The 113,389-nt window shown below is 71.4% G+C and carries 101 protein-coding genes (2 of these 101 only partly in view); 64 read left to right on the top strand and 37 right to left on the bottom strand.

Annotated features, from left to right (window positions below):
* The 5 genes in view from HNR73_RS23165 to HNR73_RS23145 are tightly spaced (at most 4 nt apart) and all read right to left on the bottom strand, a layout consistent with a single transcriptional unit that may run on beyond the window.
* Positions 1-866 carry the 5' end (the start) of a GAP1-N2 domain-containing protein gene (locus HNR73_RS23165; RefSeq protein WP_184789692.1) on the bottom strand. It extends 1,510 nt beyond the left edge of the window, so only the first 866 of its 2,376 coding nucleotides appear in the window; its start codon is at positions 864-866; the stop codon falls past the left edge of the window.
* Complete coding sequence (locus HNR73_RS23160; RefSeq protein WP_184789691.1) at positions 863-2,068, bottom strand: zinc ribbon domain-containing protein; 1,206 nt, start codon at positions 2,066-2,068, stop codon at positions 863-865. Before HNR73_RS23160 ends, HNR73_RS23165 begins: the two co-directional genes overlap by 4 nt.
* Positions 2,068-4,428 carry a SaeA-related protein gene (locus HNR73_RS23155; RefSeq protein WP_184789690.1) on the bottom strand — a complete coding sequence of 787 codons (2,361 nt, stop codon included), beginning with the start codon at positions 4,426-4,428 and terminating at the stop codon, positions 2,068-2,070. Before HNR73_RS23155 ends, HNR73_RS23160 begins: the two co-directional genes overlap by 1 nt.
* A gap of 4 nt (positions 4,429-4,432) precedes the next feature.
* Positions 4,433-6,094 (bottom strand): Hsp70 family protein, encoded by a 1,662-nt coding sequence (locus HNR73_RS40825; protein WP_184789689.1) that lies wholly within the window; start codon positions 6,092-6,094, stop codon positions 4,433-4,435.
* Entirely contained in the window at positions 6,091-6,711 is a 621-nt protein-coding gene (locus HNR73_RS23145) for a nucleotide exchange factor GrpE (RefSeq protein ID WP_184789688.1), read from the bottom strand. The genes HNR73_RS40825 and HNR73_RS23145 overlap by 4 nt, the downstream gene beginning before the upstream one ends.
* 285 nt (positions 6,712-6,996) lie before the next feature.
* Here HNR73_RS23145 and HNR73_RS23140 point away from each other — a divergent pair, with 285 nt between their 5' ends.
* A complete protein-coding gene (locus HNR73_RS23140; RefSeq protein ID WP_184789687.1) occupies positions 6,997-9,789 on the top strand; it encodes a tetratricopeptide repeat protein in 2,793 nt (930 codons plus the stop codon).
* Here HNR73_RS23140 and HNR73_RS23135 read toward each other — a convergent pair.
* On the bottom strand, positions 9,786-10,580 hold the full coding sequence (locus HNR73_RS23135; protein ID WP_203686472.1) for an FHA domain-containing protein: 795 nt from the start codon (positions 10,578-10,580) through the stop codon (positions 9,786-9,788). The two genes, HNR73_RS23140 and HNR73_RS23135, sit on opposite strands and share 4 nt — an antisense overlap.
* Positions 10,581-10,693: 113 nt before the next feature.
* On the opposite strand from HNR73_RS23135, the gene HNR73_RS23130 reads away from it, so the two are divergent.
* The 3 genes from HNR73_RS23130 to HNR73_RS23120 are packed head-to-tail and all read left to right on the top strand — an operon-like array spanning position 10,694 to position 13,353.
* The gene (locus HNR73_RS23130) at positions 10,694-11,863 is read left to right on the top strand and encodes an AAA family ATPase (protein ID WP_184789686.1); all 1,170 of its coding nucleotides are present in this window, start codon (positions 10,694-10,696) and stop codon (positions 11,861-11,863) included.
* Entirely contained in the window at positions 11,860-12,705 is an 846-nt protein-coding gene (locus HNR73_RS23125) for a DUF7192 family protein (protein WP_203686473.1), read from the top strand. The genes HNR73_RS23130 and HNR73_RS23125 overlap by 4 nt, the downstream gene beginning before the upstream one ends.
* Before the next feature lie 24 nt (positions 12,706-12,729).
* On the top strand, positions 12,730-13,353 hold the full coding sequence (locus HNR73_RS23120; protein WP_184789685.1) for a hypothetical protein: 624 nt from the start codon (positions 12,730-12,732) through the stop codon (positions 13,351-13,353).
* A gap of 52 nt (positions 13,354-13,405) precedes the next feature.
* Here HNR73_RS23120 and HNR73_RS23115 read toward each other — a convergent pair whose 3' ends face one another.
* On the bottom strand, positions 13,406-13,723 hold the full coding sequence (locus HNR73_RS23115; RefSeq protein ID WP_184789684.1) for a hypothetical protein: 318 nt from the start codon (positions 13,721-13,723) through the stop codon (positions 13,406-13,408).
* 416 nt (positions 13,724-14,139) lie between these two features.
* On the opposite strand from HNR73_RS23115, the gene HNR73_RS23110 reads away from it, so the two are divergent.
* Together HNR73_RS23110 and HNR73_RS23105 are read left to right on the top strand one after the other, a co-directional pair.
* A complete protein-coding gene (locus HNR73_RS23110; protein ID WP_184789683.1) occupies positions 14,140-15,207 on the top strand; it encodes a glycoside hydrolase family 5 protein in 1,068 nt (355 codons plus the stop codon).
* Positions 15,208-15,307: 100 nt separating this feature from the next.
* Positions 15,308-16,447 (top strand): ROK family transcriptional regulator, encoded by a 1,140-nt coding sequence (locus HNR73_RS23105; RefSeq protein ID WP_184789682.1) that lies wholly within the window; start codon positions 15,308-15,310, stop codon positions 16,445-16,447.
* 195 nt (positions 16,448-16,642) lie between these two features.
* Here the strand turns inward: HNR73_RS23105 and HNR73_RS23100 are convergent, their stop codons facing one another.
* Positions 16,643-17,839 (bottom strand): alpha/beta hydrolase, encoded by a 1,197-nt coding sequence (locus HNR73_RS23100; RefSeq protein ID WP_184789681.1) that lies wholly within the window; start codon positions 17,837-17,839, stop codon positions 16,643-16,645.
* A 213-nt stretch (positions 17,840-18,052) separates the two neighbouring features.
* On the opposite strand from HNR73_RS23100, the gene sigJ reads away from it, so the two are divergent.
* Complete coding sequence (gene sigJ / locus HNR73_RS23095; RefSeq protein WP_184789680.1) at positions 18,053-18,940, top strand: RNA polymerase sigma factor SigJ; 888 nt, start codon at positions 18,053-18,055, stop codon at positions 18,938-18,940.
* A 41-nt stretch (positions 18,941-18,981) separates the two neighbouring features.
* On the top strand, positions 18,982-20,352 hold the full coding sequence (locus tag HNR73_RS23090; RefSeq protein ID WP_184789679.1) for a M20/M25/M40 family metallo-hydrolase: 1,371 nt from the start codon (positions 18,982-18,984) through the stop codon (positions 20,350-20,352).
* 20 nt (positions 20,353-20,372) lie between these two features.
* On the opposite strand, the gene HNR73_RS23085 is transcribed toward HNR73_RS23090, so the two are convergent.
* A complete protein-coding gene (locus HNR73_RS23085; RefSeq protein WP_184789678.1) occupies positions 20,373-21,599 on the bottom strand; it encodes an MFS transporter in 1,227 nt (408 codons plus the stop codon).
* Positions 21,600-21,848: 249 nt separating this feature from the next.
* Between HNR73_RS23085 and HNR73_RS23080 the strand changes: the two genes are divergently transcribed.
* Together HNR73_RS23080 and HNR73_RS23075 are read left to right on the top strand one after the other, a co-directional pair.
* Positions 21,849-23,291, top strand: a complete 1,443-nt coding sequence (locus HNR73_RS23080; protein WP_184789677.1) for an FG-GAP repeat protein — start codon at positions 21,849-21,851, stop codon at positions 23,289-23,291.
* A gap of 69 nt (positions 23,292-23,360) precedes the next feature.
* On the top strand, positions 23,361-24,794 hold the full coding sequence (locus HNR73_RS23075; RefSeq protein ID WP_184789676.1) for an integrin alpha: 1,434 nt from the start codon (positions 23,361-23,363) through the stop codon (positions 24,792-24,794).
* A gap of 322 nt (positions 24,795-25,116) precedes the next feature.
* Here HNR73_RS23075 and ileS read toward each other — a convergent pair whose 3' ends face one another.
* The 3 genes from ileS to HNR73_RS23060 all read right to left on the bottom strand — a co-directional run bounded on the left by ileS (position 25,117) and on the right by HNR73_RS23060 (position 31,579).
* Positions 25,117-28,233: an isoleucine--tRNA ligase gene (ileS, locus tag HNR73_RS23070; protein WP_184789675.1), complete on the bottom strand. Its 3,117-nt coding sequence runs from the start codon at positions 28,231-28,233 to the stop codon at positions 25,117-25,119.
* Positions 28,234-28,559: 326 nt separating this feature from the next.
* A complete protein-coding gene (locus HNR73_RS23065; RefSeq protein ID WP_203686475.1) occupies positions 28,560-30,896 on the bottom strand; it encodes an ABC transporter permease in 2,337 nt (778 codons plus the stop codon).
* Positions 30,893-31,579: an ABC transporter ATP-binding protein gene (locus HNR73_RS23060; RefSeq protein WP_184789674.1), complete on the bottom strand. Its 687-nt coding sequence runs from the start codon at positions 31,577-31,579 to the stop codon at positions 30,893-30,895. Before HNR73_RS23060 ends, HNR73_RS23065 begins: the two co-directional genes overlap by 4 nt.
* 200 nt (positions 31,580-31,779) lie before the next feature.
* Between HNR73_RS23060 and HNR73_RS23055 the strand changes: the two genes are divergently transcribed.
* Both HNR73_RS23055 and HNR73_RS23050 read left to right on the top strand, forming a co-directional pair.
* A complete protein-coding gene (locus tag HNR73_RS23055) occupies positions 31,780-33,138 on the top strand; it encodes a sensor histidine kinase (protein ID WP_239122212.1) in 1,359 nt (452 codons plus the stop codon).
* A complete protein-coding gene (locus HNR73_RS23050; protein ID WP_184789673.1) occupies positions 33,135-33,803 on the top strand; it encodes a response regulator in 669 nt (222 codons plus the stop codon). Before HNR73_RS23055 ends, HNR73_RS23050 begins: the two co-directional genes overlap by 4 nt.
* A gap of 6 nt (positions 33,804-33,809) precedes the next feature.
* On the opposite strand, the gene HNR73_RS23045 is transcribed toward HNR73_RS23050, so the two are convergent.
* A complete protein-coding gene (locus HNR73_RS23045; RefSeq protein ID WP_184789672.1) occupies positions 33,810-35,456 on the bottom strand; it encodes a GMC oxidoreductase in 1,647 nt (548 codons plus the stop codon).
* A 273-nt stretch (positions 35,457-35,729) separates the two neighbouring features.
* On the opposite strand from HNR73_RS23045, the gene HNR73_RS23040 reads away from it, so the two are divergent.
* Positions 35,730-36,572: an SAM-dependent methyltransferase gene (locus HNR73_RS23040; protein WP_184789671.1), complete on the top strand. Its 843-nt coding sequence runs from the start codon at positions 35,730-35,732 to the stop codon at positions 36,570-36,572.
* A gap of 151 nt (positions 36,573-36,723) precedes the next feature.
* Complete coding sequence (locus HNR73_RS23035; protein WP_184789670.1) at positions 36,724-37,725, top strand: phosphotransferase family protein; 1,002 nt, start codon at positions 36,724-36,726, stop codon at positions 37,723-37,725.
* A 72-nt stretch (positions 37,726-37,797) separates the two neighbouring features.
* Here HNR73_RS23035 and HNR73_RS23030 read toward each other — a convergent pair whose 3' ends face one another.
* Both HNR73_RS23030 and HNR73_RS23025 read right to left on the bottom strand, forming a co-directional pair.
* Positions 37,798-38,688 carry a Sco1979 family transcriptional regulator gene (locus HNR73_RS23030; protein WP_505863336.1) on the bottom strand — a complete coding sequence of 297 codons (891 nt, stop codon included), beginning with the start codon at positions 38,686-38,688 and terminating at the stop codon, positions 37,798-37,800.
* Between the two features lie 162 nt (positions 38,689-38,850).
* A complete protein-coding gene (locus HNR73_RS23025) occupies positions 38,851-39,090 on the bottom strand; it encodes a DUF397 domain-containing protein (RefSeq protein WP_184789669.1) in 240 nt (79 codons plus the stop codon).
* A 572-nt stretch (positions 39,091-39,662) separates the two neighbouring features.
* Here HNR73_RS23025 and HNR73_RS23020 point away from each other — a divergent pair.
* Entirely contained in the window at positions 39,663-39,863 is a 201-nt protein-coding gene (locus HNR73_RS23020) for a hypothetical protein (protein ID WP_184789668.1), read from the top strand.
* Positions 39,860-40,057, top strand: a complete 198-nt coding sequence (locus tag HNR73_RS23015; RefSeq protein ID WP_184789667.1) for a hypothetical protein — start codon at positions 39,860-39,862, stop codon at positions 40,055-40,057. The genes HNR73_RS23020 and HNR73_RS23015 overlap by 4 nt, the downstream gene beginning before the upstream one ends.
* Positions 40,058-40,147: 90 nt before the next feature.
* Here HNR73_RS23015 and HNR73_RS23010 read toward each other — a convergent pair whose 3' ends face one another.
* Together HNR73_RS23010 and HNR73_RS23005 are read right to left on the bottom strand one after the other, a co-directional pair.
* Positions 40,148-41,695 (bottom strand): CARDB domain-containing protein, encoded by a 1,548-nt coding sequence (locus tag HNR73_RS23010; protein ID WP_184789666.1) that lies wholly within the window; start codon positions 41,693-41,695, stop codon positions 40,148-40,150.
* A gap of 302 nt (positions 41,696-41,997) precedes the next feature.
* A complete protein-coding gene (locus HNR73_RS23005) occupies positions 41,998-42,891 on the bottom strand; it encodes a zinc-ribbon domain containing protein (protein WP_184789665.1) in 894 nt (297 codons plus the stop codon).
* Between the two features lie 86 nt (positions 42,892-42,977).
* Between HNR73_RS23005 and HNR73_RS23000 the strand changes: the two genes are divergently transcribed.
* A complete protein-coding gene (locus tag HNR73_RS23000) occupies positions 42,978-44,222 on the top strand; it encodes a lanthionine synthetase LanC family protein (RefSeq protein WP_184789664.1) in 1,245 nt (414 codons plus the stop codon).
* A 1-nt stretch (position 44,223) separates the two neighbouring features.
* Here HNR73_RS23000 and HNR73_RS22995 read toward each other — a convergent pair whose 3' ends face one another.
* Positions 44,224-45,351, bottom strand: coding sequence for an ATP-binding protein (locus HNR73_RS22995; protein WP_184789663.1), 1,128 nt, complete (start codon positions 45,349-45,351; stop codon positions 44,224-44,226).
* Positions 45,352-45,496: 145 nt separating this feature from the next.
* On the opposite strand from HNR73_RS22995, the gene HNR73_RS22990 reads away from it, so the two are divergent.
* Positions 45,497-46,000, top strand: a complete 504-nt coding sequence (locus HNR73_RS22990; protein WP_184789662.1) for a SigE family RNA polymerase sigma factor — start codon at positions 45,497-45,499, stop codon at positions 45,998-46,000.
* The gene (locus HNR73_RS22985) at positions 45,997-47,124 is read left to right on the top strand and encodes a hypothetical protein (RefSeq protein WP_184789661.1); all 1,128 of its coding nucleotides are present in this window, start codon (positions 45,997-45,999) and stop codon (positions 47,122-47,124) included. The genes HNR73_RS22990 and HNR73_RS22985 overlap by 4 nt, the downstream gene beginning before the upstream one ends.
* A 42-nt stretch (positions 47,125-47,166) precedes the next feature.
* Here the strand turns inward: HNR73_RS22985 and HNR73_RS22980 are convergent, their stop codons facing one another.
* Positions 47,167-47,832, bottom strand: a complete 666-nt coding sequence (locus tag HNR73_RS22980; protein WP_184789660.1) for a DUF3500 domain-containing protein — start codon at positions 47,830-47,832, stop codon at positions 47,167-47,169.
* Positions 47,833-48,025: 193 nt separating this feature from the next.
* Here HNR73_RS22980 and HNR73_RS22975 point away from each other — a divergent pair, with 193 nt between their 5' ends.
* From HNR73_RS22975 to HNR73_RS22955, 5 genes are all read left to right on the top strand, one after another.
* A complete protein-coding gene (locus HNR73_RS22975; RefSeq protein ID WP_184789659.1) occupies positions 48,026-48,352 on the top strand; it encodes a hypothetical protein in 327 nt (108 codons plus the stop codon).
* A 50-nt stretch (positions 48,353-48,402) separates the two neighbouring features.
* Complete coding sequence (locus HNR73_RS22970; protein ID WP_184789658.1) at positions 48,403-48,669, top strand: hypothetical protein; 267 nt, start codon at positions 48,403-48,405, stop codon at positions 48,667-48,669.
* Between the two features lie 77 nt (positions 48,670-48,746).
* Complete coding sequence (locus HNR73_RS22965) at positions 48,747-49,415, top strand: TetR/AcrR family transcriptional regulator (protein ID WP_184789657.1); 669 nt, start codon at positions 48,747-48,749, stop codon at positions 49,413-49,415.
* 9 nt (positions 49,416-49,424) lie between these two features.
* The gene (locus tag HNR73_RS22960; RefSeq protein ID WP_184789656.1) at positions 49,425-50,534 is read left to right on the top strand and encodes an FAD-dependent oxidoreductase; all 1,110 of its coding nucleotides are present in this window, start codon (positions 49,425-49,427) and stop codon (positions 50,532-50,534) included.
* 40 nt (positions 50,535-50,574) lie between these two features.
* Entirely contained in the window at positions 50,575-51,303 is a 729-nt protein-coding gene (locus HNR73_RS22955; protein ID WP_184789655.1) for a transporter substrate-binding domain-containing protein, read from the top strand.
* On the opposite strand, the gene HNR73_RS22950 is transcribed toward HNR73_RS22955, so the two are convergent.
* Both HNR73_RS22950 and HNR73_RS22945 read right to left on the bottom strand, forming a co-directional pair.
* Entirely contained in the window at positions 51,285-51,944 is a 660-nt protein-coding gene (locus HNR73_RS22950) for a response regulator transcription factor (protein WP_203686477.1), read from the bottom strand. The two genes, HNR73_RS22955 and HNR73_RS22950, sit on opposite strands and share 19 nt — an antisense overlap.
* Positions 51,941-53,092, bottom strand: a complete 1,152-nt coding sequence (locus tag HNR73_RS22945; RefSeq protein ID WP_184789654.1) for a sensor histidine kinase — start codon at positions 53,090-53,092, stop codon at positions 51,941-51,943. Before HNR73_RS22945 ends, HNR73_RS22950 begins: the two co-directional genes overlap by 4 nt.
* Positions 53,093-53,202: 110 nt before the next feature.
* Between HNR73_RS22945 and HNR73_RS22940 the strand changes: the two genes are divergently transcribed.
* The gene (locus tag HNR73_RS22940; protein WP_184789653.1) at positions 53,203-54,708 is read left to right on the top strand and encodes a DUF1349 domain-containing protein; all 1,506 of its coding nucleotides are present in this window, start codon (positions 53,203-53,205) and stop codon (positions 54,706-54,708) included.
* 101 nt (positions 54,709-54,809) lie between these two features.
* Entirely contained in the window at positions 54,810-56,276 is a 1,467-nt protein-coding gene (locus HNR73_RS22935; RefSeq protein ID WP_184789652.1) for a DHA2 family efflux MFS transporter permease subunit, read from the top strand.
* A 242-nt stretch (positions 56,277-56,518) separates the two neighbouring features.
* Here the strand turns inward: HNR73_RS22935 and HNR73_RS22930 are convergent, their stop codons facing one another.
* Positions 56,519-60,742: a discoidin domain-containing protein gene (locus tag HNR73_RS22930; RefSeq protein ID WP_184789651.1), complete on the bottom strand. Its 4,224-nt coding sequence runs from the start codon at positions 60,740-60,742 to the stop codon at positions 56,519-56,521.
* 222 nt (positions 60,743-60,964) lie between these two features.
* Positions 60,965-61,504: a hypothetical protein gene (locus HNR73_RS22925; protein WP_184789650.1), complete on the bottom strand. Its 540-nt coding sequence runs from the start codon at positions 61,502-61,504 to the stop codon at positions 60,965-60,967.
* 187 nt (positions 61,505-61,691) lie between these two features.
* Between HNR73_RS22925 and HNR73_RS22920 the strand changes: the two genes are divergently transcribed.
* Positions 61,692-62,405 (top strand): DUF8817 family protein, encoded by a 714-nt coding sequence (locus HNR73_RS22920; RefSeq protein WP_184789649.1) that lies wholly within the window; start codon positions 61,692-61,694, stop codon positions 62,403-62,405.
* A 3-nt stretch (positions 62,406-62,408) separates the two neighbouring features.
* Here the strand turns inward: HNR73_RS22920 and HNR73_RS22915 are convergent, their stop codons facing one another.
* Positions 62,409-63,041 (bottom strand): LysE family translocator, encoded by a 633-nt coding sequence (locus HNR73_RS22915; RefSeq protein WP_184789648.1) that lies wholly within the window; start codon positions 63,039-63,041, stop codon positions 62,409-62,411.
* Between the two features lie 243 nt (positions 63,042-63,284).
* Here HNR73_RS22915 and HNR73_RS22910 point away from each other — a divergent pair, with 243 nt between their 5' ends.
* Genes HNR73_RS22910 through HNR73_RS22885 form a run of 6 tightly spaced genes read left to right on the top strand, consistent with a single transcriptional unit; the run spans position 63,285 to position 69,320 of the window.
* Positions 63,285-64,394 (top strand): ABC transporter permease, encoded by a 1,110-nt coding sequence (locus tag HNR73_RS22910; protein ID WP_184789647.1) that lies wholly within the window; start codon positions 63,285-63,287, stop codon positions 64,392-64,394.
* Positions 64,391-65,257 (top strand): ABC transporter permease, encoded by an 867-nt coding sequence (locus tag HNR73_RS22905; protein ID WP_184789646.1) that lies wholly within the window; start codon positions 64,391-64,393, stop codon positions 65,255-65,257. Before HNR73_RS22910 ends, HNR73_RS22905 begins: the two co-directional genes overlap by 4 nt.
* A gap of 8 nt (positions 65,258-65,265) precedes the next feature.
* Positions 65,266-66,309: an ABC transporter ATP-binding protein gene (locus HNR73_RS22900; protein WP_184789645.1), complete on the top strand. Its 1,044-nt coding sequence runs from the start codon at positions 65,266-65,268 to the stop codon at positions 66,307-66,309.
* Entirely contained in the window at positions 66,302-67,345 is a 1,044-nt protein-coding gene (locus HNR73_RS22895; RefSeq protein WP_203686479.1) for an ABC transporter ATP-binding protein, read from the top strand. Before HNR73_RS22900 ends, HNR73_RS22895 begins: the two co-directional genes overlap by 8 nt.
* A complete protein-coding gene (locus HNR73_RS22890) occupies positions 67,345-67,533 on the top strand; it encodes a hypothetical protein (protein ID WP_184789644.1) in 189 nt (62 codons plus the stop codon). Before HNR73_RS22895 ends, HNR73_RS22890 begins: the two co-directional genes overlap by 1 nt.
* Positions 67,530-69,320 carry an ABC transporter substrate-binding protein gene (locus HNR73_RS22885; protein ID WP_203686481.1) on the top strand — a complete coding sequence of 597 codons (1,791 nt, stop codon included), beginning with the start codon at positions 67,530-67,532 and terminating at the stop codon, positions 69,318-69,320. Before HNR73_RS22890 ends, HNR73_RS22885 begins: the two co-directional genes overlap by 4 nt.
* Before the next feature lie 190 nt (positions 69,321-69,510).
* Here the strand turns inward: HNR73_RS22885 and HNR73_RS22880 are convergent, their stop codons facing one another.
* The gene (locus HNR73_RS22880) at positions 69,511-70,896 is read right to left on the bottom strand and encodes a serine hydrolase (protein WP_184789643.1); all 1,386 of its coding nucleotides are present in this window, start codon (positions 70,894-70,896) and stop codon (positions 69,511-69,513) included.
* Between the two features lie 52 nt (positions 70,897-70,948).
* On the bottom strand, positions 70,949-71,299 hold the full coding sequence (locus HNR73_RS22875) for a DoxX family protein (RefSeq protein WP_184789642.1): 351 nt from the start codon (positions 71,297-71,299) through the stop codon (positions 70,949-70,951).
* A 61-nt stretch (positions 71,300-71,360) separates the two neighbouring features.
* Here HNR73_RS22875 and HNR73_RS22870 point away from each other — a divergent pair, with 61 nt between their 5' ends.
* The 3 genes from HNR73_RS22870 (at position 71,361) to HNR73_RS22860 (ending at position 74,136) form a co-directional block, all read left to right on the top strand.
* Positions 71,361-72,257, top strand: a complete 897-nt coding sequence (locus tag HNR73_RS22870; protein WP_184789641.1) for a LysR family transcriptional regulator — start codon at positions 71,361-71,363, stop codon at positions 72,255-72,257.
* A 74-nt stretch (positions 72,258-72,331) separates the two neighbouring features.
* Positions 72,332-72,916 (top strand): ArsR/SmtB family transcription factor, encoded by a 585-nt coding sequence (locus tag HNR73_RS22865; protein ID WP_184789640.1) that lies wholly within the window; start codon positions 72,332-72,334, stop codon positions 72,914-72,916.
* Entirely contained in the window at positions 72,913-74,136 is a 1,224-nt protein-coding gene (locus tag HNR73_RS22860) for an MFS transporter (protein ID WP_184789639.1), read from the top strand. The genes HNR73_RS22865 and HNR73_RS22860 overlap by 4 nt, the downstream gene beginning before the upstream one ends.
* 44 nt (positions 74,137-74,180) lie before the next feature.
* On the opposite strand, the gene HNR73_RS22855 is transcribed toward HNR73_RS22860, so the two are convergent.
* On the bottom strand, positions 74,181-75,443 hold the full coding sequence (locus HNR73_RS22855) for an extracellular catalytic domain type 1 short-chain-length polyhydroxyalkanoate depolymerase (protein WP_184789638.1): 1,263 nt from the start codon (positions 75,441-75,443) through the stop codon (positions 74,181-74,183).
* A gap of 85 nt (positions 75,444-75,528) precedes the next feature.
* A complete protein-coding gene (locus HNR73_RS22850) occupies positions 75,529-76,524 on the bottom strand; it encodes a LacI family DNA-binding transcriptional regulator (RefSeq protein WP_184789637.1) in 996 nt (331 codons plus the stop codon).
* 82 nt (positions 76,525-76,606) lie between these two features.
* Here HNR73_RS22850 and HNR73_RS22845 point away from each other — a divergent pair, with 82 nt between their 5' ends.
* Positions 76,607-77,785: a metallophosphoesterase gene (locus HNR73_RS22845; RefSeq protein WP_184789636.1), complete on the top strand. Its 1,179-nt coding sequence runs from the start codon at positions 76,607-76,609 to the stop codon at positions 77,783-77,785.
* Positions 77,786-77,831: 46 nt separating this feature from the next.
* Here the strand turns inward: HNR73_RS22845 and HNR73_RS22840 are convergent, their stop codons facing one another.
* Both HNR73_RS22840 and HNR73_RS22835 read right to left on the bottom strand, forming a co-directional pair.
* The gene (locus tag HNR73_RS22840) at positions 77,832-78,227 is read right to left on the bottom strand and encodes a hypothetical protein (protein ID WP_184789635.1); all 396 of its coding nucleotides are present in this window, start codon (positions 78,225-78,227) and stop codon (positions 77,832-77,834) included.
* Between the two features lie 187 nt (positions 78,228-78,414).
* The gene (locus HNR73_RS22835) at positions 78,415-78,849 is read right to left on the bottom strand and encodes a pyridoxamine 5'-phosphate oxidase family protein (RefSeq protein WP_184789634.1); all 435 of its coding nucleotides are present in this window, start codon (positions 78,847-78,849) and stop codon (positions 78,415-78,417) included.
* 143 nt (positions 78,850-78,992) lie between these two features.
* On the opposite strand from HNR73_RS22835, the gene HNR73_RS22830 reads away from it, so the two are divergent.
* On the top strand, positions 78,993-79,265 hold the full coding sequence (locus HNR73_RS22830) for a hypothetical protein (RefSeq protein WP_203686485.1): 273 nt from the start codon (positions 78,993-78,995) through the stop codon (positions 79,263-79,265).
* On the opposite strand, the gene HNR73_RS22825 is transcribed toward HNR73_RS22830, so the two are convergent.
* Positions 79,225-80,202, bottom strand: coding sequence for an N-acetylglucosamine kinase (locus tag HNR73_RS22825; RefSeq protein ID WP_184789632.1), 978 nt, complete (start codon positions 80,200-80,202; stop codon positions 79,225-79,227). The two genes, HNR73_RS22830 and HNR73_RS22825, sit on opposite strands and share 41 nt — an antisense overlap.
* 89 nt (positions 80,203-80,291) lie before the next feature.
* Here HNR73_RS22825 and HNR73_RS22820 point away from each other — a divergent pair, with 89 nt between their 5' ends.
* The 9 genes from HNR73_RS22820 to mmsB all read left to right on the top strand — a co-directional run bounded on the left by HNR73_RS22820 (position 80,292) and on the right by mmsB (position 91,581).
* Entirely contained in the window at positions 80,292-81,221 is a 930-nt protein-coding gene (locus HNR73_RS22820) for a MurR/RpiR family transcriptional regulator (protein WP_184789631.1), read from the top strand.
* 10 nt (positions 81,222-81,231) lie between these two features.
* Complete coding sequence (locus HNR73_RS22815) at positions 81,232-82,416, top strand: glycosyl hydrolase (RefSeq protein WP_184789630.1); 1,185 nt, start codon at positions 81,232-81,234, stop codon at positions 82,414-82,416.
* 314 nt (positions 82,417-82,730) lie between these two features.
* Positions 82,731-83,786, top strand: a complete 1,056-nt coding sequence (locus HNR73_RS22810; protein ID WP_184789629.1) for a LacI family DNA-binding transcriptional regulator — start codon at positions 82,731-82,733, stop codon at positions 83,784-83,786.
* Entirely contained in the window at positions 83,783-85,444 is a 1,662-nt protein-coding gene (gene araB / locus HNR73_RS22805) for a ribulokinase (protein ID WP_184789628.1), read from the top strand. Before HNR73_RS22810 ends, araB begins: the two co-directional genes overlap by 4 nt.
* On the top strand, positions 85,441-86,103 hold the full coding sequence (locus HNR73_RS22800) for an L-ribulose-5-phosphate 4-epimerase (RefSeq protein WP_184789627.1): 663 nt from the start codon (positions 85,441-85,443) through the stop codon (positions 86,101-86,103). The genes araB and HNR73_RS22800 overlap by 4 nt, the downstream gene beginning before the upstream one ends.
* A gap of 15 nt (positions 86,104-86,118) precedes the next feature.
* Positions 86,119-87,516: an L-fucose/L-arabinose isomerase family protein gene (locus HNR73_RS22795; protein ID WP_184789626.1), complete on the top strand. Its 1,398-nt coding sequence runs from the start codon at positions 86,119-86,121 to the stop codon at positions 87,514-87,516.
* Positions 87,517-87,545: 29 nt separating this feature from the next.
* Entirely contained in the window at positions 87,546-88,658 is a 1,113-nt protein-coding gene (gene chvE, locus HNR73_RS22790) for a multiple monosaccharide ABC transporter substrate-binding protein (RefSeq protein WP_184789625.1), read from the top strand.
* Between the two features lie 68 nt (positions 88,659-88,726).
* Entirely contained in the window at positions 88,727-90,277 is a 1,551-nt protein-coding gene (gene mmsA / locus HNR73_RS22785; RefSeq protein ID WP_184789624.1) for a multiple monosaccharide ABC transporter ATP-binding protein, read from the top strand.
* On the top strand, positions 90,274-91,581 hold the full coding sequence (gene mmsB / locus HNR73_RS22780) for a multiple monosaccharide ABC transporter permease (protein WP_239122214.1): 1,308 nt from the start codon (positions 90,274-90,276) through the stop codon (positions 91,579-91,581). Before mmsA ends, mmsB begins: the two co-directional genes overlap by 4 nt.
* 31 nt (positions 91,582-91,612) lie before the next feature.
* Here the strand turns inward: mmsB and HNR73_RS22775 are convergent, their stop codons facing one another.
* Positions 91,613-92,614 (bottom strand): LacI family DNA-binding transcriptional regulator, encoded by a 1,002-nt coding sequence (locus HNR73_RS22775; protein WP_184789623.1) that lies wholly within the window; start codon positions 92,612-92,614, stop codon positions 91,613-91,615.
* Between the two features lie 230 nt (positions 92,615-92,844).
* On the opposite strand from HNR73_RS22775, the gene HNR73_RS22770 reads away from it, so the two are divergent.
* Complete coding sequence (locus HNR73_RS22770) at positions 92,845-94,227, top strand: sigma-70 family RNA polymerase sigma factor (RefSeq protein ID WP_184789622.1); 1,383 nt, start codon at positions 92,845-92,847, stop codon at positions 94,225-94,227.
* Positions 94,228-94,231: 4 nt separating this feature from the next.
* On the opposite strand, the gene HNR73_RS22765 is transcribed toward HNR73_RS22770, so the two are convergent.
* On the bottom strand, positions 94,232-94,945 hold the full coding sequence (locus HNR73_RS22765) for a CAP domain-containing protein (RefSeq protein WP_184789621.1): 714 nt from the start codon (positions 94,943-94,945) through the stop codon (positions 94,232-94,234).
* A 163-nt stretch (positions 94,946-95,108) separates the two neighbouring features.
* On the opposite strand from HNR73_RS22765, the gene HNR73_RS22760 reads away from it, so the two are divergent.
* Genes HNR73_RS22760 through HNR73_RS22750 form a run of 3 tightly spaced genes read left to right on the top strand, consistent with a single transcriptional unit; the run spans position 95,109 to position 98,880 of the window.
* Positions 95,109-97,109: an NADPH-dependent 2,4-dienoyl-CoA reductase gene (locus tag HNR73_RS22760; RefSeq protein ID WP_184789620.1), complete on the top strand. Its 2,001-nt coding sequence runs from the start codon at positions 95,109-95,111 to the stop codon at positions 97,107-97,109.
* Positions 97,110-97,118: 9 nt separating this feature from the next.
* The gene (locus HNR73_RS22755) at positions 97,119-97,649 is read left to right on the top strand and encodes a PadR family transcriptional regulator (protein WP_184789619.1); all 531 of its coding nucleotides are present in this window, start codon (positions 97,119-97,121) and stop codon (positions 97,647-97,649) included.
* A 49-nt stretch (positions 97,650-97,698) separates the two neighbouring features.
* Positions 97,699-98,880 carry an epoxide hydrolase family protein gene (locus tag HNR73_RS22750; protein WP_184789618.1) on the top strand — a complete coding sequence of 394 codons (1,182 nt, stop codon included), beginning with the start codon at positions 97,699-97,701 and terminating at the stop codon, positions 98,878-98,880.
* Positions 98,881-98,886: 6 nt separating this feature from the next.
* Here the strand turns inward: HNR73_RS22750 and HNR73_RS22745 are convergent, their stop codons facing one another.
* Entirely contained in the window at positions 98,887-99,426 is a 540-nt protein-coding gene (locus tag HNR73_RS22745; RefSeq protein WP_184789617.1) for a metallophosphoesterase family protein, read from the bottom strand.
* 136 nt (positions 99,427-99,562) lie between these two features.
* Between HNR73_RS22745 and HNR73_RS22740 the strand changes: the two genes are divergently transcribed.
* Positions 99,563-100,204, top strand: coding sequence for an RNA polymerase sigma factor (locus HNR73_RS22740; protein WP_184789616.1), 642 nt, complete (start codon positions 99,563-99,565; stop codon positions 100,202-100,204).
* Entirely contained in the window at positions 100,201-101,253 is a 1,053-nt protein-coding gene (locus HNR73_RS22735) for a CU044_5270 family protein (RefSeq protein WP_184789615.1), read from the top strand. The genes HNR73_RS22740 and HNR73_RS22735 overlap by 4 nt, the downstream gene beginning before the upstream one ends.
* A gap of 48 nt (positions 101,254-101,301) precedes the next feature.
* On the opposite strand, the gene HNR73_RS22730 is transcribed toward HNR73_RS22735, so the two are convergent.
* Positions 101,302-102,057 (bottom strand): alpha/beta fold hydrolase, encoded by a 756-nt coding sequence (locus HNR73_RS22730; RefSeq protein WP_184789614.1) that lies wholly within the window; start codon positions 102,055-102,057, stop codon positions 101,302-101,304.
* A 68-nt stretch (positions 102,058-102,125) separates the two neighbouring features.
* Between HNR73_RS22730 and HNR73_RS22725 the strand changes: the two genes are divergently transcribed.
* Positions 102,126-105,161, top strand: coding sequence for an AfsR/SARP family transcriptional regulator (locus HNR73_RS22725; RefSeq protein WP_184789613.1), 3,036 nt, complete (start codon positions 102,126-102,128; stop codon positions 105,159-105,161).
* 9 nt (positions 105,162-105,170) lie between these two features.
* Here the strand turns inward: HNR73_RS22725 and HNR73_RS22720 are convergent, their stop codons facing one another.
* On the bottom strand, positions 105,171-105,848 hold the full coding sequence (locus tag HNR73_RS22720; RefSeq protein ID WP_184789612.1) for a TetR/AcrR family transcriptional regulator: 678 nt from the start codon (positions 105,846-105,848) through the stop codon (positions 105,171-105,173).
* 113 nt (positions 105,849-105,961) lie between these two features.
* Between HNR73_RS22720 and HNR73_RS22715 the strand changes: the two genes are divergently transcribed.
* Positions 105,962-107,083: a DNA glycosylase AlkZ-like family protein gene (locus HNR73_RS22715; protein ID WP_184789611.1), complete on the top strand. Its 1,122-nt coding sequence runs from the start codon at positions 105,962-105,964 to the stop codon at positions 107,081-107,083.
* 1 nt (position 107,084) lies between these two features.
* Here the strand turns inward: HNR73_RS22715 and HNR73_RS22710 are convergent, their stop codons facing one another.
* A complete protein-coding gene (locus HNR73_RS22710) occupies positions 107,085-107,606 on the bottom strand; it encodes a MarR family winged helix-turn-helix transcriptional regulator (protein WP_184789610.1) in 522 nt (173 codons plus the stop codon).
* A 58-nt stretch (positions 107,607-107,664) separates the two neighbouring features.
* Between HNR73_RS22710 and HNR73_RS22705 the strand changes: the two genes are divergently transcribed.
* The 9 genes from HNR73_RS22705 to HNR73_RS22665 all read left to right on the top strand — a co-directional run.
* Positions 107,665-108,516 (top strand): hypothetical protein, encoded by an 852-nt coding sequence (locus tag HNR73_RS22705; protein WP_184789609.1) that lies wholly within the window; start codon positions 107,665-107,667, stop codon positions 108,514-108,516.
* 50 nt (positions 108,517-108,566) lie between these two features.
* Entirely contained in the window at positions 108,567-108,851 is a 285-nt protein-coding gene (locus HNR73_RS22700; RefSeq protein WP_184789608.1) for a hypothetical protein, read from the top strand.
* Positions 108,848-109,141, top strand: a complete 294-nt coding sequence (locus HNR73_RS22695; RefSeq protein WP_184789607.1) for a hypothetical protein — start codon at positions 108,848-108,850, stop codon at positions 109,139-109,141. Before HNR73_RS22700 ends, HNR73_RS22695 begins: the two co-directional genes overlap by 4 nt.
* A gap of 293 nt (positions 109,142-109,434) precedes the next feature.
* Positions 109,435-109,647 (top strand): dodecin, encoded by a 213-nt coding sequence (locus HNR73_RS22690; protein WP_184789606.1) that lies wholly within the window; start codon positions 109,435-109,437, stop codon positions 109,645-109,647.
* A 282-nt stretch (positions 109,648-109,929) separates the two neighbouring features.
* Positions 109,930-111,219, top strand: a complete 1,290-nt coding sequence (locus HNR73_RS22685) for an ATP-binding protein (protein ID WP_184789605.1) — start codon at positions 109,930-109,932, stop codon at positions 111,217-111,219.
* Positions 111,216-111,668 carry a roadblock/LC7 domain-containing protein gene (locus HNR73_RS22680; protein ID WP_184789604.1) on the top strand — a complete coding sequence of 151 codons (453 nt, stop codon included), beginning with the start codon at positions 111,216-111,218 and terminating at the stop codon, positions 111,666-111,668. The genes HNR73_RS22685 and HNR73_RS22680 overlap by 4 nt, the downstream gene beginning before the upstream one ends.
* Positions 111,669-111,671: 3 nt before the next feature.
* Complete coding sequence (locus tag HNR73_RS22675; protein ID WP_184789603.1) at positions 111,672-112,028, top strand: DUF742 domain-containing protein; 357 nt, start codon at positions 111,672-111,674, stop codon at positions 112,026-112,028.
* Entirely contained in the window at positions 112,009-112,626 is a 618-nt protein-coding gene (locus HNR73_RS22670) for a GTP-binding protein (RefSeq protein ID WP_184789602.1), read from the top strand. The genes HNR73_RS22675 and HNR73_RS22670 overlap by 20 nt, the downstream gene beginning before the upstream one ends.
* Positions 112,623-113,389, top strand: the 5' portion of a protein-coding gene (locus HNR73_RS22665; RefSeq protein ID WP_184789601.1) for a cytochrome P450 family protein. It continues 448 nt past the right edge of the window; the window shows 767 of its 1,215 coding nt (coding positions 1-767); its start codon is at positions 112,623-112,625; its stop codon lies beyond the right edge, outside the window. Before HNR73_RS22670 ends, HNR73_RS22665 begins: the two co-directional genes overlap by 4 nt.

Raw genomic sequence — 113,389 nt, 5'->3', positions numbered from 1 at the left:
GCGCCGGGGTCGAGGCCGGACAGGGCGGCGAGTTCGACGGCGTCGACGACGTCGAGGGCGTCTTCGGCGTGGAGGAGTCCGGCCCAGCCGGCCGCGATCTCGTCGGTGGCGGTGTCACTGGGGGGCTCGTCGCGCAGGTCGAAGACGTGCATGCCTTCGAGGTCGCCGGGGAGCCAGTCGGGGTGGACCCCGACGATCCGGTGCGCTCCGTGGCTGGGGCGCGTGGTGTAGACCTTGAAACCGACGTCGAGGGCCCGCTGTTGCGGGAGGAGGAGGGTCGCCGCGGCGATCCAGGCGAGGATCTCGCGCGGGTCGGCGCCGACGAGCACGATCCGGCGTTCGTCGCCGGTGAGGGCGGAGAGCAGGCCGGTGAGCAGTTCCCGGCCGCCGGGCCGTTCGCGGACGAGGGCGGCGACGGTGTCGGTGTCGAGTTCCCCGGGTGACCAGTTGGGGCCGATCACCGGGGCGCGTCCGCCGGGGACGGGGCCGGTGCGCCAGAAGTCGGCGCCGGCGAGCTGGGCCGGGCGGATCAGGTCGTAGGCGGCGGCGTCGCGGGTGACGGCGGCGTGCGTGACGTGGTTGCCCTGCCGGTTTCCCTTGGCCTCCTTGCCGAGGTAGGTCCCGGCGGCCGTGGCGTACCAGCCGTTGGCGTGGATGTGGGCGAGGGACGCCGGGTACTCCGCGACGGGCCGCCGGTCGCGCATCCACTCGGCGGGCGGCTCGTAGAGGAGGTGGTTCCGGGTCAGTTCCCGTGCCTCGGGCTCGGCTCCCGGCGAGGCGGCCTGGAAACCGAGACCGGCCGAGCCGCTCAGGCTCTCACCGGGCAGGCAGTCGGTGTAGATGAGCGCTTCGAGGCGTCCGGTCATCGCGGTTTCCTCGCCTTGACCATCCCGAAGCGCGACAGCAGCCACAGCAGGGGTTCTTCGACGCGCAGCGGGCGCACGCCCCGGTCGCTGATGGCCTCGCCGTCGGGCGGTTCGCCGAGTGAGGAGACCGGGAAGTAGCGGAACTCGCGGTAGTTGTGCCGCAGGTGGGAGTCGATCTCGCCGCCGCCCCAGCCGACGAGCAGGGCCCGGACGTGCTCGTGCAGTTCGGCGCCGGCGGTCTCGTCGTAGAAGTCGCCCGGCGGTGGGACCCGGCGGATCGGGTGGTCGGGTCCGAGGTGGCCGAAAAAGGCGTCGATCTTGGCGAAGGTGGCCGCGACGGGGATGTCGACCGGTTTCCCGATGCGGCCGCGGGCCTCCCGCAGGGCCTCGGTGACCGACTCGACGGCGACGAGGAGCCTGCCGTCCTCGCGTCTGCCGTCGGGGGGCAGGCCGGCCTCGTCGCGGGCGGCGCGCAGCAGCAGCGGGTCGAGGAGCAGGACCAGTGCGTCGGCCGAGGCGAGGTACTTGAGGTCCTTGGCCCGGTCCTCGCCTTTCAGGTCCTCACCGGCGGTGTCGTAGAAGGACAGGTAGCTGGTGGAGGTGCCGACGCGGCCGCGTTTGCGCCATTCGAAGACGACGGGTTCCTTGCGGCCGTCGGCCGACTCGGCGGTCTGCCCGATCAGCCGATGCTGGTCGAACATGGCCCGCACGTTCGACTCCAGCCATTTCAGGCCCGACTCCTCGCCGCCCTGCGAGTCGCCGGTGAGGCGGATCGCGGCGTCGAAGCGTTCGGCGAGACGGGTCTTGAGCGTGTTGGCGAGGACCGCGAGGTACACCGACTTCCCGGCGCCGTAGGCGCCGACCATCGCGATGAGCGGGCTCGGCGAGGACGCGAACTCGCCGGGGAGGGGCGTGTGGCAGTGCGGGCAGGCGCGCAGCCCGGATGAGGCATGGCAGCGCGGGCAGTTCGCGAGGCCGGCGGAGAGGACGCCGCGCAGTCTGCCCGTGAAGGACTCGGTGTAGGCCTCGGTGGGCCTGAACGTGGGGCGCATGGCGCTGCGGGAGCCGGTCTCGCGGATCCGCTCGTCGTCGGCGGCACGCACGCACGGCGTCATCCCGGGCGCCGCGCGGCCGCTGCACACGTAGAGGATCTCGCGCGGTTTGATGGCGCGGTAGCAGAAAGGGCAGGTCGTCTTCGGCATCAGTCCACTTTCAGCGTCGACAGCGGAGGGTCCACGAGCCTGGTCCCGGGGGCTCCCTCGACGAAGCACCGGAGCCAGTAGCGTCTGCCGATCCCTTCGGGGACCTCGACGTCGATGGCGAAACCCCGGCCGCTCAAGGACCTGCGGGCGATGACCTCACCGGCCTCGGGGCGCAGCGGCATGACCGTGCCCCTGGCGGCGACGACGAGCAGGTCCCCGGCGCACGGCCCGTCGACGGTGACCGTGACGCGCCGGGCACGGCCGCGCCCGAGGAAGCGACGGATGCCGCCGCCGGGCACGACGTCGACGACGTAGGACACGGTCGCGGCGGGCGCCTCCAGTTGCGCGGTGACCGGCGTCGAGTAGGAGATCTCACCGTCGGTGTCGGCCTGGAGGCTGCGAACCTCGACGGGTACGGCGGGGTCCACCATCGGGAGCAGGCAGCCGCCGGCGCTGATGTAGGCGGCCCTGCTGATCCGGTGCGGCCCACCGCCCGCGCGGACCTCGGCGAGCACCACGCCTTTCGGCCAGGCCCACGCGACCAGCACCTGCGTCCCGCGCCTCTCGACGCTCAAACCCGTGACGGGCGCGAGTTTCCGGCTCACGCGCGGGCGGGCGCTCAGTGAGATCACCACGGCCTCGGCGGCGTGCTCGCGGGACGCCTCGTCGCGGTACCAGGCGGTCACGGCGTAGAAGTACTCGACGTCGGCGGCCAGGCCGCCGTCCACACAGGAGTCATGGTCGCCGCGGACCTCGGTGCCGTCGTCGTGTCCGCGTGGCGGGGCGTCTGTTCCCCGCCGGACGGTGACCCGGACCGTGCCCGGGTGCGCGCGCCAGCCGAGTTCGGCCGAACCGTCGCGCAGGCGGCCTTTGGCCGCCGTCACCGGCGGCAGCGAGCGGTGCCCCGCCGAGACCGGCGGGGACCAGGCCGCGTCGGGGTTGCGCGGGTCGGCGCCGGTGGCGAAGACGGTGTAGAACACGCCGTGTCCGGGCGGCGGATCCGGGTCCGCCGCGCGGGTCGCGGTGGTGGTCGTGACCGTCGCGCCGTCGGCGACCGACACCGCGGGCGCGCCGGAGGTGCGCACGATCCGGTAGTGGACGTCGGGGAAACCGGTCGGTGGCAGCCGCCAGGACAGTTCGGCCGCGCCCGCCGAGGATCGCACCGACAGGTCGGTCACCGCGGGCGGCGGGAGCCGGGTGAGCATCCCGATGACCGCCGGGTCGTCGCCGGCGATGGCTCCGGCACGCCGGAGGAGTCCTTCGACGGTGGCGGCGTCGGCCGTCGCCGCCTGCCGGAGCAGGTCCTCGACCTTCGCCTGCGCCTGCGCGACGGCGGCGGCGACCTCGTGATGGCCCTCGGTCTCGGCCGGGATCGACGACAAGGCCTGCTGTGCGGCGTGCAGGCGTCCCTCGGTGAGCAGGTCGCGGACCTCTTGGACGCTGATCAGCTGTGGTGCCGGGCCGGTGTGCCCGGCGAGGCTCGCGGCCAGGACTTCGGCGTCGTCGGCGTGCAGGCCGCGGCTGGTCGCCTCGCGCACGATGAACGCGTGCCCGGAACCCGAGGAGCGCGACAGGACGTGCGCGAAGTGCGCCAGGGCGATCCGGTTGAGGTCGCCGCCGTTCTTCACTCCGTCCTCGACGAGCCGCAGCACGGCGCGCCGGGCCTGCGAGGCCGGGTCGTTGCCGAGGGCCGCGGCGTCCTCTTTGGCCTCTTCGAGTACCGGCCTGCCGAGTTTGAGGGACGGGCTGCCCGGCACCGACAGGCCGCCGATGAGCGTGAAGGGCGCGGTGACGTCGGGCATGAAGAACGCGACCACGCTCTTCAGGCCCGCCTCGATGAGCTTGCCGTCGAGTTCGCGCATCTTCGCCTCGGGCAGCCCGCACGCGACGGGCAGCTCGATGGTCGTGATCAGTCGTAGCCCGGCCTGGGCGGCGGCCTCGCGGCGCTGCGCGGGGGTGAGCGGGCGGTAGCGGTCGGGCAGGCGCTCCAGCTGCTGTTCGGTGACGCCGCCGCTGTACTCACGGCGCAGGTCGTCGGCGAGGTCGGTGACGAGTTCGGCGCGCAGCTGGTCGCGTCGCCGGGCGGCGTCGCGCCAGAAGGCGTCCGAGGCGAGGTCGCCGGTCTTGGCCAGGGCCGTGTCGGCGGCGAGCAGGGCCTTGCAGACCCGGGAGAGTCCACCGGCGCCGCCGGACTTGGTGGTCCAGTAGGACCGGACGGCGCGGAGATGCTCGGTCAGGGCCCTTCCCGACAGCGGCGCCGTCATCCCGTAGCGGGTGAGCAGGTCCTCGGGCAGCGCGCCCGAGCCGACGCGTACGGGTCGCAGCACCTCGCGTTCGTAGACGTCGGCGTCGAAGGCCATGCGGTCAACCCTTGACGGTCAGGGCGGTGATCTGGCGGCGGGCGGCCTCCACCTGGGCGTCGTCGAGGATCTTGATGCGGACGTTGATGGTCAGCTCGGTCCCGGTTTGTGGTTCGGTGGCGGTGAGGGACAGCAGCCCCTCCTCGTCGATGCGCATGGAGATGTTGATCGGGGTGCCGGCCGGGCCGGGCGGGATGCCGGTGACCAGGCCCGAGTCGTGGTCGATGGCGTTGTTGTAGGCCAGGTCGGGCTTCTCGACCGCGCCGGCCTGCTCGTAGAGCTCGATCTCGATCTGGGTCTGCCCGTCGACGACGGTGCCGAGTTCCCGCAGGTGCGGGCCGGAGGGCAGCGCGTCGTTGGCGTGGACGAGGTGCTCGATGTAGGAGGCGCCGTCCACGTCGTCCATCCAGCCCGGCTTCTCGGTGTCGACGAGGCGGACGCCGAAGGCCTTGGGGAGCACGGTGATCACGCGTTTCCCGGCGATGTCGCGAATGGTGGCCGCCGAGATGCCGGTGGAGGCCTCCAGTTCCTCGGCGCGCGCGGCGATGCGCTCGGTCGTGGGTTCGGCGCTCGCCTCACCGCCCCAGTCCCAGACGGCCTGCCCGAGGGCGTAGCGGGCGGCGCCCTTGGCCACGGCGAGGTCGGGGTCGTGGAGGCGGGGGCGCTGTTCCAGTTCGGTCTCCAGCCGGTCGGCGACGGCGGGCATGCGGGTCGCCCCGCCGACGAGGAGGACCTCGTCGATCGCCCGCCCCGGGTGGTGTTCGGCGAGGTAGGCCATGGTCCGGCGGGTGCAGTCGATGGTGGCGTCGAGGAGATCGGCGGTCGCCTCCTCGAACTCCTCGCGGGTGACGTCGAAACGCGCGCCGATCTGACCGAGGCGGGGCGCGACGGGCCGCGACTGGGCGCGCGAGAGGCCCTTCTTGACGTCCTCGGCCATGGTGAGCAGCTCGCGCATGAAGTGCTCGTTGTCCTCGGGATCCTCGTCGCCGAGTTCGGCCTCCGCCTTGAAGCGCCGCAGGATCAGCGCGGCGAGGCGCTCGTCCCAGTCGGCGCCGCCGAGCTGTGAGTCACCGTCGGTGCACAGGACCTCGATGGAGCCCGACTCGATGGCGATGACGGTGGTGTCGAAGGTGCCGCCGCCGAGGTCGTAGACGAGGATCGTCTTGCCGTCGGCGTCGGCGACGACGTCGTAGTGGAGGGCCGCGGCGACCGGTTCGGGGACGATGCCGATGTTGTCGAAACCCGCGATGCGCCCGGCGTCCCGCGTGGCACCGCGTTCGAGCATCCCGAAGTAGGCCGGGACGGTGACCACGACGTTCTTCACCTCCTGCCCGCAGTGGGCCTCGGCGTTGGCGCCGAGCCGGCGGAGGATGATCGCCGACAGCGACTCCGGGGTGAAGGACTGACCGCCGATGGTCCACTCGCGCTCGCGGCCCATCTCGCGCTTCACGAGCGTGACCACCCGGTCGGGATAGAGGGGCGCGACGTCCTTGGCGGCCTGCCCGACGACGGGTGAGCCGTTCTCCTCGATGAAGACCACCGAGGGCGTGATGTCGCCGTCAGCGTCCTGGTTCGGCACGACCGTCGGGAGGCCCGCCTGGTCGATGAAGGAGATCACCGAGTTCGTTGTCCCCAGGTCGATGCCGAAGAAGATCTTCTCGCTCACTGCCCGTCCTCCACTGTGGGTTCGCCGTAGGTCTCGGCGGGGGCGACCGTCACGACCGCGCGGTGCGCCCGCACCAACGCCGGCAGCACGACCTTGTCCTCGACGGTGTCGAGGTATCCGTCGGCGTCGACGGCGGCGACGGTCCCGTCGGCGGCGCCGTCCTCGGTGCCGACGACGCCGACCACGCGGTGCGCGCCCGGGATGACCGAGCCGCCCACGGCCGGTGAGAGGGGTTCGGCGCCGACGCGTTCCAGGGCGAAGGTCACGTCGTCGGCGAAGCCCGCGAACAGCGCGGCGATGTCCGCGGGGGACCCGTCGGCCTGCCGGAGCAGGTTGTTGCGCAGCCGTCCGAGGTCGACGATCACCGGGCGCAGCAGGGCCGCCCGCTCCCCCGTCCGCAGCCGCTGGACCTCCTCGTGGAGCTTCACCACGAGTTCCTCGCGGGCCGCCGCGCGCACATTGTGCGCGGCCAGCTCGGTCCGCAATGCCTCGACGGCGGCGAGTCCGGCCGATTCGGCGGACTCGGCGGACTCGGCGGACTCGGCGGACTGATCCTCCTTGCCGGAAAGCGGATCTTCGGGCACGTCGGTCCGCTCGTCTTCGGCCGCGAATTCCATGGCAGCTCCAGGGGCGATGGGGGCTGAGGGAATCTGAGTATAGCCAGCACCGACCAATGTGCACCCTCTACAAAGGAGCCCGTCGTTGACCGTTGACCTGCACGAATACGAAATCGAGTGATCTTGTCAGGCAATGGACAACCCGGCAACACCTCTTGTGGCAGCGGAATCGGACGGTATTCGGCGATACCGTTGCCCGGAAGGCGCCATCGTTTCGCATCGCGCCGAAAATGGATCTTGCCGGGCCGATCGGGATCCGGCACCGTTGCCGAAGATTGGAGCCGCTTGCCGACCGTCAACAACAACGCCCATGACGGCGGAACCGTCAACGCGCCGCTTTACGGCGACGTCAATTACCACTACACTGCCGGATCGTTCTTCCTTTCGGCCTTCGCGGAGGACAGCCCGCCCGCCGACTGGGCGCAGCAGCCGAGCCGGCTCCTCAACGCCGCCCACGCCGTCGTCCCGTTCCACGGACGCGGCGAGGAGAACCGGCGGCTGACCCGCTGGCGCGACGGCACCGACCGCCTGTCGCTCTTCCTCGTCCACGCCGCCGGCGGTCAGGGCAAGAGCCGCCTCGCCGCGCGCTTCGCCTCGGCCTCCCCGGGCTGGCGGGTCTGGCGGGCGCACCCCGAATCGGCGCTCGCCCCCGAAGGCTCACGCTCCACATTGGACGGACTGGAACAAGACGAGCTGATCCTCGTCGACTACGCCGACCGCTGGCCGCACGACGCCCTCAAAGCCCTGTGCCTGCACGCCATGCGCTCGCCCGCACGCATCCGGATCCTCCTGCTGGCCCGCTCGGTCGCCTTCTGGTGGCCGCTGCTGGGCACCCTCGGTCAGGAGTTGCCAGCCCACGACCTCCCCTTGCTCCCCCTCGTCGACGAGCACGACCGCCCCCGTCTCTACGCCGACGCCTCGGCGGCCTTCGCCCGCGCGCTGGCCGCTCCACCACCGTCGGGCGAAGCACCGCGGGGACTCGGCCACCGTTCGTACGAGACGGTCCTGGCCGTCCACATGCGAGCGCTCGCCGGCGTCCTCGCCACCGGCGCCGACCGCGCGCCCGACGAGGTCGACGAGGTCGCGGCCTTCCTGCTGCGCCGCGAGATGGGCGCCTGGCGCGAACTCCGCCACGCCGGGGCGCAAGGCCGCATCGACTACCGCAGCGGGGATCGCGAACTCGCCCAGGCGGTGTTCGTCGCCGCCCTCGCCGGCCCCGCGCCCGGCTTCGAGGCAGGCGTCGGCCTGCTCGACAGCGTCGAGATGGAGCACGCGCAGCAGGTGCTCGCCGACCACCGCTACTGCTATCCCGCCGAGGACGCGCGGCAGTACCTCGAACCGCTCTACCCCGACCGCCTCGCCGAGGACTTCATCGCCCTGCTGACCCCCGGACACCGGGTGCGGACCTTCCCGGTCAACGGCTGGGCCGAATCGGCGCCGGCGAAACTGCTCGCGCGTCAAGACGGGCCCGCGCCCGCGCACACCGCGCGGACACTGACCGCCCTCACCTCGGCCGCGCTCCGCTGGCCCCACCTCGTCCCGCTCCTCGACGAGCTCCTCCGCGGGGATCCCGGCCTCGCCGTCGCCGCCGGCGGCGTCACTCTGGAAAACCTCGCCGCCATGACCGACATCGACGAGGAGACCCTTGAACTGGTCTCCGAGCACCTCCCCTCGGGCGCCGACTCCGGCATGGACATCGGGGCGTGGCAGCTCGTCGAACGGCTGGTCGGCGACCGGCTCGCCGGCGAGACGGACCCCGTTCTCCAGGCCCGGCTGCACACCCGCCGCGGGCTGCGTCGCACCTCCGTCGGCCAGCACGGTCAGGCCCTCCGCGACCTCGACATCGCCGCCGACCTCTTCCGGCGCCTGTCCGGCATCCGCCCGAACGAGTACACCTACTCCCACGTCCACGCCTGCCACGCCCGGGGACTCGTCCTCAACGAACTCCGGCGACATGACGACGCGCTCGCCTCGGTCGCTCTGGCCGAAACGCTGCTGACGCGCCTCCCCGGCGGCCGCGACCATCCGGTGTTCCTCGAAATCCTGGCCAACAAGGCCGTGATCCTCGGCAGACTCGACCGGCACGCCGAGGCCAAACAGGCCGGGCAGGCGCTCACCGACCACATGCGCGACGTCCCGGCACAGTCCTTCAGCACCCTCCTGGCCTCCGCGCAGGCCGCGATCGGGCTGGGTGTCAGCCTGCGCAAGGAAGGCGCCTACCCCGAGGCGATGAAGCTCCTGCGCGGCGCGCTCGCCCGCGTGCAGGAGGCCGGGGACGGCCCCGACGTGATCGGGGTCCGCTCACACCTGCTGATCAACCTCGGCACGATCTGCTTCGAAGCCGGGTTGCGCGACGAGGCCGAGGCCGCGACCAGGGAGGCCGCGCGCATCATCGAGGAACTCCACGAACGCAACCCCGGCCGGCACGAGAACGCCCTGCGCGTCGCCCGCAACAACCTCGCCCTGTTCACCGGCGCCGACAGCGATCCCGACGAGAGCATCGACTCGCACGACCGGGCACAGCGGCTGACCAACCTGGCCGTCACGTGCACCGCCGAACAGCGCTGGAACGATGCCCTCAAACTCGATCGGGAGGCCGTCGAGATCTACCGGGGGCTCTCCGCGGTCGACCCGCAGATGAATCCCGACCTCGCCATCGCACTCGGGCACCTCGCCCAGGATCTGGTCATGCTGGAGGACTTCGTGGCCGCCGACGCCGCCATCGACGAGGCCGAGACCATCTTCGAGCGGCTCACCGACGGGAGGACCTACCGCTACGAGATCGCGCTGACCCGAATGAACCGCGTGTCCTGCGCCTCGGTCCTGCGCGGGCTGGAGCCGGCGCTGCTCCTCGCGCGGGAGGTCGCCGCCGAGGCCGAGGAACTCAGCGCCACCGACCCGCGCGCGCTCGCCGTCCTGCACGGCGCTCTCACCCTCCAGCGCGAACTGCTGCTGGCCGCCGGGCGGCGCAAGGAGTCCGAACGCGTGGACGCACACCGGGCCACACTGCCGAAGCCGCCCAAGGACGGCACGTCCTTCGTCACGAACTTCTCGCTGGTCCCGCCCGACCGCCGCTAGACGGGCTCGTCGTCGATCAGCTTGAGGTCCTCCGGGATCAGCGTCGAGGTCCGCAGCAGGGCCTGGATCAGGTTGTGGTTGAGGACGTTGCCGACGGGCTCGCCGACCTCCCCGCGCAGGATGCCCGGGATCGGGTCGCGACCCGACGCGAGCCGCTCGCGCAACTGGCTCACGATGTGCTCCACCGACTTCGCCGACCAGCTGCGCCCGTCGGGAAGCGCGTTGAGGTCGTCGGCGACCTGGCGCCAGGTCACCGGCTGCGGATGCCGTTCCCCGCGCAGGTAACGCTGCGCCAGCGAGGCCAGCACGAGCCGCTCGGGGAGCCTGAGGTCGTAGACCTCCGGCGGGCGGGTCTCGGCGTGCGGCTCCTCGTGGCTGTCACCGCGTCCGTAGCCGACGAGGTGGATCTCCAGGAGATGCGCGGGCCGGCGCCGGGAGGTGATGAGCATCGGCGTGTAGCCCGACTTGATGGGTGACTCGTGGCCCGACAGCAGCATCGGTTCGCCGGGGATCTCGATCGGCAGGCGCCCGGTGTTACGGATCCACCATTCACTGCCGTCGCAGGTGAGCACACCGTGCAGGCGGCTGACCGAGGGATCGTTGACACCGATCGGCACGTGCACCTCGCCGCGCTCACGTCCGAAGTGGAGGGTGAACTTGCGCAGCGGCACGGCGTAGCCGCCCGCGTCGGCACGCGCGAACATCGTCCCCGGCGGCGCCGACGGCACCCCGTCGGCCAGCCGGCGACTGGACGGCGCGATCGCCCGCGGCAGGAATTCCTTGAGCGCCACTGTCCTGCTCCTCCCGTCGATTCGGTCGTCTCCCAGCGTATCGACGCGCGTCGGGACCCCTCCCCGCTCACCGGCCATACCGTTGCCGCGGACCGTCGTCGAGGGGAGGCCGCATGCGCGCCAGTGTCAGGTCCGAGGTGGAGATCATCGCCACGCGCACCGCCAACTCCGTGTACCGCCGCAAGATCGGGCCGTCGGTCGGTGAGGCCGTGCGCGCGGCCATCGAGCGCGACCTGCCGAAGGCCGTGCGGGACGCCGTCGCCGAGGCGCGTCGCGGGACCGGCGGGAACGGCCCGAACATCGACGCGGCCGTGCGCACCGTCCTCAACAGCGTCGACAACCGGCTCTCCCGGCATGAGCAGGACGTGCGGCGGCTGGCCTCCGACGCGGCGATGGCGGCGCTCCTCGACGTCACGCCGACGATATCGACGATGGTGCGCGACGAGGTGGGCCGCGCGCTCGAACGGGCCGAGCCGCCGGTGGTGAACGTGACCTTGCCCGCGCGCGGGACGGTCACCCTCTCGGGCGACGCGCACGAGAAACTGCCCGACCTGCTGGTCGCGCTGTACGCCCGCTGTCATGTCCTGCTCGTCGGTCCCGCCGGGACGGGCAAGTCGATGCTGGCCAAGCACGCCGCCGAGGCGCTCGGCCTGTCCTTCCAGGCGTTGTCGCTCGGCCCGACGACGCCGATGAGCAAGGTCTTCGGATACTTCGACGCACACGGCAACTACCACGGCACGCCGTTCCGGCACGCCTTCGAGCACGGCGGCGTCATGCTCCTCGACGAGCTCGACAACGGCCATCCGGGCCTGCTCGGCGAACTCAACCAGGCCCTCGCGCTGGGGGCCTGCGCGTTCGCCGACGGGATGGTCGACGCGCACGAGGACTTCCGGCTGGTCGCCACGGCCAACACCTACGGAACCGGTGGGGATCACCAGTACGTCGGGCGGCAGGCGCTCGACGCCGCCACGCTCGACCGGTTCACCGTGCTCGACGTGCCCGTCGACCCGGTCCTGGAGCACCGGCTGGCGATGGCGAGCGCTCCGTCCCGCAGGGACGAGGTGCGCGAGCTGCTGTCGGAGGTGCGGAGGCTGCGGGCCCTCACCGCCGAGAAGCGGCTGCCGCTGACCTTCTCGCCGCGCGCGAGCATCGACGGCGCGAAGCTCCTGGAAGCCGGCGCGAGTCTCCAGCAGGCGCTGCGGTGGCGGGTGACGCGCGGTCTGTCCGAGGCGCACCGGGCGGCGCTCGGCCTCAACGACCCGAAGCCCCGGGGCAGACGGTGAGCGCCTACGTCCTGGATCCGATGCCGTCGTGGACGGAGTTCCTCGACCGGGTGCGTTCGCCCGCCACCGTCGACGGTGGCGGGGGCCGGGATCGCAATGACGAGTGGGCCGGCGCGACGTGGGAGGAGGCGCTGCGCCTGGCCGTCGACGGCTGGACCGTGCCGCTGACCGAGGTCGAGGTGACCGTCGGCGCGCTGCGCGAACGCGCCGGACTGGGTAGTTCGGTGACCTCACTGGAGCCGGTGTGGGACGTGACCGGCGCGGAGGTCGACGTCGGCGCCTATCTCTCGGGGGTGCCCGAGTGCATGGTCGACGCCGTCCCGCGACGGGTGTCGCGGCGCGGGCGGGTCGTCAGTTTCCTGATCACCGGCAGCTATGAGCACACGACGCCGCACGAGCAGGTCCGCAACCGCGGGCTGGCGCTGGCCGCGTTGTGCGCGGCCATCATCGCCGCCGGGCACGGCGTGGAGATCTGGTCGGGTTACGCGACGATGGTCGGTCCCGCCCGCGACATCCGCGCGTCCGCCGTCGCGCGGGTCATCAGCGCCGGTGAGCGCCTCGACGTGGGGCGGCTGATCTTCGCGGTGGCGCATCCGGCGATGCTGCGGCGGCTGTGGTTCTCGGTCTGGGACGGGCAGGACCCGGTCGTCGCGCGGACCGTGCGCGACGCGCACTACGGTCGCCCGCTGTCCTCGCTGCCCGGGGACCTGCCGGGCGAGACGGCCGACCCCTATGTCTTCCCGCACCTGGCGCCCGACGATCCGCAGTGGATCAGCCTGCCGGCGGCGCTGTCCTGGTGCCGCGAGATGTTCACCGACCTGGGCCTGCTCCGGCCCGCCTGAACCGACCCACCCGGGAGAGCTCCCATGTCCACTCAGCAGCACCGCCAGAGCATGGCGATCGTCTTCGACAGTTCCGGAATGCGACCCGAGGACGACGGGGAGAGCTGGTACGACCCGTCGACCGGCGACGTCGTCAGCCTCCAGGTCAACGAGGGGCCGCCGTTCGAGGCGGCCTGGATGTCCGACGTGGCTAGCCTGCGGCGGGGCTTCGCGCGGATGTTCGCCGGCGCGGGCTGCCTCATCGAGGCCGAACTGGTCCCCTTCGGCGGCGCGCGGGCGGTCTACCAGCTGGTGAAGGTGCCGCTGCCGAACGCGCCGAGCGGGCTGGTGTACCTGTCCATCTTCACGCTGACCAAGGCCACGCGTTACGCCCAGCTCATCTTCCAGGGCGCCGAGAGGGGCACCACCGGGATGCGCGAGGCGATCCTGTCGGTCCGGCTGGGCAACCCCGCCGACTTCCGTCTGCCGCACCCCTACGACCGTGAGCTGCGGACGCGTCTTCCCCTGCTTCGCAGTGACGACGCCGGTTTCGACGCGCAGTTCCCCGACCATCCGCTGTCGCGGGCGCGCCGCTGGGCCGCGCGGATCGCGCCCTCGGCCGTGGTCGATCCGGCGTTCACGGCGCTTCCGGAGCTGAGCTCGCACTGACCCGGGGCGGGTCGGCGCGCGGGCGGCCTCCGGGCCGTCCGCGCGCCCGCGTTCACACCTCGCAGCAGACCGGGTCGTCGCAGGGGCGCCCGACCTCGCTGCCGTAGACGACGAAGGCGCCGACCGGTGCCACCGCCTCCCGTGCGGCCTCCTCATCGAGGGCCGGAGCCTCCTTGAGCTCCCAGGCCGCGGGTGTGCCGTCGAGGTCGAGGCGCGGCCTCCCGTCGACGAAGAGCGTCCACAGGGGATGGTCGGGGAAGCCGTTGATGCGCAGTACCCACCACACGCCGTCCATCCTCGCGGCGAAGAGGAAGCGCCGCATGCCGGTGCGCCGCCATGGTGCCGCGATCTCGTGCTCACGTGGGGCCATGAGTCCAGGATGCCTCGCGCTCGGCGAGGGGGCCGCGTTCGGCGGTTCCCCCGCGCGCAGCGCCGAGGGGATGAGGACGTGCGCCGACGGGGCCCGGCCGTTGCCACGCGCGGAGCGCCGGGGGTGCCGGCTCATCGACACCACCACGGTCCACCAGCCGTTCCCGCGCCGGTCGCCGGGCAGGCCATCCGCCGCGCCCATGACGCACGACGCCGCCGTTCGCGCGCGGGAGCGCCGGGCAGCCCGTCCGCCGTTCCCGCTCGCCGATCGCCGGAATCGGGCCGGTGGCACGGAAAGGTCCGAAATGGATCATCGTGGACCTCTTGACCCACAGTGCGCCCATCAGTACGCTGACCGGAGTTAGTTAGCCTAACTGTCTATTGTGGGCGTGGCCGTCCACAGTGGAAGGAGCAGCAATGGAACGTCCCCGCGGGGCCGCGCGCGTCCGGCACGCGCTCGTCGCCCTCCTCTCAGCGGCGCTCTTACTCACCGGCACGAGCGCGGCCACCGCCGCGCCCGAGACGGCCGGCCCGCCCGCGCCCGGCATCGGCACGGAAGCCGTCACTCCCCTGTCCAAGTGGGGCCGCCTGAAGGTCTGCGGCGTCCGGCTCTGCGACTCCTCCGGTCAGCAGGTCCAGCTGCGCGGCATGAGCACCCACGGTCTCCAGTGGTTCGAGCAGTGCGTCAACGGCTCGTCCCTCGACGCGCTCGCCGGCGACTGGAAGGCCGACGTGGTCCGCCTGTCGATGTACATCCAGGAGGACGGTTACGAGACCGATCCCCGCTACTTCACCGACCTGGTCCACTCGCTCATCGAGCAGGCCACCGCGCGCGGGCTGTACATCGTCGTCGACTGGCACATGCTCGACCCCGGCGATCCGCACTACAACCTGGCGCGGGCCAAGACCTTCTTCACCGAGATCGCCTCCCGGCACAAGAACAAGGACAACCTGCTCTACGAGGTCGCCAACGAACCCAGCGGCGTCTCCTGGTCGCGCATCAAGAGCTATCACGAGCAGATCATCCCGGTGATCCGCGCGCAGGACCCCAAGGCCGTGGTCCTGCTCGGCACCCGCGCCTGGTCCTCGCTCGGGGTGTCCGACGGGGCCGGCGAGACCGAGGTGGTCAACAACCCGGTCAACGCGTCGAACATCATGTACACCTTCCACTTCTACGCCAAGTCGCACCGCACCGAGTACCTCAACGCCCTCTCCCGGGCCGCCGACCGGATCCCGATGTTCGTCACCGAGTTCGGCACCCAGGAGTACACCGGCGACGGCGCCAACGACTTCACCATGTCGCAGAAGTACATCGACCTGATGGCCGCCAAGAAGATCAGCTGGACCAGCTGGAACTTCTCCGACGACGGCCGCTCCGGCGCCGCCTTCAAGCCCGGCACCTGCCCGAACGGGCCCTACGCCGGAACCACACGGCTCAAGCCCGCCGGGGTCTGGTTGCGCGACCGGATACGCTCCGGACGATGACACCATCGGCACCGGTTCGGCGGCGGCGAACGAAACGGCCTGACAGGCATGGGATCGGGTGCCGCCCCGCCCCGGTAGTGGGCGAAGGGCCCGGCGCGCGATGACCGCGAACCGCCCGGCCGGCTCCTCCCGTCTACTGCGCACGCTGAACGAACGTGCCGCGCTCGGGCATCTGCTTGAGCGCGGCACGCTCACGCGCGGCGACCTGGTGACCCTCACCGGCCTGTCGAAACCGACCGCCTCGGAGGTCATCCGGCGGCTGGAGGAGGCCGGCCTCGTCGGTGTCGCCGGCCGCACGCAGGGCGGTTTCGGCCCACGCGCCGACCGCTACGCCGTCAACCCGGACGCCGCCTACGCCGCCGCGGTCGCCGTCGGCGAACCCGACCGGCTCGACGTGGCCATCCTCGACCTCACCGGCCGCACCCGCGCCCGCACCGAGCGGACCGCCGTCTTCGGCGGCGACGTCACCGGGCCTGTCGCCGAAGCCGTCGCGGCCGCCTGCGCGGCCGCCGGGATCACCACCGGCGACCTGCGCGGCGTCCAGCTGGCCGTCCCGGGCGCCTACGACCCGCACACCGACACCGTCTCCAACATCGACGTGCCCGGCTTCGGCCGCCCCGGCCTGGCCGGGGATCTCACCGAGCGGCTGGGCACGACCGTCGCCGTCGGCAACGACGTCAACCTCGCCGCCCTCGCCGAGCGCGAGCACCGCGACACCGGCGACGACGGCTTCGCGCTGCTGTGGCTGGGCACCCGCGGCGTCGGGCTCGGCATCGAACTCGGGGGCACGCTCCTGCGCGGAGCGACGGGCGCCGCCGGGGAGATCGGGTACCTTCCGGTCGGGCCGCCCGGCGCCGCCACCGGCGACCTCCAGGACCTCATCGGAGGGCCCGCGATCGCCGCCCTCGCCGCCGCCCACGGCCACCCCGCGGCCGACGCGGCCCGTGCCGTCGCCGAGGCGCACGGCGACACCGAGTTCCTCACGGTCCTCGCCGAACGCGTCCTCCTCGCCCTCACGGCGGTCATCGCCGTGGTCGACCCCGCCCTCGTCGTCCTCGCCGGCGAGATCGGCCGCGCCGGAGGCGAAGCCCTGCGCGAGGCCGTCACGACCGCCCTGCACCGCACGACCTACCGCACGCGGGTGGAGGTCACCGTCGTCGACGGCGACCCGGTGCTCCTCGGCGCGCACGCCGCGGCGGCGAGCGCCCTGCGCGAAGCCGTGCTCGCCACGCCCACCTAGGAACCGGGCAGGGCGACACCGCGAGCGCACCGGGCAGTCGAAGCCCCGGCACCGTCGCCCGAGCGCTGTGCAAGGCCGTGCTGGAGACTCCGCCGTTGATCGGCTGGATCTCGTGGCACGGCGTCACAGAGTCGCGGTGTCGTGCGGGCCCGGTCCCCGCGAGTCGCCGTTCGCCGGTACCGCGACGAGCGTCGCTCAGGCGCTCCCGCCGGAAACCGTGTCGGCAGTGGTTCGCGACTCCGCGAGCACCCAGGCCGTGAACGCCTCGACTCCGTCGACCACCGCTTCGAAGCGTGCCGAATGGAAGACGTCGAAGGCGTGCTGCCCTCCGGGAAGCTCGGCGTAGACGACGGGGCCGCTCGAAACGCCGCGCAGCCGCGCGGTGAAGTCCCGCGCGCCTTCGACGGTGCCGAGCGGGTCGTAGGTCCCGTGGGCGATGAAGAACGCCGGAGCGTCGGGACGAACGTATCCCTGCGGCTGCATCGGCGGCGGAGCCGTGTCCGGCGCCTCGCCGAAGTAGTGACCGTAGTAGCCGTAGAGGCACACCGCGCCGGTCACGGAGGTGTCGACCGACTCGAAGCCCGGCTGGAACCGCGGATCGTTCGGCGTCAGCGCGCACAGACCCGCCATGTTGGAACCGGCCGAACTGCCCGCCACGAACAGCCGCGACGGGTCGGCGCCGTACTCACCACCGTGCTCGCGGACCCACGCGATGACCTTCTTCGCGTCGATCTGGTGGCCGGGGAAGGTCGTCTGAGGAGACAAGCGGTAGTTGGCGCTGACGCACACCCACCCTTGACTCGCCAGCCGGTACAGCAGCGGCCGTGCCTCGCGGTTCTTGGCGCCGCCACGGTATTGGCCACCGTGGAAGTACACCAGGACCGGCGCGCCGCTCGGAGCGTCCCGGCGGCGATAGACGTCGAGAAGATTCCGGCGGCCGGCGTCGCCGTAGCGGATGTTCGCGATCCGCTCCACGTCGCGGCGCCGCATGCGCGCCGGCAGCAGCAGGATGTGCAGCCAGGGCCGGTGGCGTCGCAACGGCACCGTCACCTCGTCCCGCCAGCCGGTGCCCAGCCCTTCGCTGAGCGCCCGCGCGACCGCGCGATCCGAACGCACACCCCGCCAGGCGACCACGGCGAGCGCCCCGAGGACCAGGGCGGCGACCGCGGCGCTCGCCTTGCCCCCCGCGGACCCCAGGTCTCCCTCCGCGGCGGCGAGCGCCGTCGAGGCGATCAGGAGGTAGGCGGCGTGGAAGGGCACCTCGTTGACGACCATGCCGAACCAGAAGGTCATGCCCGCCAGCGGCCGGGGCCGTCGTGGTGCGATGACGGCGAAGAAGGCGCACCAGGCGACGATCGCCACGCCCACCAGGTACCCGATCGGTAATTCCATGTCCCGCGCTCCTGTCGACTACGGTTCCCGGCGACGACGCTATCGGACGGGCGTCGTCCTGGCCAAGATCGGAATCGTCATGACGTCATGTCCCCGAAGGCATACCGGCAGCGCTGTACGGCCCTGTGCCTCAGCCCACTCCCCCGCGCACACCTTTTCGCGCGGCTCACGCCCGGCAGAATGATTGACCGGGAGACATCGATGGAGGCGCGCATGAGCGAGCACGATCAGCTGGCGGAACGGTTCGAGTCGCACCGTTCCCACCTGCGTGCGGTCGCCTACCGCATGCTCGGCTCGCTCGCCGAGGCCGACGACGCCGTCCAGGACGCCTGGCTGCGCCTCAGCCGCAGCGAGCTCGCCGAGATCCAGAACCTCGCGGCGTGGCTCACCACGGTCGTCGCCCGCGTCTGCCTGAACATCCTGCGGACGCGCAAGGCGCACCCCGAGCAGTCCACGGGCGTGCACATGCCCGATCCGATCGTCCGCCGCGCCGGGACCGCGCCGACGCCCGAGGAGGAGGCGCTCCAGTCCGACTCGGTCGGCCTGGCCATGCTCGTCGTCCTCGACACCCTCGGCCCGGCCGAGCGGCTGTCCTTCGTACTGCACGACATGTTCGCCGTGCCCTTCGACGACATCGCGCCCATCGTCGGCCGGTCCACGACCGCGACCAGGCAGCTCGCCAGCCGTGCCCGCCGCCGTGTGCACGAGGCCGCTCCCCCGCCCGACGCCGACGCCGCCCGGCAGCGCGAGATCGTCGACGCGTTCTACGCCGCCTCCCGCGATGGCGACTTCGAGGCCCTGGTCTCCCTCCTCGACCCCGACGTCGTGCTCCGTGCCGACGGCGGCACCGGTATGCCCGCCCTGTCGATGATCCTGCGAGGTGCGCACACGATCGCCTCCCAGGCCTCGATGTGGCAGCGTTTCGTGCCGCACGTGTGGCCCGCGACGATCAACGGCATGCCCGGCGTGGTCGTGGCGCCGCAGGGGAAGACCATGTCGGTCATGTCCTTCACCATCGTGGCCGGAAAGGTCGCCACCATCGACGTGCTCGCCGACCCCGAGCGCATCGCCGCCCTCGGGCTCGGCGAGTGGGAGGCCTGAGGGCCGTGGACAAGGCGGGGCCGAAGCGGTAGGAAAGGTCCATGACGGACTCGACTTCCGGCCCGGCCCGGCGGACGTTACTGACCGGGGCCCTCGCGGCCGCCGGCGGCGCGTTCCTCCTGCCCGGCGCCGCCACCGCCAACGGCACCCGGCCCGGCCCCGAACTGCGACGGCTCCTCAAGCGGGTCGATCCCGCGCGCATCGAGGCGACCGTCCGGCGTCTCGTGGCCTTCGGCACCCGGCACACGCTGTCGGCGCAGGACGATCCCGTCCGCGGCATCGGCGCGGCCCGCGACTGGATCGCCGGGGAGCTGCGCGGCCACGGCGGCCGTCTGCGGGTGACGCTCCAGTCGTACCTCCAGCCGCCCGCGCCCAGAATCCCGACCCCGACCGTGATCACCAACGTCGTCGCGACGCTGCCCGGCACCGTCACGCCGAACCGCACCTACGTCGTCTCCGGCCACTACGACTCCCGCGTCACCGACGTCATGAACCACACCGACGACGCGCCCGGAGCCGACGACGACGCTTCCGGCGTCGCCGTCGCGATGGAGCTGGCCCGGATCCTCGCCGAGCACGAGCCCGACGCGACGATCGTGTTCACCGCCGTCGCGGGCGAGGAGCAGGGACTGTACGGGTCGCGGTACCAGGCCGCGCAGTACAAGGCGGCGGGCGTGGATGTGCAGGGCATGTTCAGCAACGACATCGTCGGCAGTCCCACCGCCGAGGACGGGAAACGCGACCCGCGGACCGTGCGGTTGTTCGTCGAGGGCGTCCCGACCGCCGAGACGCCCGAGGAGGCCGGTGTGCGCCGCTCGGTCGGCGGCGAGAACGACTCGTCCTCGCGCCAGCTCGGCCGCTTCGTCGACGGCGTCACCGATCTCGGGCCGAGCGGCGCCCGGCCGAGGATCATCTGGCGGCGCGACCGGTACCTGCGCGGCAGCGACCACATCGGTTACCTGGAGCAGGGTTACCCGGCCGCGCGTTTCACCGAACCGGCCGAGGACTTCGCCCACCAGCACCAGGACGTGCGGGTCGAAGGCGGGAAGCAGTACGGGGACCTGCCGCGGTTCTGCGACTTCGAGTACATCGCCCGCGTCGCCCGCACCAACCTCGCCGCCGTCTGGTCGCTGGCCAACGCGCCGGGCACGCCGACCGGCGCGAAGATCCTCACCGCCCGTCTCACCAACGACACCGACCTCACGTGGAACCGCGGCCCGGAGCCCGACATCACCGGCTACGAGGTCGTCTGGCGTGAGACCACCGCCCCCGACTGGACGCACGCCATCGCCGTGGGCGACGCGAGCTCGGCCCGGATCGCGATGAGCAAGGACAACGTGTTCTTCGGCGTGCGGGCGGTCAACGCGCGGGGACTGCGGAGTCCGGTGGCGTTCCCGGTGCCGCAGGCGTGAGCTGACCAGGCGCCGGAACTCTAGACGGAGGTGAGCGAGGGACGCACGCGCTCGCCGCGCAGCTTGGCGAAGCCGTAGCCGACGAGGGCGGCGGCCGCCAGGCTCGCCACGGCGGCGACGCCGACCGTGGCCGGTACGCCGATCTGCGCCGACACGAACCCGAACGTGGGCGGCGCGACGGCGGTGCCGGTGAACAGACCGGCCTGCATGATGGCGCCGGCGCGGGCGCCCTGCCCGGGCAGGATCCGCATCGTGGAGGCGAGCAGCAGACCCGTCCAGCCCCAGCCTCCCGCCACGGCCAGGAGCGCACCGACGCCGAAGGCGAGCGGGGTGTCGAAGGTGATGACGGCTAGCCCGGCGGCTCCGGTGACCATCATCGCGGCGACCGCGAGGGGGTTGCGGGCCGGCGAACGGTCGGCGAGTGCGCCGGAGCCGATGCGGACGGCGACGGCGAGGACGCTGGCGACGGTGAGCAGGGTTCCGGCGAGTGTGGTCGACAGGCCGGAGACGGTCCCGATCTGAACGAAGAAGTTGGCGCAGACGCTGGATCCGATGGAGCCGATGGCGGCGGCGACGGTCCAGGCCATGGCGGCGTGGGAGGCGCCGGGCACGGGCTTGGCGGGTGCGGCACCGGCGCGTGGGGAACCGGGGTCGTGAATCACCGTGGTGGTGGACCGCCGGGTCGCGAAGGCGAGCAGCGTGGTGGCGGCGACGAGCGCGGCGGCGACGGTGTAGGCGGCGCGGGAGCCGTAGGGGACGCCGACGGTGCTCACCAGCAGGCCGGGCATGAACGGGGCGGCGCCCAGGGCGGCGCCGACGAGTCCGGCTGCCAGGGACAGGCGTCCGGCGGCGATGTCGCTGCCGATGATGCGGGCCGCGACGGGCTGGGTGAGGGAGTTGCCGCAGCCGGCGACCGCGAGGAGCGCCATGAGCTGCCAGCCGGAGTCGCAGCGGGCCAGCCCGATCAGGCAGGCCGCCGACAGGGCGCTGACCGAGGCGAGCGCCGCGGGTACCGGGAGGCGCACCGCCAGCCGTCGCGCCACGGGTGAGGCGATGGCGGTCGCGCCGAAGAAGCAGGCCAGCGCGAGGCCGAACAGGCCCGCGGACAGGTGCAGGCGGCTCTCGATCGCCGCCGACTGGGCGCTGGTCATGAAGACCGGGGTCATCGCGGCGACCGTGACGCCGACGGCGATGAGCAGTCGTCGCCAGCCGGTCTGTCGCGACTCCGCGTTCTCGGGCAGGGTCACAGGACACGTCCTTCGATCCAAGGGGTCTGCCGATCCGCCGCCGTTGCCGGAACGTGCTGGGGTTCGCTGCGCGGCTCACGCGGTGGGCGGTCGGTCCGGGGTCCGCCGGGGAGTCGCGGTCACCGATCCTAGGCCTGGGCGATCTTGGTCTCGCACGCACCCGCTGAGCGGGGATTTCGCCGTGCAACCCGAAAGGGCCACCGAACGTGATGTGGTTAACACAAGATGGCCACGACACGGGGAGACGTCATGCGTGGTTTCACTTCCATCGCCGTCGCCGGACTGGTCGCCACCGCGTTGGTGGCGCCTCCGGCGTCGGCGTCGTTCTCGGCGGCCGACCCCGCGCCCACGGCGGCCGGTGCCGACTTCAACCTCGACGGATTCGAAGACGTCGTCACGGGCCTGCCCGACTACACCGTCGACGGCCAGGCCGCCGCCGGTGCGGTCCAGGTGATCCTCGGCGGCGGCGAAGGGTCCTTCCTCATCACCCAGAACACCGAGGGCGTACCCGACGAGGCCGAGGCGGGCGACCGTTTCGGTCAGTCCGTCACGGCCTGGTACTCGCCCTATGACAACTATCCGAACCTCGTCGTCGGCGTGCCCGGCGAGTCGGTCGGCGACAAGGCCGGCGCGGGCATGATCCATGTGTTCCAAGGTCACGCCGGGGGCATCTTCCTCGACGGTTACACCTATGACCAGGACTCCGGCGGCATGCCGGGCGTCGCCGAGGCCGGGGACATGTTCGGCTGGTCGCTGTCGGGCAACATCGGCGGCGGCGGGTACCGCTACGGGACCCTCGCGATCGGCGCGCCGGGCGAGGACGACAACGCCGTCGACGCCGGGTCGGTCTACCTGATCGGCAACGAGCGGATCAAGGTGTTCAGCCAGGACACCGCGGGCATCCCCGGAACGCAGGAGAAGGGCGACCGCTTCGGCTGGTCGGTGTCGATCCTGCGCGACGTGCTCGTCGTCGGCGTCCCCTACGAGTCGATCGGGTCGGTCGCGGGGGCGGGTCTCGTCCAGGTCTTCACGGTCCGGCGGTCGGCGACGCCCAACACCGACTGGCCCAAGCCGCAGCCGGTCGTGAACCTCGACCAGAGCATGTCCGGCGTCGCCGGGGTGCCCGAGACCGGGGACCACTTCGGCATGTCGGTGTCCATCGCCTCCGAGGAGGGCGGCGAGAGCACCGACTACGACTTCGCCGTCGGCGTCCCCGACGAGGACATCGGCTCGGTCGCCAACGCCGGAGGCGTCCACGAGTACGAGCTCGAAGATCCCTACGCCGACTCCAGCCCGGCCTGGTCGGAGCACATGGCGGTCAACCAGGGTTCGACGGGCGTGCCCGGGAAGGTCGAGACGGGCGACCGTTTCGGCTCGACCGTCGACGCGTTCACCACCGTCTGGGGCACCACCGCCCTCACCGTCGCCAGCGCCGGCGAGGGCACCGACGCCGACATCGGCACGGTCCCAGCGATCCACGTGTTCAGCCGCCAGCTCCACGGCGGCGGGGCCGCGTGGGTGCGCGCGGGGAAGTACACCGTGCCCGGTGGCGAGACCCTCAGCACGGTTCACCTGGAAGGCGGGCCGGAGACCCTGCGAATCGCCGCACCGGACTCCACCCGGATCCTCGGTGTGCCGTGGGAGAACGTCCTCTACGGGCAGCACTCGCCGCTGGTCGTCCACAGCGTGTGAGTCGAAACGGCGGCCGTCCGAGGTCGGGCGGCCGCCACCGCACCATTCGTCCCGATCACGGGAGACGCCATGCACCTCTTAACCGTGGCCGGCCTCGTCGCCACCGCGCTCGTGGCGGCGCCGGCCCCAGCCCACCGGCCGGTGGCCTCGGCCCTCGACCACCACCCCATTTCCGCGGGTGCGGACTTCAACCTCGACGGCCATCCCGACGTCGTCACCGGAATACCCCTGAACCTCGACGGTGAGGGCGTGCCCAGCCCCGGTGCCGTCCTCGTCATCTACGGCGGCGGACTGGGTTCGCTCTACATCGAACAGGACGGTCCCGGCGTCCCGGACACCTCCGAGGACTACGACCACTTCGGAGAGTCGGTCGCGACCTGGTACGGGCCGGGCGACGAATACCCCGACCTCGTCGTCGGCACGCCGGGCGAGGATCTCGGCGACGCCGCCGACGCCGGTCAGGTCACCGTCTTCCCCGGCGGTCCCGACGGGCTCTCGCTGTCCGGGTACGTCCTCAATCAGGACTCGCCCGGCATGCCGGGTGCCGCCGAGTCCGGCGACCAGTTCGGCTGGTCGCTCGCGGGAGGCGAACTCGGTGAGGGCTTCGACGCCCTCGCCATCGGTTCCCCCGGCGAGGACCACCACGCCGTCGACAGTGGATCGGTCTACGTTCTCGGCGACGGACGGGTCACCGTCCTGCATCAGGACACGCCCGGTGTGCCGGGCGCCCAGGAGAAGGGCGACCGCTTCGGGTTCTCCCTGACGACGCACCGCGACGTCCTCGCCGTGGGCGTCCCCTACGAGTCGCTCGGCTCCGTCGCCGAAGCCGGGATCGTGCAGTTGTTCACCCTTCGACGTGCCGGGACACCGGTCGCCGACTGGCCGCGACCGCGCTCACTGCTCGTCATGGACCAGAACCGCCCCCGGGTCAGCGGAGTGGCGGAGAAGGGCGACCGCTTCGGCTGGTCGGTGTCGCTGGCATCGGAGGGAGGTGGGGAGAGCGCGCCGTACGACCTCACCGTCGGCGTCCCCTACGAGGACCTCGGCGCGGTGTACAACGCCGGGACCGTGCACGCCTTCCTCATCGACGATCCCTACGCCGACCCGTCCCCGAACTGGACGCAGCGCGTGTCGATCAACCAGAACTCGCACTACGTGCCCGGGGTCGCCGAGGAAGGCGACCGGTTCGGATCGACGGTCGACGCCGTCACCAGTTCGTACGGGACCGTCGTGCACACCGTCGGCAGCGAAGGCGAGTACCGGGACGGCGAGGTCGGCTCGCCCGACGCGATCCACGTCTTCGGGGTGCCGCTCGCCGGAGCCGCGTGGGCGCGGCCGGGGTGGTACGGGATCCCGTCCGACACCTCCGTCGGGACGCAACATGTCAACGGCGGTTCGACGCACCTGTACGTGTCCGCCGCCAGGCCCGGGATGATCCTGGGCGTGCCGTGGGGGAACGTTCTTCACGGCGAGGATGAGCCGCTGGTGGAGTACTGGGAGTAGCGATGGACGGCCGCCGGCCTTGAGGGTCGGCGGCCGTTGCGGCGATGAGGCTCCATTGGCCCCATTCGCCCGCCTTGACGCCCTAAGTAGGCTCTCGCCACCTTTCGCTCCACTGGGGCGCTCCACGCATGCGGCCCCGCCGCACCCGGCACCGGAGCTGCTCACGGCACGACCGGCGTCCATCCGAACGACCATCGCCCTGCCCAGCCGTTCTAGTACTGGTTCGGCGTGCTGCGCTCCGGCGTCGTCTTCGACGGCGGCGGCGAGGTCACCTGAGCGGTGGGACGGGGGCGGCCGTGACGGCCGCGCCCGTCCCCGTGTCTCACGCCTTCGCCAGCCAGAAGGTCAGCCCCAGCGTCTCGTCGCCGTGGGTCTCGGCGTCGCCGGGCTCACCGGCGGCCAGTTCGGTGGCGAGGACCTCGTCGGCGATGAGCGCGGAGTGCTCCTCCACCGCGGCGGTGGTCTCGGCGGCGGCCGAGGCGTAGCGCAGCACGATCCGGTCGGTCACCTCCAGGCCGCTGGACTTTCGGGCCTCCTGCACCTGCCGGATCACCTCGCGGGCGATGCCCGCGCGGCGCAGTTCCGGCGTGATGTGCAGGTCGAGCGCGACGGTGGCACCGGCGTCGCCCGCGACGGCCCAGCCCTCCTGGGGCGTCTCGGTGACGAACACGTCGTCGGCACCGACCGTCACCGGCTCGCCGTCGACGAGGACCGTCGCCTCGCCCGACTGCTTCAGCGAGGCGCTGAGCGCGGCGGCGTCGGCGGCCGCGATGGCCTTGGCGACCTGCTGGACGGCCTTCCCGAAGCGCTTGCCGAGGGTCCGGAAGTTCGCCTTGGCGGTGGTGTCGACCAGCGAGTCCCCGGCGGCGTTGAGTTCCTCGACGCCGCCGACGTTGAGCTCGTCGGCGAGCAGGTCGAGCAGTTCGGTGTCGAGTTCGCCCGTGCCGGGCGCCGAGACGAGGACGCGCGACAGCGGCTGGCGGGTCTTGACCGAGGCGTCGGCGCGGGCGGCGCGGCCGAGTTCCACCAGGCGGCGGACGAGCGCCATGCGCGAGGACAGGTCGCGGTCGACGAGCGCGTCGTCGGCGACGGGGTAGTCGGTGAGGTGCACCGACTCCGGCGCGCCGGGCGTCACGGGGAGTACGAGGTCCTGCCACACGCGCTCGGTGACGAACGGCGTCAGCGGCGCCATGAGGCGCGTGACGGTCGTGATGGTCTCGTGCAGGGTCGCCAGGGCGGCGGCGTCACCGCGCCAGAAGCGGCGGCGGCCGCGTCGCACGTACCAGTTGGACAGGTCGTCGATGAAGTCCGACAGGAGCTTCCCCGCGCGCTGGGTGTCGAAGCCGGCCAGGGCCTCGTCGACCTCGCCGACCAGGATGTTGAGCTCGGAGAGCAGCCAGCGGTCGAGGACCGGGCGCTCGGCCGGCGCCGGGTCGGCGGCCGACGGCGACCAGCCGGCGGTGCGCGCGTAGAGGGACTGGAAGGCGACGGTGTTCCAGTAGGTCAGCAGGTTCTTGCGCACGACCTCCTGGATGGCGGTGTGCCCGACCCGCCGTGCCGACCACGGCGAACCCACCGCGGCCATGAACCAGCGGACGGCGTCGGCGCCGTGCTGCTCCATCAGCGCGATCGGCTCGATGATGTTGCCGAGGTGCTTGGACATCTTGCGGCCGTCCTCGGCGAGGATGTGGCCGAGGCAGACGACGTTCTCATAGGAGGACTTGTCGAAGACGAGCGTGCCGATGGCCATGAGCGTGTAGAACCAGCCGCGGGTCTGGTCGATGGCCTCGGAGATGAACTGCGCCGGGTAGCGCTCGGCGAACAGTTCGGTGTTCTGGTGCGGGTAGCCGTACTGGGCGAAGGGCATGGCCCCGGAGTCGTACCAGGCGTCGATGACCTCGGGGACGCGCGTGGCCGTCTTCCCGCACCGGCAGGCGAAGGTCACGTCGTCGATGTAGGGGCGGTGCGGGTCGAGTTGCGACAGGTCGCGTCCGGCGTGCTCACCGAGTTCGGTGAGGGAGCCGACGCAGGTCAGGTGCCCGTCCTCGCAGCGCCAGATCGGCAGTGGCGTGCCCCAGTAGCGGCTGCGGGACAGGGCCCAGTCGATGTTGTTGTTGAGCCAGTCGCCGTAGCGGCCGTGTTTGACGGTCTCGGGGTGCCAGTTGGTGCGCTCGTTCTCGCGCAGCAGGGCGTCCTTGACCTCGGTGGTGCGGATGTACCAGGACGGCTGGGCGTAGTAGATGAGCGCGGTGTGGCAGCGCCAGCAGTGCGGGTAGGAGTGCTCGTAGGGCGTGTGCCGGAACAGCAGCCCGCGGGAGCGCAGTTCGTCGACGAGGGTCGCGTCGGCGTCTTTGAAGAACACGCCGCCGACGAGCGGCACCTCGGGCGCGAAGGTCCCGTCGGGGCGGACCGGGTTGACCATGGGCAGGCCGTAGGCGCGGCAGGTCGTGAGGTCGTCGGCGCCGAAGGCGGGCGCCTGGTGCACGAGGCCGGTTCCGTCCTCGGTGGTGACGTAGCCGGCGTTGACGACGAAGTTGGCGTCGGCGACGTCGATGAGGTCGAGGGGGCGCCGGTAGTTCCAGCGCTCCATCTCCTTGCCGGTGAAGGACTCGCCGGTCGCGGTCCACTCCTCGCCGAGGGCCTTGGCCAGGAGCGGTTCGGCGACGACGAGGCGTTCCTCGCCGTTGGTGGCGACGACGTAGGTGACGTCGGGGTGGGCGGCGACGGCGACGTTGGACACCAGCGTCCACGGCGTCGTCGTCCAGACCAGGAGTGCCGCGTTGTCGGCGAGGGGCCCGGAGGTCAGCGGGAAGCGGACGAAGACCGAGGGGTCGACGACCGTCTCGTAGCCCTGGGCGAGTTCGTGGTCGGACAGGCCGGTCTCGTCGCGGGGGCACCAGGGGGCGACGCGGAAGTCGGAGACGAGCAGGCCCTTGTCGAAGATCTGCTTCAGCGACCACCACACGGACTCGATGTAGGAGCTGTCCATGGTGCGGTATGCGCTGTCCATGTCGACCCAGTAGCCCATGCGCTCGGTGAGGCGGGTGAAGGCGTCGGTGTGCCGGGTGACCGATTCGCGGCATTTGGCGTTGAACTCGGCGATGCCGTAGCGCTCGATGTCCTGCTTGCCGGTGAAGCCGAGTTCCTTCTCCACGGCGAGTTCGACGGGGAGTCCGTGGCAGTCCCAGCCGGCCTTGCGGGCGACGTGGTAGCCCTTCATGGTCTTGTACCGGGGAAAGACGTCCTTGAAGACGCGGGCCTCGATGTGGTGGGCGCCGGGCATGCCGTTGGCGGTGGGGGGTCCTTCGTAGAAGACCCATTCGGGGCGGCCTTGGGACTGTTCGAGGCTCTTGTCGAAGGTGCGCCGCTCGCGCCAGAGGTCGAGGACTTCGTGTTCGAGTTCAGGCAGGTCGACCCGGGCCGAGATGGGGCGGTACATGGTGCCTCCGTCTGATCGTTCGCATCGGACGAAGGGACGAGGCTCGCGCCCCGCGGTACCACCCTTCTTGGCCGCCTCGGGTGCGCGGCCCTCTCGTTGAAGGTGCGGTCGGTTCTACTCGGCCGGACGGGCCTTTCCTCCGACGGCTCGGGGGTGATGCCCCGTCGCGCACGCCCCCGGGCTTCCACCGTCCCCGGGTCTCTATCGGCTGCGTGCGACGGTACGTGTCCCCGTCATCGCCTCGCGCGCCGAGTCTATCCGCGAGGCGGGCGGGGACGCGAACGGGCCGGTGGCGGCGCGCGCCGGGTGGCGCGCGCCGCAGGTGGTCATTCGGTGCGCAGTGCGACGGCGGTGCGGGTGCGCGCGGCCCACAGGCCCGGGAGCAGGGCTCCGGCGACGGCGATGACGAGCCCGCCGAGGCCGAGCGCGAAGGCCGTCGGTGTGTCGAAGACCTCCAGCGCGACCCGCGGCAGGCGGATCCCGGTGGAGTCGCCCATCGCGGGGACGACCGCGTCGTGCAGGGCCATCCCGGCGGGTACGCCCAGGACGCCGCCGATGACTCCGATGAGGGTCACCGAGGCGAGCACGCCGCCGATGGTCTGGCCGGGGGTCATGCCGAGCGCCTTCTGGACGCCGATGTCGCGGACGCGTTCGCGGGTGTCGAGGAGGACGCCGTTGAGGACGCCGAGCCCGGCGACGGCGACGAGCAGGAGGGTGAGGGCGGCGGTCAGCGAGTTGAGGACGGTGATCATGTCGCTGCTGCCCTCCCGGAAGGGTTCGGCGTTCGCGCCGAGCGGCTCCAGCGCCCGGCTGAGCCCTTCGGCGTAGGCGGCGGGGTCGGTGCCGGGTTCGAGGTCCACGGCGATCAGCGAGTTCTTCATCGGCGCGGTGAGTCCGGCGGCGTCGGTGTAGACCTTCATGCCGTCGTTCTTGAGGTCGAAGATCTCGCCGACGACGCGCAGCGAGATCCGCTCGCCGTCGACGGTGAGGGTGACCGTGTCGCCGATCGCGGTGCCGGTGGTCTTCATGAACCCGGTGGGTACGACGGCCTCGCCCGGTCCACCGATCCAGTCACCGTTGAGCAGCGTGTAGCCGCCCCAGCTCGCGTCCCCGGTGAACGCGACCAGTTCGGTGGTGCCGGTGGTCCCGGCGACGGCCGCCGGGGCGTTGTGGACGACGTAGTGCGCCTTGGCGCCCGGCTGCGCCTCGATCGCGGCGGTGATCGCCGAGGTGTCGTCGGGCAGGCTGGGCGGCGGACCGTCGGGCATGCCGTTCGGGCCGAGTTCGGGCGGCGCGGGACGGACGAGCACGTCGGCGATGTCGTGGTCGCGGGCGGTGAGGATCGCGTCGAGCGAGGTGGACAGGCCGACGGCGAAGGTCACGGCGATCGCGCCGAAGACGATGGCGGCGAGCATCGCGACGGTGCGCACCGGGCGCGCGAACGGCCGGGCAAGCCCGAGGGTCACCGCGCGCGGCAGAGGTAGCCGGGCGGTGACGCGTGCGGCGGCCTGGCCGCGTCCGGTCGGTGGCGTGCGGCCGACGGCGAGCGCGTCGACCGTGCGCAGCCGTCCGGCGCGCAGGGCCGCGGCGAGGGCGGTGACCGCGACCAGCGCGAGGATGCCGCCGACGACCGCGATGTCGATCCACGGCGGGATGCCGAGGGTGCCGGTGCCGTAGGCGTCGCTGGTCTCGGCCAGGATCGGCACGGCGAGGACGTGGCCGATGATCACTCCGAGGACGGTTCCGGCGACGGCGGGGATGAGGGCCTGGCCGACGTAGGCGCGCACGACCTGGCCGGGGGTGAAGCCGATGGCCTTGAGGACGCCGATGCGGCGGGTGCCCGAGCCGACCGACCCGGCGACGACGTTGCCGACGATGAGGACCGACATGACCAGTCCGAGGACGCCGAATGCCATCAGGAAGGGGACGTAGACGGCCGTGGCGCGTTCGGCGGCGTTGCGCACGTCGAGCCAGGAGCGCGAGCCGGCGAGGGAGTCGGCGGGCAGGCTCGCCGCGACGGCCGCCGTCGCGGTCTCCATGGCCGCGGCGGTGCCGGCCGAGTCGAAGCGGTAGAGCATCTGGTGGCTCTCGGGCGTGCCCGAGGGCGCCAGCGCCGCGGCCTGCGCGGCGGTCACCCAGCCATCGGCGGTCAGGGAGACCGAGCGGGCGAAGCCGACGACCTTCAGCACCGGGCTGCCGGGCAGTGAGGGGAAGGACATCGTCGCGCCGGGCGGCACGGACGTGCCGCCCTCTCCGGCGGCGAGGGTGACCTCGCCGGGTTCGTCGGCCCACTCTCCGTCGACGACGGAGATGGCGTCGACCTCGGCGTCGGGGGTGTCCCGGCCGGCGAAGGTGAACGGCATGGTGCGCTCACCGCCGGCCTCGGGGACGACGGTGACCAGCGGGAACGGCCCGGCGGTCGCGGTCACACCGGCCGCGTTCGCCGAGGCGGCGACGGCGCCGGGAGCGGCGTTGACGGTCGCCGTGAGGTGGGCGCCGTTCTGTTCGGCGAAGGCGTCGTCGAAGGGCGCGCTGGACACCACGAGGAGTCCGCCGCCGAGGACCGAGGCGGTCACCGCCATCATCGCCGCGAGCACGATGACGGTCGTCTGCACGCGGCGGCGGGCCGCGCCGGCGCGCATCACGCGTCCGACGGCGCTCACCGGGAGACCGCCGTGTCGGTCACGATGTGCCCGTCGACCAGTTCGACGGTGCGGGACGTGCACGCCTTGGCCAGTTCGAGGTCGTGGGTGACCACGACGACGGTCTGGCCGTCGGCGTTGAGGTCGCGCAGGAGCCGCGCGACGTCCTCGCCGGAGGCGCGGTCGAGCGCACCGGTCGGCTCGTCGGCGAGCAGCAGCGGCGGACGGTTCATCAGCGCGCGGGCGACGGCGACGCGCTGGCGCTGGCCGCCGGAGAGGCGGCCGGGGTAGGCGTTGGCGTGGCGGTCGATGCCGAGGGTCTCCAGGAGTTCGGCGGTCCGGCGGCGGGCCGCGGCGCGGCCCATCCCGGCGAGCTGCGAGGGCAGGACGATGTTGTCGGCGACGGTCAGGTCCTCCAGGAGGTTGAAGAACTGGAAGACCATGCCGACCGATGCGCGGCGGTATCGCGCGGCTCCGGCCTCGCCGAGGCGGTCGACGCGGGTCCCGTTGACGGTGACGGTGCCCGAGTCGGGCCGGTCGAGTCCGGCGATGAGGTTCAGCAGCGTTGACTTGCCGCTGCCCGAGGGCCCGAGGATCGCCACCGCCTCCCCCGCCCGGACGGTCAGGGAGGCCCCGCTCAGGGCGGGCGGCCCCTCGTCGTAGGCGCGGCCGACGTCGCGCAGCTCGATAACCGGGCTGGTCATGGGGTTCTCCTTCATCGGGTCGTGCTGACCGGGTGAAGTTATGGCCGCGCGCGGGCCGCGCGCGTCGGCATGGCGGGGCATTTCCGGTAGCCCGCCGGAGCGAACGGGCGAGGGGTCATCATTTCGGCGTAGTCGCCGCGCGGGGGTCCTTAGCCCGCCCGGCCGATGCGGCCCGGGGAGCGGGTCGTCAGGATGATCAGGTGAAGAACCTGCTGACGGCGGTGCGCTGGCCGCGGTGGGCGCTGCCCTTGACCCGCACGTCGGGGCCGCTGCCGCGCCCGTCGGTGCTCAACTGGGCCTTCGACGTGACCCTCGCGGCCGTCGTGCTGGTCACGGTGATGGTCTACGCGCTCGAAGGCGACATCGACGGTCGCCAGGACGGCGGCCGGCCTGAACCGGAGACGGGCTTCGACCCGGACGGCCCCGCGGGTCCCCTGCCGCCGGAACCTCCGGAACCACCCGAGCCTCCGGAGCCGGCCGACGTCGAACCCGGATGGGTCTACGACCTGCCCGCGCACGACACCAGGAGCACCATCGCCGCCGTGCTCATCGCGCTCATCGCGACGCTCCCCCTGGCCGTGCGCCGCCGCTTCCCCCTGGCGGTGATGTGGGTGGTGATCGCCGCGGCCGCCGTCACCCCCGAGTCGGCGCCGCGCCTGACCTTCTACGCCTGCGTGATCGCCGCCTACAGCGCCGCCGCGTACAGCCCGCACCGTCTGGCGACCCTGCTGAGCCTGCCCGTCATGTACCTCGCCGCGGGCTCCCTCACCGGCTCGTCCCTGCCGACCGTCCCCAACGAGTACGTGCCGCTGCTGGTCATCGTGCCCATCACCATCGCGGCCAACGGTCTGCGCATGTGGAAGCAGCGCACCGAGGACGGAAACGCACGTGTGGTGACGCTCGAACGGGAACGCACCGAGGCCGTCCGGCGCGCCACCGAGCACGAGCGTTCCCGCATCGCCCGCGAACTGCACGACGTCGTGACCCACAACGTGAGCATGATGGTCATCCAGGCCGGTGCGGCGCGAAAGGTCATGGACAACTCCCCCGACCAGGCGCGCGAGGCCCTGCTGGCCGTCGAGGCCGGCGGGCGGGCGGCGATGACCGAGCTGCGGCACGTCATGGGGCTGCTCACCACCGACGCCGACACCGACGGCGAGCTCAGTCCACAGCCGGGTCTGGCGCGACTCGACGAGCTGATCGCCGGTGTCCGTGACACCGGCGTGACCGTCGAGTCCATCAACGACGGGGAGCCGCGCGAACTGCCCTCGGGCGTCGACCTCGCCGCCTACCGCGTCGTCCAGGAGGCGCTGACCAACGCCGTGAAGCACGCCGTCGGCGCGTCCATCACCGTGGTGGTCTCCCACCGGACCACCGAACTGCTCGTCGAGGTCACCGACACCGGCGGTACCCCCGCACCTTCGGCCGCCGACGGCAACGGCCGCGGACTCATCGGACTGCGCGAACGGCTCGCCGTCTACGGTGGGACGCTGGAGGCCGGAGCGCCGCCGTCCGGCGGTTACCGCGTCACCGCCCGCATTCCCTTGGAGCCCGTGTGACCGATCCCTTGCGCATCGTCGTCGCCGACGACCAGGCCCTCGTCCGGACCGGTTTCCGGATGATCCTGTCCGCCGACGGGATCGAGGTCGTCGCCGAGGCCGCCGACGGCACCGAAGCCGTCGAGGCGGTCCGGCGCACCCTGCCCGACGTCGTGCTCATGGACATCCGGATGCCGAACATGGACGGGCTCGAAGCGACTCGCCGGATCCTCGGCGCGGGCGGGCACGAACCTCGCGTCATCATGCTCACCACCTTCGACCTCGACCACTACGTCTATGCCGCGCTCGCCGCCGGGGCCAGCGGCTTCCTGCTCAAGGACGTCACGCCCGAGCAGCTCGTGGCCGCCGTGCGGCTCGTCCGGGCCGGTGACGCGCTGCTCGCGCCGACCATCACCCGCCGTCTGGTCGAGCGTTTCGCCCGCCGCGACGCCGAGACCTCGGCCGTCCACCGCGACCTGTCCACCCTGACCCCGCGCGAGCTCGATGTGCTTCGCCTGCTGGCCAAGGGAATGAGCAACGCCGAGCTGGCCGCCGCGCTGCACCTGTCGGAGGCGACGGTGAAGACCCACGTGGCGCGCATCCTCGGCAAGCTCGGGTTGCGCGACCGGGTGCAGGCCGTGGTCGTGGCCTACCAGACGGGATTCGCCTCGACGGGGGATGCCTGACACACGTCACGGACCGTCCACGGTGGACTCCGCGCGGAGCCGGTCGGCGAGGTCCTGGGCCAGCGCGACCATCGTCAGGGTCGGGTTCCACGAACCGGCGGTCGGCCACAGCGCGCCGCCGGTGACGTGGACGTTCGCGATGCCGCGCAGGCGGTAGTCGAGCGTGACGGGGCTGCCGGACTCGCCGATCCACAGTGTCGAACCCTCGTGGACCAGTGCGGGACTGCGAATGTCGGCCGGGCGCCGCCCGCGCCAGGCGCCGTCGGCGTGCCAGTACTCCACCGCGGTCGCGTCTTCACCGGACAGAACCTGTTCGATGGCGGCGAACGTGGCCTGTTCCATGGTGTGCCAGACCTTGCGGTCGGTGTCGTTCTCGCCGAGGCCGAGCAAAACGTTCGTGGTCGGGTCGGTGTTTTCCGGGTCGAGGGTGACGGTGTTGGCGGGGTTCTTCTCGTCCATCTCGCCGACGATCGCGGCGACGAGTACGACGTGTTCGGCCGAGTCCGCGAGCTGTTCGGGGGTGGCTGAGGCGACCACGTCGGGCATGTGCCTGCCGGAGCGGTCGTCGTTGTCGCCGGGTGAGGCGTCGTGGATCGCCGTGAGCTGCACGTGGTACTGGTTGCCGGTCTCCTCATCGACACCGGCCAGGTAGAAGGCGCCCAGCTCCAGCGACCGCAGCTCGCCTTCGGCGAACAGTGCTCCACAAGGGATCCGCGCCACGACCTCACTGGTGAAGTGAGCGGTGAAGCGACGCCCGGCCGCCGCCACTTCGGGGAAGGAGTTCAAGACCAGCGTCGTCGCTGGAAGCGTGCCCATCGCCAAGACGACGCCGGCACGGCCGAGTTCCACGCGGCCGCGGCTCGTCTCCAGGGCGACCGCCCGGCCGTCGCGGGTCAGGATCCGCGAGACCACGCAACCGGTCACCAGTCGCAGCCGCCCGCGCGTCTCCGTCTCCAGGGCCCGCAGCCTTCGCGGTGTCGCGAACTTGGCGAAGGCCTCGCCGTCGGGTCCGGCCGCCAGCGGCGCGGCGGTGACCCGTGTGGCTGAAGGGATCCGGCGCCCGGGGCCGGTCTCGGCGACCGCTTCGGCGAGCAGCCGTCCGAGGCGCAGTTGGAGCGGACCGTAGGGGCTGTCGGCGGGCAGGGTGTCGGCGTCGCGAACGTCGAGCAGTGCCTTCGCCGCGGGACCGTACGCGTGGACGGCGTCGATGACCGCGGGCGGCCAGTCGCGCATCTCGGCGGGTGTCGGCTCGGGGCACCACGCGCTCCACATGACCGAGCGCCCGCCGAGGACGGGCATCATGCCGCGCTGTTCGCGGATCGTGGCTCCGGGACGGGTCGCCACTCGCCAGGGCCGCAGTTCGGTGATCCCGCGCAGGGTCTCGCCGAACGGCAGTGCGAGGTTCTGGAAATGGTCGGGCAGGAAGGGTTCTCCGCGCTCCAGCATGAGGATCCGCGCGTCCGGCCGCGCTCGCAGCACACGCTCGGCGAAGGCCAGCGCGCAGAAGCCGGAGCCGATGACGACGTGGTCGAACTCCCCCGTTCGACTAGTCCGGCTCCATTCTTCTTCGGTGGTCGTGACGGGGCCGGGGAAAGGCCCGGTCTCCTCGCCGGGGCTCCGTTCGTGCCCGGCGTAGGCGTCGGCTCGCGGCATGGTCGCCTCCAACTCAGCGAAACGGGGATGCCGCCGCGCACAGGGGCTTTGGCGGGCGACGGCCGTCCGTCCAGCATGGACCGGCGGCGGCCGGGAAAATGATCGTCCACAGTGGTCAGTGGCGCGCGGGGCCGCCTTCCCTTGGTGGGACGCCCGGGCATCATCTAGATCAACTCCGGCCCACCGGACACAAGCGCGTATACGGTTGCTTCCCGGGACATGAGTAGTCGTACGATATGCGCAGTCACTGCTCCCTAACCCGAAGGTTTCGCCATGACCACGACCGATGGGGCGACTTCGAGCGCCGGTTCGACCAAGCCCGCTTTCGACATCTCCCAGCCGACCATCGCGCGGGTCTACGACGCGCTGCTCGGCGGCAAGGACAACTTCGAAGCCGATCGGCTGGGGGCCCAGACCTACCTCAAGTACGTTCCCGACGCCGGCCGCGTCGCGCAGGACAACCGCGACGGTCTCGTCAAGGGCGTGCAGTACCTCGCCCGCAAGGCCCGCATCGACCAGTTCCTCGACATCGGCAGCGGACTGCCGACGGTGAAGAACACCCACGAGGCCGCGCAGGAGATCAACCCGGCGGCCAAGGTGGTCTATGTGGACAACGACCCGATCGTGCTCGCGCACGGCCGGGCACTGCTGGCCACCAACGACTCCACCACCGTGGTCACCGCCGACCTGCGCCGCCCGCAGGAGATCCTCGACCACCCCGACGTTCGGAACATGCTCGACTTCGACCGCCCGATCGCGCTGATGGTCGTCGGCCTGCACATGCACTTCCACGACGACGAGCAGCCCGACGAGTGGGTGCGCACGCTGTGGGACGCGCTCGTCCCCGGCAGTTACCTGTTCATGACCGACTTCGTCGACACCGGCGAACCGCTGCAGAAGGCAATCGAGCAGGCCGGGCTGGAAAGCCTCGGCAACGGCTGGATCCGCACCCCCGAGCGCATCAAGCAGCACTTCCTCGGGCTGGAGCTGGAGCCTCCCGGCCTCGACTTCGTCGCGCGCTGGTTCCCCGAGGACCTCGACGCCGACCTCACCGCGCCCGAGCGGCTGGAGCCGTGGCAGCGGATCATGATGGCGGGCATCGCCAGGAAGCCCTAGGGTCACCGACGTAACGGACCGGCGTGCCGCCCGCGAGGGCCGCACGCCGGTTCGCCGTCCACGCTCGTCACCCGCGCCGCGGAGGGCTCCGCCGAAGCACCGTCGCCCGACCGGGGACGGTCGGTGGATCAACACGTGCGAGACTCCGTGGGTGTGCGCTCAATCGACACCGCCCGTTGACGAGCCGACCGCCGATCCGGCGCTGCTGAGGACCCTCGCCGCCGCCGGCCTGCCGTCGACCGGGCGCTTTCTGCCCAAGGCCAGCTGGGTCAGCCGCGCGTGGGTCGGCGACGAACACGTCGTACGGCTGAGCAACGGTCAGTTCCCCGACGCGTACCGCCACGACGCCACGGTCGTCGCCCTGCTCGCCGGCAGCGAGGTCCCACACGCCCGGCACATCGCCCACGGCGACGGCCCCGACGGGCCGTGGTACGTCTCCGAACGCCTGCCCGGCCGAACCTTGCACGAAACCTGGCCGACGGCCGACCCGCCCACGCGCAGGGCCATCATCGAAAGCCTCGGCGCCGCGTTGCGCGCCCTGCACCGGGTTCGCGTCCCGGCCGGTCTCCTGCCCCCGTGGCTCGCCGACGCGCTCGCCGGGAAGCCACGGCAAGCGTTCCACCCGCCCGTGCTGAGCGCCGCGCTCGGGCCGGTCGAGGCCGCCCGTCGACTGCCCGACCCGGACACGCGCCTGCTCGCCGACGTCGCCGATTGGATCCGGGAGCGGCTGCCGCTGTTCGCCGACGACGAACCCGCCCTCGTCCACGGTGATCTGCACGGCGCCAACGTGATGGTCGACCGGGGACGCGTCACCGGCCTCATCGACTTCGCCGAGGCCTCGGCCCAACCGGCGGACGTCGAACTCGACACCATCCTGCGCTGGTGCGCAAAGGCGCGCGAGTACCCACCGGTACCCGGCGAACGAGGGCTCGACGAGACCACCCTCGCCGAGGTCCCCGGATGGCTGCACGGCGTCTACCCGGAACTGTTCGAGCGCGAGCGCCTGCGTGATCGGCTGCTCTTCTACGACATGCAGAGAGAGCTCGCACTGTATGCACACCCGCCCCTGCCCGACGACCAGCGCGACGCGACGCGAACCCGCGTCGTTCGGCTGCTGTCCGGCCACCACCATCTGGACGAACTCGCCTGGTAGGCCGCCGTCTTCACTCGTGCACGGGAGGCATCGCGATCAGTGGCGGTCGGGCCGGACCACCGATCGACGCGCCTAGGAGTACAGCTCGTCGATGATGCCGTCGATGATCGTCGCCGTCCGGCCGGGCACTTCGGCCTGCACCGAGAGGCGCTCCATCGCGGCGATGTACTGGTCGACGTCGTCGCGCTTGTCGAGGTAGAGCGCGCTCGTGAGCTGTTCGAGGTAGATGACGTCGGGCAGTTCGGGGTCGGCGAAACGCAGCATGGTGAACGCGCCACCGGCCGCGGCGTGCCCGCCCGCTTCGAAGGGGATGATCTGCAGGATCACGTTCGGGTACTGGCTGTACTTGATGAGCGCCTCCAGCTGGCCGCGCATCACGTCGCGGCCGCCGAGCGGGCGGCGCAGCGCCGACTCGTCGAGAACCGTCCACAGCCGGGGCGCGTCGGGACGGTGCAGCACGTTCTGGCGGTCCATGCGCAGATCGACGCGGCGCTCGACGTCGCGGCGCCCGGCCAGGTCGTGGCCGAGCATGACGACGGCCTCGGCGTAGGCGCGGGTCTGCAGGAGGCCCGGAACGAACTGGACCTCATAGGTACGGATCAGCGAGGCGGTCGCCTCCAGTCCCATGTAGGACTGGAACCAGCTGGGCAGCACGTCACCGAAGCGGTGCCACCAGCCGGGCGCGTTCGCCTCGCGGGCGAGCGCGAGCAGGCGGGCCCGCTCCTCGGGGTCGTCGACGCCGTACAGGGTGAGCAGGTCGTCGACGTCGCGTTCCTTGAAGCTGACGCGGCCGAGTTCGAGTCGGCTGATCTTCGACTCGGACGAGCGGATCTCCCAGCCGGCGTCGGCGCGTGAGATGCCTTCGGCCTCACGGAGCCTGCGCAGGTGTCCACCGAGGAGCATCCGCAGTGCGGTGGGTCCGGTCGCCCCGGACCCGGTTGAAGGTGCTGTCACGACTCCCACCTCCGAACCGTTCGCTACAACATGGCCTTCACTTGAACGACTGGTGCACGAGCAGTGCACGAGGGTTCACACCCCCGGCTTGATAACAGCGTAGCCGGGACGACCGGGGAGTCGGGTGTGCGACAGTCTCCGGTCGTCCCGGTGCCGTCTTCGCAGCGAGTGCTATCCGATCAGGTTATCGAAATCGCCGTCCCGTGCGCCCTCAACGAAGGCGATGATCTCGTCCATCGTATAGACGAGGGCCGGACCCTGTGGATCCCGGGAGTTACGTACCGCGATCGCGCCGTCGGGGAGCGCCGCCATTTCCACGCAGTTGCCGCTGGGGTTGGATCGGCGGCTCTTCTGCCAGACCACAGTGGAGGGCAACTGCCCTGCAGGAATGCCGTTGGGTGCCTGGTCCATGAGGATCTCCTTTTCCCACCCGTCCACAGGGGACGAGATTCCTGGCGAGACCGCACATCCATCGGGGCGGCAGAACGGTTGCCGTCGCCGACGGGCGGTCTCGCTGGAACACCTTACGCGGTCGCACACCCGAATGCACGGCCAAATGCACGTGCAGATGCGACGGTCCGATGCATCGGACGATGAATGTGATAACGTACACATGCACCGGCACCGTAGGTGGAGATCGCGCGGCGGGGCTTCCGGACGCTCTCGCGCATCAGTGCTCGGACCGTCGTCTGTGGACGGTGGACCGAGGGCCAGGCATAGGGACGGTCTTCGTTCGCTGACCCTCCCCCGGACCGTTCGGGGGCCGTCCCTCCATATCGACTGTCGAGAGTGGGGAGTCGGAATGTCGGCTCGGGGTGGTGGCCTCGTAGGAGTGGGGCGGCGTGTCTGGTGGGACACTCGCCGGTTCGGATTGGTGGAATCGCGGGCCGAGTGTGCCGCCCCACTGCCGCGAGGTCTCGGTCACTCTGTTTCGTCCACTCGGGACGCGGTGGGCGTCTCCGGTTCACGGAAAGAGATCTGACATGGCCGCACTCGTGATCGCCTGGCAGACCATCCACGACGCCCACATCGAAAGGCTCCACCCCGCCGAGGATGACGGCGAACAGGTCGGTACGGGGATGTGCGTCGACTGTGGGCGTGCGTTTCCATGCGGGCCGCATCAGATGGCCGCCCAGAAGCTGCGCGACTCCGCGCGGCACCGTGCCGAAAGGGTCGCATCGTGAACGCCGACGAGCTCAGAGACATGTGGGCGGCCTGGGACGCGCACGACCAGGTCATCGCGCCGTACCGGGTGTGCCGTGAAGGATGTCGCGAGGAATGGCCGTGCTCACCGCGGAGGGCCGCCGACGCCGGACTTCGTGACATGGGGATCGACCCTTATGCCGTGCGACGCGGCGAGGCGACCATCCCCGCCTGAGGACTGACAGGAAAGGCGGGTCCGCGCGAGGACCGCGCCGAGCCGCTCACCGGTACCGGATGGGGACCGGTGAGCGGCATTTTCTTTGCCCTAGAACGGATCCGTGGCGGCCGCCCGGGAAGCCTCGCGCCGCCGGGCGAGCAGGACCAGCCCGCCGCCGGTCGCGAGCAGCGCGAGCGCCGCGACGCCGGCGAGGCCGAGCGAGGCGCCCGTCACGGGCAGACCGCCGCCACCGCCGGTGCTTCCGTTGAGGGAGTACAAGGGACCGTCCACTGTGTTGTTCGACAGATCCGGGTCCGAGGGCCCGCCCGACACGGCCACGTCGCCCATGCGCCCGGGCCAGCTGCCGCCCGGGCTCTTGCCGTAGGTAAGAGTGAAGGTCAGCGTGGTTTTCTCCCCGGCGGCGAGGACCTCGTCGACGTCGCAGATGAAGTCGTTGGTGTCACCGGTGTTCCGGCACGGGACCGAGGACTTCTCCAGGTAGGACTCGTGCGAGGAGGTCATGGTGACCGTGAAGGCGCCGACCGCGCCGGGACCCTTGTTCTCCACCGTCACCGGGATCTCGAAGGTCTCCCCGTCGGTGCCGTCGATGACGGGTTCGACAACGGTGACGGCGAGGTCGGCCGGGTCGCCGCCGGTGAAGACGGCGAAGTCGACGGAGTTGTCGCCGGGCCCCTGGTCGCCCGAGGCACTCGCGTCCACGATGGACGGCCGGACGACACCGCCACCGTGTCCCGTCTTTCCCTTGCGTGCATGTGCGCCCGGGGACGCCACGCTCGCTTCGGCGCGGCCGAGACCGACGTCGCCGGGCGCGTCCGAGGCGACCTTGACATGGAGCGGTGCGCCGCCCGGGAAGAGCGTCGCGCGCGCGTCGGCCGGCAGGTCGGTGCCGGAGTGGTCGCAGGTCATGCCGCGACCGTCCGACGTGTAGGAGCAGTTCTCGTACTCCGGCACGAAGGAGGCGTACCGCGGCAGGGTCAGCGAAAGGGTGAATCCGTCGACCGCGGCACCTCCTTCGTTGGTCACGACGAGGAAATCCTCGCCGGAGAAGGCGCCGGTGGTCCCGGGTGCGACCGTCACCTCGCCCGGCCCCCGGATGGCGAGGTCGACGCCCGGGCCGGTGACGGTGAGGGTGAAGGGATCGCTGTCGTTGGCCGGATTCGGATCGGAGGGCGAACGGACCGTCGCCGTCCCGGTGCCCGCCTCGCCGACGGCCACTCCTTCGTGCCGGAACTCCAGCACGATGTCGTGGTTCACCGCACCCGCCCGCAACTCGCCGAGCGCGCAGCCGATCGTGCGGGGGTTGCCGGGATCGTCTGCGCGCTCGGCGATCTCGCAGCGCGAACCGAGTTCCGGAACGGGGTCGAGGCTCACTCCGGGGTCGGGGTGGTCATCGATGACTACCTCGACCCAGGCACCACTCACCGTGTCGGGCCCGTCGTTGCGGACGGTGACCCGCACCGGTTTCGTCCCGCCGTCGATCGACGCCTCCGTGGCGGCCACCTCGACCGACAGGTCGGCCGACACCTCGGCCGGCGCCGAGGGTTCGGTGCTCGGATCGGCGAACGCGGGTGCGCCCGCGCCGACGGCCACCATCAGCGCCCCGGCCATGGCCAGGACCCGGCTCCCTCTTGTCACGGCTGTTCTCATCGCGCTTTCCCCGTTCGAGAGTGCGGTCCCCCGCGGACCGTGTAGGGGAACACGTGCCCGAAAGATCGAAGGTTGTCGAACAGCGGATGAACAGGGCGTAGCGGGCGACGTATGGGTTACCGGGTGGAGTGGGACGGGCCGGTGCCGGGACGCCGGTGCCCGCCAGGCCGCGGCGCTCCCGCGCACGCGGGTGGAAGTGATGACCACGCCGTTGTCGCGAATGCACACGTGCGGCGGATCTGCGCGCCTTCGAAGACGTTCACCGCGACGGGTCCGGCCCCGGGCGGCCGTCACTCCCGCGCGGTCCGCAGCGCCGCCCGTCGCCGTGCCGCGTCGTCGAGTAGCCGCCTGCTCGGGTCCCGCGTGCCCTGTGCCGCGGCGAGGAATTCGCCGTAGGCGGTCATGGCGGATCCGGCGCGTCCCGCGAGCTCGTGGGCGCGGGCCAGCCAGTAGTGCGCGCCGTGTGTCGTGGTGTCGAGGGCCAGGGCGCGGCGGGCCGCGGCGACGGCCACGCCGAGGTCGCCTTCGTCGCGGTCCTCGTTGAGGCGGACCAGGGCGACGGCCAGCGAGAGCCGGGCGGCGGCGTCAACGGGTGTGTCGCCGACGGCCGCGCGGGCCTCGGCGACGGCCGCGTGCAGACGTTTCACGGCCCGTCGTTCCCTCCGGCAGCGGGTGCAGCGGACGGGCCGGACGTCGAAGGAGAGCCCGGCGTCCTCGTACCAATAGCGCTGCTCGGCCGCACCGAGTACGAAGTCCGTTCCGCACTGGACGCATGTGTGGTCACTGTCGACGTAGAAGTACCGCACGGGCCACATCCCGGGGGTCTGCCGCTTCGGGTCCGCGCGGACGGCGCCGGGCGGAAGCGCGGCGCCCGGACCGGCCGTATGAGGCAGGTCGCCGTACTCGGGGTGGCGCATCACGGTCAGGGGCGCGGTGTTGCACGGCCCGAGCCGGGCCGGGAGGGGACCGTCCATATGCGACGCGATGAGCACCCAGGCGGACTCCGGCGTGAGCGGTACGTCGAGAACGCCTTTGAGCCCACGGATGCAGTCGCGTTTGAAGACCAGCGCCCAGGACCTGTCGTCGGCGCGAAAGCACCACTTCCCGTGCCGCCCGCCGCCCTCCCCGAGCAACAGTTTCCGCCCGGTCACCCGGCCCCGCCAGTACACCCCGGAACGCTCCATGCCCGGCAAGGTAACCGATCCATGTCACACCCGCGCACGACCTTTCGGACGACGCGGCCGTCGCCCCCATATGGCACGCTCCGGACATGACCTTGACGCGATCGGCCGTAGCCGAGGCGCTCGGTTCGGGGGCCCTGAACCAGCTGCTGCACACCGCACGTGACAACGGCACCGGACTCGAATGGCCCACGAAGCCCTCCGAATCCGAAGCCGACACCTCCCTGTACAGCGGTACACCGGGCGTCATCCTGGCGCTCCTCGAAGGCCATCGCCACTTCGGCCTCGACAAGTACGCCGACGCCGCCGTCCGCGCGGCCCGCACCGTCGCCGCCGGGCTCGACACCGAGGAGTACTCGCTCTACACCGGGATCGCCGGGTCCGCCGTCGTGCTGCGCGCGGTCGCCGACCTCCTCGACGACAAGGACGCCGCCATAGCGGCCGCCCGCGTGCCGGATCTCCTTCGCGGCGCCTTCGACGGCTCACGGTGGGGCGAGTACTACGACCTGCTCCTCGGCAACGCCGGGATCGCCCTCGCCGCCCTCGACGGCGACGACGTCGAGCTCGCCGTCGCGGCCGTCGAGCCCTACCTCGCCGATGCCGAGGAGACCCCGTTCGGCGTCTGCTGGGCCCTGCGTCCCGGCATGGAGCCGCGCTTCCACCACTACTCGCACGGCACTCTCGGTATCGCCGCCGCGCTCGCCGCCGTCGGACGGGCCGCCGACCGCGCCGACCTGATCGAGCTGGCGCTCGCCGGCGCCGCCGACGTCGTGGCCCGCAATGAGGGCGGGGAGGACGGTTTCCTGGCCCCGCACTCCGATCCCCAGCTGCGGCCCGACCTGGTCACCCGCCACAACTACGGCTGGTGCCACGGCCCGGCGGGCGACGCGCACGCCTTCCGCTTCCTCGCCTCGGCCACCGGCGATCCGGCGTGGACGGTCTACGGCGACCGCTGCTGGCGCACGCTGACCCACTCGGGTCTGCCCGAGCGGCTGTATCCGGGTTTCTGGGACAACAACGGGCGCTGCTGCGGTACGGCCGGTGTCCTGTCGCTGGCGCTCGACCGCGCGGTCGAGAACAACGACGGCCGCGACTTCGCCGAAGTGCTGGTCGCCGACCTCTGCTCGCGCGCGATCGACGACGGCGACGGTGTGCGCTGGTCGAACGTCGAGCACCGGGAGACCCCGAGTGATCTCGAACCTCACCACGGCTGGGCGATGGGCAACGCGGGCATCGCGCGGGAGCTGCTGCGGTACTCGCGTCTGGCGACGGGCCGTGACCAGTCCTACGCCGTGGCGATGCCCGATCAGCCGGTGGCGAGGCCCCGGATGTGAGTCACCCCGGCCAGCCGGACCGGACGGCGACGGCTTCGGCGACCTCGGCGGCGGTGAGGCCGTCGGTGTCGACGCGGAAGTCGCCGATCCCTTCCCGTTCGAGGGCCGCGGCCTCCTCGGCCGCGCTCTCGGCGGCGTCGCGGAGGAACCTTTCGCCGGCACCGAACAGCGGGTCGCCCGGCTGCGCCCAGCCGCCGCCCCGGCCACGGTCGCCGATGCGTTCGGTGAGGGTCGCGGGACCGGCGTGCAGCCGGGCGAGGGTGATCGCGTCTCCGGGCAGGCGTTCGGTGTAGGTCTTGAAGGCGGTGGCGTCCTCGATGCCGCCGACCACGACGAGCCGCCGCGCGCCCGCCGCCCGGAAGACGCGCCACAGGGCGGCGAGGTTGGCGGCCTTGAGCCGGTGTCCGCGCCGATCACCGGGCACCGCCGGGCCGAAACCGATCTGGTCGACGTCGACGTAGGCCGCGGTCATCCCGGCGGCGAGCGCCTTGAGGTACACGGGGAAGCCCGCGGTGGACTTCCCCGCGCCGACGGGCCCGCAGAGCCACACGATCCGTTCGTCTCCGGTGGGCCGGGCCGGTGGAAGCACGGCGGGCGGGTCACCGTGTTCCGGTGGGCGGGTCCCGATGCCTGCGAGGACGCGCGTGGCGACCTCGCCCGGGGTGAGGCCGGTGGTGTCGACGCACGACTCGGCGGGGCCGGCGGTCTCGTGCGCGTCGGCGTCGCGCAGCACCTCGCCGACCAGGCCGGGGTCGGCGCCCCGCCTGCCGGTGAAGCGGCGGGTGAGTTCGTCGGTGTCGGCGCGCAGGCGGCACACCGTCACATCGGCGCCCGGGAGGCGTTCGGTGAGGACTCCCGTGCCCGGGTCGACCACGCCGGAGACCACGACGGTGCGGGCGCCGGCCTGCCGGAAGCCGGGGAGCACGGCGGCCAGCGCGTCGGCCTTGAGCAGGTGGCGGCCGGGATCGCCGGGCCGGTCGGGGTAGCACATACCGAGCTGGTCGATGTCGACGAAGGCGGCCGGCTCTCCCAGCCTGGCGCGGATCTCCCACGCGACGGTCGTCTTGCCAACGCCGGGCGGCCCGTACAGCCACAGCACCCGGATCCGGTCGACTGGAGTGGAGGACATGGCTCGATCCTGCCCAGGGCGGCCCGGGTCGTCGAGCGATTTGCCGGCCGGCGGATCGGCTAGATCCGCTGCGCGGCAGGATTTTTTTTCCCACGCCGGTCAACTTTCCGCCGCCCCGCCGGGTTAGGGGAGGGAAGGAGGACCCATGGACCGATACGAAGGGCTACGCGAGTTCGTCGCGGCCAGGGGCGCCGCGCTGTCGCGTACCGCGTTCCTGCTGTGCGGCGATCACGCCGCGGCCCAGGATCTCGCGCAGGAGGCCCTCGTCAAGACCGCGCGGCACTGGAATCGGGTCAAGGACGGCAATCCCGAGGCCTACGTCCGCAAGGTCATGGTGAACCACCATCTCTCCTGGTGGCGCAGGCGCGGCCGGCACGAGCACACGATGGCCGTACCGCCCGCGCCCCTCGCCGAAGATGAGACGGGACCGGTCGCCGACCGGCTCGCCATGCGGGCCGCGCTGGCGGGCCTGCCGCCGAGGCAGCGGGCCGTGATCGTCCTGCGCTACTTCGAGGACCTGTCCGAACGCGACACCGCGGTGACCCTCGGGGTGACGGTCGGGACGGTCAAGCGCCAGTCGTCCAACGCCCTGGCGAATCTGCGGAAGATCCTGCCTGACAGAGCGAACCTGATGGAGCCGGTCCTGTGAGCCGATTGCGCGAAGACCTGGCGGGCACCGCCGCCGATGCCCTCTTCTACTTCGATGCCGAGGACGCGATGCGGGGTGCCGACCGGCGCCGGCGGCTGAGCCGGCTGACCGTCGTACCCGTTGTCGCCGCCGTCGCCGGGCTGGCGTCGGTGGCCTACGCGGGCCTCGGCGGGACCGGTGCGCCCGCCCCGGCGGCGGTCCCGAGCCCTTCGGTCTCGGTCACCGTGACCACTCCCCCGCTTCCTGGGACCTTCGGCTCCCTCGGCGTCGACGTCCTTGACGGCGACATGGGACTGATCCACACATCGGGTGGTGCGACGGTGAAGCTGCCCTCCACCGGCACGGCCTGGTCCGACGGTGGGAAGCTCCCCTTCGGCTGGATCATCCACTCCGGCACCGAGATACGGGTCCTCTACCCGAACGGGGAGAGCGCGCTCATCGCCGAGGGAATGATCACGGACTACATCATCTCCCGCGACGGTCGCCGTATCGCCTGGCTCACCCCGGACCGCGCGACGATCAAGACGGCGGCGTTCACCGAAGGCGGCACCGTCACCCCGGGCGGTTCGCTCGACCTCGATCTGGACGCGGCCGCACCGCTGGCCTGGGCCGGTGAGGAGGTCATCGTCGCCGGAATCGACAAGGACCGCTACATCTGGACGAACTGGGACCCGGCCGGAGCGGCTCCGACGAGCTGGATCGGCGAGTACCGGGGCCGTGCCCTGGGCGTCAACGCCGACGGACATCTGCTCACGACCGCCGGCGGTGAGAACGGCGAGGACTGCCAGATGCTGCGCCTCGCCGACGCGATGGACTCCGCGCAGGTCAGCTACTCCTGCTGGCAGGAGGGGCGCCCGTGGGAGTCCGTGTCGCCCGACGGGAGCTGGATCGCGCTCGGTGGCGGCGCCTTCCTCGATCTGACCGACACCCCGAATCACGAGCAGTGGCCGATCCGCGACAACTGCGGCGGTGAGACCGACGTGGTCACGTGGGTCGCGCTCGACGCGACGGTGGTCGACCGTGACGGGGACTGGTACCGGTGCACCGTCGACGGGCAGGTGAGCGAGCCCGTCGGCGCCGATGAGCGGCCGGCCGGGCACGTCATGCCCATGTACGGCGTGTGAGCCGCGGCCTGAACGGCCCGGAACTGCGCGGTTCCGGGTCTTTCAGGCCGCCATACGCCGCGGCAGTGCGGTGAAGCTGTCCCGCACGGCCGTCAGGCGCGCCGAGACGGGGATGAGGATCAGCTGGTCGGCGAGCAGGAAGCAGCTGACGGTGACGTGCCGTCCGCGGACCTGCCAGCCCCATGGCGCGGTGGGTGAGGGGGCGCCGAGGACGGTGACGCGGCCGTAGTCGAGTGCGCCTTCGTCGAGGGTGCAGGCCGCGAGGCGGTGGAGGCGGGCGATCTCGGGGGTGTCGCCGAGGAGCCTGATCGACACGGCGGCGTCGATCAGTTCGAGGGCGGCGTGCCGGGCGGCGATGCCGAGGTCGGGAACGGCGAGCCCGGTGCGGTGGTGGTCGTGCGCGCGGCTCCATCGCGACCACGTCTCGTGAGGGACGTCGGCGAGCGTGCGCGCCCGCATTTCCTGACCGAGTGAGGCGAGTAGTTCGCGGCCGCCGCGGACGATCTCGGTGGTGGACACGCCGGAGGCGTGGATGCCGTAGAGGCCCTCGGTGAGGGCACCGCCGACGGTCGGCGTGGTTCCGGCCGTGCGGAGCCTTCGGCGGGTCATGCGCTCGACGGCGGCGAGGCCGGTCCGCAGCAGTTCCCTGGTAGCGGTGAGCGCCTCGGTGCGGTGGTCGTTCACGACTGGTCCGACTATGCCGTTCATGAGGATCACGGTGACCGATCAGGCTTAAGTTCCGATGCGTGCCGGATGAATGATCGCTGGGAAAGCGGCGTCGGTTCGGCGGCAGGGACCGGTCCCCGGCGGCCGCTGCTGCAATGTGGCCATGGCTCACAACGGAGGAACGGCCCCGGCGCTCACGCTCGCCGGGCGGCCGGCCCAGGGGAGGTTCACCGGCATGGACCGTTCTCGCGAGGCAGGTGCGGGGAACCACCGGTCGAAGACGGTCCCGGCGGCCCTGCCCCGGCCGATGCGCAAGGAGGAGGCGATCGCGCGGGTGCGCCGGCACGTGGCGGGCCTGGGTGGTCAGCCGCGGCCGGAGCCGAGCGCCGATCGTTTCGGGGTCGGGTGGACGGTGTTCGTGCCGTTGATGCCGGCGAGGGTCGCGGTGTTCCACATCGGTGACGACGGGGTGCTGGAGGCGGCCTCGCCGACGGTGGGCCCGGCGGGTCTCGTGGAGGACTTCGAGCGGCGTTTCCGGCTTCGGCACGGGTGGGCGCGCTAGACCTCGGCGGTTCGGCGCCGCGGCCGCCGCGCGGGCGCGATGATCGGGGCATGCTGCTCACGAAACAGGCCGCCCAGGTCCTTCGCGCGATGGCCGCCGCGCCCGGCGGGGCGGGCACGATGCGCCCGGTCGGCGCCTGGCTGTCCTTGCTGCCTTTCGACGCCCCCACCTTCGTCCAGGCGATCGCCGAACTGGGTGGGAAGACTCCGCCGCTGGTCAACGGCCGCACCGAGGGCGAGGGCGACGAGGAGATCCATGTCGTCGGGCTGACGCAGGAGGGTCTGCGTCAGTCGGAGACGGCCGAGACGGTGGATTAGGGTCGCCGGAAAGGTGAGCTTGCGAACATGTTCGTCGCGAACGTGTTCGTGACGAACATGTTCGCCATACTGGAGGCATGACGCCACCAGCACCGAGCCGACGCGAACGCCCCGCGAAGCCCGCCCTCACCCGCGACGGGATCGTCGCCCAGGCCGTCGGCATCATGCGCGCCGAAGGCCTGGAGAAGGTCACCATGCGGCGCCTCGCCCAGGAACTGGACACCGGCGCGGCGTCGCTCTACGTCTACGTCCGCAACACCGCCGAGCTGCACGCGGCCGTCCTCGACGCACTGCTCGCCTCCATCGAGGCGCCCACCGGCGGCACCTGGGACGAACGGCTCGCCGCGACCTTCCGTGCCTACATCGAACTGCTCCACGCCCATCCGAGCCTGGCCCGCTCGGCCCTCGTCACACGGCCGTCCGGCCCGGGCGCGCTCGGCCTGCTCGACACCCTCCTCGCCCTCCTGCGCGAAGGCGACGTCCCCGGCGACCGGGCGGCGTGGGGCGTCGACCTCCTGCTGCTCGTCGCGACGGCGTCCGCCGCCGAACACGGCACCCGCGACGAGACGCCCGGCTCGGCCGCCGAGGACGAGGCCCTCGCCGCCGCCGTCCGCGGCGCCGACCCCGCGGCCCACCCCCACGTCGCCGCCCTCGCCACGGAGCTGCTCGCGGGCCCCGGCCCCGACCGGCTCGCCTGGACCCTTCGCGTACTCGTCACCGGCATCACCGGCACACCCCGACCCTGAGGAGACACCATGTCCACCGAACCCATCACCATCGTCGGCGCCGGCCTCGGCGGCCTGGCCCTCGCCTCGGTCCTGCACCGCCACGGCCTGCCGTCGCGCGTCCTCGACCTCGACGCCTCACCGACAGCCCGCGAACAGGGCGGCCTGCTCGACATGCACGAGGAGTCCGGACAGGCCGCGCTCGCCGCCGCCGGCCTCTCCGGGGCCTTCGCCGACCTGGTCTTCACCGGCGGCGACGCCACCCGTGTCATCGACCGCCACGGCGTGACCCACCTGGAAGACGACGGTGACGGCAGCCGTCCCGAGATCGAACGCGGCGACCTGCGCCGGATCCTGCTGTCGAGCCTCCCGCCGGGGACCGTCCACTGGGGAGCGAAGGTCCGCGAGGTCCGCGCCCTCGGCGGCGGACGGCACGCGCTCGTCCTCGACGGCGGCGAGACCGTCGCCACCGGCGCGCTCGTCGGCGCCGACGGCGCCTGGTCGAAGGTCCGGCCGCTGCTGTCGGATGCCGTGCCCGGCTACACCGGACTGTCCTTCATGGAGACCCACCTCGCCGACAAAGACGGAACGCACGCCCAGACCGTCGGCGCCGGAAGCCTCATGGCCCTCGGCGAAGACCAGGGCCTCCTCGCCCACCGGCACGGCGACGGGAGCATCACCGTCTACATCGCCGTGCGCTGCCCGGAAGACTGGACGCGCTCGCTGGGTGACGGCGAAACCGCCCGCGAGGCCCTCCTCGACCGCTTCACCGGCTGGGATCCGGCGCTGCTGGCCCTGATCGCCGAAGGCGAAAGCCTCGTCCCGCGTCCACTCCACGCGCTGCCGGTCCCCCACCGGTGGGAACGGGTCCCGGGAGTGACCCTCCTCGGCGACGCTGCCCACCTCATGTCGCCGTTCGCCGGTGAAGGCGCCAACCTCGCCATGATCGACGGTGCCGACCTGGCCCACGCCATCGCCGCGAACCCCGGCGACCTGGAGTCCGCCTTCACCGCCTACGAGCGGGTCATGTTCCCGCGCGCCGAGGAGGCGGCGACCGGATCGGCCGACAACCTCGTCGCCGCCTTCGCCGCCGACGCACCGGCGGGCATCGTCGCGGTCATGACCCCGCCCGGCGCCTGAGCCTCCGGCCCGCGCGGCAAGATCCGTTACGCTCGGCCGCATGACGACCGCCGCCATCGCGCGTGACCTCGCCCCGACCGGCACCCTGCGGGCCTCGATCAACCTCGGCAACCCTGTCCTGGCCCAGGGAACGCCCGACGCGCCCGGCGGCGTCACCGTCGACATCGCCCGCGAACTGGCCGCGAGGCTCGGCCTCCCACTCGAACTGCTCTGCTTCGACGCCGCCCGCAAGTCCTTCGAGGCGATGACCGAGGGCCGCGCCGACCTCTGCTTCCTCGCCGTCGAACCCGCCCGCGAGGCCGAGGTCGCCTTCAGCGCCCCCTACGCCGTCATCGAAGGCGTCTACGTCGTCGCCGACGGTTCACCCTTCACCAAGGCCGCCGACGTCGACGCGCCCGGCGTGCGCATCGGCGTCAAGGAAGGCTCGGCCTACGACCTGTTCCTCACCCGCACGCTCCAGCACGCGACGGTCGTGCGCGGCGAGGAAGGCGTCGACGAGTTCCTCACGCAAGGCCTCGACGCCGGTGCCGGCATCCGCCAGCCCGCGACCGCCTTCGCCGCGGCCACCCCGGGCGTGCGCCTCATCGAGGACCGCTTCATGCAGATCCGCCAGGCCGTCGGCACGACCATCGGCCGCACCCCCGAAACCATCGCCTACCTGCGCGAACTCGTCGAGGAACTCAAAGCGAGCGGCTTCATCGCCGAAGCGCTGCTCCGCTCGGGACAGCCGGGCGCCGAGGTCGCCCCCGCTCAGACCGCGATCCGGTAACCGACCCTCGGCGTCGTCGTGATCACCGGTGGGCCACCGAGTTTCCGGCGCAACCGCCCGACGGTGACGGTGACGGTGTTGGTGAACGGGTCGGTGTGCTCGTCCCAGACCTGTTCGAGCAGGTCCTCGGCACTCAGGTGCGCCGGACTGGCCCGCAGTAGCGCCTCCAGCAACGCGAACTCCTTCACCGACAGGTCCAGCAGCCGCCCGTCGCGGGTCGCCGCGCGCGTGACCGGGTCGAGCTCGATGCCCGCCGCCCGCAACGTCCTCGGGCGCGCCGACGGACGCCGCCTGGCCAGGGCCCGCACCCGCAGCACCAGTTCCGGGAAGTGGAAGGGCTTGGCGAGGTAGTCGTCGGCGCCGAGCGTGAGGCCGCTGACGCGGTCACCGGGCTCCCCGGCGGCGGTGAGCATCAAGACCATCGGCCGATCCTCGCGTTCGGTGATCATGCGGCACAGGACGTCGCCGTGAACACCGGGCAGATCGCGGTCGAGGAGGACCACCTCGTAGGCGTTGACGTCGAGTTTGGCGGCGGCGACCAGCCCGTCGGCGGCGATATCGACGGCCATGCCCTGGTCGCGCAGCCCTTCGGCCACGACCTCGGCGAGCGCGGGGGCGTCTTCGGCGATCAGGACTCTCACGTGCGGGCCCCGATCCCGGCGGCGGGAAGCGTGACGGTGACGCGCAAGCCGCCCTCGGACCGGGCCGCGACGTCGAGTCTCCCGCCGTGGGCTTCGGCGACGGCGGCCACGATGGACAGTCCGAGGCCCGAGCCGGCGCCGGTGCGCGCGGTGCCCAGGCGCAGGAAGGGTTCGGTGAGGCGCGCGGCCTCCACGGGATCGAGGATGGGCCCGCCGGTCTCGACGGTGAGTCCGGCCTTCCGGTCGTCGGCGCGGGTGGCCACGCGGATCCAGCCACCGTCGCCGTTGTGCGCCACGGCGTTGTCGATGAGGTTCTGCGCGACCCGCGCCAGGAGCGGGCCGTCACCGCGGGCGATGGCCCGTTCGCACAGATCCTCGCTGAGGGTGAGGCCTTTGGCCACGATGTCCTCCGCGTGGTCGGCGATGGCGTCGCGGACCAGCGCCGACAGGTCGACGGGGGTGCGCTCGCCGAGTGCGCCGTGTTGCGCGCGGGCGAGGCCGAGGAAGCCGTCAAGGAGCGCGTCGACGCGGTCGAGTTCGCCGCGGACGCGTGCGGCGAGGGCGGTCGTCTGGGCGGGAACGGGTCCAGGCTTGGCCACGGCGACGTCGACGGAGGCGCGCATCGTGGTCAGTGGTGTGCGGAGCTCGTGGGAGGCGTTGGCGACGAAGCGGCGTTGCGCGGTGAAGGCGGATTCAAGGCGTTCGAGGAGCCCGTCGATGGTGTCGGCGAGGTCTTTGACCTCGTCGTCGGGTCCCGGGACGGTGAGGCGTTCGTGGAGTCTGTCGGCGGTGATGCGGCGGGTCGCGGCGGTGATCGTGCGCAGGGGCCGCAGGACGCGGGAGGCGATGACACGGCCGAGGACGAGTGAGACGGCTGCCATGACGGCGAAGGCGAGGATCGAGGCGGACAGGACGCGCTGCGCCTGGCCGCTCTCCACTTCGTTGAGGCGGTCCTGGAGGATCTCGACCTGGCGTCGCGCCGCTTCGAGGCCGCCGGGTGTGGTCCCGACGGGCTCCGAGGAGGAGACGTCGCCGAAGGCGAGGGCGTTGACCAGGACCAGGAGCGCCGCTCCCGACAGCAGGAACAACGCGGTGTAGAGGAGCGTGAACCGCAGCCCGACGCTTCGGCCGGTGAACTTCCGGTCCATGACGGCACTCCCGCTGTTCGGCACCGTCCCAGCATGCCGCGTGCGACCTAACAGGGATGTGACGGCGACGGTTCGGCCGCTGTGACGGCCCGGTCGATAGAACCGTGGCCATGACGAAGACATCTTTCGCCGCTCTCGTCTCCGATGAGTGGTCGCGGTTCCGGCGCGGCCGTGTCCGCATGGCGGCGGTCGCCGTCGGCGTGCTGGTCGTGGTCCTGGCCGGGGTGGTCCCGGCGTACTCCGATCGCGCCGAATGCTGGGTGGAGAACGTGGAGGTGGCCTGCCCGCGCGACCCCGTCGGCCCCGACGGGGACCTCGTCGAGGACAAGTTCTTCTACGGTCACCAGACCCTCACCGGCGACGGTTCCATCACCGCCCGCCTGACCTCCATGACCGGCACCATCACCTATCCCCCGCCCGACCACGACGAGATCGTCCCGGGTCTGGTGCCCTGGGCGAAGGCCGGGATCATCGTCAAGGACGGGACCGCGCGGGGCTCCGCCTACGCGGCCGTGATGATGACCGGCGCCAAGGGCGTGCGGATGCAGTACGACTACGACACCGACATCGCCGGGACACCCGGCGGCGTCTCCCCGGAGGCGCCGCGCTGGTTCCGGCTGGCGCGGGCGGGGAACACCGTCACCGGTTACGAGTCGGCCGACGGGCGGGCCTGGACCGAGCTCGGCTCGGTGGAGCTGCCGGAACTCGGCGCGGACGCCACGATCGGGCTTTTCGCCACCTCCCCGGGGGACCTGACCCGGCGGCCGGTCGGGCTCGGCGGGACCATCGGTGAGGCCCGCTTCACGCAGGCGAGCGGGGTGTTCGACGGCGTCGCGGTCGAAGGCGCCGACGGGACCTGGACCGGTGAGGCGGTCGGCACGATGGGCTCGACCGACTGGGAGAAGTACCACCTGGCACCGGGCTTCGCCGAGGTCGACGGGACTTTCACCGTCACCGGTTCGGGCGACATCGGGCCGGTCGGCGAGATGGGCGGGCACACGCCGGAAAGCACGCTCACCGGGCTGATCGCGCTGATGTTGGTGCTCATGGTCGTCGCGGCCGTGTTCGTCGGCGGCCGGGCCGGGTCGCGCGCGGTTCTGGGCGCCCGCGCGATCGTGGTGGGCGGCGTGGCCTTCGCCGCCGGGCTCGTCGCGGCGGTGGCGACGGTGCTCGCGTCGACGGCGGTCATGCGCGGCGAGGGGACGGTGGTGTATCCGGTCGGCGTCCTCACCGAGGTGCGCGTCGTGCTGGCCGCCGCGTTCCTGACGGGTGCCACGGCGGTCCTCGCGGTCGGGTTGCGGGGGCTTCTGCGCGGCGTTCTCGCCCTGTCGGCCGCCGTCGGGCTGGTTGTGCTCCCTTATGCCTTCGGGGTGATCCCGTACCTCCCCGACGACGTGTCGGCGTGGTTGCTGCGGCTCACGCCGGCGGGCGGGTTCGCGATGTTGCAGTCCCTCGTCGCCCATCCGCAGGTGACGGCCAACTACGTGGCCTCGGCCGGGTACTTCCCGCTTCCGGGCTGGGCGGGCTGTCTCGTGCTCGGCGGTTACGCGGCTCTGGCGCTGTGGTCGGCGGCCCGGCGCCTCGGGCCCGGAACCGCGTCGGCGGAGTGGCGCTGAAGCGCCGACGCGGGGGCCGGATCCCGACGTTCCGGCCCCTTCCCCCGCCCCGGGGCCGATAGGATCAGGCGGCCTGAAGATCAGGAAGGGGCGCCCCGACGATGTCCGCGACCTCCCCGGCCCCGGCCGGCGCTCCCGTGATCCCACGCCGGACGTGGCTGGCGCTCACCGTCCTTCTCGCGGGCATGTTCATGGCGTTGCTGGACACCACGATCGTGAATGTGGCGTTGCCGCCGATTCGCGCGAGTCTCAACGCCTCCGAGGCGACGCTGTCGTGGATCATCTCCGGGTACGCGCTGGCCTTCGGCCTCGCGCTCATCCCCGCCGGACGGCTCGGCGACCGGCTCGGCCACAAGTGGATCTACATCGGCGGGCTGACGCTGTTCACCCTGGCCAGCCTGTCCTGCGGTTACGCGCAGAGCGATCTGCATCTGATCGTCTCCCGTGTCGTGCAGGGCCTCGCCTGCGGTATCTACGTTCCCGCCGTCACGGCGTTCATCCAGCTGCTCTTCGAGCCCGCCCGCCGGGGCCGCGCGTTCGCGATCATGGGTTCGGTCATCGGTGTCTCCACGGCCCTCGGCCCGCTCCTGGGCGGTTTGATCATCCAGGCCTTCGGTGACGAGAACGGCTGGCGGCTGGTGTTCTGGGTGAACCTGCCGATCGGGGTCGTCACGATCATCGCCGCCGTGCTGTGGCTGCCCTCGCGGTCGATCGCGCAGACCGTCGGCGGCCGGGTCGACGCCGTCGGTCTCCTGCTGGTGACCGCCGGGTTCGTCGCGTTGCTCGTGCCGCTCATCGAAGGGCAGGACCAGGGCTGGCCCGCCTGGACGTTCCTGTCGATCGCCGGGAGTGTCGTGCTCATCGCCGCGTTCGGCGCCTGGGAGGTCCGCTTCACCAGGAGCGGGCATACGCCGCTGGTGCCGCCGGGACTGTTCCGGCACCGCGACTTCACCGGCGGGGTGATCCTCGCGCTGGTGTACTTCGCGTCGTTCACCAGTATCTTCTTCACGATCTCGCTGCTGTGGCAGGCCGGGCTCGGTCATACCGCGCTGGAAACGGGGCTGGTCTCGCTGCCCTTCGCACTGGGCAACATCATCGGCGCCTCGCAGAGCAACCGTCTGGCGAAACGCTTCGGCCGCAACGTCCTGGTCGCCGGGGCCGCCATGGTCACGGCCGGTCTCCTCGCGACGTGGCTCGTGCTGCTGCTGACGGAGCCGATGGAGTTGTCGCATTGGCAGTTCGTGGCTCCGCTGCTCCTGGCCGGGCTGGGCAACGGGCTGTTCATCGCGCCGAACACGGCCTTCATCGTGGCGACCGTCGAACCACGCGAAGCGGGCGCCGCGAGCGGCGTGATCGGCGCGGTCCAGCGCATCGGCAGCGCGACGGGCATCGCGGTGATCGGGAGCGTGCTGTTCGGGACCCTCGTCGTGAAAGGCCCGGGCCCGGAAGCCCTCGCCGAGGGTTTCGGGCACAGCGCGACGGTGGCGATCCTGGTGAGCGTGGGGTTGAGCGCGCTGGCGCTGTTGCTGGTGTTCGTACTCCCCCGCCGCGTAGAGCGACGAGGGTAGCGACGGCGGCAGGCGACGCCGAAGCCTCGCCGATGCCGCAACCCCGCGAGGGTGAACTCTGCCGCGTATGACGTGGTGACGGGTGCAGCCGCCCCGTAACCCACAACCAAGCCGCCGCCTCGACCGAGTGCACAAGCACCCGGTCAAGGCGGCGGAGCCGGACATCACGTCCAGCGGCAAGCGGGCCGCGGGCCCGGAGGCGAAGCCGCGAAGCGGTTGAGCCGCATCACGAGCGAAGTGAGTCAGATAAGCACGGTGAACGTGCTCGTCACGTTCCGCACGTTCAGCCAGTTGTCGCTGAACACGACTCCGGTGAACGTCGCGGATCCAATGGCCGGTCCCTGTCCCGCCTCGGGCATCTCGTTGGCCCAGATGCCGAAGCCGGATTTGGCGTCGAAGGCGTCGCCGCTCTTCTTGGCTCCGGAGATCCTGATGTTGGTGAAGACGGTGTCGGTCACGGGTGTCTGCTCGGGGTACTTGGTCTGGAACATCACGCCCGAGTAGGTGGGGTCGATGATGTCCACATCGGATATCCGGATGCCGCGGAACTCCTTCGAGGCCGCGAAGCACCAGATGGCGCCGAAGGTCTGGTCGCCCCAGAAGTGTCCGCCGGCTCTGACGAGGGATATGTTCTCGAATCTCGTCGGGATGGTGCCGAAGCCGACGAAGGGGTATCCGAAGTTGAGGGAGCTGATGGTGATGCCGGAGTAGGTGAGCATGTCGGCGATGTAGAGGTTGCGGAACACGTTGTCGTAGCCGCCGTACACGGCGAGTCCGGCCGCGCGCCAGGTCACGGTCGCCGAGAGGTTCTCGAAGACGTTGCCGTGGTTGCCGACGGAGCCTCCGCCGTCGGTGGCGGAGAAGAGGGCGAAGGCGTCGTCGCCGTTGCCGCGTCCTTCGTTGTTGGAGATGAGGGAGTTGGTGGTGTCGTTGGTGAAGTTGACGCCGTCGGCGAAGGTGTTCCGGAAGCGCGAGTTGGTGATGGTGATGTTGTCGTTGTGGACACCCCAGTAGGCGACGATGGTGTGTTCGACCCACACGCGGTTGATGACGAGGTCTTCGCTGTTCATCATCTCCCCCCAGACCTTGCCGGGCCCGTCGATGCGTGAGGTGTAGTTGCCGAAGAAGGCGAGGTCTTCGAAGCGGGATCCGTTTCCGGAGGTGGGCACGTCGAAGCCGGCGTTGGTGTTCTCCTGTCCTTGCGGTGTCTCGAATCTGGTGTACCAGGAGCCGGCGCCGACGACGTTGATCGCGCGGCCGTACACGGTGAACTTGTTCGAGGTGCTGTACACGCCGGCGGGGAGGTAGACGCCGAGTGAGGTGGTGTCCTGCCGGGCGGCGTCGAGGGCGTTCTGCACGTCCTGGTGGGTGAATCCGGCGGGGACCTTGTAGCGCGCGGGGTCGGGGTTGGCCCGGGGCGCGGCGAGTTCGAGGTTGATGAAGTCGATCGTGGCGATGCTCTGCCCGGTGTCGCGCTGGAGGCGGATCGTCGAGCCTTGCGGGATGGTCGAGTTGAGCAGGATGTTCGCCTCGTCGTAGAGGTGGCGGGGTGCGCCGTTGCCGGGCGAGTTGCCCGGTGAGGCTTCGGCGCCGTAGAGCCAGGCGTACTTCGAGGTGAGCGGGATGTTCTTGTGGAACACGCCGTCGACGTAGATGCTCAGGTTGCTGGTCGTGCCGGTGCCGCCCGCGGAGTCGGGGATGGAGAAGCGGGTGACGAGGGTGTTGGTCGGCGCCTTCGTCGTCCATTGGACGTAGGAGCCGGTGCTGTTGAGGGTGACCGCGCGTCGTCCGCTGGCTTCGCCGGCGAGGTCGCCGATGGTCCGGTTGGGGCCGATGGCGGTGGCGCCGCCGCCGACGGTGCCGTCCTCCGACTCGTACATGTCGTAGGGGAGGTTGGCGCCGCGTCCGACGAACAGTGAGGTGTTCGAGGTGTTGTTGCCTTGTTTGACGGGCAGTTCGTTGGCGTCGGCGGCGAGGACGACGCGGATGGTGTAGCGGCCGTTGGCCGCCGTCCATGTGCCGAGTGGGACCGGTGCGGCGCTGCCGCCGGCGGGGATGACGCCGGAGGTGGAACCGGTGAGGGTCTTGACGGTGCCGCCGGTGTCGTTGAGGACGGTGAGGGTGATGCCGTGGGCGCCGCCGGCGGAGGCGATGGTGCCCTGGTTGCGGATCGTGACGTTGAAGGCGACGGTGTTCCCGGCCGCCGGGTTGTTCGGCGTCCAGCTGAGCGAGGCGACCAGGTCGGAGCTCTGCACGGGCCGGATGACCAGGTTGGTGGCGCTGGTGAAGGAGTTGTTGGTCTCGTTCTTCTCGATGACGGTGTTGGCCTCGTCCACTTTGGCCGTCAGCGGGTAGGTCCCGGCGGGCCGGGTCCCGATGGAGGCCGAGACGTTGCTCTGTCCGCCCGCGGCGATCGCGGCGACGTTGGCGGTGCCGACCTTCTCGGTGCCGAGGTAGAAGTTCACCGTGGTGGCTCCGGCGGTCAGTTCGCCGATGTTGGCGATGGTCGCGCCGAGGGTGATCGTGTCGCTCTCGACCGGTGACGCGGGCGAGGCGGTCAGGGAGGTGACGGTGAGGTCGGGGTTGGGCGCGGGGGTGCCGAAGACCTGGAATTCGGCGACCTGCCCGCCGGGGGCGCCGGTGTTGGAGGCGATGTTCAGCCGGATGTCGGCGGCTGTCGCCGACAGGGGGATGGTGACGGTGTTTCCGGTGGCGGGGTTGAAGGTGTAGTTGGCCGCGGCGGCGAGGGTGGTGAAGGCACCGGCGCCCTGGTCGCGGCCGAGGACGGTGATGTTCTGTGTCCGCGTGCCCCAGGCCGCGTCGGGGTTGAGTCGCACGACGATCCGGTCGAGGGTCGCGTTCGAGCCGAGCTGGACGGTGAGGACGCCGGGGAATCCGTTGCTCTCCCAGTAGGTGGCGGGGTTGTCGTCGACGGCGTTGGTCGCCACGAAGGTGTGGACGTGCCCGCTCTCGGTGACGGGCCTGCCGACCGCGAGGTTGACCGTCGTGCCGCCGGATCCGTTGCGTGTCACGGTGTTGCTGTTCGGCGAGGTGTTCCCGGCGGCGTCCTTGGCTCGGACGTAGTAGGTCACCGTGGCAGAGGCGGGCTGCGTGTCGGTGTAGGTGAGGACGCCGCCGCCGACGCTGGTGCGCAGGGTGCCGTTGGCGTAGACGTCGTAGCCGGTGACGCCGACGTTGTCACTGGAGGCGTTCCACGTCAGGCGGATCTGGCCGCTCGCGGGCTGCGTATAGGCCAGGTTGGACGGTGCGGTCGGTGCCTGGGTGTCGCTCCCGGTGCCGGTGCGAGTCACGGTGTTGCTGCTCGGCGAGATGTTGCCGGCGGCGTCCTTCGCCTGAACGTAGTAGCTCACGGTCGCCGAGGCGGGCTGCGTGTCGGTGTAGGTGAGGACGCCGCCGCCGACGCTGGTGCGCAGGGTGCCGTTGGCGTAGACGTCGTAGCCGGTGACGCCGACGTTGTCACTGGAGGCGTTCCACGTCAGGCGGATCTGGCCGCTCGCGGGCTGCGTATAGGCCAGGTTGGACGGTGCCGTGGGGGCCTGCGTGTCGCCGGTCGCCGGTCCGTAGACCTCGAACTCCGCGATCTGCCCGGCGGGCCACCCGGTGTTGCCGGTGATGTTGATCCGCAGGTAGCGGGTCGTGGCCGTGTTGAAGTCGATGGTCGCCTTGGGCGCGAAGTTCCGCGCGCCGCTCGCGACGATGTCGGTGAAGGTGGATCCGTTGGTGCTGCCCTGGACCGAGAGCGTCTGGGAGCGTGCTCCCCAGCTCGGTGGAATGGACAGCACGACCTGGTTGACGCCGACGGCCGCGCCGAGGTCGACCTGGATCCATTGCGGGAAGGCGTTGTTGGCGCTCTCCCAGTAGGTGTCCTGCCGTCCGTCGTTGGCGTTGCCCGCCGGGTAGACGTCGGTGTGGCTCTTCTCGGTCATCGTCTTGCCGAGGGCCAGGTTCGGGCCCGCCGCGAGGACTTCGCCGACCACGAGTTCGGCGAGCTGCGCGGTGGATCCGGCGCTGTTGGCGGTGACGTGGATGCGCACGTAGCGGGCGAGGGTGGCCGGGAACTCGATGGTGACGGCCGGGTCGAAGGTGTACTCGGCGCTTCCGGCGATCGTGGCGTAGCCGCCGCCGTCGAGGCTGCCCTGTACGGCGAGGGTCTGGGTGCGGGCGTCGAACTTCCCGGGGAGTTCGAGGGTGACGCGGTCGACGCGTTTGACGGTGCCGAGGTCGACGGTCGCCCACTGTGGGAGGCGGCCGGACGCGCTCTCCCAGTAGGTCGAGCGGTCTCCGTCGGTCAGGTGCGCGGCGGGGTGGGCGTCGGTGACGCTGCTGGCGGCGACGGGCAGTCCGTGGACGGTGGGGGCCGCGGCCGCCGGTAACGGCGCGACGGGGACCAGGGCCACCGCGAGCGCGGCGGCGAGGACCAGCCGCGGGGTTCGCTTGGATCTCATGACATTCCTGTCTCATGGGGACGGATGAGCGGGTCTCAGACCGGGCCGCGTCTCATACAGAAATTACGCGGCACTGCACGGATTCGAGCGGGCTGTTGTATGAAACTTGCATGAGCTTGGCCAAATGTTACAGACGTGCTACGGGCCAGTCAACGGCCCGCGATCGTGGGCGCGACGGGACCACACGCTGCTCGGATGTGGTGACGGCGGAGCGGCCGGAGGTCAGCCCTTGGCGGCCTTGGCCCGGCGGATCTCGGCGATGACGGCGGCGGCGATCAGGCCGCCGACGAGGACCCAGGCGACCCACACGCGCCCGCGCGGGGCGATCACGGTGGTGTTCATGTCGGTCGCGCAGGTCGAGGCGAGCGCACTGTCGTCGAAGAAGCCGCAGGCGGTCACGGCGAGCCTTTTGTCGAAGGGCACGTCGACGGCGACGACGCCGGACAGGGTCGTGCTCCACTCGGCACCGGGCTGGACCGTTGGGCGCCATTCGGCGCTGTCCTCGGCGAGGGCGGTCGAACCGTCCACCTTGGACGGTTCCATGCCGGTCGGGAAGGCGACCTGAACGCGGAGGGCGACCGGTTCGGGCCGGTCGTTGCGCACGACGAGGCGGTATTCGACCGACTCGCCGGCGATGGTCTCGGTACCGCCGTCGCCGATGGAAATGGCGAGGGGACGTTCGTCCTGGGCGGCCGCGGGCGCCGCGGGCATGGCGAGGACGGCGACCATGGCCGCGACCAGGGTCGCGAAGACCGAACGCACTACCGAACCCCCACCGATCCGCCGGGAAAGTAGGGCCAAGGCTACCGAAGGTGGATGACGGCCTCGCCTTCAGGCCGGTGCGGCCTGGAACTTCCACCGGAAGTTGCATGGGACGATCCGGCCGGGAACTGTCACGCTCGCCGGGCGGACGCGTCCGGCGTCCGCCGAGACGAGAGGCGGACGGGCCGTGAACGAGGCGATCATCAGGGCGAACGAGATGACGGTGCCGGTGCTGGCGTGCACGTCGGCCGAGGAGACGCTGGAGTTCTACCGCGCGCTGGGGTTCGCGTCGGCCTACGCCCAGACGCGGCCGTACCTGTACTTGATCCTGCGGTGGAGCGGGATGGAACTGCATTTCGGCAAGCCGCTGTCCGGTGTGGACACCGCCGGCGGGGACGTGGGCGGTTGTGTGGTCATGGTCGACGCGGTGGCGCCGTACCACGCGGCCTTCACCGAGGCGATGCGCGCGAAGTACGGGAAGGTGCCGGCGACCGGACGGCCGCGCATCACCCGCCACCGGCCGGGGGCGTCGCGCTTCACCCTCGTCGACCCGGCGGGCAACAAGGTGGTCTTCGTCCAGCGTGATGAGCCCCTTGAGCTGGATTACGGCGGTTCCAGGAAGCTCAAGGGGCTGGCCAGGGCCCTCGACAACGCGCGCGTCCTCCGCGAGTTCAAGAACGACGACCGCGCGGCATCCCGGGCGCTGCGTTCGGCCCTGCGCAGGCACGGCGACGAGGCCACCGCGGTGGAACGCGCCCTGGCGCTGACCGTGCTCATCGAGCTCGCCATCGCCCTGGGAGAGGACGCCGAGATCGGGGCGTGGAGCCGGCGATTGGCCGAGATCCCTTTGACCGGGGAGGAACGCGCCCGGGTCGACGACGGTGTGACCCCGGGGTTTTGAGGCTCAGGCGTCCTCGGCCGCGAGCCTCGCGCCGAAGCCGAGGAGGGCGACGCCGGTTCCCGTGTCGAGGGCGCGCCGGACGAGCCGCCGGGCGAGGAACTCGCGGATCGTGTGGAGCCCGAAGACGAGGACGGTGAGGTAGCCCAGTGACAGCAGCGCGTGGGTGAACGCCAGCGGGAGGATCTGCGCGACGGAGGCCGACTCGGGGAGGAAGGGCGGCAGCACGGCGAGGTAGAAGACGAGGACCTTCGGGTTGGTGATGTTGGACAGGAAGCCCTGTCGCCAGCCGGATAGCGCGACCCGCCGCGCGGGTGTGGCCGGCGCGGCGGGGTCGGGCGCGTAGTCCCCGCGCCAGGCCGAGCGGAAGGCCTGGACGCCGAGGTAGACGAGGTAGGCGATGCCGAGCCAGGTGATCGCCTTGAACACCGGCTGGGACGCCACGATCAGCGCGCCGAGCCCGACGGCGGCGGCCAGGCCCTGGACGGCGTTCGAGGTGACGACGCCGACCGCCGCCCACCATCCGCCGCGGCGCCCGAGGGTCAGGGCGTTGCGGGTGATGACGGCGAAGTCCGGCCCGGGGACGACGACGAGTACCAGGGCGATGACGACGAAGGAGCCGTAGGCGTGCCAGTCCATGGCGCCGACGGTACCCGGGAGATCGCCGTCCGGCACTCCCTTGTGGACCCCCTCCCCCGGCTCCCCTTGGGAGAGAACGAAAGCGGCCTTTCCGGCGTTGTGGAACTCTTTTATTCAAGAAAGGTAACGATTTGATTCCACACCGGATCCACCCCTGGATTGCCAAGACACTCAACGGTTAACTTCCTTCTGTAAAGAGACTCAAAAAATGATCTTCACCACAGGTGCCCGAGGAGTCCGCGAGTGTCCGACCAAGCCCTCTCCCCGACCGCCAAGGCCCCGCCGCCCTCCCCACCGCCCAGACCCCCGGGAAGCGGCTCACTGATCGGCCGCGTCTGGCGCGCCTACGCGTTCCGGCGGTTCCGGCGAGCGGTCCTCGTCGTGTTCATCGTGACCAACGCCGGGTTCTTCCTGATGCGCGCGATGCCCGGCGACCCCGTCGACGTCCTCGCCGGCCAGATCAGCCAGCGCGGCGTGTCCCCCGTGGAGGCCAGGGCCCTCGCCATCCAGTCGCTGGCCTTCGATCCCGACGCGCCGATCTGGAAGCAGTGGTGGGAGTACTTCTCCGGCCTGGCCACCGGAGACATGGGCACCAGCGTCACCCAGGTCGGCGTCCCCGTCAGCGACGTCATCCTCAAGGTCCTGCCGTGGACGCTGTTCTCCGTCGGCGCCGGCGTCACCATCGCCATCACCCTCGGACTCCTCCTCGGCATGCTCATGGCCTACCGGCGCAACAGCCGCGTCGACCACGCCCTGAGCCTCATCGCCTCGGTCATGGGCGCCATCCCGAACTACCTCATCGCGATCGCCCTGGTCACCCTGGGCAGCACCGTCTTCGGCGTCATCGACTTCCTCAAGATGCGCGGCCGCTACAGCCAGGGCGTCGAGATCGGCTTCAACCTGGAGTTCATCGGCGACGCGCTCTACCACGGCATCCTGCCCATCGCGACCTACACGCTGGCGACCGTCGGCACCTGGATGCTCGTCATGAAGGCCGCCACCACCGAGGTCCTCGGCGACGACTACGTCACCGTCGCACGCGCCAGAGGCCTCACCGACAAACGGATCGCGCTCACCTACGTCGGCCGCAACGCCGTCCTGCCGCTCGTCCCGCAGGTCGCCATCGCCCTCGCCACGGTCATCGGCGGCGCGATCCTCGTCGAGCAGGTGCTCGCCTACGAGGGACTCGGCCTGCTCACCCTCGAATCGGTCAACAACCGCGACTACTTCGTCCTCCAGGGCGTCCTGGTGATCGGCACCTCCGTCGTGGTCTTCACCAACTGGATCGCCGACCTCGTCTACGGCCGGCTCGATCCCCGGGTCCGCGTGTCCGATGTGGAGGTCACGTCATGAGCAAGGGCACCGGCGGCACCCTCTCCGTCATGTGGCAGGGCATCACCCGCAGCCCCAGCGGCTTCACCGGAATGTGCCTGGTCGCCGCGATCCTCATCTTCGTCTTCGGCGGCCGCTTCCTCGTCGACCACCACAACCCGACCGACGCCGACGCGATCTGGAAACCCATGTCGGGCGCGCACTGGCTCGGCACGAACTTCGAGGGCAAGGACACCTTCACCAAACTCGTCCTCGGCGGCGCCGAACCGATCTGGGTCGGCGCGCTCGCCGCGGTCGTCACCGTCATCATCGCCGTCGTCCTCGGCGCCCTGGCAGGCTACCTGCGCGGACGCTTCGACGACCTCGTCCTCCAGCTGACCGACATCACCATGACGATGCCGTTCATCACCGTCCTGATCATCATCGCCTCCTACTTCCGCGAGATCTCGCCCTGGATGGTCGGGCTGATCATCGGGCTGCTGACCTGGCCGTTCCTCACCCGCTCCATCCGCGCGCAGGTCCTCAGCCTCAAGGAACGCGAGTTCATCGAGGCCGCGCAACTGCAGAACCTCGGCACCATGCGCATCGTCTTCGTCGACATCCTGCCCAACATGGCCGGCTACATCTTCATCAACTTCATCATCGCCGTCACCAACGCGATCTACGCGATCGTCGGCCTCTACCTCCTCGGCCTGCTCCCCTCGACCGCGGAGAACTGGGGCCTGATGATCCAGCAGGCCTGGCAGAACAGCGCCTACCTGCTCCCCCGCGCCCTTCCCTTCCTGCTCGCCCCGCTGGCGATGATCGCGCTGTTCCAGGTCGGCCTGGTGCTCATGACGCGCTCGCTGGAGCAGGCCCTCAACCCGCGCCTGCGCGACAGATAGGAGGCGACATGACCGAACCGATCCTCTCCGTGCGCGATCTGTCCATCATGTACACCACCGGCCGCAAGACCGGCGTCACCGCCGCCGCCGACGTCTCCTTCGACCTCTACCCGGGCCAGTCGATGGCGCTGGTCGGCGAGTCCGGCTGCGGCAAGACGACCCTCGGCCTCGGGCTGCTGCGACTCCTGCCGCGCCTGGGCAAGGTGTCCTCCGGCGAAATCGTGTACCGCTTCAAGGACGGTATGTCCCTCGACATCCTCCGCCTCGGCAAGGAGGACCTGCGGAAGTTCCGCTGGCACGAGGCCGCGATGGTGTTCCAGGGCGCGATGAACTCCTTCAACCCCGTCCTGCGCATCGGCGAGCACTTCACCGACACCCTGCGCTCGCACGAGGGCGGCGAGCGGCGCCTGACACGCGCCGACATCGCCGAACGCGCCGCCGAACTGCTGCGGATGGTGCGCCTCGAACCGGCGCGGGTGCTGCGCAGCTTCCCGCACGAACTGTCCGGCGGGATGAAGCAGCGGATCCTCATCGCGCTGGCGCTCGCGCTCGAACCGCAGGTGCTCGTCCTCGACGAGCCGACCACCGCGCTGGACATCCTCACGCAGCGGTCCATCGTGGAGCAGCTGCACGAGCTGCGCGAACGCCTCGGTTTCGCGATGGTGTTCATCACCCACGACCTCGGGTTGGCGGCCGAGCTCGCCGACCGGGTGGCGACGATGTACGCGGGCCGGATCATCGAGACGGGCACCGCCGAGGACGTGTTCTACGAGCCGCGGCATCCCTACACCGTCGGCCTGATCAAGGCGGTGCCGCCGGTCGTCGGGGACTTGCCGGAGCTGAGCTCGATCCCGGGTTCGCCGCCGAGTCTGGCCGATCTGCCCTCGGGGTGTTCGTTCCATCCGCGGTGCGGCTACGTGCGCGACGAGTGCACCGGCACGCGACCGGAGCTGACCGTGTTGACCGAGCGAGCCCTCGACGAGGGGCACGCCGCGGCGTGCCTGCGCGCCGGGGAGATCGAGTACACCCGCAAGGTGGTGGCCAGTGCCTGAACCGAGGATTCCCGCGCCGCGACGGCCCGAGGCGGGCACCACGCTGCTGGAGCTGACGGGCGTCGAGCAGACCTTCCACACCAAGCGCGGCGACGTGCCGGCCGTGGCGGGCGTCGACCTGACCGTGCGCGCCGGGAAGGTGCTGTGCCTGGTCGGTGAGTCGGGCTGCGGGAAGACGACCACCGCGCGGGCGGCGGCCGGGCTGACCCGCCCGACGGCGGGCACCGTCCGTTTCCGCGGTTCCGACGTGTCCACTCTCGACGCCAAGGGCAGGCAGGAGTTCCGGGAGGCGGTCCAGTACATCCACCAGGACCCCTACGCCTCGCTGAACCCGGTGCGGACGGTCTACTCGACGGTGACCGCGGGCCTGCGCCGGCACGGGCACGTCCGCGACCGGGCCGAGGCCCGCCGCAAGGCGGCCGAGCTGCTCGAACGCGTCGACCTGACCCCGGCGGAGTCCTACCTGGACAAGTACCCGCATCAGCTCTCCGGCGGACAGCGGCAGCGCGTCGCGATCGCCCGCGCGCTGGCGATGGACTCCGAGGTGCTCATCGCCGACGAGTCGACCTCGATGCTCGACGTGTCGATCCGCGTGAGCCTGCTCAACACCCTGGGGCGGCTGCGCGACCAGCTCAACGTCGGCTTCCTGTTCATCACGCACGATCTGGCCGTCGCGAAGTACTTCGCCTGGGACGGCGACATCGCGGTGATGTACCTCGGCCGGATCGTCGAGCAGGGGCCGACGCCGCAGATCATCAACGATCCGCAGCACCCGTACACCAAGGCGCTGATCTCGGCGGTCTGCGAACCGGACCCCCGCCTGGCCCGCGCGAAGAAGGCCGTCCGGCTGCGCGGCTCGGAGATCCCGAGCCTGACCGAGCTGCCGAACGGCTGCACGTTCCATCCCAGGTGCCCGCTGTTCGAGGCGGACACCTGCGATTCGGCCGCGCCGCCGCTGAGTCTCCTCGATGGAGGGACGCGGCTGCTGGCCTGTCACGTGGTCGCACGGGACCACGAGCAGGCCGGAGTCGGCTGATGCTGGCCCTCCTGGCCCGGCTGGGCCTCTACATGGCGATCTTCCTGACCGTCCTGCCCGCTTTGATGCTGCTCTTCCTGGAGCCGCGGTCCGCCGAGTTCGTCGTCACCGCGCTGACCCTCGGCATGGGCCTGTTTCTGGCCCTCATCTCCTCCCTTGCCCTGTATCGAGAAAGGAAGAGGCTGTGACCTCTCAGTTCGACATCTCCCGGCGGCGCCTGCTGCAACTCATGGGTCTGACCGCGGTGGCGGCGACCGGCGTCGGTGCCCTCGGCGCCTGCGCCGCCGACGATGGCGACGGCGGCCAGAAGAGCGGCGGTGAGTTCACCGGCGTCTACGACTTCAACCGCGACACGCAGAACATGAACGTCGCCGACAACAACGGCGCCCTGCTCATGTCCTCGATCTACTCCGACCTGTTCATGACGACGGGCGCCATCTACGACTGGGCCAGCAAGGCGTGGATCTATCAGCTCATCGAGTCCTCGGCCTGGGAGGGGCCGGTCTTGACGGTCAACGTCCGCAAGGGCGTCAAGTGGAGCGACGGCACCGACGTGGTCGCGGCCGACTTCCACCAGACCTATGCCGCGCTCGTGCTCAACACGCCCGCGTGGGGCGACGCGTGGCCGTTCGTGAAGCAGATCGAGGCCGCCGACGACCACACGCTGAAGCTGACCTTCGAGAACCCCTACCCGGGCATCGAGCGGCCGGTGCTCAAGCAGCGGGTGTGGGCCAAGTCGAGCCACGGCGTCCTCGGTGACAAGGCGATCGCGCTGCTGGCCGACGGCGTCAAGAACGGCGATGACGAGCAGGTCGCGTTCAACGACGAGCTGCTCGCGCTCAAGCCCACCGACTACGTGTGCAGCGGCCCGTTCAAGCTGGACCTGGCGCAGAGCTCCGACACCGTGCTGAGCTTCGTGAAGAACACCGGCGGATTCGCCGCCTCCACGGTCCGCTTCGACAAGGTGACGATCTACAAGGGCGACAACAAGGCCGCCGCGCAGTTCCTCGTCGAGCGCAAGCTGGACTACGCGACGAACGCGTTCACGCCGACCGAGCAGGAGACCTTCACGGCCGTGCCCGGCCTGAAGCTCCTGGAGACGCCCGGCTACGACGGTGCCGGACTGATGTTCAACTACGCCGCCAAGCCCGAGCTGAAGGACGTCCGTGTACGCAAGGCCCTGGCGTACGCGATCAACTTCGACCAGGTCGGCAAGATCGCGCGCGGCAGCACCTACTACGTCTCGAAGTACCACAACGGTCTGCCCGACGTGCACTCCGAGGAGCTGTTCACGCCCGAGCAGCTGGCGACGTTCACCGTGTACGGCAATGACACGGCCAAGGCCGAGGCACTGCTCAACGAGGCCGGATGGTCCAAGAAGGACGGTTCCTGGCTCCTGCCCGACGGCAAGAAGGCGTCCTACGAGATCATCGGCGTGGCCGGCTGGAACGACTTCGAGCTGACCGCCACGCAGGTCCAGGAGGCCTGGACGGCCTTCGGGATCGAGACGAAGGCCAGCAACGTCCCGGCCGACAACCCTTGGGGCGTCTGGGGTTCCGGCTCCTACGAGATCGCCGTGCGGCACTGGGGCAATCCCTTCAACCCCGACTACTGGGGCTCGGGCTTCACCAACTTCCAGATGGACAACGGGCGCACCGAGGAGACGCCCGGGCAGATGCTGGACCTGAAGATGACCAGCCCGACGCTCGGCGAGGTCGATCTCGACGCGCTCATCCTCACCTCCAAGACCGCCCCCGACCTGGAGGCGCAGAAGGAGGCGTGCCGCAAGATCGCCACGATCTTCAACGAGCTCCTGCCGAGGATCCCGATCTGGGGCTACAAGTACGTCAGCCCGAGCATCGAGGGCGTCCGCGTGGAGAAGTTCGACACCGCGCACTCCACCAACAAGAACCAGGTGTACCAGGACAACCCGGTCATCCTGTCGGTTCTCGACGGACGACTCGGGCCGGCCTGACCGTGACGCGCCGCCCGATCCTCTCCTGGCGGGCGAGGCGGCGTGACGGTGAACCGTGCGGCGGCGGGTTCGCCCGCCGCCGCACGGTCGACGGGCCGTGAGGGCCGGTGCACCGCGACGGGGTGCACCGGCCCGGCTCCGTGTGGGGACCGAAATTCGGTGGTGTCGGGCTACGGCCGCCGCGCGCCGGCTATGCCACGCGCGGGTTGGCGCGGTGGTTGTGCAGGTACGCGGCCCGTCCGTCGGCTGTGGACTCCACGAAGACGAGCGGCATCCCCTGGTCGTCGTCGCCGGTGACACCGACGAACAGGTCGTCTTCGACATGCAGCAGTTCGCGCCGGGGCGGGGCCGGGCTCAGGTCGGCCAGGTCGGGCCCGATCGTGGTCTCCATCCACAGTCGGCCGTCTGCCGCGGTGACGTCGAAGCGCTGGAGACTCGACTCGTAGGAGCCGGTGTAGCGCTCGACGTTCGCGACGGGTACGGGCTTCTCCGGCCTCACCAGCGGTGGCGGCAGCTCCATCCCGGCCAGCTCGCCCAGCACACGGCCGAAGATCTTCCGGTACAGGCCGACGGCGTCGCCGCCGTTGGTGAGCAGGACGACCGCGATGCCCTTGCCGGGGACCAGGCGCATGAAGGCCGACTGCCCGATCGTGTTGCCGTCGTGGCCGATGACCTCGCCGCCGGGCAGGTCGTAGAGGTGCCAGCCGAGTCCGAGTCGGCCCGGCAGGAGGGAGCGGCGCGGGATCTCGGCTTCGGGAACGCGCGTCCGCAGCACCGACTCCTCCGACAGCAGCCGTGTGCCGTGGGGGGTGACCCCGCCGTCGAGGTGCATCCGGGCGAAGGCGAGCAGTTCGCGGGCGGAGGTCGACAGCATCGCTCCGGCGGGGCCGTTGGAGGCGGGCAGGCCCCAGACGGCGGCGACCTCGGGTGCGGCGTCCGGCTCGGGTTCGATGTGGCCGACGGCGGCGCGGTGCAGGATCGCCTCGCCGGGGCCGGTGGCCACGCGGATACCGAGCGGTCCGGCGATTTCGCCGTGGATCGCCGCCGACCAGGTCGTGCCGCGCACGACCTCGACGATGCGGCCGAGGACGCAGAAGCCGGCGTTGTTGTAGGAGAACATCACGCCCGGCGGGAGGGTCTGGGCGACCGAGGGGAGGATCTCGGCGATGAAGCGGGCGACGGCGTCGTCGCCGGGGCCGGTGTCCTTGAAGACGTCGCCTTCGAAGCCGGAGGTGTGGCTGAGCAGCTGCCGGACGGTGACGCGCGCGGAGGTGTCGGGCTCGGCGGTGCGGAACTCCGGCAGATACTTCACGACCGACGCGTCGAGTTCGACGAGGCCTTCGTCGACCAGGCGCATGATGAGCGTCGTGGTCCAGATCTTGGTCACCGACCCGATCTGGAAGAGCGTGTCGGTGGTCGCCGGGATTCCCGCGCGGAGGTTGGCCGAGCCCGCGGCCGCCTCGACGACGCGCCCGTCGGCGAGCACGGCCACGGCAGCGCCGACGACCTTGTGCTCGGTGAGCAGGTCCGGCAGTCGCCGGGTGATCCAGTCGGAAACCTCGTCGAACGCGGTCATCGGCGTCTCCCAAGCGTCGGGGGTGGTGGTCGGGACCGATGCTAGTGCGATTTCAGGTCAGGAGCAGTAGTGCGAGGGAGGCGATGGCGGTGGCGAGGAAGAACGCGGGGAAGGGGATGCTGGCCAGGGCGCGGGCGCGGATGTGGGCGATGATCGCGCCGATGTAGAAGAGGACGAGGCCGACGGCGGCGGCGATCCCGAGGGGTTCGACGCCGAGGAGGCCGAGGAGCAGGCCGACGGCTCCGGCGCCTTTGGCCAGGCCGAGCGGGATGAGCCAGGAGCGGGGGACGCCGACGCGTTCGGCGTTGGCGAGCATGAACTTCGCGTGCACGAAGGCGGCGAGGGCCTCGAAGGTGTTAAGGCCGATCGTGACGACGGTGACGATCACGTAGGCGGTGTACATGCCGACCAGTCTGCGAAGGTGTCCTCGTCCTGTCCAATACCTGCTTCTATAGCCTGGCGGCATGGATGTGGACACGCGCCTGCTGCGTTATTTCGCCGCTGTGGCCGACGAGGGGAATCTGAGCCGGGCGGCCGAGCGGCTGTTCGTGTCGCAGCCGACGCTGACCAAGCAGATCCGGCAGCTGGAGCGAGCACTGGGGGCGGTGCTGTTCACCCGTTCGCGGGCCGGGATGGCACTGACGGAGGCGGGAAGGGCCTTGGCGGCACGGGTTCCGGAGTTGCTGGCCGGATGGGACGAGGTGGCCGCTGAGACACGGCGGGCGGCGGGCCGGGCGTCGCGGGTGCTGCGGGTGGGTTTCCTCGCCAGTGCCGCCAATGAGGCCACGCGGAGGATCATCGTCGCCTTCCGGGAGCGGCGGCCGGACTGGCGGGTCGAGATGGTGCAGTCCTCGTGGGGCGATCCGACCGCCGGGCTCGCCGGTGGCGGGGTGGGCGCCGCGCTCGTGCGCCTGCCCTTTCCCGGCCAGGACGGGTTGCGGGTCGAGGAGCTGTTCAGTGAGCCGAGGCTGCTGGCGGTGCACTCGGCGCATCCGCTCGCCGCCCGTGACCGGGTCGACTTCGCCGAGCTGCTCGACGAGCCTTTCGTGGCCGCGCCCGTCGAGACCGGTGCGTGGCGTGACTTCTGGCTGGCGAGCGAGCGGCGCGGTGGGCGTCCGCCGGTGGTCGGTGCGGTCACCGACCAGCCCGACGCCTGGCTCAGCGCCATCGCCAACGGCGACGGCGTCGCGCTGGCGCCCGAGTCGGCGGCGCGCTTCTACGCGCGGCCCGGGATCACGTACCTGCCGGTCGACGGTGTCGAGCCGACGCGGGTCGGGGTCGCGTGGACGGCCGCCGGGGACGCCGATGCGGTGGTGCGGGACTTCGTGGCGTGCTGTCTGGAGGTGCGGACGGGGGCCTGAACCTTCGGCCGGTAATTGCAAAGACCTTTGCAAAGCTCTATGCAAAGGTCTTTGCGGTTGCTAGGCTTCCCTTCATGACCGACACCCCGCTGCCCGCCCACACCGCGTCCAGAAACCTCGCGGGCGTCGCCCACCCCACCCGCGTGCGCATCCTCGCGCTGCTGCGCACCGACGGCCCCACGACCGCCACGGCCCTCGCCGCCCGGCTCGGCCTCAACAGCGGCGCCACCAGCTACCACCTGCGCCAGCTGGCCGAGCACGGCTTCGTCGCCGACGATCCCGAACGCGGTAACCGCCGGGAGCGCTGGTGGAAGGCCGCGCAGGACAGCACGGCCCCGCCCGAGGAGGACTCGCTGTCCGACGACACCGGCCTCGGTGTCGCCTACCTGCGCTCGGTGGCACGCGTCCAGTCCGAGGACATGCAGGCCGCCGTCGACGCGCTGCCGGCCCTGCCGGTGACCTGGCGGGCGGCCTTCGACCTCAGCGACTACGCGCTCCGCCTGACGGCCGAGGCGGCCGCCGAACTGGGCGCCGAACTGCACGCCGTCCTGCGCCGGTACTCCGCCGACGCCGCGCCCCTGCGGTCGGCCGCCGACGGAACCGCACGCGTCACCGTCCAGCTCCAGATGTTCCCCGACCTCGGCGACGCCGGGCGATGACCGCCGTCCTCACCGAGCGCCGCACCGTCCGCCGCTCCGTCCGCGGCCTTGTCGGCGTCCTCGCCGCCAACGCCTCGGCCTGGTCGGCGACCCGGCTGATGTCGATCGCGCTGCCCTGGTTCGTGCTCTCCGCGACGGGTTCGGCGACCAGCACGGGCATCGTCGCCTTCGCCCAGACCGCGCCCTATGTCGTCGTGCAGCTGCTGGCCGGACCGCTGATCGACCGCGTCGGGCCGCGCCGGGTCAGCATCGTCTGCGACCTGATCGCCACGGCCGCCCTCGCCACCGTCCCCCTGCTGTACCTGCTCGACACGCTCCCGCTGTGGGCGCTGGCCGTGCTGGTCGCCGTCGCCGGCGCCGCCGACGGGCCGTCCAACGTCGCCAAGGCCGTCTTCGTGCCCACCGTGGCGAAGCAGGCGCGGGTTCCGCTGGAACGCGTCGCGGGCCTGACCGGTGCGATAGAGCGGACCGCCACGATCATCGGACCGGCGATCGCCGGCGTGGTCATCGCCTACTTCGGCGGCGTCCACGCGCTGTGGATGGCCGCGGCGCTCCTCGCCGTCGGCGCGCTCATCGTCGGCGTGACGCTGCCCGATCCCCCGGCCGAACGCGAGCTCGGCGAGAGCTACCTCAAGCGCTTCCGGGAAGGCGCGCGCTTCCTGCGCGACGAAGGGCTGCTGCGGTCCATCACCGGGATGACCGCCATGACCAACATGCTCGACCAGGCCTTCATGGCGGTGCTGCTCCCGGTGTGGGCCAAGCAGGCCGGGCACGGGCCGGAGACGATCGGGCTCGTCGTGAGCGTCTTCGCCGCGACGTCCATCGTGGCCAGCCTCGCCGCCGCCGCGATCGGTGACCGGCTCCCCCGCCGGGCCGTCTACCTCATCGGCATCACCGTGGGCGGTGTGCCGCGTTTCGCCGCCCTCGCCCTCGGCCTGCCGCTCCCGGCCGTGCTGGCCGTGTTCGCCCTTGGCGGACTGGGATCGGGGTTCGTCAACCCGATCATCGGCGCCGTGATCTACGAGCGCGTCCCCGCCGGGCTCCTCGGCCGGGTGAAGACCCTCACCAGCGCGGTGGGCTGGTCGGGCATCCCCTTCGGCGGACTGCTCGGCGGGGGCGTCATCGCCCTGGCCGGACTCTCCGGTGCGATGTGGATCGTCGGCGGCGTCTATCTTCTCGCGATCGTCCTGCCGGGACTGCACGACGAGTGGACCCGCTGAACCGGCGCGCCCGTCCCTCCACGAGGGACGGGCGCGGCGCGCGCTCAGACGACCGCGCAGGCGGTTGCGTTGAGGGTGAAGGCGGCCGGTTCACCCGTGCCGCCGGTGTGCGTTGCCTGGAAGCCGATCCCGACCGAGGCACCCGGCGCGATCGCCGCGTTGTAGGAGGCGTTGCGGGCGGTGACCTGCCCGCTGGCCGGGCTGTAGGAGGCGTTCCAGCCCGAGGTGATGGTCTGTCCACCGGGGAGGGTGAAGACCAGCGACCAGCCGTTGACGGGCGTCGTGCTCGTGTTGGTGATCGTGACGCTCGCGGTCAGACCGGTGTTCCAGGCGTTGACCGTGTAGGCGACGCGGCACGGCCCGGTCGGCGGCGGGGTGGTGCCGCCGTCGAGGCCGAAGAAGGCCAGCGCCATCGCGGCCATCCCGCCCTGCGGCAGGTTGTGGCCCAGGTCGCTGATGGAGATCGCCTCGACCGGCGCGGTCGTCCCCGCCGAGCCGTAGCGGGTGCGGGTCCAGTTCGCCTGCGGACTGTCCGTATAGGACGGTGTCTGGCTCACGCCGTGGACGTTGGTCCACTGCTTGATCTCTTCGGCGAGGTTCGGGTAGCGCAGGATGTCGTCGAGCGCGCCGTGCCACAGCTGCATGCGCGGCCGGGCACCGGTGTAGCCCGGGTAGGCACCGCGCGCGAGGTCGCCCCACGCCTGCGGGGTCTTGCTGATCTGCCCGTTGGCGCAGGCGCTGTTCCAGCTCGAGCCGTCGGTGGTGGCGAAGCAGCCGAAAGGCACGCCCATGAAGGCCGCGCCCGCCTTGAACACGTCCGGATAGTCCCCGAGCAGGACGTTGGTCATCATGGCGCCCGAGGAGGCCCCGGCGGCGTAGACCCGCGCCGGATCGGCGTTGTGGCGCTGGAGGACGTAGTTCACCATCGACACGATCCCGACCGGGTCGCTGTTGCCGTCGTGGCGCAGCGCTCCGGGCGAGGAGACGTCGAAGCACTGCCCGGAACGGGTCGCCGAGGGATAGATGACGATGAAACCGCGCTGGTCGGCGAGCCGGGCGAACTCGGTGCCGGAGTAGAACGCCGGACCCGAGCCGGTGCAGTAGTGGATCGCGACGAGGACGGCCGGGCGGGCCGTGACCGAGTCGGGGACGTAGAGGTGCATGCGCAGGCCGGTGGGGTTGGCGCCGAAGCCGGTGATCTCGGTGAGGGACGCCGCCGAGGCGGGCGCGGGCAGTGCGGTGACGAGTCCGGTGGTCAGCAGGACGGCGGCGAGCAGGCCGCGTAAGGACATGGTGAGGCGGTGCATGGAAACTCCCGTTCGTCGGCCGGGCGCCCAACACGTCCGGCGAGAAGCGGACCGGAAATGTTTCACATCCTCCTCTGAAATGTTTCTACGGGCAAGGCCCGGTGCTCTCCCGGAGGACGAGCGTCGTGCCCAGTTCGACGCGTGTCTCGGCCGGGCGCCGGCCCCGGGCCAGTTCGGCGATCAGCCCGACGGCGGTCTCGCCCATGCGCGCCAGGGGCTGCCGGACGGTCGTCAGGGGAGGTCCGGCCCAGGCGGTGAACGGGAGGTCGTCGAAGCCGACGACGCTCAGATCCTCGGGAATGCGCACGCTCGCCGCGCGTGCCGCCTGGTAGACGCCCATCGCCTGGAGGTCGTTGGCGCACACGATCGCCGTGGGCGGTTCGGGCAGCGCCAGAAGTTCCTCCGCCGCGCGTCTTCCGCCTTCGACGTACAAGACGTCCTCGCGGACGAGCGCCGGCACGCCCGCCTCGTCCATGGCGGCGCGGTAGCCGTCGAGACGCGCCCGGCAGCACGGCCACGCGCCCGGCCCGGCGACGGCCGCGACGCGGCGGTGGCCGAGGGCAAGGAGGTGCCGGGTCGCCGAGAGACCGCCGGTCCAGTTCGTCGCGCCGACCGAGGGCGTCTCGTGCAGCGGTTCGCCGGTCGGGTCGATGACGACCAGCGGGATCGCGCGGGTCGCCAGGCGCGACTGCTGTCCCGCTGTCAGCTCGGAGAAGACGGCGATCACGCCGGTCGGGCGGCGGGCCAGGATCTGCTCGGTCCAGGCCTTCTCGGGCGTCAGGCGGCCCTGCATCTCGGTGAGCAGGACGGCGAGCCCGTGCGTGCGGGCGCCGTGCTCGACCCCGCGGATGATCTCCAGCGCCCAGTGGCTCTCCAGGGCGTGGAAGACGAGTTCGACGACCGCCGCGGGCTCGGCGCGCGGCCCACGGTAGCCGTGCTCGCGGAGGACCTCCTCGACCCGGCGGCGGGTGTCGGGGGCGACGCCGGCGTGGCCGTTGATGACGCGTGACACCGTCGGCGCCGACACCCTGGCCAGCGCCGCGATGTGCGCCACGGTCGGCTCCCGTCGGCCTGCGTTCATCGCGCAAGTCTAGGTCCGCGCGGGAATGCCCGCCGGGTCGCGGCGGTTGCCCCTTCGGGGAGACTCTGCCGAAAGGGCGTACATGTCAACCGACACCGCGGTCCCGACCACCCGCCGCAGCGCGCTGCGGCCACTGCTGTTCACCGGCACGCTCGTGCTGGTCCTCGGGCTGCTGTTCGGGCTGCCGTGGTGGACGATCGTCCTGGCCGCCGACTGGCCCGCGCCCGTGACCGCCGCCGGGACGGTTCTCGCGGTGGCGGCCCTGGCGGCGTTCCCCGTCCTGATGTTCCTGGGCCACTTCCGCGGCCTCGACGGTCCCGCCCGCGTCGCCGACACCACGCTCGGCGTGGTGTGGGTGGTGTTCACCTGGTCGGTGCTGGGGAACCTCGCCTACCTCGTGGCGCTGCTCGCCGGGGCCGACGCGGCCGTCGCGGGGCGGGTCATGTCGGTCGGCGTGCTCGCGATCTCCGCGGCGCTGTCGGTGTGGGGCTACACCGAGGCGATGCGGGTGCCGCGCGTGAAGCGTGTGGAGATCACCGTCCCGCGCCTCGGCCCGGGCCTCGACGGGACGCGCGTCGTCCTGCTCACCGACACCCACTACGGGCCCATCGACCGTGCCGCCTGGTCCCGCGCGGTGACCGGCGTCGTCAACGAACTCGACGCCGACATCGTGGTCCACACCGGCGACATCGCCGACGGCACCGTCGATGCCCGCCGCGAACAGGCCGCGCCGCTCGGCGACATCGACGCGCGCCTGGCGCGCGGTTACGTGACCGGCAACCACGAGTACATCGGCCGCGGCGGGCAGAGCTGGCTCGACCACATGACCGAACTCGGCTGGCGCTCGCTGCACAACCGGCACACCGTCGTCGAACGCGGCGGCGACCGGCTCATCCTCGCCGGGATCGACGACTACACCGCCCGCTCCTCCGGCAGCCCCGGCCACGGCGCCGACCTGGGCGCGGCCCTGTCGGGAGCCGACCCCGAACTGCCGGTCCTGCTGCTCGCCCACCAGCCCAAGCAGATCACCGACGCCGTGAGGCACGGCGTCGACCTCCAGTTGTCGGGGCACACGCACGGCGGCCAGATCTGGCCCTTCCACCTGCTCGTCAAGCTCGACCAGCCCGCGCTGGCCGGACTCAGCCGGCACGGTGAGCGCACGCAGCTCTACACCAGCCGGGGCGCGGGGTTCTGGGGTCCGCCGCTGCGGGTGTTCGCGCCGAGTGAGATCTCGCTGATCACCCTGCGGTCGGGGGCTTAGCCGCGGCGGTGGGGGCGCCCCGGCGGACGCCCCCGTGCCCGCCGGGTCAGGCGATGGCGCTCGCGATCGGTGAGCAGGTGCTGGTCTTGACGTCGCCGTTGTCGGTGACGCAGATCTGGAAACGCACCTTCAGGCCGTCGGTGACGGACTTGTTGAACGGCTTGCTGGTGTCGCCGCCCAGGCCGTTGTACATCTCGCCCTGGTAGGTGTTGCCGATCCACCAGTAGGCGATGACGCCCGCACCGTCGGCGTGGTTGTCCTCGACGTAGAAGATCTCACCGTCGTGGGCGAAGAACACCGAGCCGGCGTTGTACGTGAAGCCGGAACCGGCGATGGTGGAGGCGTCGCCGTTGGTCCCGGCGTGGGCCGGTGTGGCCGTCGCGATGGTCGCCGCGAGTGCGGCGGCGGTCGTGGCGATGAGGGGCAGGATCCGCTTGCGCATGTGTTCCGCCTTCGAGGTGAGTCGGCGCGGGCCGGTCGGCCCGCCTCCGAGATAACCCCGTGGGCGCCGCGAATGGTTGTCCCGGGTTGATCCTTTTCGCGCGTTGTGCGGTCTGGTGTGCGCTTTGATCCACGCCGAGGGCGGCCGGTCGTGGAGGACCTGCTTCACGGCTGAAACGCCGCGCCGGTCATTCCAGGCGCATTCCGGTCACGGTCCGCGGCTCGATGGCGATGACGGCGTGCCTGGGCCCGGCCGCCCAGGGTGCGAGCAGGCGCGTGTACTTGACCAGCTCGTCGACGTCGGTGACCGGTCGTGCCGGGCCGGTGGCGATCGCGGTCCAGCCGAGGCGGGTCGCGGCGTCGATCTGGTCGGCCTCGAAGGCGACCACGGCGTTCTCGAAAGGCGCGAGGCCCGCGGCGATCCCGCCGGCCGGATGGGTGCGGAAGACGATGCGGCCGTCGTCGACGACGTGGTTCACGACGCGGAGCGTCGGCGTCGCGTCGAGGGTGAACACGATCCGTCCGTACGAAGCCCCGGCGAGCAGCCGCAGGGCTTCGGCAGACGGCAGCTCCCTCGTGTGTCGAGGTTCGCCCTCGTCTTCGCGCGCTGACTCAGGTCCCACGTCCGCCCCTCCCGTCCTCGTGTCCCTTGGCGCCGAAGGCGCGCGGTCACGAGGACTTGGATCAAGGGCAGTCTATGGCCGGTCGCGGGGGCGTGCGGGGCGCTCCGGGAACCCGCTCGGCCCGATTCGGTCATGCGGTGAGGGTGAGCGGTCTCAACCCCAAGGAGCTGCTCATCTTCGTGGCGCTGCTGCCGCCGTTCACCGACCCGGCCGCCGACTGGCCGGTCGCCGCTCAGATCGCCGTCCTCGGCCTCGCTTTCGCGCTCACCTGCGCGGTGTTCCACACCGGCATGGGCCTGCTCGCCCGGACGGTGCTGCGCGCCCGCCCGGCCGGCGCTCGCGGGCTCGGCCGGGTGTCGGGTGCGGCGATGGTGGTCATCGGGGGGATGTTGGTGGTGGAGCGGCTGGCGGGGTGAGCAGCGCCGCGTGCAGCCCCCGCCCGCCGTCGGGGTCGCCGGTCGCGCGGGCCGCGAGCCAGGCCGCGCCGATGGCGGCGTCGTGGCCGGTGAGGGTCGGGGTTCGGCGGCGTGCGAGGGCTTCGAGCAGGGCGCGGCGGACGGCGGTGTCGGCGGTGAGCAGTCCGCCGGCGAGCACGACCGGGCCTGGTGGGGAGCCGAGTTCGTCGAGGGTCGCGAGGAGGCGGGTGGCGGCTTCGGCGACGATCGCCCGGCAGTCGGGGTCGCCGTCGTCGGCGGAGGCGCAGACGGCGGGGGCGAGCGCGGCGATCCGGCTGCGCGGCACCTGGTGCGCCCAGTCGACGAGTGCGTCGGCGGTGGGGGCGTCGGCGTGCGCGGCGACGAGGCCGACGATGGCGGGCAGTGCCCGGGGTTCGAAGGTGGCGCGGGTCCAGATCCGCGCGACGCGCCGGACGGCGGTCAGGCCGAGCCAGAGTCCCGATCCCTCGTCGCCGAGTAACCAGCCGTGGCCGTCGGCGGTGCGGGTGACGCGCCAGGAGGTGATCCGGGCGGCGACGGCGCCGGTTCCGGCGATGAGGACGGTCCCGTCGGGTGACGGGGTGGCGGCGGTGAAGGCCGTGATCACGTCGGGGACGACGGGCATGTCGCAGGTGAGTCCGAGGGCCGACCAGCGGGAGGCGTAGACGGCGACGGCGGTGGGATCCTCCAGGCGGGCGGCTCCGGCCAGGGCGACGGCGGCGGAGGTGACCAGGGAGGCGTCCTGGCCGGACAGGGCTTCGCCGACGGCGGTGGCCAGGGCGTCGGCGGCGGCGTGATTGCCGACGGCGATGGGGTTTCCGGGTCCGGCCGCGCCCCGGCCGACGACGTGGCCGGCGCGGGTCGCGGCGACCGCTCGGGTCGCCGTTCCGCCGGCGTCGACGCCGAGGACGAGTTCCATGCCGCGATCGAAGCATGTTCACGAGGCGTTGACCAGGTTCCTTTCCAGATGTAACTTATTTTCATCATCTCGATGCATCAATGAAAGGAATGACCGTCATGAGCGGCGGACTCCTCGGCAGGCTGCGCATCGAAGGCCCGACGATGCCCGAGGCGATGGCGCGGATCGCGCGGATCATCACCGACGCCCCCGAGGCCGCCGCCAACGCCGGGATCGTCGACCTCGCCGAGCGCGCGGGCACGTCGACGGCGACGGTCACCCGCTTCAGCCGCCTGCTCGGCTTCACCGGCTACGCCAAACTCCGCGTCGCCATCGCCACCGAGACCGGCCGCGCCGAGCAGGCCCGCTGGCGCACCGACATCAGCGCCGACATCGCTCCCGGCGACTCGATGGACCGCGTCCTCGACGTCGTCGCCACCGCCGACACGCGCGCCATTCAGGCGACCGCCGCGAGCGTCGACACCGCGGCCGTGGAGCGGGTCGCCGAGGCCGTCGCGGGCGCGAGTCGCGTCGAGCTGTTCGGCATGGGCAGCAGCGGCACGGCCGGGCGCGAGATGGCCTTCCGCCTCGAACGCATCCGCGTCCCGGTCTGGTTCCGGCCCGACTCGCACAGCGCGCTGACCAACGCCGCCCTCCTCGGGCCCGGCGACGTCGCCTTCGGACTGTCCCATTCGGGCCGCACCCGCGAGGTCATCGAGACGCTCTCGGAGGCCGCCGACCACGGCGCGCTCACCGTCGCGGTCACGTCCTTCGGCCGTTCGCCGCTGGCCGAGGTCGCCGACGTCGTGCTCACCACCTCGGTGCACGAGACGACCTTCCGGCTGGCGGCCCTGTCGGCGCTGCATTCCCAGCTGCTGGTCCTCGACCTCATCTACATCGCCGTCGCGCAGCGCACCTACGAGCGCACCGCCGAAGCCCTCCAGGTCACCGTCCGAGCCGTCGCCGCCCATCGCGTCGCCGAACCCGGCCGCTCCAAGCCACGGGCCGCACCGGCGCGGCCCGACCGTCCCCAACCGTGAGGACTCCCCCATGTCACCCTTACGCAGCAACCGATCCGGCACCCTCGGCCTCGCCGCGGTCTTAATCGCCGCGTCCCTGACCGGCGTCGCCATGACCACCGCCGTGGCCGGCGAACCCGCGGCCGCCGCCGAATGCGGCACCCTCTTCGACGACTTCAACTACACGTCCGCGAGCGATCCCGCGCTCAGCGCGCACGGCTGGGTCCCCCGTTCCTACGCCGGCGGCCCCGGCGTCCCGGGCGCGACCTGGTCGCCGGCGCAGATCACCTTCCCGTCGAACGGGATCATGCAGATGTCGGCGAGCACCGACGGCACCGGCGCCGGAACCCGGCAGGCGGAGCTCTACACGAGCCGGAAGCGCTATTTCGAGGGCACCTACGCCAGCCGGATCCGCTTCGCCGACACGCCCGCCTCGGGCGCCGACGGCGACCACATCGTCCAGACCTTCTTCACGATCAGCCCGCTCAACGGCGATCTCGACCCGACCTACAGCGAGCTCGACTTCACCGAGTACCTGCCCAACGGCGGCTGGGGTGAGCAGGGGCCGGTGAACTACCAGACGACCTGGTACACCTACCGCGCCGATCCGTGGTTCGCCGACAACGTGCATTCGCAGCAGTACCAGAGCTTCAACGGCTGGCACGACCTGGTCGCGCAGGTCTCCGGCGGGCACGTGAAGTACTACATCGACGGGGTCCTGGTCGGCGACCACTCCGGGAAGTACTACCCACGGCAGACGATGACGATCAACTTCAACCTGTGGTTCATCGACACCGCGGGCCACACCGGCGCGGCGAGCACCTATGTGGAGCAGGTCGACTGGGTGTACTACGCCAAAGGCGGGGTCTTCTCGCCCGCCCAGGTGACGGCGAAGGCGGCCGCCTACCGGCAGGCGGGCACGGCCTTCCTGGACACCGTCGACAGCGGCGGTCCCTGCACCGGGCCGTCCCCGACGGCGACGACCTCGCCGACCACGTCGCCGACGGGTCAGCCGACCGACTGCGACGACGCTCCCCGGTGGAGCTTCGGGAGCGTCTACCAGGGCGGCTCACTGGTCGTCCACGAACGCAGCAAGTACGGCGACCCCGCCGGACCGCCGTCCGGCGACGGCGCCCACCTGTGGCGCTCCAAGTGGTGGAGCCAGGGTTCCGAGCCGGGCTGGACGGGCGTCTGGGAGGACCTCGGGCGCTGCTGAGCGCACGTTGAAGGCGGCCACCGCCGAACGGGCCGGGACCCGTTCGGCGGTGGCCGTTTCCGTGCGCGGGGAACCTTGCCGCGCACGAGTCCGGTGAACGCTCACATCCAACCGAGGGGTTGGACGACTGAACACCCCCGTTACCGATTCGTTGCATACCTTCGACGGTTGTTTGATCCACTTTGCACCTCATTTCGAGGGCGCGGATCCATGCTGCGCCTGGAAACCTCACCAACACCTTCTTGACACACGACGAATGTTCGCGTTAACAATGTGAGCGCTAACACCGCCGTCTGACAGCGAACCGGAGAACCATGGTCGACATCGAGCCCCCGCACGGACGCCCCGACGTCCGACCCGCGGTGATGGCCGACGTCGCCCGCCTCGCCGGGGTCTCCCACACCACCGTCTCCCGCGTCATCAACGGCCACCCCGCCGTCCGGGACCACACCCGCGAGCGCGTGCTCAAGGCGATGGAGTCGCTGGCCTACCGGCCGAACGTGGCCGCGCGGGCGCTGGTCACCGGCCGGACCCGGCTGCTCGGCGTGATCTCCATGGACACCGCCTTCTACGGTCCGGTCTCGGTGCTCACCGCGGTCGAACGCAGCGCCCGCGACGCCGGATACGCCGTCAGCATCGTCCATCTCCCGGACCTGACGGCCCGCGCGCTCGGCGAGGCCGCCGACTTCCTCACCGGCCAGGCCGTCGCCGGGATCGTCGCGATCATCCCGCACATCGCCACGATGAACGCCCTCACGCACGTGCCCGACGTCCCGATCGTCGCCGTCGAAGGATGCAGCGGCACCATTCCGACCGCCGCCGTCGACCAGTACCTCGGCGCACGCCAGGCCGTCGAGCACCTCCTCGCCCTCGGCCACGAGACCGTCGCGCACATCGCCGGTCCCGCCGACTGGTACGAGGCCCCCGAACGCGAACGCGGCTGGCGCGACGCCCTCGAAGCCGCCGCCCGCCCGGTGCCGCCCGTCGAGCGCGGCGACTGGACGGCGAAGTCCGGATACGCCGCGACCGGCCGGCTCCTCGCCCGTCCAGGCCTGACCGCGCTGTTCGCCGGCAACGACCTGATGGCCCTCGGCGCGCTGCTCGCGCTGCACGAGGCGGGCGTGCCCGTGCCGGGCGAGGTCAGCGTCGTCGGCTTCGACGACGCCCCCGAGTCGGCCTACTTCACTCCCCCGCTGACGACCGTCCGGCAGGACTTCGCCGAGATCGGCCGCCAGGGCCTCGCCCTGCTGCTGGAGCAGCTGGAAGGCCGGGCACCCGGCCACCGGCACGTCTCGACCGTCCCCACCCTCACCGTCCGGGCGAGCACCGCCCCGCCCGGTGCGGCCGCCCGTGAAGGAAGGCGCGCATGACAAGCGACCGCTACGTCGTCGGAGTCGACTTCGGCACCCTCTCCGGACGGGCGCTGGTCGTCCGGGTCGCCGACGGGACCGAACTCGGCACCGGCGTGAGCGACTACGCCCACGGGGTCATCGACCGGGTTCTCCCGGCGAGCGGCCGGGCGCTGCCGCCGGACTGGGCGCTCCAGGACCCGCGCGACTACGTCGACGTCCTGCGCACGGCCGTGCCGGCCGCGATCGCCGACGCCGGTGTCGATCCGCGCGAGGTCATCGGCATCGCCACCGACTTCACCGCCTCGACGGTCCTGCCGACGCTCACCGACGGGACGCCCCTGTGCCTCCTTCCCGAGTACGCCGACCGGCCGCACGCCTACCCGAAGCTGTGGAAGCACCACGCCGCCCAGGACCAGGCCGAGCGCATCAACGCCCTCGCCCACCAGCGCGGCGAGCCGTGGATCGGCCGCTACGGCGGGAAGGTCTCGGCCGAATGGCAGTTCGCGAAAGGACTCCAGCTACTGGAGGAGGACCCCGAGCTCTACGCGCGCGCCGAGCGGTGGATCGAGGCCGCCGACTGGATCGTGTGGCGGCTGACCGGGGCCGAGAACCGCGGAGTCTGCGTCGCCGGGTACAAGGGCGTCCACCAGGACGGCGCCTGGCCCGATGAGGACTACCTCGCCGCCCTGCACCCCGGCTTCGGCGACTTCGTCACCGGCAAACTCGCCTTCCCGCTGTCCCCGCAGGGCGCCCGCGCCGGTGGACTCTCCGCGGAGGCCGCCGCGTGGACCGGCCTGCCCGCCGGGATCGCCGTGGCCGTCGGGAACGTCGACGCCCACGTCACCGTGCCCGCCGCCAAGGCGCTCGCACCGGGCCGCATGGTCGCGATCATGGGCACCTCCACCTGCCACGTCATGAACGGGGAGGGACCCGCCGAGATCCCCGGCATGTGCGGGGTCGTCGCGGACGGGATCGTCACCGGCGCCTGGGGATACGAGGCCGGGCAGAGCGGCGTCGGCGACATCTTCGCGTGGTTCACCGAGACCTCGCTGCCCGCCTCCTACACCGAGGAGGCCGCACGACTCGGCCGCTCCGCCCACGAGCACCTCAGCGAACTCGCCGCCGGGCGGCGCGTCGGCGAGCACGGTCTCGTCGCGCTCGACTGGCACAACGGCAACCGCTCGGTCTTGGTCGACCACGAGTTGTCCGGCGTGATCGTCGGGCTGACCCTGGCGACCCGTCCCGAGGACGTCTACCTGGCGCTGCTGGAGGCGACGGCCTTCGGGACCCGCACGATCATCGAGGCCTTCGAGGCCGCCGGGGTGCCGGTCGAGGAGCTGGTCATCGCCGGTGGGCTGCTGCGCAACCCGCTGCTGATGCGGATCTACGCCGACGTGACCGGAAAGCCCCTGTCGGTCATCGGATCCGAACAGGGACCGGCGCTCGGCTCGGCGATCCACGCCGCCGTGGCCGCCGACGCGTACCCCGACGTGCACGCCGCCTCGGCGGCGATGGGCCGCGTCCACTCCGGCGCCTACCTCCCCGACCCCGAGCGGGCCGCGGCCTACGACGCGCTCTACGCCGAGTACCGGCGGCTCCACGACCACTTCGGGCGGGGCGGCAGCGACGTCCTGCACCGCCTCCGCCGCATCAGAAACGAGGCCCAGAAGGCATGACCTCCGCGACCGTGTCCCGGCTGCGCGCCGAACTCGCCGACCTGCACCGCGAACTGATCACCTGGGGCCTGGTGGCCTGGACCGCCGGGAACGTCTCGGCGCGCGTCTTGGGCGCCGACCTGTTCGTCATCAAACCCAGCGGCGTCTCCTATGCCGCGCTGACCCCGGAGTCGATGGTCGTGTGCGACCTCGACGGGAGGCTCGTCGAAGGGGAGCTGTCGCCGTCGAGCGACACCGCCGCGCACGCCTACGTCTACCGGCACATGCCCGAGGTGGGCGGGGTCGTGCACACCCACTCGACCTACGCCACGGCGTGGGCGGCGCGCGGTGAGGCGATCCCGTGCGTGCTCACGGCGATGGCCGACGAGTTCGGCGGGGAGATCCCGGCCGGGCCCTTCGCGCTGATCGGCGGCGACGACATCGGCAAGGGGATCGTGGCTACCTTGGCCGGCCACCGCTCACCGGCGGTCCTCATGCGCAACCACGGGGTCTTCACCATCGGCGCCGACGCCACGGCCGCGGTCAAGGCCGCCGTGATGTGCGAGGACGTCGCCCGCACCGTGCACCTGTCCCGCCAGCTCGGCGAGCCCACCGGGATCGCGCAGTCCGATGTGGACAGCCTGCACGACCGGTACCGCAACGTCTACGGCCAACACTGAGGAGCCCTCGAAGACATGGCAGAAGTGAAACCGCGCATCGGGATTCTGGGCATCACGCAGGCCCTCTACGACCACATGATCCCCGGCATCACCGAGCGCCAGGACGGTTACGCCCACGACGTCGCCGCGCGCCTCGGTGAGGTCGCCGACTGGGTGGTCGGGGCGCCGGTGAAAGGCCGCGCGGACGCCGAGTCGGTGATGCGGGAGTTCGTCAACGCCGACCTCGACGGCGTCCTGGTCGTGATGCTCACCTACGGCCCGGCGATGCGCGTGGCCCGCCTGTTCAACGAGAACCGGCTCCCGGTGTGCCTGGCCAACATCCAGCCCGATCCGCACGTGACACCGGCCTGGGACATGGCCGACATGACCTACAACCAGGGCATCCACGGCGCGCAGGACACCGCCAACGCGATGGTCCGCGCCGACCGGCCCTTCGACGTCATCACCGAGGACTGGCGTGCCCCGGCCTTCGCCGAACGCGTCGGGCGATGGGCTCGGGCCGCGCGGGCGGTCACCGCGTGGCGCTCGCTCAAGGTCGGCGTCTTCGGCTACGCCATGAACGACATGGGCGACATCCGCGTCGACGAGAACGCGCTCCTGCGGGCCCTGGGGCCCGAGATCGGTTTCGTCGCGCCCGGCGACCTGTGGCGCGGAACCGGTGACGTCCCGGCGGACGAGGTCGCCGAGCTGATCGCCTGGGAGGACGAGCGTTTCGACATCGACCCGGCGCTGACGGCCGAGGAGCGCGAGGACCACGCCCGCATGCAGATCGCGATCGAGCGGATCCTCGTCGACCGCGGCTACGGCGCCTACTCCACGCACTTCGACGCCATCGGCGAGGACGGGCGCTTCGCGCGCCTGCCACTCGCCGCCGCCTCGACGCTGATGGCCAAGGGCTACGGCTACGGCGCCGAAGGCGACGCCATGGCCGCCGCGATGGTCTACGCCGGGCACCGGCTCCTCGGCGACGGCCACTTCACCGAGATGTACGCGATGGACTTCCCCTCCGACTCGATCCTCATGAGCCACATGGGCGAGGGCAACTGGAAGGTCGCCCGCACCGACGAGCCGGTCCGGCTGATCCGCCGCGAACTGGGCATCGGCAAACTCGCCGAGCCGCCGACCTTCCTCTTCCGCTACCGGCCCGGCCCGGCGACGCTGGCCTGCCTCGTCTCCCTCGGCGGCGAGCGTTTCCGGCTCGTCGTCGCCGAAGGCGAGGTCCTCGACGCACGGCCGCTCCCGGCCCTCGAAATGCCCTACGGGCAGTTCCGGCCCGCCAGTGGGGTGCGGGCCTGCATGGACGGCTGGCTGCGCGCCGGCGGACCACACCACCAGGTCATGAACCTGGGTCACCACGCCGCCGACTGGCGGGTCTTCTGCGAGCTGGCCGGCATCGAGTTCGTCCAGGTCTAGGCACCGACGCAACGAAGGAGTTGTGGAACATGACCACCATCAACAGACGCGGCCTCCTCGCCGGGGTCGCCGGGCTCGGCGCACTGCTGGCCACGTCGGCCTGCTCGGTAGAGTCCGCCGACGACGGTGACGGCGCCGGTGAGGCCCCGAAGAAGGGCACGATCGGCATCGCGATGCCGACGAAGTCCTCCGAACGCTGGGTCTACGACGGCGACAACCTCGTCAAGGAGTTCACCGCGCTCGGCTACACCACCGACCTTCAGTTCGCCGAGGACGTCATCGAGACGCAGGTGTCGCAGGTCGAGAACATGATCACCAAGGGTGTGCAGGCACTGCTGATCGCGGCGGTGGACAACAAGTCCTTCACCGCCGTCCTCCAGCAGGCCAAGGACGCCAAGATCCCGGTGATCGCCTACGACCGCCTGATCCGCGAGACGGAGAACGTCGATTACTACGCGACCTTCGACAACCTCAAGGTCGGTGTGCTGCAGGCGTCCTACATCGAGGAGAAGCTGAAGCTCGCCGACGGCGAGGGCCCGTTCAACATCGAGCTGTTCGCCGGTTCGGCCGACGACAACAACACCTCCTTCTTCTTCAACGGCGCCATGCAGGTCCTCCAGCCCTACCTCGACTCCAAAAAGCTCGTCGTCCGCAGTGGACAGACCGCGATGGACCAGGTCACCACGCTGCGCTGGGACGGTGCGACCGCCCAATCGCGGATGGAGACGCTGCTGAGCGCCAACTACTCCAGTGAGAACGTCGACGCCGTCCTGTCGCCCTACGACGGGATCAGCATCGGGATCATCTCGGCGCTCAAGAGCGTCGGCTACGGCAGCGGGTCGAAGAAGCTCCCGATCGTGACCGGTCAGGACGCCGAACTCGCCTCGGTCAAGTCGATCATCGCCGGCGAGCAGACGCAGACGGTCTTCAAGGACCTCCGGGAACTGGCCAAGCTCGCGGTGACGATGACCGACGCGGCCATCAACGGCAAGCCCGCCACCGTCAACGACACGACCTCCTACGACAACGGCAAGAAGGTCGTGCCGACCAACCAGCTCGACCCCGTCTCGGTCGACAAGGACAACTACAAGCAGGCCCTGGTCGACACCGGCTTCTACACCGAAGCACAGCTCACGGGCTGAAGGACGCCGCGGCGGCCCTCCCTCTCTCCGGGGCCGCCGCGGCCCGGCGGGAAAGGCGGGTGACCGCGATGGACGACCACATCCTCGACATGCGCGCGATCGGCAAGGAGTTCCCCGGCGTCAAGGCCCTCGACCACGTCGACCTGCGGGTCCGGCGCGGCGAGATCCACGCCCTGATCGGCGAGAACGGCGCCGGCAAGTCCACCTTGATGAAAGTCCTCTCCGGTGTGTACCCGCACGGTTCCTACACCGGTGAGATCGTCGTCGACGGGCGTCCGGCGGCCTTCAAGGACATCCGGCAGAGCGAGGCCGCCGGGATCGTCATCATCCACCAGGAACTGGCGCTGGTCCCGCAGCTGTCGATCGCGGAGAACATCTTCCTCGGCAACGAACGCGGCGGGCGCGGCCTGGTGGACTGGCGCGAGACGAACCGGCAGGCGATGCGGCTGATGGCCGCCGTCGGTCTCGTCGAGGATCCCGAGGCGCCCGTCTCGGGGATCGGTGTCGGCAAGCAGCAGCTGGTGGAGATCGCCAAGGCGCTGTCCAAGGAGGTCCGGCTGCTGATCCTCGACGAGCCGACCGCCGCGCTCAACGAGGCCGACAGCGCGGGCCTGCTCGCGCTGCTGCGCGCCCTGCGCGACCAGGGCATCACCTCGATCCTGATCTCACACAAGCTCAACGAGGTCACCGCCGTCGCCGACCGGATCACCATCCTGCGCGACGGCCGCACCATCGAGACGCTCGATGCTGGCTCCGGCGCCGTCGACGAGGACCGGATCATCAAGGGCATGGTCGGCCGCGACCTCGACCACCGTTTCCCGCCGCGCGAACCCGAGATCGGCGAGCTCCTCTTCGAGGTCGAGGGCTGGACCGTCGACCATCCGACGGTGGCGGGCCGCCGTGTCGTGAAGGACGCGTCTGTGACCGTCCGGCGCGGCGAGATCGTCGGGATCGCCGGGCTGATGGGCGCCGGGCGCACCGAACTGGCGATGAGCGTCTTCGGCCGCTCCTACGGGTCGTATGTGGGCGGCGAGGTCCGGATGAACGGCCGCGCGCTGCGGCTGCGCACGGTCAGTGAGGCCATCGACGCCGGGATCGCCTACGTCACCGAGGATCGCAAGCAGTTCGGGCTGCTCCTCGATGAGGACATCCGCCGCAACACGACCCTCGCGGCCCTGCGGCGGGTGTCGAAACGCGGGGTCATCGACCTCGACCGGGAGGTCGTGGAGTCCGAGCGGCTGCGCGAGCGGCTGCGGGTCAAGACGCCCACGGTGTTCCAGAAGACCGGCAACCTCTCCGGTGGGAATCAGCAGAAGGTCGTGCTCGGGAAGTGGATCTTCACCGAGCCCGAGCTGCTGATCCTCGACGAGCCGACGCGCGGCATCGACGTCGGCGCCAAGTACGAGATCTACGGAATCGTCCACCAGCTCGCCGCCGAGGGCAGGGGCGTGCTGGTCATCTCCTCGGAACTACCCGAACTGCTCGGCCTGTGCGACCGCGTCTACGCGATGAACCAGGGCCGCGTAACCGGTGAACTGCCACGTCGAGAGGCCACTCAGGAGGCCGTGATGAGATTGATGACCGACAGCGCGACGCCCGCCGGGACGGTGGCGCCGTGACGCTCCTCGACAAGCTCTCCAAGGGCGACGACGACACCCCTCCCGAGCAGATCACCGAGAAGGTCGCCGATGCCCGCACCGGCGTCGCCGAGACCCTGCGCAAGACGCTGCGCAGCAACGTCCGCCAGTACGGCATGATCGTCGCGCTCGTGCTGATCACGGTCCTGTTCGCCGTGCTCAGCTCGGGCAAGCTGCTCACCCCGCTCAACGTCACCCAGGTGATCCAGCAGAACGGCTACATCCTGGTGCTGGCCATCGGGATGATGCTGGTCATCATCAACGGCCACATCGACCTCTCGGTCGGTTCGGTCGCCGCGCTGGTCGGCGCCATCGCCGGGATCCTGATCGTGGACTGGCACTGGGACTGGCGGCTCGTGCTGGTCGCCGGCATCGCGCTGGGCGCGCTGATCGGCGCGTGGCAGGGCTACTGGATCGCCTACGTCAAGATCCCCGCCTTCATCGTCACGCTGGCCGGGATGCTGCTGTTCCGCGGCCTGGCGCAGCTGCTGCTCGAAGGGCAGTCGATCGGGCCGTTCCCCGACGCGTTCCGCGACATCGCCGCCGGTTTCCTGCCCGACCTGGGCAACGTCCAGGGTGTGCAGTTCGTCGGGATCAGTGACTTCACCGTGCAACTCAAGGTCGGGCCGTTGCACACGCTGACGCTCGTGCTCGGCGTCGCTGCCGTGGCGCTGCTGGTGTGGACGGAGCTGCGCGCCCGGCAGGGACGGCGGTCCTACGGGCTGCCCGCCGGACCGCGCTCGCTGTTCGTCGCCAAGCTCGTCGCGCTCGGGCTGGTCGTCATGCTGTTCGGTTACGTCCTGGCCTCCTACCAGGGCGTCCCCGTCGTGGGCCTCATCCTGATCGCGCTGATCGCGGCCTATTCCTTCATGATGAACCGCTCGGTCGCCGGGCGCCGGATCTACGCCGTCGGCGGCAACGAGAAGGCCGCGCTGCTGTCGGGGGTCAAGACGAAGAAGAACACCTTCTGGGTCTTCGTCAACATGGGCGCGCTCGCCGCGCTCGCCGGCATGATCTTCGCCGCGCGGCTCTCGGCGGCGACCCCGAAGGCGGGCGTCAACTTCGAGCTCGACGCCATCGCCGCCGCCTTCGTCGGCGGCGCCTCGGCCTCGGGCGGGATCGGTACGGTCGTCGGCGCGATCGTCGGAGCGCTGGTCATGGGCGTGATGAACAACGGCATGTCGATGATCGGCGTCGAGAGCGACTGGCAGCAGATCATCAAGGGACTGGTGCTGCTGGCGGCCGTCGCCTTCGACGTCTACAACAAGCGCAAGGCGAAGAACTGAAGGCTCGGGGAGGGTGCGAGGCGCCCCGCCGTCACTTCGTGGACGCGGGCGGGGCCGCCGTGCTGTCACGCACGACGAGGGTCGGCTGGATCGGCTCGGCGGCGGCCTCGCACTCCTCCTCGCGCTCGTCGAGGAGGCTCAGCAGGGCCGCCATGCTGCGGCGGCCGACCTCGTCGAAGTCCTGCCGGACCGTGGTCAGCGGCGGGAACAGGTACGCGGCCTCGGGGATGTCGTCGAAGCCGACGACGCTGATGTCGGCCGGGACGCGGATCCCGCGCTCGTGCAGGGCCCGCAGCAGGCCGAGGGCCATGTGGTCGTTGGCGGCGAAGACGGCGGTGACGCCGGGCCTCCCGGCCAGTTCGAGTCCGGCGCGGTAGCCCGAGCGGGCGCTCCAGTCGCCGTCGACGGGCTCGGGCGCGGCGATCCCGGCGGCGTTGAGGGTCCTGCGCCAGCCCTCGATCCGGTCGCGGGCCTCCAGCCAGTTGCCCGGCCCGGCGATGTGCCAGACCGTGCGGTGGCCGAGACCGAGGAGGTGCTCGACGGCCAGCCGTGCCCCGGCGATCTGGTCGACCGACGCCGAGGGCAGGCCGCTGTCCTGGCCCGCCTCGACGGCGACGGCGACCATCCCGGCCGGGAAGTGGCGCAGCGCCGAGGCCGCCGCCAGCTGGGGCGCGATAACGATGACACCGTCGACGCCCTGCCGGGACAGGGTCTCGGCGGCGTTGGCGACGCTGATGCGGTCCACCTGCTCGACGGTGACGATGCTGACGCCGTACCCGGCCGTCCGGGCGGCCCGCTCGATGCCGAGCAGGGTCGAGGCCGGGCCGTGCAGGATGGTGTCGAAACCGATCACGCCGAGGATCTTCGAGCGGCGGCTGGCCAGCCCGCGCGCCATGGCGTTCGGGCGGTAGTCGAGGGCGTCGACGGCCCGCAGCACCCGCTCGCGCGTCTCGGCGCGGACCTTGGAGCTGCCGTTGAGGACCCGCGACACGGTCTGGTGGGAGACCCCGGCGAGCTTGGCGACGTCGGTCATCACCGCAGGGCGGACCGGGCTTTTCGGCGCCGTCATGGCCGGTCGCACCCCCGTCTAGGTCGTGGAAGTCCCGGGACCGTTTCAGGTTATCTCCGCGCCGGGCGCGGCCTGTGACGTCCCCGGCTATCGCCCTACCCCGCGACGGTTCAGAATCCGATCGAAGGTTTTCGTTATCGACGTGACCGGCACGGGTCTCCCCACGGTCGGGACACATCGAGGACTGGACAGGGATGGACCGCAGCGATCACACCGCGAGCATCGCGACCGTCATGGCCGCCCGCTCGGGCGACCTCCGGGCGCGCGAGCGGCTCGTCGCCGCCTGTCTGCCGCTGGTCTACAACGTCGTCGGGCGCGCCCTCAACGGGCATCCCGACGTCGACGACGTCGTGCAGGAGACGATGCTCAAGGCCCTCGACGGACTCGGCGGGCTGCGCGACGCGGCGAGTTTCCGGTCCTGGCTGATCGCGATCGCGATGAACGAGGTGCGCCGCAGGTGGTCGCACTCGCTCCGCGCGCCACTGCCCGCCGGCGACGACGTGACCTCCGTGCCGGACCCCGGCGGCGACTTCGTGGACCTCGCGATCCTGCGGCTCGGCCTGTCGGGCCAGCGACGCGAGATCGCCGAGGCGACGCGCTGGCTCGACGACGGCGACCGGGACCTGCTCGCCCTGTGGTGGCAGGAGAGCGCCGGGCACCTGACCCGTGGGGAGCTGGCCGCCGCGCTCGACCTGACGCCGCCGCACGCCGCCGTCCGGGTCCAGCGGATGAAGGCGCAGCTCGACGTCGCGCGCCAGATCGTGCGCGCGCTGTCGGCGACCTGGCGCTGCGAGGACCTGACCGCAGCCGTGGTCACGTGGGACGGGCGGCCGTCGCCGTTGTGGCGCAAGCGCCTGGGGCGGCACGTCCGGGACTGCCGGAAGTGCGCGCGGTCCGGCGCCGACCTCGCTCCGGCGGAGGGGCTGCTCGCGGGCATGGCGATGGTCGTGCCGCCTCCGGGGTTCTCCGCCGACCCGGCCTCGGCGGTCCCCGGCGCCACTCCCCTGCCCCGGCCGCGGTGGCTGTGGCCGTCGGTCGCGGCCGGGGTCGTCGCGGCCGGTGTCCTCGCGCTCGTCCTGATCCAGCCGCCGGAGGACCCGGTCTCCGCGCCGCCACCGACGGAGCCGTCCACCTCGTCGGCGAGCCCGTCGGCGACCGCGCCCGCCGAGGCCGACCGGACCTCACCGCCGCCGGAAGCGCCTGGGGTCGCACTCATCGCCGGTATCAACGCCGAACGGGCTCGGGCCGGCTGCGCCGCCCTTGACGCCGATCCGCGCCTGGACGAGGCGGCCCTGGCCCACGCCGAGGACATGGCCGAGCACGGCTTCTTCGACCACACCGGCTCCGACGGCTCCGACGCCGGTGAGCGGATGAGCACCGCCGGGTACGCCTGGAGCGGCTGGGCCGAGAACATCTACCTCGGTTCGGCCGAACCGGGCGGCGCCGTCGGGGCGTGGATGGACAGCACCGGCCACCGCGAGAACATGCTGGCCTGCGACTACACCGACGCCGGCGCGGCCGCCGTCGAAGGTCCGCAGGGGACGCTGTGGGTGCTGAACCTGGCGCGGGCGGGGTGAGGTCTCACCGCGGGGTTCCGAACACCTGCACCCACCACGGCCCGTTCGAGGCGAGGTTCACGCCCACGCCGAGGTGTTCGAAGCCGCAGTTGAGGATGTTGTCGCGATGGCCGGGGCTGTCCATCCAGTCGCGCATCGCCTGTTCGGGGCTCGTCGGGCTCTTGTGGATGTTCTCGCCCCAGCCGCTCCAGGCGTAACCGGCGGCGTCGAGGCGGTCCCCGGCGCTGCGCCCCTCGGGGCTGTTGTGCTCGTAGTAGTCGCGGGCGGCCATGTCGTCGGCGTGGAACTGCGCGGCCTCGGTGACCTTCGCGTCGACGCGGAGGGCGCCGCAGCCCGCCTTCGACCGCTCCTCGTTGACCAGCTCGACGACGCGGTCGGCGTACTCGGCGGCCTTGCCCTGCGCCGGTGAACCCGCCGGCGGCCCGTCGGGCTCCTCCTCCGGGGGTTCGGTGGTGGGCTTCGGCTTCGGAGTCGCGGGACCGCCTTCCCCCGCAGGCGCCGACGAGTCGGTCACCGGGCCCGGTGACGCCGACCCGGTCGCACTCGCATCGGCCGACAACGGCCGCGCCGGGTCGTCCGTCCCTCCGCCCGGAACGAGCAGCACCGCGAGCACGAGCGCGGTGAGCGCGATCGCCACGACGCCCGCGAGGACGATGCGGCCCGGCGCGCGCCTGGCGTGACGGCCGCGGCGGGTACGGGGTCGGGTGGGGTGGGACATGGGTCTCCGCTCTCCGCGTGGAACGCCGGGGGTCGGCGTCACACAGGAGAACAGTGGCGGGGGCGGGGATAACGACTTTCCCCGAAATGATTCTGCACTTAGTTGCACAACCGTCGCCGGCTGCGGTAGAAACGACTCACCGACCGCACCCGAGGAGTCCGCGATGACCGCCTACCCGCAGCTGCTGAGCCCGCTCGACCTGGGCACGGTCACCCTGCCCAACCGCGTCATCATGGGCTCGATGCACACCGGGCTCGAAGAGGCGCCGAACGGCTTCGAGCGGATGGCCGCGTTCTATGCCGAGCGCGCCCGCGGCGGCGTCGGCCTCATCGTCACCGGCGGGTTCGCGCCGAACGAGGCGGGCCGCCCCTACCCCGGCGGCGCGATGCTCACCGGCGAGGCGACCGCCGCCGAGCACCGGGTCGTCACCGACGCCGTGCACGCCGAGGGCGGCCGCATCGCACTCCAGATCCTGCACTTCGGGCGCTACGCCTATCACCCCGGCCTGGTCGCGCCGAGCCCGATCCAGGCGCCGATCAGCCCCTTCGCGCCACGTGAGCTGAGCGCCGAGGAAGTCGAGGCGACCATCGAGGACTTCGCGCGCTGCGCCGAACTCGCCGAGCTCGCCGGGTACGACGGCGTCGAGGTCATGGGCTCCGAGGGCTACCTGATCAACGAGTTCATCGCGGCTCCGACCAACCGGCGCACCGACGAGTGGGGCGGGGCCTACGGCAACCGCATCCGCTTCCCCGTCGAGATCGTCCGGCGCGTCCGCGAGCGCGTCTCGCCCGGTTTCATCGTGATCTACCGGCTGTCCATGCTCGACCTCGTGCCGGGCGGCTCGACCTTCGAGGAGGTCGTGACGCTGGCCAAGGCCGTCGAGGCGGCGGGCGCGACGATCCTCAACACCGGCATCGGCTGGCACGAGGCCCGCATCCCGACGATCGCCACCGCGGTCCCGCGCGGCGCCTTCACGTGGGTGACCCGCAAGCTGATGGGCGCCGTCGGGATCCCCCTGGCCACCGGCAACCGCGTCAACACGCCCGAGCTGGCCGAGCGGATCCTCGCCGACGGCGACGGCGACCTGGTGTCGATGGCCCGGCCGTTCCTGGCCGACCCCGGCTTCGTGGCCAAAGCCGCGGCGGGAACGCCCGAGGCGATCAACACGTGCATCGGCTGCAACCAGGCCTGCCTCGACCACACCTTCAACCTCAAGATCACCTCCTGCCTGGTCAATCCGCGCGCCTGCCACGAGACCGAGCTGGTCCTCTCCCCCACCCGCCTGCGCAAACGCGTCGCCGTCGTCGGCGCCGGACCGGCCGGGCTCGCCTTCGCCGTCACCGCCGCCGAACGCGGGCACGACGTCACCCTCCACGACGCCGCCGACGGCATCGGCGGGCAGCTGACCATCGCCCGCGAGATCCCCGGCAAGCAGGAGTTCGACGAGACGATCCGCTACTACCGGCACCGTCTCGACGCCCTCGGCGTCACCCTCCGGCTCGGCGCGGCCGTCACCGCCGCCGATCTGGCCGGGGCGGGCTTCGACGAGATCGTCCTGGCCACCGGCGTGACCCCGCGTGTCCCCGAGATAGAGGGTCTCGACCACCCGGCCGTCTTGAGCTACGTCGACGTTCTGCGCGACAAGGCGCCCGTCGGCGAGCGCGTCGCGGTGATCGGCGCGGGCGGGATCGGTTTCGACGTCGCGGCCTTCCTCACCGACACCGACGCCGACTTCTACGCGCGCTGGGGTGTCGACACCGGTCACCGCTCGCCGGGCGGGCTCGTCGCGCCGGTGCGGGCGGCGGTGAGGCGGACGGTGCATCTGCTGCAGCGCAAGGACGGCAAGATCGGCGCGGGCCTCGGCAAGACGACGGGCTGGATCCACCGCGCCGAGCTCAAGCACCGGGGTGTCACGATGACGCCCGGCGCGGCCTATCACCGCGTCGACGACGAGGGCCTGCACCTGTCGGTCGCGGGTGAACGCCGGGTGCTCGCCGTCGACAACGTGGTGATCTGCGCGGGCCAGGAGCCCCGCCGTGATCTGCACGCGGGCCTGGCCGCCCTCGGCGTGAGCGCGCACCTGATCGGGGGCGCCGACGTCGCCGCCGAGCTGGACGCGAAACGGGCCGTGGACCAGGGGACCCGTCTGGCCGCGGCGATCTAGTCTGGGCGCATGTCGCTGCCGCACGCGATCCTCACGGCCCTGCTGGAGAAACCCTCCTCGGGTCTGGAACTGACGCGCCGCTTCGACCGGTCGATCGGCTTCTTCTGGTCGGCGACGCATCAGCAGATCTATCGCGAACTGAGCCGGCTGGAGGGCGCGTCACTGATCCGCGCGGTCCCGCAGCCGCCGAGCCGCGGGAGCCGCAAGGAGTACGAGGTGCTGCCCGCCGGGCGGGGGGCGCTGCGGGAGTGGGTGGCCGAACGCCAGGACCCCAAAGCGATCCGCGAGCCGCTGATGCTGCGGCTGAGGGCGGCCGCGGTGGTCGGTTCGGCGGGCCTGCGGGCCGAGCTCCGGCGTCATCTCGACCTGCACCGGCGGCAGCTCGCCGAGTACGAGGCGATCGACCGGCGTGACTTCGGGGCGGGCGCGCGGACCGAGGCGGAGCTGCTCCAGCGGCAGGTCCTGCGTGCCGGGACCGAGCTGGAGTCCTTCTGGATCGCGTGGCTCACCAGGGCCCTCGACGAGCTCGGCGAGGAGTGAACGGGCCCCACCGCCGGGCTCGCGGTGATCGGCGAGCAGAGTGATCCACATGGCCGGCGACGAGATCCTTCCCTTCCGTGTTCAGGTTCCGCAGAAGGACCTGGACGACCTGAACGTGCGGCTCGACCTGACCCGGTGGCCCGATGAGCTGCCCGGTGTCGGATGGGCCTACGGCGTCCCGCTCGGGTATCTGCGGGAGCTGGTCGGGTACTGGCGCCACGACTACGACTGGCGGGCCGCCGAGGCGGCGCTCAACGAGTGGCCGCAGTTCACGACCGTGATCGACGGCGCCACCGTGCACTTCGCGCACATTCGTTCGCCCGAGCCGGACGCGACGCCGTTGATCATGACGCACGGCTGGCCCGGGTCCATCGTGGAGTTCACCGAGGTCGCCGGTCCGCTGACCGATCCGCGCCGCCACGGCGGCGACCCGGCCGACGCCTTCCACCTGGTGCTGCCGAGCATCCCGGGGTTCACGCTGTCGGGTCCCACCACCGAGCCCGGCTGGGAGTTCCGGCGGGTCGGGGCCGCCTTCGGCGAGCTCATGCGGCGGCTCGGCTACGGGCGTTACGGAACCCAGGGCGGCGACTGGGGCGCGGCGATCGCCCGTGAGATCGGGCGGACCCGCCCCGAGCAGATCATCGGCGTGCATCTGAATCTGCTTCCCGGGGCGTCGGCGGCGGCCGAGCCGACCGAGGAGGAACTGGCGGGTCTGGATCCGGTGGAACGGGCGGCGACACTGGCGTCGTGGGCGCGGCAGGAGGAATGGGACCGCGAGCGGGTGGGCTACGCCGTGCTGCAGGCCAGCCGGCCGCAGACACTGTCGTACGCGCTGGCCGACTCGCCGGTCGGGCAGCTGGCGTGGATCGCGGAGAAGTTCGCCGAGTGGAGCGATCCGGGCATCGCCCTCGACCGCGATCACCTGCTCACCAATGTGATGCTCTACTGGCTTACCGGCACCGGGGGCTCCTCAGGGCGCGTCTACTACGAGCGGGCGCACACCGACTACGGCGGCCCGATGTACCTGCCGTCGTCGGCGCCGACGGCCCTGGCGGTGCTGCCGCACGACAACTTCATCCCGCTGCGGCACATCGCCGACCGGAGCAACAACATGGTGCGCTGGACTCCTTTCGAGCGCGGCGGGCACTTCGCGGCGATGGAGGTGCCGGCGGAACTGGTCGCCGACATCCGGGGCTTCTTCGGTTCGCTGCGACTGGGTCCCCGCGGCTGACCGCGCTCACATCCCCAGGACGGGCCCCGCGTGGCTCGCCGCCACCAGGTGAGTGACCCAGCCGGTCTCGGTCGATTGGTGCAGCAGGAAACCGGTCGGCTCGGCCAGGTAGCCCGGCGGGCGGTCGTCGTGCATGCGCAGGGCCGTCTGCCGGTAGGTGCTCGGCGCCGTCGCGACCAGGCTCCCCGCGAAAGGCGCGACGACCGTGCGGTGGACGTGCCCGGCGAGGACTCGGACGACCCGGGGATGCCTGGCGACGACGTCGGCGAGCGCGGGTCCGTCGTCGAGGCGGATCCCGTCGAGGAAGGGGATCCCGACGGCGAGGGGCGGGTGGTGCAGGCAGACGACGGCGGGCACGTCGGGCCGTTCGGTGAGCACGCCGTCGAGCCAGGCGAGCTGTTCGGCGCCGAGGAGCCCGGCCGGGCTGTCGGGGCGGCGGGAGTCGAGGGCGACGACGCGGGCGAGCGCGTGGTGGAGCCCGGCGGCGGGCTCGGCGGCGAGGGGTCCGGTGCGGATGTGGGGGTCGCTGAGGTGCGCGATCAGCATGTGTTCTCCGTCGTCGAGGGCGTCGCTGATCGCCAACGCCGGTCACTGCGGGGCATTCCCTCCCGCATCCGCTCCCGGCACTGTGACTCAGGTCACGGAACCTGCCGCTTCGGGTGGACAGTCAACGGATGTGGAGATGAATTTGCGTGCCCGCGTTCGCTCCGGTGACCCCGAGGCCTTCCGGGAGCTGGTCGCCGAGCACGCCCGCGCGGTGTACAACCACGGCTTCCGGCTCACCGGCAACTGGTCGACGGCCGAGGACGTCGCCTCGCTGACCTTCTTGGAGTCATGGCGGCTTCGGGAGAAGGTCGACGCCGGCGAGGAGGGCGCTTCGCTGCGGCCCTGGCTGCTGGGCATCGCCACGAACGTCGCCAGGAACATCCGCCGGGCCGCCCGACGCCACGACGGGGCCATGATCCGGGTCCCGCTGAGCATGACGGTCCCCGACATCGCCGACGCGATCACCGACAGGGCCGCCGACCGCCAGCGTCTCGCGCTGACGATGGCGGCGCTGAAGAGGCTGCGCAAGACCGAGCGCGAGGTCATCACGCTGGTCGTGTGGGCTGAGCTCGACTACGCCGAGGCCGCCGAGGCGCTGGGCGTGCCCGTCGGCACGGTCCGCTCGCGGCTGTCGCGGGCGCGGGCGAAGCTCGCCAAGCTCGTGAGCTCGGGTCGCCTGAAACCTGCTGAAGAAAAACGGGAACCCGATCCACGGAACGGACAGGTAATAGGAGACCGTGACAAAACGGTCCGGCTCGCTCAGGAGATCAACCAATGAGAAGCGAAGACCCCCAGCCCGGCTCGGACGAACGTGACGAGTTGGCCCGGCTCCTGCCGGCGCCCCCCGAGCGGGAGATCCCGAGCGGCCGGCAGCGTCAACTCCAGGAGTTCGTGGTGAACCACATCCAGGACCAGGGCACGACCGCACCTCCCCGCTCCCCCAAGCGTCGCTTCGCCTACGCGACCGGCGCGCTGGCCGCCGTCGCCGCCGCGGCGGTCGTGCTCGGCGTCGCCACCGGCGGCGGAAACGTCCCGCCGCCGGGGCAGAAGACGGCGGCCGAGATCGAGGCCGCCCGGGTCATCGAACTGGCCGCCTCCTACGCGGAGGCCCAGCCGTGGGAGCCGCCCGGCCCCGACCAGTGGATGTACATCAAGGACCACAGCGTCTCGGCCAGCGCGATGAGCGAGTACAAGGGCATGCGGCCCGAGTCCGTCGACGAGACCTGGATCAGCTACGACGGTTCGAGGTTCGGCGAGCTCGTCGACGGCGAGGGAGAGCCCGAAGTCGGCGGGTACCTGAACGACGACTCGTACCCGTACATGCTGAGCCTTCCCGTCGAACCGAACGCCCTGATCGACGCACTGGAGAAGGAGCTGGTCGGGGACGGGGCCGTTCCGCGCGACGAGGCGTCATCGGGCACCACCGACGACGGCGTCGGCCTCCCGGGGAACCAGGAGGAGTGGAACGCCTGGTTGTTCGCGCGGATCTCGGCGATCCTCCGGGACAACCTGCTCCCGCCGAATCTCACCGCAGCGCTGTGGCGTGCCGCGGGCATGATCCCGGGCGTCGCCGTGGAGGGGACGGTCATGGTCGAGGGCCGGGAGACCCTCGCCGTCGGCCGGGTCACCGAGGCCTGGCAGCACGAGCAGCTCCTCGTCGACCCGGAGACCTACGAGTTCGTCGGCTACCGGTCCGTCGCCATCGCCGACTTCAGTTACCCGCCCTTCGGCGACGACCCCGCGGTCACCGAGACCGCCGGCACGACGCTGTGGGAGCTGACCAGGCTCGACGCCGGATTCGTCGACAACGTCGGGGACAGGCCCTGATCGAGCGAACGGGAAGGGCGGGCCTCGCGGCCCGCCCTTTCGCCGTGTTCACCCCTCGTCGAGGAACTCCCCGATCATCGGCGCCAGCCAGTCCGCCCGCTGCGGGATCGTCGTGTGGGTGCTGCCGGGCAGGATCGCCAGGCGCGAGGCCGGAAGCCCCACCAGGTCTCCCGCCACTCCCCCGCCGAGCAGACCGAAGAACTCCACGGCGTGCTCGTTGCGGACGATGTCGGAGTCGGCCAGCACGATGAACGCGGGCGCTTCGAGCGCGCTGACCTCCTCCCTGGTCCACTGCTCGGGCGCGGCGTCCTGCGCCTTGACCTTCTCGACGAGGTTCGGCCAGCCGTCGGGGTCGGGAGCGGTGCGCAGGTACTCCTCGTGGAACTCCGAGCCGTGCAGGTGCTCGGGCCGCAGGTCGGCGATGCCGTCGAGGAGGCCGGGGTGCAGACCGTCGTTGTCGAAACTCATGGAGGCCAGGACGAGGCGGCCGACGCGCTCGGGGTGGTCGGTGCCCAGTCGCAGCGCGACCGCGCCGCCCATGCTCCAGCCGAAGACGTCGGCGCGTTCGACGCCGAGGCGGTCGAGGAGTTCGACGACGTCGGCGGCGAAGGCGCTGAAACCGAATGGCCGGTCGATGTCGCGGGTGCGGCCGTGGGCCTGTAGTTCGACGGCGATGACCCGGCGGGTCTTGGCCAGCAGCGGCAGGAACTCCCCGAAGGAGGTGCCGATACCGGACAGGGCACCGTGAATCAGGACGAGCGGGCGGCCCTCGCCGGTGCCGTGGTCTTCGTGGTAGATGTCCATACCCCCGAGAATCGGCGTTGCCGCTTACGATCGCCTTCAGCTCCCCTTACCGACGGAAGGACCCCCTCGTGCAGTTCGGCGTGCTCGGCCCCGTCATCGCCGTCACCGATTCCGGTGACCCCGTCGTGGTGCCCGGCGCCAAGGTCCGGATGCTTCTGGCCGACCTGCTGGCCAACCGCAACCGGGTCGTGTCCGCCGACCGGCTCATCGACGACCTGTGGGGCGAGGACGCCCCGGCCAACCCCGCCGGGGCGCTCCAGGTCCGGGTTTCCCAGCTGCGCAAGGCCCTCAACGACGCCGAGCCCGGCGCCCGGGACCTGCTGGAGTCGCGGCCTCCCGGGTACGTGCTGCACGCGAAGGACGTCGACGCCGACCGCTTCACCGATCTGGCCGCCGCGAGCGACGTGCGGCGGCTGACCGAGGCCCTCACGCTGTGGCGCGGCGAGGCCTACGCCGACGTCGCCGACGAGGACTTCGCGCGGGCCGAGGCCGTGCGGCTGGCCGAAGGGCGCCTCACCGCGCACGAGCGGCTCGCCGAGGCCCGGCTCGCGCTCGGCGAGCACGACCGCGTCGCCGCCGACCTCGCCGACCTCGTCGCGCGCCACCCCCTCCGTGAAGGGCTGCGGGCCCTGCAGGTGCGTGCGCTGTATGCGGCCGGGCGGCAGTCGGAGGCGCTGGAGAGCTACGGCGATCTGCGCGAGCGCCTCGCCGACGAACTCGGTCTCGATCCGGGCCCGGAGCTGGTCGCCCTGTACCGCCGGATCCTGGAGCAGGACGCGGGTCTGAGCGCGCCGCCGCGCGCGGCGATCGTCCGCAACAGTCTCCCGGCCCGCCTCGACGAACTCGTCGGGCGTGCCGAGGCCCTGGCCGAACTGCGCGGCCTGATCCCGGAGCGGCGGCTGGTCACGCTGATCGGGCCGGGGGGTGTCGGCAAGACACGCCTGGCCACGGAGGCCGCTCGTGAGCAGGAACCGCCCGACGGGACGCACCTCGTCGAGCTGGCACCACTGCCGGCCGGTGACGACGGCGTCGCCGAGCGGATCCTCGACGCTCTCGAACTCCAGGAGGCCTCCGGTAGCGCGGCGGCGCCCGAAGAGCGCTTGTCGACGGCGCTGCGGGAGCGGCGTCTGCTGCTGGTGCTCGACAACTGCGAGCACGTCATCGAGGCGGCCGCCGAGGTCGTCGCGCGTCTGCTGCGCGACGCTCCCGGTGTGACGGTCCTGGCGACGAGCCGCGAGGCGCTCGGCCTGGCCGGGGAGACGCTGTGGGAGGTCCCGCCGCTGGCCGTCCCCACCGACGGCGACGACCTCGACGCCGTGCGCCGCTCGGCCGCCGCGCGGCTCTTCGCGGCCCGCGCGGCGGCTCAGCAGCGCGGTTTCCGGCTGGACGAGAAGACCGCCCCCGCCGTCGCGAAACTCTGCTTCCGCCTCGACGGGCTCCCGCTCGCGCTCGAACTGGCCGCGACCCGCGTCCGCTCGCTCGGGGTGCAGGGAGTCGTCGACCGCCTCGACGACCGTTTCGCGCTCCTGGCCACCCGGCAACGTGACGTCCCACCGCGCCAGCGGACCCTGACGGCGGTCATCGAGTGGAGCTGGGACCTCCTCGACGACACCGATCGCGCGGTCCTCGCCCGGCTCGCGGTCTTCCGTGACGGGTGCACCGCCGAGGCCGCCGAGCGGGTGTGCGGGGCCGACCTCGACGTCCTCGCGCGCCTGGTCGACCGTTCGCTCGTGGTCAGCGACGAGACGTCCGAGGGTGTCCGTTTCCGGCTGCTGGAGTCGGTCGCGGCGTTCTGCCTCGGCCGCCTCGACGACGGCGAAGCCGTCCGCGCGCGGCACGCCGAGTACTACACGGTGCTCGCCGAACACGCCGACGGTGAACTGCGCGGCCCCCACCAGCGCGAATGGCTGGCACGGCTCGACACCGAGTCGGCGAACCTGCGGGCGGCCCTCTCCCACGGTGGCGGGTTGCGCCTGGCCATGGCGCTGACCTGGTACTGGTTCCTGCGCGGAAGGCTCACCGAGGCGCGGCGCGCCCTCGACGAACGCGGCGACACCGTCGAGGAGACCAGCGCGGCGGCCTGGCGGGTCGGGTTCGCCCTCCTTCAAGGCGACGAGCTCGCACCGGAGGTGATCGAGGCCGCGCTGGCCGACGCCGCCTCGGACCGGGCCGTGTGGTTCACAGCCGCGGCGGTCCTCGACCGGGGTGACCTCGTGCTCGCGGCCCGTCTGCTGCCCGAAGGCGCGGGCGATCCGTGGGTGGAGGCGGCATCACTCAGCTCGCGAGCGATGATCGCGCACGCCCAGGGCGACCTGGCCGAGCTCGAACGCACGGCGTCGCGCAGCGACGAGATCTTCACCGGGATCGGCGACCGGTGGGGCTGGCTGCAGGCCAACGGCTGGCTCGGCGGCCTCGCCGAGATGAGCGGTGAGCACGAGCGGGCCGCCGCGCTGCACCGCGAGGGCCTGCGCTGGGCCGAGGAGCTGTCGCTGTGGCCGGAGGTCGGCGGGAAACTCTCCTGGCTGGCCTGGATCGCCGTCCAGACACGGGAATACACGCTGGGCCGGGAGCTGGCCGAGCGGTCTCACCGGATGGCGCTGGAGCAGGGTGCCCCCTCGGCGATCATCTTCGCCGAGATGAGTCTGGGTCTGGCGGCCCGGCGGGAAGGGAAACTCGACCTGGCGACGGTGCACCTGTCGAGGCTGGCCGAGCGAGGCCGCGTGGCGCCGGAGAAGGCCCTGTACCTGCCGATGATCCTGGTGGAGCTCGGCTACGCCGTCGAGCTGGAAGGCGACCGGGCCGGTGCGCTGGCGCTGCACGTGGAGGCCTTCGAGGCCGCCTCGGCGATGCGTTCCCCGCGTGACGGTTTCGGTGCCCTGGAAGGCATGGCGTCGGCGACCGACGATCCCGAGGCGGCGGTCAGGCTGCTGGGTGCCGCCGCCGCGTGCCGGTCGTCGGCCGGTGCGCCCGCGGCTCCCGCCGAGCGCGATGAGATCGACCGTGTGACCGAGCGGCTCGTGGCGGTGCTCGGCCGGGAGAGTTTCGACGCCCTGTACGCCGAGGGGGGCCGGCTGGACCCGGAGGCGGCCAGGGCGCTGGTGTGAGGGCGGCGATCACCCCCGCGCCGCGATGCGTCGCTCGATCCCGTCCAGGAAGGCCGTCAGTCCGAACGCGAAGGTGTCCCCCGGTGCCTCGTTGTAACCCGCCCCGGCCGATTCCAGGCGTGCGCGCAGTCGTGGGAACGACGCCGCGATCCGGGTCGCCTCGTCGATCGACTCGCGCATGACCTCCGCGGGGTCGCCGCCGTCGAGGTTGACCTTGCGGGCGAGCGCGACGTTGGCCGAGGCGCCGACGGCGTTGCCGAGGGCGAGCATGAAGGACGCGGCGGCGGCCTGGTCGGCCTGCTCCGCGCTCAGGCCCGCGGCCTCGTAGGCGGCGAGGAGGCTGTCGTCGAAGCGGCTCTTGCCTTCTCCGTAGAGGAAGTGACCGGCCATGGCCTGGACGAGCCAGGGGTGGCGGTGGAGCGTCTCGTTAAGGCCGGTGGCGAGTTTCGTCGCGGCGGCGCGCCAGCCGAGGGCGCCGGGGTCGGGCAGGGCGATCTCGTGCCAGACCTCGTCGACGGCGAGTCGTACGAGGTTGTCCTTGTTCTTGACGTGCCAGTACATGGCCGTCGGGGCCGAGTTCAGGCGCTTGCCGAGCGCGCGCATGTTGAGGCCGTCGAGTCCTTCGGCGTCGAGGATCTCGATGGCGGTGCGCACGATCTGTGCGGCGGTGAGCGTCGGCTTCTGCATGGGGCGAGACTACGGGACGCTTGCACTTAGTACAGGACGCGGGTACGGGGCGGCTCACTCCGTCGTACCCGCGTCCTAGTCTGGAAGGCCACGACGTCGAGCGGAGGTCCCCAATGGCGAGCGCAGGTCCGGCGCCGCACAAGCTGTCGCGTGCGGAGGCCCGCCGCGTGGCCGTCGGCGCTCAGCTGCTCGACGAGCCGCGCCCCGCGGGTCTCCACGATATCGTTCGCGCCCTGACGCTCCTCCAGGTCGACCAGACCGCCGCCGTCGCGCCGAGCGCCGACCTGGTGCTCTGGAGTCGGCTCGGTTCTGCCTATGACCGCGCCGAGCTGGCGTCGGCGCTGGAGAAGCAGACGCTGATCGAGCTCCAGTCGATGATCCGGCCCGCCGAGGACATGGTCCTCTACCGCACCGACATGGCCGACTGGCCCGGCAAGGGCGAGCTCACCGACTGGCGGGCCGCCCAGGCGCGCTGGGTCGAGGCCAACGACGGCTGTCGCCGCGAGATCCTCACCGCCTTGGCGATGTCGGGGCCGATGACCGCCCGCGAGCTGCCCGACAACTGCGCGGTCCCGTGGCGGTCGTCGGGCTGGACGAACGACAAGAGCGTGACCCGGCTGCTGGAGTTCATGGTCCAACGGGGTGAGGTCGTCGTGGTCGGCCGCGAGGACCGCGACCGGCTGTGGGAACTCGCCGAACGCGTCCATCCCGACGTTCCGCTCCTGCCCGCCGATGAGGCGGTCCGGCTGCGGGACGAACGGCGGCTGCGTTCGCTGGGCATCGTGCGCGAACGGGCCGCGGACATGCAGATCGAACCGAGCGGTGTCGGTTCGGCCGGGGAGCCCGCGGTCATCGAAGGCGTCAAGGGCAAGTGGCGCGTCGACCCCGAGCGCCTCGGCCGTCCCTTCACCGGCCGCGCGGCCCTGCTGTCGCCCTTCGACCGGCTCGTCTACGACCGCAAGCGCGCGCTGGCCGTCTTCGACTACGACTACCAGGTCGAGATGTACAAGCCCGCCGCGAAGCGCCGCTGGGGCTATTTCGCGCTGCCGATCCTGTACGGCGACAGGCTCGTCGGGAAGCTCGACGCGACCGCCGACCGCGCGGCGGGCCTGCTGCGCGTCGCCGCCGTGCACCGGGACGTGACCTTCACCGGGGAGATCTGGGACTCGGTGGACGCCGAGATCGAGGATCTCGCGCGCTGGCTCGGCCTTGAGGTCGACACCGGCGGGGAGTGAGTCAGGCGCAGCCGGTGTCCCGCACGGGCAGGTCGCGTGACTCGACGGCGATCACGAGCTTGCGCAGCAGGTCGGCGAGGGTGCCTCGCTCCTCCTCATCGAGCACCGACAGCAGCGCGTTCTCGTCGTGCTGCTCGGCACCCGACTGCCGCTCGAAGGCCTCGTGCCCGGCGGCGGTGAGCCGGACGTGGACGCGTCTGCGGTCGTCGGTGCCGGGCGTCCGCTCGATCAGACCGGCCTCCTCCAGCGGTGCCAGACGGGCCGAGAGCGCGCCACGGGTCAGGCCGACGAGGTCGGCGAGGTGCGAGGGGCTGGTCGTGTAGGGCTCGCCGAGACCGCGCAGCCGCAGCAGGATCTTGAACTGCCGGTTGGCCAGTCCGCCCTCGTCGAGGATGTCCTTGCGGGTCTGGGCGGTGTGCCGGGAGAGGATCCACAGGCGCATGAAGATCGCCTCCTTGACCGGATCCAGCCAGCTGAGTTCGCGGGACCAGACGGCGACGTGACGGTCGACGGAGTCGGTCATCGAAGGCTCCAAAGTAGTTTCCTTGTGGATGGTTTTTCGCCTGACTACCTTCCCGAGCATGACCGACATCCTGAACGGCACGCACACGACCGCCACCGTCGCGGTGGGCGAGATCCTCGACGCCGCACGCGAACTGGCCCGCGCGGGCCGCACGGCCCGCGCCCTGACCCTGCTCGACTCCGTGGAGACCTCCGACCCCGCCGACCGCGCCCGCCTCGCCCTCGCCGCCGCCGACGCGCTCATGGAGACCGCCTGGTTCACCGACTTCGGCGGCCTGCCCGCCCGGCTGGCCACCGTGGACGAACTGGCCACCGCCGCGGAACTCGCCCCCGACGACCGCTGGGATCTCGCCTTCCTGCACCTGCGCCACGACTACGCCGCCCTGATCCTCGGCGACGGGTCCTTCCAGCCCGGCCCGGACGGCAAGGACCCCGGCACGATGGCCGCCCTGCGCCGGCGCGGCGGCGAACTGCGCAACACCGCGCCCGACCCGCACCGCCGCGGCTGGGCGCACATGTACCTCGGACTGATCGCCGACAACGTCTTCGCCGAACGCGCCGCCGCCTTCCCCGAATACCTCGCCGCGCTGGAGGCGGGCGAGACCGGAGACGACCTGCTGGCCCGCGAGGCCCTGCGCCACCTCGGCGACCACGCCCACGGCGACGGCGAACACGCACTCGCCCTCGAACGCTGGCGCCGCGCCACCGCGCTCGGCGCCCGTGCCGGGAACGTCGCCGGCACCCTCTCCCAGCAGATCCTCCTGGTCGTCTCGGCCCGCGACGCCGGTGACGAGGCGGGCGCCCGCGCGCTCGCCACCGAGATCGCGCGCTGGGCCGAGGCGATGGGGGCCGACCGTCTCGCCGAACGGGCCACGTCGCTGATGAGCGGCGACACCGAGGTCGCGAGCTGACGCGAACCACGCACAAGCGAGGCCGCGCTCGCCGGGCGCGGCCTCCTCGCGTGCGAGCACCCACCAACCACGCTCCCGCGCTGCGACTGAGCCCGCACGCACGTCCCGGCACGAAGGCGTTTTTGACCGTCGTGCTGCCGGCGCTGATCGCCGGGGCCGTCGCACTCGCCGACATCGCCTACCGGACGCTCCTCCCGGCTCCTGGGCCGCCGACGACGGCCTCGCCGGCGTCGTCGACCACGTCGTCGTGGGACTCCCTGATCGTCGCCGCGGCCGGATGCGCAGCGCTGCTGGCGGTCCTGCGCCGAAACGCGTCTCGACGGGGACCGTCGTGACGCTTCGCGGGACCTTCAGGGCCGTCACCGTCGACCTCGCGGCGGCCGAGGCGGTGTGGTTCGACGAACGGGTGGTGCGGCACGCCTCGGACGGGCAGCGCGTCACCCGCACCTACACGATCCCGCTCCCGTGCGCCCGCACCGCCGGCGGCGGACCGGTCGAGATCCCGCCGAGCAACGGCGAACGACGGCTTCCCCCACCCGAACCGGCCGCGCTCGTGTCCGACCCGGCTTCCGGATTAATGCCGCCATTTCCCCAAGACGTGCGACTCGCCGTGACATCGCGATGAATGGTCCGCGGGAATGAAACACGGAATGGCCCGTGGAAACCATGTCCACGCCGAATTGTTTCGCCGTGTTTCGGCTTCCTGAAACGCTGCGGCCTGCGAGATCATCTCCAGTGGGCGGCTTGGCGGGCCGGGCGGCGACCCGATGAACAATGGTGAATCATTCGCGAGAATGATCAGTGCACCCCCGTGACCAGAGAAAAAGCGGAGCCGGGCTACTCGCCGGTTTAAGCGTTGTGGGGACCCGTCCCGTGCGAGTCTGGAAAGAGACACTTTCGGCGAACGAGGTGAGCGTCATGTCCCACGTCTACCGCGTGACCGAGGTCGTCGGGTCGTCCACGGAATCGATCGACGACGCCGTCCGCACGGCCGTCGAACGCGCCTCGCGGACCCTGCGCAAGCTCGACTGGTTCGAGGCCACCGAGATCCGCGGGCACATCCAGGACGGTGCCGTCGCGCACTTCCAGGTCACCGTGAAGGTCGGCTTCCGGCTCGACGACGAAGACTGAACCCCGCTCCGCGCCCACCGGGCCGCCCCACGCCGACGCGTACGATGTCCTACGAGCCTACGGGCGGTTCCGCACCGGCAGTCTGGTTCGTGCCGCTATGGCCGATTGATGATCGTATCGACATGTTACGATGCACTTCCGCCTTGTCCGGGCAACATCACTCAGGGTGGAGTCCCACTTCGGCTCAGCACGACCACTGTATCTCCAGCACGGGGACGACCACAACGAAGGAAAGTTGTGCCTGAACTTGTATGGATTGGCGCCATAGTCATTGTGGCGGCGTTGTTCGCATTCTTTCTCTCGCGCCAACGCGCACAGAACAAAAGAGCACTGGAGGCCGAACGGGAACGCCTGACGGCGGCGGTCGGCGAAGTGGAAAAAGCCCGCGGCTACAATCTCGCCTACGTCAACGAGGCCCGTTACCTGGCCGAGGTCCGCGTCCCCGCCTTCCTTGAGGTCCACGCCCGGCACACCCCCGGCGTGGCCGTCCCCGGGCTCGCGCAGCCGACCTTCGAGGGCTCGGCCCTGGCCGGGGCCTACCAACAGGTCCTCGACGGGATCGGCAAGTCCTTCGAGGTGATGCGCCACGACGTCGGCGGCTCCGCCCGCGTCGTCGTCGAACACCTCCTCGACGAACCCCTCGTGCGGATGACACGCCTGAGCTCGGGCATCCTCGCCGAGATCGAACAGCACCAGGACCCGGCCGTCATCGAGTCCCTCATGCGCCTCGACGCGCTCGCCTCCACCGCCCGCCACGCCGTGCAGCGCGGGCTGATCCTGGCCGGCGCCTGGCCGGGCGTGCAGCGCGACACCAGCCCCATCGGCGACATCATCGAAGGCGCCCGGGGCCGCGTCGAGACCCACACGAGCATCAAGCACCTGTACAGCAACACCGCCGCCGACGTCTGGGTCCACGGCCGCATCGTCGAGCCTCTCGTCGTGGCGCTCACCGAACTGCTCGACAACGCCGCCAAGCACTCCGCTCGCCCGGTCGACGTGAAAGTCCAGGACGCCGCCACCGGCTACGCGATCGTCGTCGACGACGCCGGCATCGGCATGAACAACCGGCAGCGCGACCGCGCCAACGCCCTCATGAGCGGCGAGTCCACCGTGGACATCACCGACCTCGGCGAAGGCCAGGTCGGCTTCCACATCGTCGGCGCCCTCTGCAGCCGCTACGGCTTCCGCGCCGAGATCGCCGGGCCCTCGGCCTTCGGCGGCACCCGCGTGGTCATGCTCATCTCCCGCGACGACATCTCCACCGAGACCGCCGCGGCACCCCCGGCCCCCGGTGCCGAACCGAGCGCCGCCCGGCTGGCCAACCCGCCGATGCAACGCGAGGTCACCGCCGCGGTCCCCGCTCCCCGCCCCCGCCCGAGTCCCGGTCCCGTATCCGAGTCGGAGCGCACGGTCTCCGGCCTCCCGGTCCGCCAGCGCGGCCCGAAGCCGCCACCGAGCACCGCCGGCCCCGACGCGGCCAAGCACGTCGAGTTCGACGCCGACGAGGCCGCGGCCGGCCTGGCGAACTTCTCGCGCGCATTCACCGACACCGACGAAGAGGAGCGCAAATGACCGGCCAGGAGCACATCGATGCCGAGATGGGGCGCCAGCTCGACCACATCACCCAGGAGAACGGCTGCCTGCACGCGGTCCTGTTCACCGGTGACGGTCTGCTGAAGGCCAAGTCCTCGGGTATCGACCGCGCCGACGCCGAGCGCGCCGCTGCCGGGCTGACCGGGATCGGCTCGCTGTCCCGCGGCCTCGTCGACTTCTGCGGCACCGACGAACTGACCTGGCGCCGGACCATCGTCGACTTCGGCGACCACACCGTCATGGTCCTCACCGCCGCCGCGAACACCTACCTCGCGGTCTCGGTCACCGCCGGCCTGACCAGCGACCAGATCGTCGTGGTCACCCATACCGCCGTCGGCGTCATCAAGGCCATGAACGAATACCTCGGCGCCCCCGAGCGGGTGCGCGGGACGGGACCGAACTCGCCGAGCGCGTACGAGCGGGTCTAGGCCATGACGCCCGTACGCCGCAGCCGCATCGGCCTGGTCCGGTCGCACACCCCGACCGACGGCCAGGCCCGGCCGGTTCGATCCAGTCTGGACGAGAGCACTCTGCTGTACCCGGACGCCAACGTCGACCGCGGCGGGCTTCCCGTCATGGCCAACCGGGTCATGGACCTCCTGGCGCCGGGCGTGCTGTCGCTGGCCGAGATCAGCGCCCACGTCCGGCTCCCGGTCCCGATCGTCAAGGTCATCGCCGCCGACCTCGTCGCCGGCGGGCACGTCCTGGCGCGCACCCCGGCGCCACCCGAACAACGCAACGACTGCGAACTGCTGGAGAGGATCCTGCATGCCCTCCATGAGCTCTGAGGTCCACCACCTGCCGGCCAGCGTCACCCAGAGCGTGAAGATCATCGTGCTGGGACCGTTCGGCGTCGGCAAGACCACGCTCATCAACAGCGTCTCCGAGATCCGTCCACTGTCGACGGAGGAGACGATGACCCAGTACGGTCAGGCCGTCGACGATCTGGCCGACCTGCCGGACAAGACCACGACCACGGTCGCGATGGACTTCGGCCGGCTCACCATCGGCGACGACATCGCCCTGTACCTGTTCGGCGCGCCCGGCCAGCCCCGGTTCCGCACCTTCGTCGACGACCTCATGCTCGGCGCGCTCGGCGGCATCGTGCTCGCCGACACCCGACGCATCGACGCCAGCTTCGACCACATCGACCGGCTGGAGAACGCCGGCGTGCCCTATGTCATCACGGTCAACAGCTTCGACGGTGCGCCCGAGTACAGCGAGGAGGAGCTCCGCCAGGCCTTCCAGCTCGACGACGACACGCCGCTGGTCATCTGCGACGCGCGCCGCCGTGAGACGGCCAAACTCCCCCTCATCTCCCTGGTCCGTCACCTCCTGGCGCACACCGACGCCAGCGCACCCCGGCCGGAGCCCTCCCGCACATGAGCGACATCCCCGTCCACGTCCCGCAACTGTTCGGCGACGCCTTCGCGCTGGACCCGAACCCCACCTACGCCGCCCTCCGGCTCGCCGGGCCGGTGGCCTGGGCCGAGCTCTCCCCCGGGGTGCGGGGGCTGGTCGTCACCAGCCATCCCGCCGCCGTCGAGCTGCTGTCGAGCCCGGCGGGCGTCTACACCCGCGACACCCGCAACTGGACCGCCCTTGCCGAGGGAAGGGTCCCGCCGGACAGTCCGCTGCTCGGCATCCTCGGCTGGCGCCCGAGTCTGCTCTACGCCGACGGCGCCGAGCACGCCCGGCTGCGCACGGTCATCGAGGACTGCATGTCGCGGGTGCGTTCCTGGCGGCTGAAGGAGATCACCCGCGAGGTCGCCCTCGGCATCATCACCGAGTTGCGCGCCAACGGCCGCGCGGATCTGCTCACCGAGTACGCGATGGCCGTTCCGCTGCTGGTGTTCACCGAGCTGCTCGACTGCCCGCCGGAGACCAGCCGCGGCATGGTCGAGGCCTGCGCCAAGATCATCGACGCGACGCCGGACGCCGCCGAGGCGGCCGAGGCCTTCGGGGGGATGCTCGCCGGGCTCGTGGCGCTCAAGCGGGAACGCCCGGGCGACGACCTCACGAGCTGGATGATCTCGCACTCGGCGGAACTGAGCTTCGAGGAGGTCGTGTCCAGCCTCTACACCCTCATCGGCGCCGGGCACGTGCCCACCTCGACGTGGATCGTGCAGGCGCTGAAGCTGCTGCTGAC

Source organism: Phytomonospora endophytica, assembly GCF_014202425.1.
Lineage (GTDB): Bacteria > Actinomycetota > Actinomycetes > Mycobacteriales > Micromonosporaceae > Phytomonospora > Phytomonospora endophytica.
This window is presented reverse-complemented; position numbering and strand designations above follow the sequence as displayed.

What these genes read in the sequence shown, in the direction of transcription:
- HNR73_RS23160 (WP_184789691.1), bottom strand. Translation starts at nt 2,068, where the DNA reads ATGCCGAAGACGACCTGCCCTTTCTGCTACCGCGCCATCAAACCGCGC.
- HNR73_RS23155 (WP_184789690.1), bottom strand. Translation starts at nt 4,428, where the DNA reads ATGGCCTTCGACGCCGACGTCTACGAACGCGAGGTGCTGCGACCCGTA.
- HNR73_RS23145 (WP_184789688.1), bottom strand. Translation starts at nt 6,711, where the DNA reads ATGGAATTCGCGGCCGAAGACGAGCGGACCGACGTGCCCGAAGATCCG.
- HNR73_RS23130 (WP_184789686.1), top strand. Translation starts at nt 10,694, where the DNA reads ATGCGCGCCAGTGTCAGGTCCGAGGTGGAGATCATCGCCACGCGCACC.
- HNR73_RS23120 (WP_184789685.1), top strand. Translation starts at nt 12,730, where the DNA reads ATGTCCACTCAGCAGCACCGCCAGAGCATGGCGATCGTCTTCGACAGT.
- HNR73_RS23115 (WP_184789684.1), bottom strand. Translation starts at nt 13,723, where the DNA reads ATGGCCCCACGTGAGCACGAGATCGCGGCACCATGGCGGCGCACCGGC.
- HNR73_RS23110 (WP_184789683.1), top strand. Translation starts at nt 14,140, where the DNA reads ATGGAACGTCCCCGCGGGGCCGCGCGCGTCCGGCACGCGCTCGTCGCC.
- HNR73_RS23105 (WP_184789682.1), top strand. Translation starts at nt 15,308, where the DNA reads ATGACCGCGAACCGCCCGGCCGGCTCCTCCCGTCTACTGCGCACGCTG.
- HNR73_RS23100 (WP_184789681.1), bottom strand. Translation starts at nt 17,839, where the DNA reads ATGGAATTACCGATCGGGTACCTGGTGGGCGTGGCGATCGTCGCCTGG.
- sigJ (WP_184789680.1), top strand. Translation starts at nt 18,053, where the DNA reads ATGAGCGAGCACGATCAGCTGGCGGAACGGTTCGAGTCGCACCGTTCC.
- HNR73_RS23090 (WP_184789679.1), top strand. Translation starts at nt 18,982, where the DNA reads ATGACGGACTCGACTTCCGGCCCGGCCCGGCGGACGTTACTGACCGGG.
- HNR73_RS23080 (WP_184789677.1), top strand. Translation starts at nt 21,849, where the DNA reads ATGCGTGGTTTCACTTCCATCGCCGTCGCCGGACTGGTCGCCACCGCG.
- HNR73_RS23075 (WP_184789676.1), top strand. Translation starts at nt 23,361, where the DNA reads ATGCACCTCTTAACCGTGGCCGGCCTCGTCGCCACCGCGCTCGTGGCG.
- ileS (WP_184789675.1), bottom strand. Translation starts at nt 28,233, where the DNA reads ATGTACCGCCCCATCTCGGCCCGGGTCGACCTGCCTGAACTCGAACAC.
- HNR73_RS23060 (WP_184789674.1), bottom strand. Translation starts at nt 31,579, where the DNA reads ATGACCAGCCCGGTTATCGAGCTGCGCGACGTCGGCCGCGCCTACGAC.
- HNR73_RS23045 (WP_184789672.1), bottom strand. Translation starts at nt 35,456, where the DNA reads ATGCCGCGAGCCGACGCCTACGCCGGGCACGAACGGAGCCCCGGCGAG.
- HNR73_RS23040 (WP_184789671.1), top strand. Translation starts at nt 35,730, where the DNA reads ATGACCACGACCGATGGGGCGACTTCGAGCGCCGGTTCGACCAAGCCC.
- HNR73_RS23025 (WP_184789669.1), bottom strand. Translation starts at nt 39,090, where the DNA reads ATGGACCAGGCACCCAACGGCATTCCTGCAGGGCAGTTGCCCTCCACT.
- HNR73_RS23020 (WP_184789668.1), top strand. Translation starts at nt 39,663, where the DNA reads ATGGCCGCACTCGTGATCGCCTGGCAGACCATCCACGACGCCCACATC.
- HNR73_RS23005 (WP_184789665.1), bottom strand. Translation starts at nt 42,891, where the DNA reads ATGGAGCGTTCCGGGGTGTACTGGCGGGGCCGGGTGACCGGGCGGAAA.
- HNR73_RS23000 (WP_184789664.1), top strand. Translation starts at nt 42,978, where the DNA reads ATGACCTTGACGCGATCGGCCGTAGCCGAGGCGCTCGGTTCGGGGGCC.
- HNR73_RS22995 (WP_184789663.1), bottom strand. Translation starts at nt 45,351, where the DNA reads ATGTCCTCCACTCCAGTCGACCGGATCCGGGTGCTGTGGCTGTACGGG.
- HNR73_RS22990 (WP_184789662.1), top strand. Translation starts at nt 45,497, where the DNA reads ATGGACCGATACGAAGGGCTACGCGAGTTCGTCGCGGCCAGGGGCGCC.
- HNR73_RS22980 (WP_184789660.1), bottom strand. Translation starts at nt 47,832, where the DNA reads ATGAACGGCATAGTCGGACCAGTCGTGAACGACCACCGCACCGAGGCG.
- HNR73_RS22975 (WP_184789659.1), top strand. Translation starts at nt 48,026, where the DNA reads ATGGACCGTTCTCGCGAGGCAGGTGCGGGGAACCACCGGTCGAAGACG.
- HNR73_RS22970 (WP_184789658.1), top strand. Translation starts at nt 48,403, where the DNA reads ATGCTGCTCACGAAACAGGCCGCCCAGGTCCTTCGCGCGATGGCCGCC.
- HNR73_RS22965 (WP_184789657.1), top strand. Translation starts at nt 48,747, where the DNA reads ATGACGCCACCAGCACCGAGCCGACGCGAACGCCCCGCGAAGCCCGCC.
- HNR73_RS22960 (WP_184789656.1), top strand. Translation starts at nt 49,425, where the DNA reads ATGTCCACCGAACCCATCACCATCGTCGGCGCCGGCCTCGGCGGCCTG.
- HNR73_RS22955 (WP_184789655.1), top strand. Translation starts at nt 50,575, where the DNA reads ATGACGACCGCCGCCATCGCGCGTGACCTCGCCCCGACCGGCACCCTG.
- HNR73_RS22945 (WP_184789654.1), bottom strand. Translation starts at nt 53,092, where the DNA reads ATGGACCGGAAGTTCACCGGCCGAAGCGTCGGGCTGCGGTTCACGCTC.
- HNR73_RS22940 (WP_184789653.1), top strand. Translation starts at nt 53,203, where the DNA reads ATGACGAAGACATCTTTCGCCGCTCTCGTCTCCGATGAGTGGTCGCGG.
- HNR73_RS22935 (WP_184789652.1), top strand. Translation starts at nt 54,810, where the DNA reads ATGTCCGCGACCTCCCCGGCCCCGGCCGGCGCTCCCGTGATCCCACGC.
- HNR73_RS22930 (WP_184789651.1), bottom strand. Translation starts at nt 60,742, where the DNA reads ATGAGATCCAAGCGAACCCCGCGGCTGGTCCTCGCCGCCGCGCTCGCG.
- HNR73_RS22915 (WP_184789648.1), bottom strand. Translation starts at nt 63,041, where the DNA reads ATGGACTGGCACGCCTACGGCTCCTTCGTCGTCATCGCCCTGGTACTC.
- HNR73_RS22905 (WP_184789646.1), top strand. Translation starts at nt 64,391, where the DNA reads ATGAGCAAGGGCACCGGCGGCACCCTCTCCGTCATGTGGCAGGGCATC.
- HNR73_RS22900 (WP_184789645.1), top strand. Translation starts at nt 65,266, where the DNA reads ATGACCGAACCGATCCTCTCCGTGCGCGATCTGTCCATCATGTACACC.
- HNR73_RS22890 (WP_184789644.1), top strand. Translation starts at nt 67,345, where the DNA reads ATGCTGGCCCTCCTGGCCCGGCTGGGCCTCTACATGGCGATCTTCCTG.
- HNR73_RS22880 (WP_184789643.1), bottom strand. Translation starts at nt 70,896, where the DNA reads ATGACCGCGTTCGACGAGGTTTCCGACTGGATCACCCGGCGACTGCCG.
- HNR73_RS22875 (WP_184789642.1), bottom strand. Translation starts at nt 71,299, where the DNA reads ATGTACACCGCCTACGTGATCGTCACCGTCGTCACGATCGGCCTTAAC.
- HNR73_RS22870 (WP_184789641.1), top strand. Translation starts at nt 71,361, where the DNA reads ATGGATGTGGACACGCGCCTGCTGCGTTATTTCGCCGCTGTGGCCGAC.
- HNR73_RS22865 (WP_184789640.1), top strand. Translation starts at nt 72,332, where the DNA reads ATGACCGACACCCCGCTGCCCGCCCACACCGCGTCCAGAAACCTCGCG.
- HNR73_RS22860 (WP_184789639.1), top strand. Translation starts at nt 72,913, where the DNA reads ATGACCGCCGTCCTCACCGAGCGCCGCACCGTCCGCCGCTCCGTCCGC.
- HNR73_RS22855 (WP_184789638.1), bottom strand. Translation starts at nt 75,443, where the DNA reads ATGCACCGCCTCACCATGTCCTTACGCGGCCTGCTCGCCGCCGTCCTG.
- HNR73_RS22850 (WP_184789637.1), bottom strand. Translation starts at nt 76,524, where the DNA reads ATGAACGCAGGCCGACGGGAGCCGACCGTGGCGCACATCGCGGCGCTG.
- HNR73_RS22845 (WP_184789636.1), top strand. Translation starts at nt 76,607, where the DNA reads ATGTCAACCGACACCGCGGTCCCGACCACCCGCCGCAGCGCGCTGCGG.
- HNR73_RS22840 (WP_184789635.1), bottom strand. Translation starts at nt 78,227, where the DNA reads ATGCGCAAGCGGATCCTGCCCCTCATCGCCACGACCGCCGCCGCACTC.
- HNR73_RS22825 (WP_184789632.1), bottom strand. Translation starts at nt 80,202, where the DNA reads ATGGAACTCGTCCTCGGCGTCGACGCCGGCGGAACGGCGACCCGAGCG.
- HNR73_RS22820 (WP_184789631.1), top strand. Translation starts at nt 80,292, where the DNA reads ATGACCGTCATGAGCGGCGGACTCCTCGGCAGGCTGCGCATCGAAGGC.
- HNR73_RS22815 (WP_184789630.1), top strand. Translation starts at nt 81,232, where the DNA reads ATGTCACCCTTACGCAGCAACCGATCCGGCACCCTCGGCCTCGCCGCG.
- HNR73_RS22810 (WP_184789629.1), top strand. Translation starts at nt 82,731, where the DNA reads ATGGTCGACATCGAGCCCCCGCACGGACGCCCCGACGTCCGACCCGCG.
- araB (WP_184789628.1), top strand. Translation starts at nt 83,783, where the DNA reads ATGACAAGCGACCGCTACGTCGTCGGAGTCGACTTCGGCACCCTCTCC.
- HNR73_RS22800 (WP_184789627.1), top strand. Translation starts at nt 85,441, where the DNA reads ATGACCTCCGCGACCGTGTCCCGGCTGCGCGCCGAACTCGCCGACCTG.
- HNR73_RS22795 (WP_184789626.1), top strand. Translation starts at nt 86,119, where the DNA reads ATGGCAGAAGTGAAACCGCGCATCGGGATTCTGGGCATCACGCAGGCC.
- chvE (WP_184789625.1), top strand. Translation starts at nt 87,546, where the DNA reads ATGACCACCATCAACAGACGCGGCCTCCTCGCCGGGGTCGCCGGGCTC.
- mmsA (WP_184789624.1), top strand. Translation starts at nt 88,727, where the DNA reads ATGGACGACCACATCCTCGACATGCGCGCGATCGGCAAGGAGTTCCCC.
- HNR73_RS22775 (WP_184789623.1), bottom strand. Translation starts at nt 92,614, where the DNA reads ATGACCGACGTCGCCAAGCTCGCCGGGGTCTCCCACCAGACCGTGTCG.
- HNR73_RS22770 (WP_184789622.1), top strand. Translation starts at nt 92,845, where the DNA reads ATGGACCGCAGCGATCACACCGCGAGCATCGCGACCGTCATGGCCGCC.
- HNR73_RS22765 (WP_184789621.1), bottom strand. Translation starts at nt 94,945, where the DNA reads ATGTCCCACCCCACCCGACCCCGTACCCGCCGCGGCCGTCACGCCAGG.
- HNR73_RS22760 (WP_184789620.1), top strand. Translation starts at nt 95,109, where the DNA reads ATGACCGCCTACCCGCAGCTGCTGAGCCCGCTCGACCTGGGCACGGTC.
- HNR73_RS22755 (WP_184789619.1), top strand. Translation starts at nt 97,119, where the DNA reads ATGTCGCTGCCGCACGCGATCCTCACGGCCCTGCTGGAGAAACCCTCC.
- HNR73_RS22750 (WP_184789618.1), top strand. Translation starts at nt 97,699, where the DNA reads ATGGCCGGCGACGAGATCCTTCCCTTCCGTGTTCAGGTTCCGCAGAAG.
- HNR73_RS22745 (WP_184789617.1), bottom strand. Translation starts at nt 99,426, where the DNA reads ATGCTGATCGCGCACCTCAGCGACCCCCACATCCGCACCGGACCCCTC.
- HNR73_RS22740 (WP_184789616.1), top strand. Translation starts at nt 99,563, where the DNA reads ATGAATTTGCGTGCCCGCGTTCGCTCCGGTGACCCCGAGGCCTTCCGG.
- HNR73_RS22735 (WP_184789615.1), top strand. Translation starts at nt 100,201, where the DNA reads ATGAGAAGCGAAGACCCCCAGCCCGGCTCGGACGAACGTGACGAGTTG.
- HNR73_RS22730 (WP_184789614.1), bottom strand. Translation starts at nt 102,057, where the DNA reads ATGGACATCTACCACGAAGACCACGGCACCGGCGAGGGCCGCCCGCTC.
- HNR73_RS22720 (WP_184789612.1), bottom strand. Translation starts at nt 105,848, where the DNA reads ATGCAGAAGCCGACGCTCACCGCCGCACAGATCGTGCGCACCGCCATC.
- HNR73_RS22715 (WP_184789611.1), top strand. Translation starts at nt 105,962, where the DNA reads ATGGCGAGCGCAGGTCCGGCGCCGCACAAGCTGTCGCGTGCGGAGGCC.
- HNR73_RS22710 (WP_184789610.1), bottom strand. Translation starts at nt 107,606, where the DNA reads ATGACCGACTCCGTCGACCGTCACGTCGCCGTCTGGTCCCGCGAACTC.
- HNR73_RS22705 (WP_184789609.1), top strand. Translation starts at nt 107,665, where the DNA reads ATGACCGACATCCTGAACGGCACGCACACGACCGCCACCGTCGCGGTG.
- HNR73_RS22690 (WP_184789606.1), top strand. Translation starts at nt 109,435, where the DNA reads ATGTCCCACGTCTACCGCGTGACCGAGGTCGTCGGGTCGTCCACGGAA.
- HNR73_RS22680 (WP_184789604.1), top strand. Translation starts at nt 111,216, where the DNA reads ATGACCGGCCAGGAGCACATCGATGCCGAGATGGGGCGCCAGCTCGAC.
- HNR73_RS22675 (WP_184789603.1), top strand. Translation starts at nt 111,672, where the DNA reads ATGACGCCCGTACGCCGCAGCCGCATCGGCCTGGTCCGGTCGCACACC.
- HNR73_RS22670 (WP_184789602.1), top strand. Translation starts at nt 112,009, where the DNA reads ATGCCCTCCATGAGCTCTGAGGTCCACCACCTGCCGGCCAGCGTCACC.